We start from the raw sequence: 115,343 nt of genomic DNA on the forward strand, positions 1-115,343 counted from the left end.
CCCCCCCCCCCCCCCCCCCCCCCCCCCCCCCCCCCCCCCCCCTCAACCCTAATTATCATATTACCCTCGTCCCCTCGACCCCTCGTCGCCTCGTCGCCTAGTCCCCTACTCCCCTACTCCCCTACTCCCCTACTCCCCTACTCCCCTGCGAGCATCATGCCTTACCAATCCCCGATCTCCCCCGGCCGGTCCTGGTATGAGGACACAGCCGGTCCGAGACCTGAATACCCGGCGCTGGATGGCGACCGGGCATGCGATGTCGTCATCGTCGGCGGCGGCTTTACCGGTCTGTCGGCGGCGGCGCACCTGGCCAAGGCAGGCACCAATGTCGTGCTGATCGACGCTTACCGCTTCGGCGATGGCGCCTCCGGTCGCAATGGCGGGCAGCTCGGCACCGGCCAGCGCGCCTGGGCCGAGGACCTGGAAGCCGAGTATGGCTTGGCCCGCGCCAAGGCGCTGTTTGATCTTGCCGAAGAGGCCAAGGCGCATCTCCTCGAATTCACTGCCGCCAACCAGATCGATATCGACTATATGCCGGGCCAGCTCTCGGTGGCGCACAAGCCGCGCTATGTCGACGACTACAAGGCGCATGCCGAGATCATGGCGAGCCGTTTTTCCTACCCGCATATCTCGTTCATGGATGCCAGGGAGACGGCGGAGCGGTTGGGCTCGACCGCCTATTTCGGCGGCACGCGCGACACCGGCACCGGCCACATCCATCCGATGAAGCTGGTGATCGGCACGGCGCGGGTGGCAGCGCTTGCAGGCGCGCAGCTGTTCGAGGGGACGCCGTCGACCGACATCATGTCCAGCGGCGGCAAGGTCAAGGTTTCGACACCGAGGGGGACGGTGACGGCGCAGAAATGCCTGATAGCGGTCAACGCCTATGGCGGCGCGCTCGAGCCGGTTAGTGCGGCGCACATCATGCCGATCGGTTCCTTCATCGGTGCGACCGTGCCTTTGGGAGCGGATTCGAACGTTTTGCCGGGCGGCGAGGCGGTCGACGATTCCCGCTTCGTCGTGCGCTATTTCCGCAGATCGAAGGACGGACGGCTGCTGTTTGGCGGACGCGAGGTCTATGGCGTCAACGATCCGAAGGATATCCACATTCACATCCGCCGCCAGATCGCGGAACTCTATCCGGCGCTCGGGGATGTCGAGATCACGCATGGTTGGGGCGGCTATGTCGGCATCACGGTGCCGAGAAAGCCTTTCGTGCGCGAAGTGATGCCCAATGTGATCTCGGCCGGCGGCTATTCCGGCCACGGCGTCATGCTGTCGAACTACTTCGGTAAACTCTATGCCGAAACCGTTGCCGGCAACCGCGACCGGCTGAAGCTGATCGAGGATCTGAAAATCCCGCCGTTCCCCGGCGGTCGGCGCTTCCGCACGCCGCTGCTGTTCCTGGCGCTCAACTGGTTTGCGTTGCGGGACAGGATCTAGCCGACCGACCTGATGTAATATTGTAATATTCATTGTAACATTTGTTGCCCGTGCGACGCATTGCGCAATTTCCCGCAAAGGCGCAGAATCCCCTATAATGGCGTACTGATGCCACAATCGCAGGCGAAAGCTGCCGGTTCTGGGCGATTGTTCGGGGATTGTTGCGGGACTGCCCGCGTTGTTTTTTTGACCTATGCGGATCAGACGCCGGACTTCCGGCACCGACCGATAGAACGTCGGCCCGCTTATGGAGGTGGCAAGAGTGAGAGAGCCCTTCAGTTTCGGTACGCCGGAACGTCGGCGCTTTGCCATGCAGTTCGGATACGACATGCGGCCCTCCTTCTGGCAGGAAGTCCGTTCGAACTCGCATCTGGTGATCGCCGCGATCGGCACTGCCGCGCTGCTTGGCGTCGCCGCCGTGGCGCTGTGGCTGGCATTGCCGGCCAGCGACAGACAAGCGGCAGCGAGCCCCGAACAGACCATTCCAACGGTTCCGGTGAAGACGACGAAAATAACCCCGGTTGGGGCCGCGGTCGCCGCGGCAGCCGTGCCGCAGGCGCGCAAGTCCGACGCTATTCCGACAACCGTGGCGGCCGCGCAAGCCAACATCCCCGCACTCGCCGCCAACGATCCGCGCTGGACCGGTTCGCAGCCGAAGGACGCCGCCACTTCCGATTCGACTGCCCCCAGCCAGGCAGCGGACAAGCAAGCTGCGGCATTCGCACAGCCGGCAGCCGCTACCGATGCCGCCACCGAACTTGCCAAGGTAGCCGCGCCCAGCGCAGCCGCGGGCAACCATCCCGACGGCGCACAAACCGCCGCCATTCCCGAGGTGCAACCGCAAGTGCCGGCTCAAGAGCCAGCGGCAGAAGGCGATGACAGCCAAGCCAAGGGGAAGCCAAGGAAAGCCGCCGCCGGAACAGGGCGCATCCTGAGGGCCGTGACCATGCGAAGCGGCCCGAAGAAAAATGCCGCCGCCATCGGTACGGTGCCAGCCAAAACCTCGGTGCAGGTGATGAGCTGCAAGAAATGGTGCCAGATCACCTACAACGGCAAGACCGGCTGGATCTACAAGAGTTACATCAAGACCGGCGCCTGACGCCCACCGCTCTGCGTGAGGCAGGCCTGTTGTTCTGATGCATGTCGTTCTCCCAAACCGGGGCCGCTTTCGAGCGACATACATCAGGCTTTCAGATGCAGCGGCCGCCATCGACCTCCAGCGCCACGCCGGTGATGAAGGCGGCCTCGTCCGAGGCCAGCCAGAGTGCGGCGTTGGCGATGTCGAGCGGCGTCGAAAGCCGGCCGAGTGGGATCGATGCGCGGAACTTCTCGCGGATCTCGGGCGTGTCGGCGCCCATGAATTTCGCCAGCATGCCGGTCTCGCCGGCAACCGGGCAGAGGCAGTTGACGCGGATGTTCTTCGGCGCCAGTTCCACCGCCATCGATTTGGTGGCGGTGATCGCCCAGCCTTTCGACGCATTGTACCAGGTGAGGCCGGGGCGCGGCCGCAGACCCGCGGTGGAGGCCGTGGTCAGGATGACGCCGCCGCCCTGCCGCTCCATGATCGGCACCACGGCAAGTGCCGCGTGATAGATCGCCTTCATGTTGACGGCGGTTATCAGGTCGAAGGTGTCCTCGTCGACATTGAGCATGTCGCCGTTGCGATGGGTGTAACCGGCATTGTTGACCATGATGTCGATGCGGCCGAAGGCGCTTTTGGCGGCATAGACCATCTCGTCGAATTCGGAGCGCAGCGAGACATCCGTCTGGGTCCAGATCGCAGCTTCACCGATTTCGCCGGCGACGCGCTCCGCACCCCTGGCGTTGAGATCGGCGACAACGACCCTGGCGCCCTCCCGCGCAAAGCGCCTGGCAATGCCCTCGCCAAAGCCCGACGCAGCGCCGGTGATGATCGCAACCTTGTTTTCCAGACGCATGTTTTTTCCGCTCATTATTGGTGACGATCAACGGGCACGTCATTGGCGCTCATCCGCGCAAAGCCACGGCTTCTGACTGGATTGGCCGAAAGATGTGGGTCCATCGCCGATTTCTCCTTTGGCTTTCGCGTCGATCCCGCTCTATGCTGCAACTGCGAAGGCTTCCGGAGCCGCGCCTTCGACAAGCCTCCGGGTCATCGGACTGTCAAGGGGCAGGCGCATACACCCAGATGTGACACCATGGCACTGGAAAATTTAAATCGATTAGATTATATCAGCCGCGTCACAGCGACCGGCGTCAAAGCGGACAGACCATGACCAGCCAGATCATCCCCGTCGAGCCTTTCGACTTCATCATTTTCGGCGGCACCGGCGATCTGTCGGAACGCAAGCTTCTGCCGTCGCTCTATTATCGCCAGCGCGACCATCAGTTTTCGGAGCCGACACGCATCATCGGCACGTCGCGCTCGAAAATGAGCGATGAGGAATTCCAAGCCTTCGCCAAACAGGCGATCTCCGAGCACGTCAAGCCGGCCGACATCGACGCCAAGGAACTGAAGACTTTTCTGGCGCGGCTGTCCTACGTCTCCGCCGATGCGACGAGCGGCGCCGGCTTCGACAAGCTTAAGAAGGCGATCGGAGACAGCGACCGCATCCGAGCCTTCTACCTGGCGGTGGCGCCGGCGCTGTTCGGCGACATCTCGCACAAGCTGAAAGAGCACAATCTGATCACGCCGAACTCGCGCATCGTGCTGGAAAAGCCGATCGGCCGCGATCTCGATTCGGCACGCAAGCTCAACGATCTGGTCGGCGACGACTTCCACGAAAGCCAGATCTTCCGCATCGACCATTATCTAGGCAAGGAGACGGTGCAGAACCTGATGGCGCTGCGCTTCGCCAACGCGCTCTACGAGCCGTTGTGGAATTCAGCCCACATCGACCATGTCCAGATCACCGTGGCCGAGACCGTCGGTCTGGAGGACCGCGTCACCTATTACGACAAGGCCGGCGCGCTGCGCGACATGGTGCAGAACCATATGCTGCAGCTGCTGTGTCTCGTCGCCATGGAAGCGCCGTCATCGATGGATGCCGACGCCGTGCGCGACGAGAAGCTGAAGGTGCTGCGGGCACTGAAGCGCATCAATGGCAACGAAGCGCCGAAGCACACCGTGCGCGGCCAGTACCGCGCAGGCGCCTCGGCCAGCGGAGCTGTAAAGGGCTATGTCGAGGAGCTTTCCCACGACAGCAATACCGAGACCTTCGTCGCCATCAAGGCCGAGATCGGCACCTGGCGCTGGGCGGGCGTTCCGTTCTACCTCAGGACCGGCAAGCGGCTGGCAACCCGGGTTTCGGAAATCGTCATCGAATTCAAGCCGATCCCGCATTCGATCTTCGGCGACAGCGCTGGTCCGATCTTCGCCAACCAGCTGGTCATCCGGCTGCAGCCCGACGAAGGCGTCAAGCAGTTCATCATGATCAAGGATCCGGGTCCGGGCGGCATGCGGTTGCGCCAGATCTCGCTCGACATGAGTTTTGCGCAGTCCTTCGATGGCCGCGCGCCGGACGCCTATGAGCGGCTGATCATGGACGTCATCCGTGGCAACCAGACCCTGTTCATGCGCCGTGACGAAGTCGAGGCGGCGTGGAAATGGATCGACCCGATCCAGAATGCCTGGGAAAGTGCCAGGCAGGAGGCGCAGGGCTACACGGCGGGCACCTGGGGCCCATCGGCCTCGATAGCACTGATCGAACGTGACGGGCGGACATGGCACGAGAGCAATTGAACAGCGCCGCCTATAGCTGGAACGGCTTCGCTGAGCGCCAGGAACTGGCGGCAGCCCTTGCCGGCCATGTTGCAGGCAGACTGACCAAGGCGATCGCCGAGCGCGGCACGGGGCTGCTCGCCGTCTCCGGCGGCACCACGCCGGCAAAATTCTTCGCCGCCCTTTCGGCGATACCTATCGCTTGGGACAAGGTGATCGTGACGCTGGTCGACGAGCGTTTCGTGCCGGCCTCCTCGCCACGCTCCAATGCCGGGCTGGTAGCCGCCAATCTGTTGCAGAACGCGGCCAAGGCGGCTCGTTTCGTGCCGCTCTATCACGAAGCCACCAGCATCGAGGATGCGGCCTCGTCCGACGATGCAGCGCTCCGGTCCTTGCCATGGCCGCTCGATGTCGTCGTGCTCGGCATGGGGCCGGACGGCCACACCGCTTCGTTCTTTCCCGATGCCGACGATCTGGCAACGTTGCTCGACCCGTCTTGCGACAGGATCGTGCTGCCGGTTCATGCGGCAAGTGCGGGCGAGCCGCGGCTGACCCTGTCGCTGGCGCGCATCGTCGAAGCCGGCTTCATCGCGCTGCACATAGAGGGTGAGGACAAGCGTGTCGCCTTCGACGGCGCGGTTGCGCCCGGGCCGCGAAAGCCAATCCGTGCCGTGCTCGACGCAGCACATAAGCCCGTAGAGGTTTTCTGGGCCCCCTGAATCTCGATTTACTCTGGTCCCGGCAAACGGCGGGAGGATGTTTCCGGGACCTCGCCTGAAAGGACCGACCGCCATGACCGCCAGACGCGACATCGAAGCCATCACCGAACGCATCCGTCAGCGCTCAAAACCAGGCCGCGAGCGTTATCTCGGCCGCATCGCCGAGGCATCGAACCGCACCGCCAACCGGGCTGTGCTGTCGTGCGGCAACCTCGCCCATGGCTTTGCGGTGTGCAGCCCCTCGGAAAAGCTCGCGCTGGGCGCCGACAAGGTGCCGAACCTCGGCATCATCACCTCCTACAACGACATGCTGTCGGCGCATCAGCCGTTCGAGACCTTCCCCGCGCTGATCAAGGATGCGGCCCGCGAAGCCGGCGGCATTGCCCAGGTGGCAGGCGGCGTGCCGGCGATGTGCGACGGCGTCACCCAGGGCCAGCCCGGCATGGAGCTGTCGCTGTTTTCGCGCGATGTCATCGCCATGGCCGCCGCGATCGGCCTGTCGCACAACATGTTCGACGCTGCCGTCTATCTCGGCGTCTGCGACAAGATCGTGCCGGGCCTGGTGATCGCAGCACTGACCTTCGGCCATCTGCCGGCGGTGTTCATTCCGGCCGGACCGATGACGACCGGCCTGGCCAATGACGAAAAGGCCAAGGTCCGCCAGCTCTACGCCGAGGGCAAGGCCGGACGCGCCGAACTGCTGGAGGCCGAGTCCAAATCCTATCATGGGCCGGGCACCTGCACCTTCTACGGCACGGCGAATTCCAACCAGATGCTGATGGAGATCATGGGCCTGCACACGCCGGGCGCTTCCTTCGTCAACCCCGGCACGCCGCTGCGCGAGGCGTTGACCCGCGAGGCGACGAAGCGGGCGCTGGCGATCACCGCGCTCGGCAACGCCTATACGCCCGTCGGCCGGATGATCGACGAGCGCTCGATCGTCAACGGCGTCGTCGGCCTGCACGCCACCGGCGGCTCGACCAATCACACCATCCACCTGATCGCCATGGCGGCGGCGGCCGGTATAGCCATCACCTGGCAGGATATTTCCGACCTGTCGGAAGCGGTGCCGCTGCTGGCGCGGGTCTATCCGAACGGCCTCGCCGACGTGAACCATTTCCACGCCGCCGGCGGGCTCGGCTTCCTGATCCGCGAACTGCTCGACGAAGGCATCCTGCATGAGGATGTGCAGACGGTGTGGGGCGAAGGCCTGCGGCCCTATGCGGTCGAGGCAAAGCTCGGCGCCGACGGAGGCGTGGTGCGCGAGGCCTCGCCGAAGGCAAGCGGCGACGAAAAGGTGCTGGCGCCGTTCAGCAAGGCATTCCAGGCGACCGGCGGCCTGAAGGTGCTATCAGGCAATCTCGGCCACGCCGTCATCAAGACTTCCGCGGTGAAGCCGGAGCGGCGTATCATCGAGGCGCCGGCCAGGGTCTTCGACAGCCAGCAAGGGCTGAACGATGCGTTCAAGGCGGGCACGCTGACCGGCGATTTCATCGCCGTCATCCGCTTCCAGGGGCCGAAGGCCAATGGCATGCCGGAACTGCACAAGCTGACCACGGTGCTCGGCATCCTGCAGGATCGTGGCCAGCGCGTGGCGCTGGTCACCGACGGGCGCATGTCGGGAGCCTCCGGCAAGGTGCCGGCGGCTATCCATGTCACACCGGAAGCGGTCGAGGAGGGTCCTATCGCCAGGATCCATGAAGGCGACATCATCCGGCTCGACGCCGAAGCCGGAACGCTGGAAGTGCTGGTGCCGGCCGGGGAGTTCGCTTTGCGCCGGACGGCGGATGCCGATCTCATCGGCAACGAGTTCGGCTTCGGCCGCGAGCTGTTTGCCGGCTTCCGGCAACTGGTCGGCCGCGCCGATCATGGCGCCAGCGCCTTCGGCACGACATGACGGCAATTCTGCGTAGTTCACAAAAAAGGGCGGCACATGGCCGCCCTCTTGCGGTTGTGCATACGATTCTATTGCACGGTTAGCTCGGCTCGCTCGCCGGCCTTGACCGTCACGTTGCCTTCTTTGGAACTGTTGTCGGATTTCTCCGAGACGACGGCGTAGTCGCCCGCAGGGATCGCTGCCTGATACTTCTGGTCGAATGCATAGCCAAGCGACTTGCGGTTGCCGTTGATGTCCTTCTTGGCCTCGAAAATCTCGATCTTCGAGGCTCCGGGCGCGGTGATCGCCAGCACGCCGGCATTCATTGCGACCTTCAGATCCTGAAATTCGCCCACCTTGACAGTGAACGGCTGCTCGACGACGGCGAGATCAACCGTCGCAATCAACACATAGTCATCGGGTGGCAGATCGAATTTGCTGTCGGGTCCGTAGGCATAGGTCACCTCGTCCCTGGTTCCATCGATCTTCTTTTTTGCCTTGAGCACCTTGAAGCCGATGCCTGAACCGTCCGCCTTGTCGCCGCCGGCAGCATAGTAAGCATTGGCAACGACATGGCCGACACCGGCAATCATGTCCTTTTCCACGGTCTTGCCGCCAGCCAGCGGGATCGTCTCGGTAGCCACGCCCTGCCCGATCGTGACAGTCACCTTCTGGTCGCCGGCCGGCAACACGGCTTTCGTTGTCCCATAAAAGGTCGCGGGCATGTCTGCACCCGGATAATCGATGACGACAGCCGCGCCATCGACGACATCCGCCCCCGCGCTCGGTCGCGGGTGGATGATGAGCGTGCCGGCATTCAAGTTGAAAAGCGGCTTGTAGACCTGGCCGGCCTCGATCTTGACCTTCTGCTCGGTTTTCGCCTGGCCGTCACTGGCCACGACGATATAGTCGCCCGGTTCCAGATTGGCCTTGTAGGCACCGTATTCGGTGCTGACGTAGTCGCCGCGCGTACCGTCGGGTTTGACCTTGTAGATTTCCCAGGCGTTGCCTTCAGTGACGGGATCGCCGCCCTCGGCAAGCACCGCTATCGGCAGGAAATTGAATTCCGGTTTGGCCGGCGCGGGCGCAGGTGCCGGAGCCGGTTCAGGAGCAGGCGCCGCCACTGTCTCGGCAAGCGCCTCCTGCAGCGCCTTCTCGTCGGAGGCCTGGATGTATTTGCCGCCGGTGTTGTCGGCGAGGCAGGCGATCTGCTTGCCCTCGTCGGCGGTGAGGCCGAAGCCGACGACATCGGCGGTGAAGTCGACGCCGGATGCCTCGAGCTCCTTGCCAAGCGCGCAGGGGTCGCCGCCGCATGTTTCGAGCCCGTCGGTGATGAGCACGACGGTCGCCTTGTCCTCGGTGTATTTCAACGCCTCGGCCGCCTGCTTGACGGCAGCGGTCAGCGGTGTCTTGCCGAGGAATTTCAGGCTGTCGGCGGCGGCCGAAATGGCGCTGCCCGAACCTGCCTGCGGCGGCACGATCAGCTGGATGTCGTCGCAGCTGCCCTTTTCACGATGGCCATAGGCCATGAAGCCGATCTCGTCGTCGGTGGGGACCGATTGAAGCACGGTTCGAAGCGACTCGCGGGCGATTTCGAGCTTGGGCTTGCCGTCGATCTGCGCCCACATCGAGCCGGACGCATCGAGAATGATGATGACCTTGTTTGCGGCGAAGCCGAACGTCGTCATCGACAAAAGGAGGACCGCCGCCGCGACACTCCGTGCAAGTCCCGCCATCGAAATCTCCTAAATCCACCCCTGATCCGGGCGGCAAGCTATTTGACGCGGCGCTGGGACACAAGTCCCGGCGCCCGGTGCGTAGGGCTCCGAACCCAGCTTGACAAAGACCTGACGACAGCCAGTTCGGTGGTGCCGGCAGTGCCGGCAGTTTTTGCGATAGGAATTTTTTCTTGACTCTATGCCCTCAGCTATGATACATTTTCGCCCATGGTGCTGATTTGCGCCGGTGACCCGCCGCTCAGGCGGGTTTTTCGTTTGATGCACCCGTCAGCCTACGCGCAGCGAAGGCACCGAAGGAACCCGTTAACCCGAAGTCGCTGCCCTGGCCCGATGCGCCGGGCCGAATGCCGAACTTTTCAGCGGAAGCGGAATTCAATAGGTCGTGCGGCGCTCTTCCGAGGGCGGCCTGCCGAATTGCAGCCGGTAGCTCTGGGCGAAGTAGGAATGCGAGGTGAAGCCGGTCGCGATCGCCACGTCGAGGATCGGCATGTTGGTCTGGCGCAGCAGTTCGCGCGCCCGCTCCAGCCGCAACCGCATGTAATAACGGCCGGGCGTGACGCTGAGATGGCGCAGGAACAGGCGCTCGACCTGGCGCACCGAAAGGCCGGCGGATTTGGCCAGCTGTACCGCCGACAGCGGCTCGTCGAGGTGGTCGGCCATCAGTTCGACGATACGCCTAAGCTTCTCCGACTTGCCGGTCAGGTCGCGTTCCGGCCCGACGCGCTGACGGTCGCCGGCCGAGCGGATGCGTTCGTGCTGGAACTGGTTGGCGACGCCATTGGCGAGGTTCGAGCCGAAATCGCCGCGCACGATCTCCAGCATCAGGTCGATCGAAGTGGTGCCGCCGGCACAGGTGTAGCGCTTGCGATCGATCTCGAAGACGTTGCCGGTGCAGTTGATGTCGGGGAAGCGTTCGACGAAGCCGGCACGGTTTTCCCAATGGATGGTGCAGCGATAGCCTTCGAGCTGGCCGGCCTCGGCCAGCAGATAGGAGCCGACCGACAGGGCACCCAGCGCATTGCCGCGCCGGCCCCAGCTTCGCAAAGCCGCCAGCACCTTGCTCTTGCCGGGGAATTCCGTCGTCAGCCCAACCGAGACGAACAGGATATCGACCGGCGGCAGGTCGGCAACGGCATAGTCGATCTTGAGCGGCAGGCCGTTGGAAGCCATCACCGGATCGCCATCGGCCGACACCGTCGTCCAGCCGTAGAAGTCACGGCCGAGCAACCGGTTCGCCGACCGGAACGTATCGATCGCGGCAGCCAGCGAGAACATGGAGAACTTGTCGACCAGCAGGAATGCGAACTGCCGGCCACCTTGAACGGGGTCCGCGATGACCGGCCGTTCTGAGGGAACACTGGGGTTCGGCAAAGCTGCGGCTTTCTGGCGGGTCAGAAGGACGGCCGTTTCAATCCGGCCGCAAGGTAGGCCGAGGCTAACGTATTGGCCATCAGCATGGCAATGGTCATAGGCCCGACACCGCCAGGCACCGGCGTGATGGCGCCGGCGGCCTTGGCCGCTTCGGCATAGGCGACATCGCCGACGAGACGGGACTTGCCCTCGCCCTTTTCCGGCGCCGGAATGCGGTTGATGCCGACATCAATGACGGTGGCGCCTGGCTTGACCCAATCACCCCTGATCATCTCCGGCCTTCCGACGGCCGCGACAAGAATGTCGGCGGTGCGGGCAAGCGCCGGCAAATCCTTCGTCCGGCTGTGCGCGATGGTGACGGTGCAGTTGGCGGCAAGCAGGAGGTTGGCCATCGGCTTGCCGACGATGTTGGAGCGGCCGACGACGACGGCGTTGAGGCCGGACAGGTCCTTGCCGCGCACCCGCTCGATCAGGAGCATAGAGCCGGCCGGGGTACAAGGCACGAAGGCTGTCTCGAGTTCACCGGTGCCGAGCTTGCCGACATTGATGAAATGGAAGCCGTCGACATCCTTTTCCGGCGCGATGGTCTGGATGATCTTGCCGGCGTCGATGTGGGCCGGCAGCGGAAGCTGCACGAGGATGCCATTGATGGCCGGATCGGCGTTGAGGTCGCCGATGATCTTCAGCAATGCCGGTTCCGAGGTTTCGGCCGGCAGCGTGTGCTGGACGGAATGAAAGCCGCATTCCTTGGCGGTGCGCGACTTGGACGCGACATAGACCTGGCTGGCGGGATCCTCGCCGACGATGACCACGGCAAGACCGGGCTTGGGCTTGCCCTTGGCGACAAGCTCGGCCGTCAGGGACTTGACCGTCCCCACAACGTCCCCGGCAACGCTCTTGCCATCAATCACTTCAGCCATGGACCACCCTCAACACCAGAATGCCCAAGCGCGTCGCTTCCGGAAGCGCCGCGCTTTTCGATCTTTCACCGCGTGGCATTTTCACGAAAATTCCAACATGCAATCCCGCCAAAGCGCCGTCCCATGCCGTTTACGCGAAACCGGCATGTTTTTGTACGGCACCTGGAAGAATTTTGTGGCTCAGAAGTAGCGGCGGCGCGCGCGGCTCTCGGTCAGTTCGCGAACCGCTTCACGGAATTCGCGCAGGCTGGCACGGATTTCCTCGATTGGCGCTTGCTGCTCGGCATCCTCCACGACCCGCGGCGGCTCCGCCGATCGCTGATGAGGCTGAGGCGCCTGCTGCTGCGGGAGGGGCGGCTGTGGATAAGATTCGGAAGCAGGCTGTGCCGGATCGGGCTGCTGCCCGGCATTGGTGGCCGGCATGGATTGCGGATAGGGATAGGCCGGCGGCTGCGCGTAGCCCAATGGCTGCGCGTAGGGATAGAGCTGCGGCCCGGAATATGGCCGCTGCGCCACCACGGGAGGCGGCAGTGGCGGCTGCGCCGCCTGCTGCGGATGGCCGCCGGGCTGGAAAGGCGGCGACGGGTATGCTGTCGCGGCCGCCTGCCGGGGCTCGAAGGCCGGCGCCGACTGGGGATAAGCGCGGTATTGCGGATCCTGCATTGGCTTCGCGTTTTCGGCAGAGGCCCATTCAACGGTATCGAACGGCTCCTCCCGGGATGGCCTGCGGGAGACGGACTTGTGCAGCCTCGACAGCAAGGCACCGATCCGGCCGGCACCTTCGGCCGGCGAGACCTCGGCTTGCTGGAAAGGCGGTGGCGCGGCCGGCGGTGGTGATGCAGGCGGGGGTGTCGATGGCTGCGGCGCTGGTGTTTGTGGCGGCGCCGGCGGCGCTGCCCGATATGCCTTGTCTTCGTAAGGCGTCCGGCGTTCGTCCGTGCCATGGTCGCGGCGCGAGCGCGAATTGGCGGTGTCACGCAGGCTCTCATAGGCGCCACGCATGGCTCCGAGGCCAATGCCGGAGGCAAAGCCCAGCAACAGGCCGCCGAGCGCGACCACGACCCGCGACGGCCCGTTTGCCTCGAGCGGCGCGAAGGCCTTCGAGATCACGTTGATGTTGGCTGTGTTGATGTCCTTCTGCTCGCCGGTTTCCTTGGCGCGCAGCAGATACTGTTCGTAGACGGAACGCTTGGCGGTCGCCTCGCGCTCCAGTTCGCGCATCGACACCAGGTCGCTGTTGACGTCGCCGCTGCGGACCTTCAGCTGCGCCAGGCGAGAGGCAAGGTCCTGTTCGAGCTGGACCGCGCGCTTGAGGTCGACCTGCAGCGACGAGCCTATACGGCGCAGCTCCGCGGCGATGCGGTCGCGTGCGCCGGCAATCTGGGCATTGAGCGCCTGGAGTTCGGGATGACGCGGGCCGAACCGGATGGCGGCGCGGTCAGCCTCCTGCTTGAGCGACGCATATTGCGAACGCAGATCGCTCATCGTGTTGGAGTTGATCTCCTCCGGCAAGGTGCCGGTGAGGACCGAATTGACGTCGACCGACCGCGCCGAAGCGGCCCGGGCATTCAGCTCCAGCGTGCGGGCGCGGGCAATCGACAGTTGCTCGTTGAGCTTCAGCATCTCGTCATCGCTGATGAGATGGCCCTGCGCGTCGACAAGGTCGTGCGTGGCCCTGAAATCTTCGACCTTGCGCTCGGCGGCCTCGACTCCCTTGCGCAACTCGTCAAGCCGGGCCGTCAGTTCGTCGGTGGCGCGGCCTGCGGTGTCCGACTGTATCTGGCCGAAAGTCTGCAGAAAGACATCCGTCATCGTGTTGGCGATGAGGGCCGATTTCTCGCCATTCTGCGTGGTGGCACTGACGGTGATGACAAAGGTCTTGCCGCCGCGCTCGACCGAAAGGCTCTCGGCCAGATTGCCGACAGCAAGCGCGCGGCGGCGGGCGTCGTCGACACCGCCCGGCCCGTCATTGCGGGACAGGACGGAGCGGATGAGCGACATGACGCTGAGGCCGCCGCCGCCTTGCCCATTGAATTCCGGATCATTGACCAGATTGAGCTTGTCCACGACCTTGTTGAGAACGGTGCCTGATGTCAGCACCCGGACCTGGTTCTCGACGATGGCCAGCGTTGCATCGGAAGCCACGACCGACTGGGTGAGGTCGCGATCGGTGAGCTTCAGGTCGCGTGGGTCGACGATCAGTTCGGTGGTGGCTTCGTATTTCTTCGGCGTCGACAGCGCGATGGTGATGCCGAGCGCGGCGCCCAGTATCGTCGTCGTCACGATCAGCAGCTTCGACTTGCCGACACCGCGCACGACCTGCATCGGGTCGATCAGCGGCTTCCACTGCTGGCTGTCCATGCCGTCGTTTCGGGATACCGACGCGTCGCCCGCAGCGTAAGGTTCCGATGCATGATCGGCGCGACGGGCGCCAGCGGTTTCGGCGGCACTGATTTGTGTCCGTGGCGTGGTTTGCGCGCGGTGCGGCGATGAAGCCCGCTCCTGATCCCCGTCGGTTGCGACCGGATCCGACAGTTTCGGGTTGCGCGCCTCGCGCTGCGAACGGGCGAGGCGATGACGGGTGGCGGCATCCTCGCGCCATGACGGGTCTGCCCGATCGCCTATCGAGACCAGGGACGCGTCGGGTTCGTCGCCGCGCACAGCCTGGCCAAGCGCCAGCAATGAGCGCTCGCGCTTCCAGTCTTCGCGGTTTTCCCTGTCGACCATCGTCTGGAACTTTACCTTTGGCGACCTGCAAACGGCGATTGGCCATTCGTTAAGCCACGCTAAACAGGCATGGAAAACAAAAGGTTAATTTTCCCGCGCCGAAGCGTCGGTTTCTCGCTTCGGTTGCATCTATTTTCGACACAAGCCCAAGCTCCAGAACGGCACGTTAAGTTTTCCGGCCTAGGCTCTCCTCGAGACATGACGCAGGCCAGTGACATACCGCAAAGGCGGCCCCTCGCCCGGATCGGCAGCTTTTTGGCCGAACGACGGGGGCTGCTTCGCGACTATTTCTCGGCGATCAGCGGCGCCGGCGGGCGACTGGTGTTTTCGCTGGCCTATTTCATCGCGTTGGCCAACACGCTGTCCATTTCCGAATTCGGCATGTTCGCCACCGCGTCGGCGGCCGGCGTCATGCTGTCGCGCATCCTTGCCTTCGGGTTCATCTCGGCGCTCTATCGCACCGCCACCATCCGCCCCAATCTGATCGGCACCTTCACCGCCGGCTTCCTGCTGCTCGGCGTGCTGTCGCTACCGCTGCTGGCCGCGGCCTCGTTCGGCGTCTATCTGATTTTCTTCGCCGGCACCGTGCCGCTGTCGGTGTTTGCGGCAATCGTCTTCGCCGAAGCGCTGCTGTGGCGGCCGGTCGAGGTGGCGCTGATCGTCAACAACGGTCTGGGCAAATTCGGCCGCGCCGCGCTGCTGGCCATCCTGGCGACGGCGCTGCGGGCGCTCGGCGCGGTCCTGTTCATGTTCTGGGCGCAACACAGCGTCTGGATATGGTCGTGGTTCTATATCGGCGCCAATGCCGCCTCGCTGCTGATTGCCTTCGGCTTCTTCTATCCACGCCAACGGCTGCGGCTTCGCATCGAGCTCTATGTCAGGCGATTGGCCGATTCCATCTATGTGGCCGGCGCCGAAGTGTTGTTCTACCTGCAGATGGAATTCGACAAGCTGCTGGTCCTGGCGATCGGCGGACCGCATCTGGCCGGCATCTATGCCATCATCATGCGGCTGGTAGACCTGACCGCTATTCCGATCCGAACCTTCTCCATGATGCTGGTGCAGCGCATGATGCGCGCGCCGGAACTTTTGTCACGGCTGGCGGTCAAGAGCGGCATCGAAGGCGGTGTGTTCGCGGTCTCGACGGCGGCGCTGCTGGCGCTTGGCATCGTGCTGCATTTCTTCCCCAACGCGCTTGGCAAGAATGTCGCCGAGGCCGCGCCGCTGGTGGTGCTGGCGATCTGCGTGCCGGGGTTGCGCAATCTGGTCGAATACCAGGCCGAGCTTTTGTTCGCGCGCGGCCAGACCTTGGTGCGGGCGCTTAATCTCGGCCTGCTTGCCGCACTGAAGGCGCTGTTGCTGACCTATGTGCTGACGACCATCCTCGACACGCCGAACCTGGTGCTGTCGCTCAATGTCGTCTTCCTGCTTCTGTATCTCGCCTCGACGTTGCTCACCTATTCGGCGATGCGCAAGCCGGCCAAACCCGTCTAATTCAACCCAATCAGACGGCGGATGCGGCCGATATCGGTGCCGATAAAGGACTGCATGCCGATCGCCACCTGCTCCGGCGCCATGGCGGCGACGAAGCTGCGGAACTCGTCATCCGAAAGCGCTTCGCCGGTCCAGTGGACGCGGCAGAATTCTTCCGAACCGTGGAAGTGGCCGGCGCCCTCCAGCAGATCGTCGACATAGCGGCCGTAGATCATGCATTCGGAGAATTTGCGCGCCGAGCCGACGACCTCGATCCAGTCGCGGCCATGGACCTTCTCGATCTCGCCGCACATGGCCAGCACGGTGTCGCGCCGCCAGGCGATCAGCGTCGAGATATAGTCATGGATCGACGTCCGGGACGGGTCGATGCCGAGTGCCGATCCCGCATTGCGCGACCAGATGCGATGCTCCTCATGACCTTCGTCCGCCAGCACACCGTCGCGGCGAAACAGGCGCACCTTGCCGTCGCGCCAGAAGGCGCCGCAGTCGAAAGGTTTGAGGAAAGCGACGTCTGAATCGCAGAAGATGAGCACGTCTTGAGATGCATGCGCCGATATGGCGATGCGGCGCAATTGCTGTACATGCCAGCCGCGCAGTGGCTGAGTCTTCAGGCTGAGCCAGACGCGCCGGCGAAACAGGCTGAGCGGATCGTCGAAGGCGTGCAGCCAGCGCGGCAGCAATTCACGCTCGTCGACGACCGTGCGGCGGCCGGTTTCCAATTGGCGAAACAGACTGACATCGCGATGTTCGACCAGGATGTAATGGTGCGCCGCGCCCGAAACGTGGCGATCAACTGTCTCGCACAACAGGCGGCAGCGCTCGAAGTCGGGCGCGTAGCTTGCCGTCACGATTGCCGCCGTCGGTGTCTGCCGCAGCGGGCTCGGCTCGGCAGCGGCACCTGGCACGAACCTGCTGTTCACTTGATATCCCTCGCAGCTTCGGGCGCAAGCGAGAATTTCTGCCTAAGGACGCGCAGCAGGAACAGCGGATTGCCGACCACATAACGGCGCCACAGGCGGCTCGGTTCGACAGCCAACCGGAACAGCCATTCGAGCCGCAGCCGGCGCATCCACAAGGGCGCGCGGGGCACCGCGCCGCTCAGGAAATCAAGCAACGCGCCGACCGCGATCGGCAGCGTGCAATGGCGCGCGTCGATATGGCGTTCGATCCACAATTCCTGGCGCGGCACGCCCATGGCGACGAGCAGCACGTCGGGCCGAAGCGCGGCAATCCGGTCGACGATTTCCTGCTCCTGCGAAGCAGGGAAATAGCCGTCATGGATCACCACGAATTTGTGCTGCACCGCCAATGCGGCCAGCTTGACCGACGCCGCTTCGGCATTGACGCGCGTCGCGCCGAGCAGGCCGACGGTGAGCGGCGTCGTCGAGGCCTGCAGGAAGGCCGGGACGAAATCGGTACCGTTGAGATTGTCGGGAAATGGCGTCCCGTAGAGGAGTCTCGCCGCCAGATCGATACCGATGCCGTCGGGCAGGATGAGGAAATCATCGAGTGCCTCGGCGAACACCGGGTCGGTATAGGCGATGTTGGCGTTGTGGGCGTTGAGGAAACTGACCTTGGTGAAGCGCCGCTCGGCAATCAACCGGTTCAGCAGGGCGATGGCATCGTTCCAGCGGACCGCAACCACCGGGATGCCAAGGATCGTCTTCAGCGTGTCGAGCCCGAACGCGGCGCGGGCGGAATGCATGTTCACGCAAATGCCTCCTGCCTGACGGGTGCGAGCTTTTCGAGGCCGAGCCGGATGGCAGCGTCGAGCGCCTTGACCTGCGAGCCCCGGAACGCGCTGCCGTCAACGTCGCGGATGTCGGCCACCGCAGCCTCGAGTGCCCTGGCGAAGGCGACGGGATCGTCGGTGACGACGCAGTTGGCCGGACGGTGGTCGATGCCGCGCAGCGAACGGCTGGTGGCGACGGAAGGCAGGCCGAGCTCGAAGGTTTCGATTGTCTTCAACTGGACGCCGCTGCCGGCGGTGCTGATCAGCGGGATGACGGCAGCGCCACGCACGAAAGCCTGCGCGTCGGGCATGCGGCCGACAAATTCAACACCCGGATGCTTCGACGTGACGCCCGAAGGCATGTGGCCGGCGATGCGGATGCGAAAGTCGAGCCGCAGATGCGGCACGACCTTGCCCAGGAACCAGTCGAGGCCGATGCGGTTCGGCTGCCAGGTCCAGGTGCCGATCAGGGCGGCGTCGCAGTCGATGCGGCGCGGGCCTTTCAGGGTCGGCGCGTGGGCACCGGTCACCAGTGGCAGCACCGCCGAGCGGTCGTGCGAGGCGACACCGAGGGCGGCGCGGTCTTCTTCGGCCAGGGTGAAGACGAAGCGCGCCCGGCGGCAGAGACGGTCTTCGATGGTCTTGAGCAGCCTCGCCTCGCGGCGAAACAGCAGGCGCTGGAAGAGGCTGCCGGCCGCAGCGGCATTCTCCCGCGCCGAAAGATGCTCGACATTGTGGGCAATGAAGATCGAAGGCCGGTCGGTGAACAGTTTTTCGAAGGCGCCGGCGAACTGCACGGAATTCAAGACATAGCCATCAACCGGTCCAGCGCGCTCGATGGCAGCGAGAACATCGCTGTCGGACACGGCGCGCAGCTTGACCGACGCGAAGGTGAGGCCCGAAAGCAGCGCCTTGCCGACCCAGGCCAGCTTCTGCCGCGCGGAGGCATTGTCCGTGCGCACGTCGATGGCACCCAGCACCACGGTGTTTTCGGGGTCGGCCGCGGGCTTGCCCGGCCAGGTGAAGCCGATGACGGTTACGCGCGCGCCAGCGCGCCGCAAGGCAGCGATGATCGCAGCGTTGGCGATCTCGTAGCCCGAGGCGAGTGCGCCGTCGGGCACGATCGATGTGGCGAACAGCAGATGCATCTCACCTATCCTGTGGTGTAGCCGGTAGCAAAGTGCGGTGAACCCTTGATTAAGCCAGCACATTCGACGACCGAAAGTCGCTGCCTGGCGGGCTTCTCCGTGCAAGGTGATTAACGAAACCTTATCACCGTGGTGCTACCAGAGCCCAACTCACCATGTGGCTGGACACGGATGATCCCTTTGCCATCGGACGGTTCGGTATCGATTGCTGGACGCACGCCGCGGCTTGACGTCGAGGCCGTCGAAGCCGTCATCACCTTGCCTACCTTCAAGCGTCCCCAGCAGGTGCTGGAAACGCTGGCGTCGCTGCGCGCGCAGCAAACCGGCAGACGCTTTGCCGTGATCGTCATGGAAAACGAGGCCGAGGCGCGGGCTGGCGCCAAGGCAGCGCTGCCGCTGTTCGAGCGGGGCGAAATGTCGGGCTTAGCGATCATCGCGCATGAGCGCGGCAATTGCAGCGCCTACAATGCCGGCTGGCAGACGGCCATCCTGCAATTCCCGAACTTCAGGCATCTGCTGGTCATCGACGATGACGAGATCGCCGATCCGCAGTGGCTGGAACGGATGTGCCACGCTGCCGAAACGCTCGGCGCCGATATCGTCGGCGGCCCGCAGGTGCCCGTGTTTGCCGACCCCGCCCATGCCAGATGGGCAGAGCATCCGGTGTTCGCGCCGCCTTACCGGGAAACCGGACGCGTGCCGGCGCTCTATTCGTCCGGCAATCTTCTGGTCGGGCGCAACGTGCTGATCGCCATGGGTCCGCCCTTTCTCGATCTCAGATTCAACTTCATGGGCGGCGGCGATTCCGACTTTCTCAGCCGGTCGGCGCAAAAGGGCTTTGTTCTGGGTTGGTGCGCCGAGGCCAAGGTGCTGGAAACCGTTCCGGCGCGGCGTATCGAAGCCGACTGGATCCGTGCCCGCAGCCTGCGCAACGGCGTGATCTCGACACTGGTCGAAAAGAAGAAGCGTGCCGGCACGCCAATGGCCGGCGCCAAAGTGTTGCTGAAGAGCCTGGCACTGCTTGCCGCTTCGCCCTTTCGCGGCCTGATCCGGCTGGCGCGGACCGGATCGCCTGATATCGCCATCTACCCCGTCCATGTGGCGCTGGGCCGCGTGCTGGCCGAATTCGGATATGCCAATGAGCAATACCGCCAGCCTGAGAAAAACTGAGCACGCGCCGCTCAGCGCCGCGTTCACGCGCGAAGGCGTGGCCACCGCCATTGCCGCGCTGCTGTTCACCGTCATCATGGTGTCCTTCCGGCCGTTCCAGCCGGGCGGCGCAGAACTTACCGGTCAAGGCGGCGACATCGTCAACCAGCTTGGCTTCGGCTCGCTCGGCGCCATGTCGATCTTCTCGCTGATGGCCTTTGCCGATCCGCGCGTCGTGCGCTCGCTGCTCAGCCCATCCTGGGTGCTGATGCTGGGCTTCTTTTTCCTGTCGGTGGTCCTGTCGACCGATCCGCCTTCGGCGATGCGCGCCGCCTCCTTCACCCTGATCGGCATCCTGACGATGGCGACGATCCTGGTGCTGCCGCGCGACGCCGAAGCCTTCTCGAAGGTGATCATCTTCACCGCCGTCGTGGTCATGGGCCTTTCCTATCTCGGCCTCATCGTCTTTCCGCACGAGGCGATGCACACCGCCGACTCGCAGGAGCCCGAGCATGCCGGCCTGTGGCGCGGCGTGTTCACCCACAAGAACATCGCCGGGCCGATCATGGCCTGCCTCAGCTTCGCAGGCCTCTATCTCTACCGGCGCGGACAGCGCTACTGGGGCGCCGGGATCTTCCTCGCAGCAATGATCTTCATGCTGCACACCGGCTCCAAGACGACAGCCGGCCTGGTGCCGTTCTCGATCCTGATCGTCATGTTCCCGAGCCTGATAGGCATGCGGCTCGGCACGCCGATCCTGTTTGCGCTGGCGATCGTCGCGACAGCGGTCGGCACGCTGGGCATCGTCTTCCTGCCGCCTGTAAAACATCTGGCGGCGATCTATTTCCCCGGCATGACCTATACCGGCCGCACGACGCTGTGGGAGTTCGCCGGCAGCATGCTGGCGAAGAAGCCATGGACCGGCTACGGCTATGAAAGCTTCTGGGGCACGCCGCTGCTGCTCAACCAAGATCAGCCCTTCGACCGGCCGTGGGACATCAGGACCATCGTGCACGGCCATGACGGCTATCTCGACATCGCCGTGCTGATGGGCATTCCGGCACTGTGCGTGGCGGTCTACACTTTCCTCATCGCGCCGCTACGCGACTACATGCGAATTCCGTTGCGCAGGGAAAACATCTTTCTCGGCGACTTCTTCATGATGGTGGTGCTGTTCACGGCGCTGAACGCCTTCCTCGAAAGCTTCTTCTTCCATCGCGGCGACCCGGTCTGGCTGTTCTTCGTGCTCGGCGTGCTTGGCCTCAGGCAAGTGTCGCTGCAGCCAATCGCGGTACGCGATCCCGATCGTGGCTCGCGATCTTTCCGTCCATCCTGACAGGGCTTCCCCAGGGAAGCGCCAGCGTCTATGTGATGGCTTCCTTCGGAGGGCTTTCGATGACGATCAGACTTGTTCTCGCCGGCTGCGGCAATATGGGCTACGCCATGCTCTCGGGCTGGCTGAAATCCGGCAAGCTTGCGCCATCAGCGGTCTTCGTGGTCGAGCCCAATGCCGATCTGCGCAATCGCGCCGCAGCGTTGGGCTGCGGCACATCAGCCGATGCCGGCGATATTCCAGCAGACGCCGTGCCCGATCTCGTAGTCATCGCGGTGAAGCCGCAGGTGATCCGCGATGTCACCTCCGCCTACAAGCGTTTCGGCGACGGCCGCACCACCTTCGTCAGCATCGCCGCTGGCACGCCTGCCGCCACCTTCGAGGAAATCTTGGGCAACCGCGCGCCGATCGTGCGCTGCATGCCCAACACGCCCGCGGCGATCGGCAAAGGCATGATGGTTGTGTTCTCAAACAAGCTCGTGTCGGATGACACCAAGCGTTTCGTCGCCGACCTTTTGTCAGCGAGCGGTGAAGTGGCCACCATCGACGACGAGGGCCTAATGGACGCGGTGACCGCCGTGTCCGGATCGGGACCGGCCTACATCTTCCATTTCATCGAAGCGCTGACCGTCGCCGCCGAGAAGGCCGGTCTGCCGACGGCGACCGCCAAGTTGCTCGCCATGCAGACCGTCTACGGCGCCGCCTCGCTCGCCGCCGAAAGCGGCGAGGAGCCGGGCGTGCTGCGCCAGCAGGTGACCAGCCCCAAAGGGACGACGGCCGCGGCGCTGGAGGTGCTGATGGGCGAGGACCGGCTGACAAATCTGCTGACGCAGGCGGTGGAGGCGGCGCGGTTGCGGTCTGTCGAGCTGGGGAAATAGAGCGGACGTCCCGCTAAGCGAGATTCGTACGCGAAAAATCATTGCCCTTGTAGAGCAACACTGAGCCGTGGCTCTTCGCGCAAGCGTAGGACAGGCAATCGGCGAGATTGAGCTGTGCGGGATGCCCGCGTCCCTTTCCATAGTCTGAAAAGGCCTGGACCGCGAGCTTGGCGTCACCAGCGTCGATCGGCACGATTTCGATTTCGGCCTCACGCAGAAACGCCTCTATCGCCGCTTCCACAACAACAGGCTCGACAGCAAGCATGGTGGAGAGCCGCATTGCTGCTTCGAGCACGACTAGTGCTGAGGTTATTTTGCGTGGTGTTGCCTGGATTCGATTGCTCCATTCGCCGGCGTCCCCTTCTCTCGAAAGAATTGCGACAACCACCGAGGTATCAACGAACATCAGGAATGTCCCCACATGTCGTCGATCTCATCCTTACTTACAGGGCGGCCGCCCTGGCCGGCTTTGGCCTTAAGATCCTCGGCGATGGCAGCAAGTCGATCCGCTAGAGGAACGCGTCCGCTTTCCCGTTTCAATTCAGACTCAAGCGCTTCGATGACCGCCTCGGTCATGGAAATCTTGCGTTTGGCGGCGAGCCGCCGCGCCAGTTCGCGGGCGCGCGGATCCCTGATCTGGAGGTTCATTGGCCTGTCCTCAGTGACATTTGCCACTACAAGATAGTGCATTCGTCATGACAGTGCCACAACGGACTATCTTCCGTACAGCATCTCGTCCTGCAGCTGGCGCAAGGCGAACAGCCTTGTCGTCTGGTCGGGCGCCGCATTGTCTGACGTCAGCAACTCACCTTTCCTGACCGGTTTCAGCACCTTGCCGCCCTCGAGCAGGCCGACCGGCACAGCGCGCCGGGCGCGGGCTTCGCCGACGGTCATGGTCCAGGAGCGGTAGCAGGTCTCGCCGATCGCATCGAAGGTCTCGCCGGCGGCAAGGTCGCGCTTGGCGACGGCGCAGACTTCGGCGACCGGCCGCGGCAGCGGCACCATGTCGGGCTTGCCGAAAAGCACGATGCGGGCGGCGGTCAGCGGCACCTCCAGCGACGTCAGATGATAGGGCCGGAACAGGCTGTAATAGGGGCCGTGGCCGACATGCAGATCGTCCATGCGCTCGATGATGCGCGGATGCGTCGCCTCGACGATGACGAAGACGCCAGGCGCGACGCCTTTGCCGACCGTGTAGTCGACGACGCCTTTCTTCAACAGCAGACCGCCATCCTCGCGCGGGATCAGCACCTTGGCGAGATCATCGCGGTCGGCCTTGGGGCCGTGCATACCGGGCACGTCGGGCACCAGCCCGGTGGCGTTGGCGATGGCGCACATCTCGACCATGGTCTTGGAACCGTCGACGAACTCGACCAGCATGCGCGGGTTCATGTTGCGGCGGATGGCTTCGGCGCGATAGTCGTCCGGTACGGCATCGTGTTTGAGCGGGTTGTTCTTGCCCTTGCCGGCCGAGACGATGGTCAGCCCGAGCGCCGACGCGAATTCGATCAGTTCCATGCAGCTCGACGGCTCGTCGCCCGCACCCAACGAATAGACGACGCCAAGCCGGTCGGCCTGCTGCTTCAGATAGCAACCGATGGTGACGTCGGCCTCGACGTTCATCATCACAAGATGCTTGCCGTGCTCCATCGCCATGAGGTCGAAGTCGGCGGCGACACCCGGCTTGCCGGTGGCGTCGATGACGACGTCGATTAACGGATTGGTGACCAGCATCTCGTTCGAGGTGATGGCGATCTTGCCGCTCTCGATGGCGCCGGTGACTTTCGACGCGGTGTCGGCTTCGACCGCCATGGCTTCATCGCCATAGGCGATGCGGATGGCATCGCGCGCGGTGTGCGGGCGGCGCGTCGAGACGGCGCAGATCGAAATGCCTGGCATCAGCATGCCTTGCGTGACCAGATCGGTGCCCATTTCGCCCGAGCCGATGACACCAATGCGCACCGGGCGGCCTTCGGCGGCACGCCTGGCGAGATCACGGGCAAGGCCGGTCAGGGCGACGTTGGTCATGCAAGAATGTCCACAGCTTCGTGATTTGGGATCGGATAGCAGGGAACGGGTTCTATTTGCCAACGAAACCCGGTCTCGACCGGCAATTTCCACGAAATCGTCTCGGAAGGGACGTCCTTCGGGGCTCGATTGGCCGAAGCGCAACCAATTGACATCGCAGCGAACAACCCCAATAAAACATTCGTTTGTCAACAAAGGCAAATGTTCACCGACGCGACAGTCGGGAAGCATTCGCCTCTGGCGCAAATTGGGGAGTGTCTTTGCGCCACGGCGTCAAAGGCTGGATGGAGCATCATTGCGAGGCGTCGAGCGAAGGCTCGCGGCTCCAGGGGAGGAAAAATGGATACTGTTCTCGCGGGCCTCAAAGGGGCCATCGATACGCTTGGCCCGACGATCCTGCTGCCGATCGTCATTTTCATCATCGCCGTGGTTCTGGGCGCCAAAGTGAGCAAGGCTTTTCGCGCCGCCGTCACCATCGGCGTCGCCTTCATCGGCATCAATCTGGTGCTTGGCCTGATGTTCACGTCGATTGGCGACGTCGCCAAGGCCATCGTCACCAACACCGGCATTCATCGCGACATCATCGATGTCGGCTGGCCCTCCGCGGCCGCGATCGCCTTCGGCTCATCGGTCGGCCTTTGGGTCATTCCGGTCGGCATCCTGGTCAACATCGTGCTGCTGCTGACACGCATGACGCGCACGCTCAATGTCGACGTCTGGAATTTCTGGCACTTTGCCTTTGTCGGCTCGCTGGTGGTCGCCGCAACCGACAATCTGGCCTATGGCATCGCGGTCGCAGCACTTGTCGCAGCACTCTCGCTGCTGTTCGCCGACTGGTCCGCGCGCGCGGTGCAGCAGTTCTACGGCGTGCCCGGCATTTCGGTGCCGCATCTCGCCTCGGCACAGATCCTGCCGATCGCCATTGTGCTCAACTGGATCATGGACCGCATTCCCGGGATCAACCGCATCAACATCAACACGGACACCATCGAGCGCAGGTTCGGCGTGTTCGGCGAACCTGTCGTGATGGGCCTCATCATCGGCCTCGTGCTTGGTGCGATCGCCTTCTACAATGCGGGTGATCTCAGCGTGGTGCTGGCAAAGGTTCTGGGCACCGGCATGACGCTGGCCGCGGTGATGCTGCTGCTGCCGCGCATGGTCAAGATCCTGATGGAGGGGCTGATCCCCGTCTCCGACGCCGCACAGGCGTTCGTGCGCAAGCGCACCGGTGACCGAGAGCTTCTCGTTGGTCTCGATTCGGCGATCCTGATCGGCCATCCGGCCGCGATCTCGTCGTCGCTGATCCTGGTGCCGATCGCAATCATCCTGTCCATCATCCTGCCGGGCAACCGCGTCATCCTGTTCGCCGACCTCGCGGTCATCCCCTTCATCGTCGCCATGACCGCGCCGCTGGTCAAAGGCAACGTGTTCCGCATGGTGGTGATCGGCACGGTGACGCTGGCCATCGGCTTCTACGTCGCCAACGCGCTGGCGCCGCTGTTCACAAGCGCTGCTGTCGCATCGGGCTTCAAGCTGCCGGCGGACGCGCTGCAGATCACCTCGGTGGTCGACGGCTTCCTGTGGGTGCCTTACGTGGTCATCGAGGCGATCCAGGGGATGGGGCTTGTCGGCATCATCGTGATCGCGGTGGTCATCGCGGCATTGTTTGTCCTCTACCGCCGCAATCCGCTCGGCTGGGAGCGGGCCGCAGGCGCCGAGGACGAGCCGGCCGAAGAGACGGCCTGACCTGATAGCGTCCACCCTTTAAACCGATCGTGCGCCCTTTCCGGGGCGCACGATTTCATCGACGGAGCAAAGAATGTCCGACGGCCTCATGCAGCTTCTGGACCCCGACGCGATCGTGCTCGGATCCGATGCCTCGACCAATGAGGAGATCATCCGCATCCTGGCGGGCCGGCTGGAGAGACTTGGCTATGTCAAAAGCAGCTATGCCGACGCGGTCGTGCGCCGCGAATTGACCATCCCGACCGGACTGCCGCTGGAACGCTCCGACAATGTCGCGGTGCCGCACACCGATCCGGAGCATGTGCTGAAGCCTGGCATCGCGATGGGCACATTGAAGCAACCAGTCACCTTCGCCAACATGGAGGATCCCGACGAGATGCTGCCGGTCGGCTTCGTCTTCCTGCTTGCCATCAACGACAAGGACAAGCAGATTGAGGCGCTGCAGGCCGTCATGGCCACCATCCAGAACCCGCAAGCCTTGGATGATTTGAGGTCGGCCAGAACCCTCGAAGACGTGCGAGCCGTACTCGGCTGAAACAAGGAGAAGCAGAGATGTCCAGACAGAAAACCATTCTCTTTGCCTGCGGCACGGGCATCGCCACCTCGACCGCGGTCAATGTCGCCGTCACCGAGGAAATGAAGAAACGCGGCCTCACCTTCAACGCCCAGCAGGCAAAGGCCACCGAAGTGCCTGGACTGGCCGACAATGTCGACTTCATCGTCGCAACCACACCGATCTCCGCTTCGGTGACCAAGCCGGTGATCAAGGGCCTCGCCTTCCTCACCGGCATCGGCAAGGACAAGGTGCTGGACGAGATCGAGGCGCAGTTGCGCAAATGACGGCACAGACGCTACGCGCAGGCTGACGCGGCTTCACACCACCCTGACATAGCTCGTCATTCCCGATTTCTGGTGCTCGATGATATGGCAGTGCAGCAGCCAATCGCCGGGATTGTCGGCGACGAAGCCGAGCTGAACCTTCTCGTTGGGCTGGATGAGATAGGTGTCGGAAATCGCAGGCTGAACCTGGCGCGTCGAGGATGACAGCACCTTGAAGCTCATGCCGTGCAGATGCATCGGATGGGATTGCGGCGTCAGGTTCTCCATGTCGATGACGTAGCTTTGGCCAAGCTTCAGTTCGGCCAGAGGCGCGGTCGGATCCTTGGTGTCGCCGGGCCACGGCACTTTGTTGATGGCCCAGAAACTGTAGCCAAGCGAACCGCAGATGCCATCGCTCGGGACGTTTTCCGCCGTGGCGCTCAGTGCCAGGGAAATATGCCTGGCGCTGGCGAGATCCACTTCCGCCACCGGATTGAGCTCCAGCGGCGCGAGATCGCGAATGTCCCGTTTGAGCGAGTTTCCAGTCGCACGCAGGGTCGCCAGGATTTTTGGCTTGGTGCCCCTGACGTCCCTCAAGCTGACGATCGCACCTTCCTCGTCGGGCATGCGTATGGCCAGCTCCATGCGCTGGCCGGGTCCAAGCAGCAAGGCATCGGGCGAAAAACGTTCAGGCACCGGATTGCCGTCGAGCGCCATGACACTCGCCTCCGCACCGTCGATGCGAAAAGCGTAGATACGCGTCACGTCGGTGATGGCGACGCGCAGCCGCGCCAATCCGCCGGCCGGCGCATCATATTGCGGCTGGTCGAGCCAATTGGCGGTGCGCACCGTGCCGTAAGTGCCGGTTCTCGCGGCATCGCGCGGCCGGAACTGGTCAATGAACTGGCCGTCGTCGCCGAGGCGCCAGTCGCGCAAATTGAGGACGATTTCGGCATCGAATTCCGGATCGCTTGGATTTTCGACCACGATAACCCCCGTCAGGCCGTGACCCATCTGCTCCAGCGTGTTGCAATGCGGGTGATACCAGAAGGTGCCGGCGTCGGGCGGCGTGAAGGCGTAGTCGAAATGATCGCCGGTGTAGACGTAGGGCTGGACCAGGAACGGCACGCCGTCCATCTTGTTTGGAACACGAATGCCGTGCCAGTGGATCGTCGTCGGATCGTCGATCGCGTTGACAAGGCGCGCGGCGAAGGGCTCGCCCTTTTTCATCCTGAGCACCGGCGGCATTCCGGCGTTGCCATAGGTCAGCACATCCCTGGTCTGGCCGACATCCATCAGCTTCGCCTGGATCTTTGCCGTCTGCAAAACCACCGGCTCAGGCGTGGCAGCGGCCCAGCCGCCAAGCCGACCCATGGCCGAAAGCCCGACCCCGCCCGCCCCGGCAACCGCGGCCGCTTTCAAAAGCCTGCGGCGTGTGAGTAAGGTCATTCGGCGCTCCAACTGCAAAGGCGACTGCCCGCGAAGGTGTAACCGCCGCGCCATGGATCACAAGCCGGGAACCCGCGCAAATTCTGTTGAGGGCATGCCGTCGCTATTCAGCCGCCTCGGCGTAGTGTGCCGGCACGTAGTTGAGGATGGGGCCAAGCCAGCGCTCGACCTCGGCCAATGGCATCGCCTTGCGGCGTGCATAATCTTCGACCTGGTCGCGTTCGACCTTGGCGACGCCGAAATAGTAGCTTTCGGGATGCGACAGATAGATCCCCGACACGGACGAGCCCGGCCACATCGCATAGCTTTCGGTCAGGCTCACGCCCGCATTGCCCTCACCGTCAAGCAGCCGGAACAGCGTCGCCTTCTCGGTGTGATCCGGCTGCGCCGGATAGCCGGGCGCCGGACGGATGCCGCGGTAAGGTTCGCCGATCAGCTCGTCGGGCGCCAAGGCTTCGTCGGGAGTATAACCCCAGAATTCCTTGCGCACCTTCTCGTGCATGCGCTCGGCAAAGGCTTCGGCGAAGCGGTCCGCCAGCGCCTTGACCATGATCGACGAATAGTCGTCGTTCGCCCGCTCGAACCGTTCGGCGATCGCCACCTCCTCGATGCCGGCGGTGACGATGAAGCCGCCGATGTAGTCGGGCTTTCCGCTGTCGGCCGGCGCGACAAAATCCGACAGCGCGACATTGGCCTTGCCGTCGCGCTTGGTCAGTTGCTGGCGCAAGGTAAAGAAGGTCGCCAGTTCCTGCGACCGCTTTTCGTCCGTGAACAGCCTGATGTCGTCGCCGACGGCATTGGCCGGCCAGAAGCCGATGACGCCGCGCGGGGCGAACCATTTTTCGGCGATGATCTTTTTCAGCATCGCCTGCGCATCCTCGAACAGCTGGCGCGCGGCGGCGCCTTGCGCCTCGTCTTCGAGAATTTTGGGATAACGGCCCTTCAGCTCCCAGGTCTGGAAGAACGGCGTCCAATCGATGTAGCGCGCGAGTTCGGTGAGATCCCAGTTCTCGAACACCTTGATGCCGGTAAAAGACGGCTTCGGCGGCTCGTAGGCAGACCAGTCGATCCGGTGCGCATTGGCCCTCGCCTTGGCCAGCGGCAGCCGTTGCTTGTCGGCTTCGGAGCGGGCATGTGCATCCGCGACCTTCTTGTATTCGGTGCGCACCGTGTCGACATAGCCGCCCTTGCTCTCGTTCGACAGCAAGGACGACACGACGCCGACCGCCCGGCTGGCGTCGGTGACGTAGACCGTCTGCCCCTTGCTGTAGCGCGGGTGGATCTTCACCGCCGTGTGCACGCGGCTGGTCGTCGCGCCGCCGATCAGCAGCGGAATGTCGAAGCCTTCACGCTCCATCTCGGCGGCCATGTGCACCATTTCATCGAGGGATGGCGTGATCAGGCCGGACAGGCCGATGATGTCGACATTTTGGTCGCGCGCCGTCTGCAGGATTTTCGCTGCCGGCACCATGACGCCGAGATCGATGATCTCGTAATTGTTGCAGGCCAGCACGACGCCGACGATGTTCTTGCCAATATCGTGGACATCGCCCTTCACCGTCGCCATCAGGATCTTGCCCGCGGTCTGGCGTTCGCCATTGTCGATGCCGTTGGCGGCGTTGGCCACCTTCTCGGCCTCCATATGCGGCAGCAGCCCGGCCACCGCCTGCTTCATCACACGCGCCGACTTAACCACCTGCGGCAGGAACATCTTGCCCGCGCCGAACAGGTCGCCGACGACGTTCATGCCGGCCATCAGCGGGCCTTCGATGACATGGAGCGGGCGCTCGGCGGCAAGCCGCGCTTCCTCAGTGTCGGCGTCGATGAATTCGGTGATGCCGTTGACCAGTGCATGGCCGATCCGCTGTTCGACAGTCCATTCGCGCCAGGCGAGATCGCGCTCCTGCGCTTCCTTGCCGGCCGTGCCCTTGAAGCGTTCGGCGATCTCCAGCATGCGTTCGGTGGCGGTGCCGCCGGCCTTGGGCATGCGGTTGAGCACGACATCCTCGCAGGCTTCGCGCAGTGCCGGCTCGATCGTATCGTAGACGGCGAGCTGACCGGCATTGACGATGCCCATGTCCATGCCGCGCTGGATGGCATGGTAGAGGAACACGGCATGCATGGCCTCCCGCACCGGCTCGTTGCCGCGGAACGAGAAGGAGAGGTTCGACACACCGCCGGAAATGTGGACATGCGGCAGCGTCGCGGTGATCTCGCCCGCCGCCTCGATGAAGTCGACGCCGTAATTGTCGTGCTCCTCGATGCCGGTGGCGATGGCGAACACGTTCGGATCGAAGACGATGTCCTCGGGCGGGAAGCCGGCCTGTTCGGTCAAAAGCTTGTAGGCGCGGGTGCATATCTCCACCTTGCGCGCTTTGGTGTCGGCCTGGCCATCCTCGTCGAACGCCATGACGACCACGGCGGCGCCATAAGCGCGCACGAGCCTTGCATGATGCAGGAATGCCGCCTCGCCTTCCTTCATCGAGATGGAGTTGACCAGCGGCTTGCCCTGCACGCATTTCAGGCCAGCCTCGATGATCTCCCATTTGGAACTGTCGACCATGACCGGGACACGGGCGATGTCCGGTTCGGCGGCGATCAGGTTGAGATACTCCACCATCGCCTTCTTCGAATCGATCAGGCCTTCGTCCGTATTGATGTCGATGATCTGCGCGCCATTGGCGACCTGGTCGCGCGCCACGTCGAGCGCGGCGACATAGTCACCCGCCGTGATCAGCTTCCTGAACTTGGCCGACCCGGTAACATTGGTGCGCTCGCCTACATTGACGAAGGGAATTTCGTCCGTCAGCGTGAACGGCTCCAACCCGGACAGGCGCATCTTGCGCTCGATGTCGGGAATGGCGCGTGGCGGATACTTTTTCACCGCCTCGGCGATGGCGCGGATGTGCTCGGGCGTCGAACCGCAGCAGCCGCCGACGACATTGACCAGTCCCTCGCGGGCAAACTCCTCGATCTGCGCGGCCATGAAGTCCGGGCTCTCGTCATACCGACCGAATTCATTGGGCAGGCCGGCATTCGGATAGGCGCAGGTGAAGGTGTTGGCGACGCCTGAAATCTCGGCCAGATGCGCGCGCATGGCGTTGGCGCCGAGCGCGCAGTTGAGGCCGATGGTGAACGGGCTGGCGTGGCGCACCGAATGCCAGAAGGCCGTCGGCGTCTGGCCCGACAGCGTGCGGCCGGAGAGGTCCGTGATGGTGCCCGAAATCATCACCGGCAGGCGCACGCCCTTCTCGATGAAGATCTCTTCCGCTGCAAAGATCGCCGCCTTGGCGTTCAGCGTGTCGAAGATGGTCTCTATCAGGATGATGTCGGCGCCACCGTCGATCAGGCCGCGCAGCTGCTCGCCATAGGCGAGGCGCAGATCGTCGAAGGTCACGGCGCGATAGCCGGGATTGTTGACGTCGGGCGACATCGAGGCGGTGCGGTTGGTCGGCCCGAGTGCACCGGCGACAAAGCGGCGCTTGCCGTCCTGCTGCTCGGCCCGAACAGCGGCGCGCCGCACCAGCCGCGCGCCATCGCGGTTCAGCGCGTAGACGGCATCCTCCATGCCGTAATCGGCCTGGGCGATCGAGGTCGAGGAGAAGGTGTTGGTTTCGAGGATATCGGCGCCTGCGATGGCGTATTGATAGTGAATCTCCTCGATCGCCTTCGGCTGCGTCAGGATCAGAAGATCGTTGTTGCCTTGCTGGTGGCAGGCGCAGCCGGCGAAGGCCTCGCCGCGAAACTGGTCCTCGTCAAAGCCGAGGCCCTGGATCTGCGTGCCCATGGCGCCATCGAGGATGAGGATGCGTTCGCGTGCTGCTGCCGTCAGCGCGGCAAGCACTTCCGAGCCGTCCGGTTTTGCCGCGACGGGGCCGAACAAATCGTCCAGCGATGCAGAATTCTGCGACATTTTTTATCCCTTTGGCGACAGGCCTTTTCATGTCACATAAGGATATCTTTATGTCAATATACGGTAGGTGCGCGTGATTGTCACCCACCTGTCTCGAAGGCGGGGTCTGTGGCGCCGGTTTTCCGACGGACCTACGCTCTGTCGAAGCTTGCCAGGAAGCGGGCGAAGACCGGATTGAAGCGATCCGGCGAATCCCAGAACGGCGCGTGGCCGGATTTGTCGAGCAGATGGGCCTTGCCTTCCCATAGATTGGAGAATTTCACAGCGGAGACGAAATCGATGTTGACGAATGGCTCGTCGATGCCGTTCAGAACGGCGATCGGCGGCGTCTTGCCGGCCACGATCTCGCGCTGGTTCCGCCCGGTGCCGGCCGCGAACTTTTCGAACATCAGGCGCCGCGCCCTTCCATCGGTGCGCGCCACCGTGTCGATGAGAAACGGCTCGAACGGCTCGCCGCAGGTGCTGCGCGCATAGGCCTCGACATCCGCGTCAGTGAAGGTTTCCTGCCCGGCAAGGTGCATATGCGGGCTCGGCTTGAAGCCGTTGCCGACCTCCTCGGGCGAGACGGGCGGCGTGCCGGTGATCATCAGGCCAAGCAGGCCGGGAAAGCGGTCGATCATCTCAAGCCCGATATGGCCGCCGAGCGACCAGCCGAAGACGATGGCCTTGTCGATGCCGAGCAGCCCGAGCACTTCGGCCATGGCATCGGCATAGCCTTCCATGCTGTAGGAACGCTCCGGATCGATCGCATCGCCGGACGCTCCGTGGCCGGGCAGGTCCGGAGCGATGAGGTGGTAGCGCTCGCCCAACGGGCCGTCCAACTGGTTGCGGAAAACGGCACTGGAAGATGAATTGCCGTGGATCAGCATAACAGCGGTTCCCTGGCCACTGGTCTGGCGAACAGCGATCTTGCCGTGGCTGGTTTCAAGGGTCTTCTGCGAGATCGTCATTGTCCGCTCCGTCGGGAATTGCCCTGTTTTAATGCAGTTGCGCGGCAAAGCGCCACGGCTTCCAAACCTTTGCGGGAACCATCTTCCCGGCAAGGTTGCGTTGAAAAATCCTTTTCAAATAAGAACAATTATGCGTAGATTGTCAATTATCCAACTCCCGATGAACGGGAGGAAAACAGGGAACAGCACGATGAAGCCCAAATCCGCCGCAAGTCGAATCCGCCATATGCTGATGAGCACGACGCTGATCGGCATGTTTGCCGTGTCAGGCGCCCCCGCCTTTGCCGAAATCGTCAAGATCGGCCTGCTTGCGCCGCTGACCGGCCCTGCCGCGGCGGACGGCCAGGAATTCCAGCGCGGCGTGCAGATGGCCATCGACGAGGCCAACACAGCCGGCGGCGTTGCCGGGGATACGTTCGAACTGGTGGTCGGCGACGTCAAGGATCAGTCCGCCGGCAACGTCACCAGCGCGGTCGAGCGCCTGCTTGGCGATCCGGGCGTGCACTTCATGCTGACCGGCTATGCCAGCCTGACCAATTTCGAGATCGACAACATGGCCGAAGCGGAAATGCCTTACATGCTGGCGGCCACCTCGCAGCAGACCAGGGACATCATCGCGCCGAGCCCCGACAAATACATGTGCTGCTGGTCGCTGACGCCTTCCTTCGACGCCTACAACACCGACGTCACCCTGTTCGTCGAGAAGCTCGCGGCCGACGGCAAGATCACCTTGCCGACCAAGAAGGTCGCCATCATCTCGTCCGACAATGCCTATTCGAAGACCATCTCCGAAGGCATGAAGAAGACCTTCAAGGAGAAGGGCTGGACCATCACCGTCGACGAGATCGTGCCCTTCGGCGAAGTGACCGACTGGCGCTCGATCCTCGCCAAGGTGCGCGAGAACGTTCCCGACGTCGTCATCAACACCGACTATCTGCCGGGCAATTCGGCGTCGTTCCTGAACCAGTTCCTCGAGCAGCCGACCAAGAGCCTCGTCTTCCTGCAATACGCACCGAGCGTTCCGGAGTTCGTCGAACTGACCGGCAAGAAGTCGGATGGTGTCATCTACAATCTGCTCGGCGGCGCGCTGACGACGCCGAAGAACCCGCGCGCCGATGAGGTGGCGGCCAAGTTCAAGGCAAAATACGGCGTCGAGAGCGGCACCTACGGCGTCGGCCTCTACGAAATGACCAATGTCTATTTCGACGCGGTCAAGAAGGTCGGCGGCGCATCCGACCATGGGGCGATCATGAAGGCACTGTCGGAGACCGACAAGCAGGTCGCGGAAGGGCGGCTGAAATTCGATCCCGCCACCCACCTTGCCACGCAGGGCGACGACTATATTCCGATCACCTTCTTCCAGATCTGGGATGGCCAGCGCACGCTGATCTCGCCGGAAAAATACGCCACCGGCGCCTTCAAGCTCCAGCCCTGGATGAAGTAGGGAATGGCCCTGCTTGAACTGGACGACGTGTCGAAGGCCTTCGGTTCGCTGAAGGCCGTCGACGGCGTGTCGTTCAAGGTCGAAGCCGGCGAGATCTTCGGCATCGCCGGCCCGAACGGCAGCGGCAAGAGCACGCTGTTCAACATCATCACCGGCATCCCGTTCGGCCCCGACCGGGGCCAGATCCGCTTTGACGGCCTTGCCATAAACGGCAAATCGGGACACGCCATCGCGCGCCTCGGCCTCGCCCGCACGTTTCAGCGCGAGACCAGCTTCGACGGGCTGACCGTGTTCGAGAACGCGCTGATCGGCGCCAGTTACGGCAAGCAGGAAAAGACAGCGGCCACGGCCCGCAATGCCGCCGCCGAGGCGCTGGAGTTCGTCGGTCTGGGATCTCAGTCGTTCGGCCGGCTTGCCGGCGAATTATCCGTGTTCGAGCGCAAATGCCTGATGCTTGCCACCGCGATTGCCATGCAGCCGCGCATGCTCTTGCTCGACGAGCCGGCATCGAGCCTGACCAAGCCCGAGATCGAGACGTCGATCGGCCTGATCCGCCGCACCGCCGAGCGCGGCATCACCATCCTTCTGATCGAGCACGTGCTGACCTTCCTGATGAGCCTTTCGCAGCATCTGCTGGTGCTCAACAATGGCCGTGTCCTGGCCGCCGGCGATCCGGCAGGCGTAATCGCCGATCCGCGCGTCATCGAAGCCTATCTCGGCACGAGGAGGTCGGCGGCGTGAACCCCATTCTCAGCGTCGAAGGCGTCACCGCCGGCTATGGCCGCGTCACCGTGCTGCACGATATCTCGCTGGAGGCCGGCCGTTTCGGCAATGTCGGCCTGTTCGGCCCCAACGGCCATGGCAAGACGACGCTGCTGCGCGCAGTCTCCGGGCTGCTGCAGCCGAAGAGCGGCCGCATCCTGTTCGACGGGCAAGACATTGCCGGCCGCAGCGCACGCGCCATCGTCGGCGCCGGCCTGATCCATGTGCCGCAAGGCAACCGGCTGTTTCCCGATCTCTCGATCGCCGACTGCATGGCGCTCGGAGCCTATTCGCCGCGGGCCCGGCCGCATGAGGCGGAGAACCGCGAGAAGGTGATCAAGCTGTTTCCGAAACTGGCGGAACGCTGGCGCCAGCGCGTGCGCACATTGTCGGGCGGCGAGCGCCAGATGGTGTCGATCGGCACCGCGCTGATGAGCCATCCGCGCCTGCTGATCCTCGACGAGCCGACGCTGGGGCTGGCACCCAAGATCAAGGACGAACTCTGCGCCTCCGTCATGGATATTTCGCGCGGCGGCGTGCCGCTGATCGTCGTCGAGCAGGATATCGAATTTCTGCTGGAACTGACGCAGCAACTCTACCTCGTCAACCATGGCGCCGTTGCGACCGAGATCAAGCCGGGCGAAAGCCTCGACCACGGCGAGATCATGTCGATGTATTTTGGCCATTAGGAAAATCCGAAGATGAGCGCATTGGCGGAAATCCTGTTCGGCGGCCTGTTCCAGGGCTCGCTCTACGCCATGATGGCGGTTGGGCTCGCTCTCGTCTGGACGACGATTGGCGTGTTCAATTTCAGCCATGGCGTGTTCATGATGCTGGGCGCCTACATCGCCTGGCAGTTGGTCGAACTCGGCCTGCCGGCGGCGGTCGCCTTTCCGATCGCCGTCGTCGTCATGGCCGGCGTCGGCTGGATCCTGCAGGCGAGCGTCGTGCGGCCGCTGATCGGCCGACCCAACATCGTGCTGGTCGTCGTCATCACCACGCTGGCGGCCGGGTCGCTGATCGAGAACGGCGCGCTGACCATCTGGGGACCGCGCTCGAAACAGATCCCGGCGCTGATCGCCGGCAACGCCACCATCGGCGGCGTCGGCGTCTCCCTGCACCAGATCGCCATCATCGTCATCACGCCGCTGATCCTGGCCGCACTTTGGGTGTTCCTCAACCGCACGCGGCTGGGACTGGCGCTGCGCGCTGTGGCGCAGAACGAAGATGCCAGCCACCTTGTCGGGCTGAACGTCACGGCGCTCTATGGGCTGGCCTTCGCCATCGCCGCGTCGCTGGCCGGGCTCGCCGGCATCTTCATGGGCGGCTACCGTTTCATGTCGCCGGTGATGGGCAGCGACCCCCTACTCAAGGCGCTGATCGTCGTCGTTTTCGGCGGCATATCGAGCATATCGGGACCGATCTTCGCCGCCTATCTGATCGGCTTCTTCGAGGCCGCCTGCAGCTATTATTTCGGCTTGTACTGGACGCCGGCGCTGCTGTTCGGCGTGCTCATCCTGACCCTGATGGTGCGCCCCGAGGGCATCTTCGCCAGCCGCTCCCGAGGCCTAGCATGACCAACACGACATCGCCGATCACCCTTGGCCATGCAGAGGCGGCAACCCCGATCGCTCCCGGCCGCACGCCGTGGGAGCAGGAGGCCATCGGCTTCGTGATCGGCTTCGCCTTGCTGGCATTGCTGCCGCTGATCTTCGGCGACACCTATGCCCGCCACATCCTGATCATGGCCTTCATCTATGCGATCGTCGCCTCGAACTGGGACCTCAGCCTCGGCTATGGCGGCGTCTTCAATTTCGGCCATCTGGCGCTGTTCGGCATCGGCGTCTATGCCTACAGCCTGCTGACCAAGCTGGCCGAATTCGACCCGTGGATCGCGCTGTTTGCCAGCGGTGTCATCGCAACCCTGGCGGCGATCCTGGTGACCATCCCGATCCTGCGGCTGAAGGGCATCTACATCATCCTGGTCACTTTCGGCTTCGCGCAGTTGGTCATGCAGGTGATCATCAGCCAGTCCGCCATCACCGGTGGCACGCAAGGGCTGGTGCGCATTCCCGGACTTTACGTGTTCGACCACAATATGGTCCGTGACGGCAAGTCAGCCTATTTCTACATCGCGCTGGCGCTGCTGGTGGCGAGCACGCTGTTCCTGCGCGTGTTCGTGCGCTCACGCGCCGGGGCCAGTATCGTCGCCTTGCGCGACAATGAGGAATACGCCGTCAGCCGCGGCGTCTCGATCGTCCGCCAGCGCATGCTGACGCTTGCCGCGAGCGCCTTCTTCACCGGCATCGCCGGCGCCTTCTACGCCGCCTACCAGCGCAATGCCTCGATCGACGTCTTCGGCATGAGCCTGGCGACCATCATCCTGTCGATGGTGCTGCTCGGCGGCACCAGCACCATTTACGGCGCCATCATCGCTTCGTTCGTGCTGACGATCTTCGCCGAATGGATGGCCGATTTCGGTGCGTGGCGGCCGATGATCACGGCGGTGCTGATCATCGGCGTGATGCTGGCCTACCCGAGCGGCCTGGTCGGCATGATCAAGGCTTCATGGGGCGCCGTCGCCGGACGCCTGAAACGCCCGGCCTGACCGTTTCGGAATAGCGGCTCCGCCTCAGCGGATGCCGCACCAGTCGATGACCGAAGCAGCGATCACCTTGGCGGTCTCGACCACCGATTCGACCTCGACATATTCGTCGGAACCGTGAAACCCGTCGCCTGACGGGCCGAAGATGACACCGTCGACGCCGGCGCCGGCATAGTGCGCGGCATCGCACACGGCGACGAAGCCCCGCGCCTGCGGCGCCTTGCCGACCATGGCCTTGCGCTTCATCAGCGATGTCACCAAGGGGTGATCGACCGATGTGTTCATCGGCGGGAAGTAGAGGCCGCCGAGCTCCCACTGGATCGTCGGCGGGTTGTCGCGCAGCCACGCATCGGTCTGCGCGAAATGATGGACGAACGTCTCGAAGTCGCGGCGGTAGTCGGCCGAGTTCTCATCCGGCAGGAATTTCATGTCGAGGTCGAGCACCGCGACGTCGGGAATGATGGCCGGGTTGGTCATGACGGTCGGCAGGCCGTGTTCGCCAAGGCCGGTGCCGCCATGCATGACGCCGATGTTGATGGTGTTCATGCCGAGCGGCAGCAGCGGATGGGATTTCGCCCGCGTCCGGTCCAGCTCATACTGACGCACGGCGGCAATGAAGCGGGCGGCGATCTCGATGGCGTTGACGCCCGGCTCCAGCCGGTCCTTGTCGTGGCGCTGCGGATAGATCTCGTTGTAGCGCAGCGCCGAATGGGCGTTGCGGCCGCGGATCGTCACCCGCGCCCATTCGAGCCCGCCTTCGACGGGCAGGACATCGCCCCAGGTCGGTTCGGCGACCAGCACCGCCTTGGCGAGCTTGCCCTTCTTCACCGCGTCCATGGCGCCGAAGCCGCCGGCTTCCTCGTCGACGACCGAGTGGATGGCGAGCCGGCCCTGCAACGTGATGCCCGCCTTGCGGATCGCATGTGCTGCGGCGACGCAAGCGGCGACGCCGCCCTTCATGTCGACGGCGCCGCGGCCATAGAGGCGGCCATTGGTGATCTCGCCGCCGAACGGATCGACCGACCAGTCCTTCATCGCGCCGACCGGCACGACGTCGATATGGCCGCACAGGATCAGGCTGCGGTCCTTGTCTCCCGCCCATTCGCCGACCAGATTGGGCCGGCCGGGCAAGGCATCCCATTGCTCGGTCCTGAACCCGTCCTGCTTGAGGATCGGTTCGAGCAGCGCCTGGACATCCGCCTCGCGGTTGATCGCCGGGTTGGGCTCGAATTTGGGATTGACCGAAGGGATGCAAACCATGTCGCGGGTCAGGCCGATCAACCAGTCGCGATCGGTCTCGATCCCAGCCTGCACGGCATCGATGATGGTCTGGTTGTCGGGCATCGTCGCTTCCTTCTCTGCATCGCGGCGCTTTGCAATCGCTGCACTGGGCGCAACGACACTATTTTCTTGTGGTTTTGGATTTGGCGGCGTCGTCGGCCGATGACGACAGGGCGGTATCGAGCGTGACCGCATTGGCGCTGCGGATCCTTTCGATGTCCTCGATGCGCTTGCGAACCCCGGCGCCATGGCCCTCCAGCGCGTGGGCAAACACGGTTTCCATCTGGGCAACGGCCGTCGCCAGCGTGTCGAACGGCGAGTTGGCGTCGATCGCCGCGACCATGGTCAGGTCCGCTATGTCAGATATCGGCGACAGCCAGACATCGGTGAACAGCAGGATGGAGACGCCGCGCTCCTTGGCCTGCTGGGCAAAGCTCACCACGTCCGACTGGTAACGCCGGTAGTCGAACACGACGAGGAGGTCGCGCTTGCCAAGGTCGATCAACAGGTCGAAATCGGCGGGGCTCAACGAACCGATGTCGCGCACGCCGGAGCGGAACTGCAGGAGGTAGCCGGCCAGCATGGAGGCGATATGCCGGCTGAACCGGCCGCCCAGCAGCACGACCTGGCCCTTGCTCTCCAGCAGCATGTTGACGGCCCGCGTGTAGGCCTGCACCGGCACTGCCGTGCGCGTGCGCTCCAAGCTGTCGGAAACCGAATGGAAATAGGCAAGTGCGGTGCCTTCGCTGGAGCCGCCCGGACGCTTGGCCTCCATCATCAAAAGCGGCGAATGCAGCCTGGATTCGACTTCGGTGAGCAGGCGTGCCTGGAAGTCGGCAAAGCCGACATAGCCAAGCTTGGTCATCAGCCGCGTCACGCTCGGGTCGCTGACGCCAGCGCGCCGTGCCAGCCGGGTCGCGGTGCCCAGCCCCGACATCGGATAATCGGCGAGCAGGACCTGGACGATCTTCTCTTCCGCGGAAGTGAACGCCACGGTCGTATTGGCCAGTTCTTCGCGGATCGACATTGTCATCGCCTATCGTCGACGGAAAGACAATTATCTTACAATTTCGCACATGTTTGTCAAACTTGGAACTTTTCTTACAGAACCATCGAGAGTTCGGCATGACTTGCAATCCCATGACAGCCAAGCCAGTCGTGCAACACATCCACGTCGGCTCGAACGAGGGCTTGCGTCTATCTGAAGCTGGCGATGGGCAGGAACTTGACCGCTGAACCGGTGAAGCGTCGGTGATCGGAGGTCTGTCCTCGCGGCTGGAATCCATCGAGATAGATGTGCTCCGGCGCTGTGCGGATGAGATTGGCGGCAATGACGGGCGCCGCCGCAGGGCTGGCTCCGCCGGCGATGCCACGACCCGTCTCAATCAGCCGGCCGGACAACGCTGCCGGCACGATGACCGCGGTAGCTTCGGGATCGAGATTTGGCTGGACACGGTCGGCCTTCGGGCTGGTCCTGACGCGATCTTCGGGCTTCGATTGGGCAACCGAGACCCGCTGGCCGGCCAACCCATTGTGGCCGTCATCGGCGTGGTTCAAGGCCAGCAAGGCAGCGACCGCATCGCCGGATTTGTCTGCGTCAGGCTGGCGCGTCGGCCTTGTCGGGCTTTCCGGCCGCCATGTCGGCAACGGGATGTTGAGCACCACCAGGTCCGGCGCGCCGCTCGCGGGGCCGGCATCCGACTTGCCCGAGGGAATTTCAGCATCGGTTGCTGCTGGATTGGCCAGCTCGGCCCGCGCCGTGGAAGCGTTGGCTGTTGCAAGTGGCGCGATTTGCGGGGTCGGAATGCTGGCCGTTGACCCGGTGCGCGGGGCGAAAGCTGGCAGCGGCACTGAGCCCGGCGCCATCGCCATCACGATCGCTTCAGGCGTCTTTCCCTCCGCTCCGATCGGCGATTCTTCGGCCCGATCGACGGAAGCCGTCTGGATGTCGGCGCGCTGGGCATCCTGTGGCGGCACGATTGCGATGCCGGCGGGCCTGGGTTCAACGGACTTGGCCGGCTTGCGTGGCGCCGGCACCGCTTCGGCGACATCATCGGTCTCGTCCGCGCCGCGCCCACCCAAAAGCGTCGCCAGCAGGCCGCGCGGCCTGCGTTGGCCGCCGTCGGCACTTGCCAGGTCGATGTTGGGCGTGCCGGCGCCCTTGCGCGATTTGTAGGCGGCAAACGCCTGCCCATAACCGGGCAGCGGTTTGCCGTCGCTCGGCACATGCAGCGTATTGCCGTTCGGGAATACCCTTGCGAGTTCCTGGCGGCTGATGCCAGGCCAATGCCGCACATTGCCGACATCCATATGTATGAAAGGCGAACCGGAGGTCGGGTAATAGCCTACGCCGCCGCCCTGCATCTTGAGACCGATGTCGCGCAGCTTCTTCAGCGGCACATCCGGCAGGAAGAAGTCCATCGCGCGGCCAACCATGTGTTGGCTTTCCCGAGCCACGCCCTTCGAGCGGCTGCGCAGCATGGCGTTCGTCGCTGGCGACCGATAGGCGCTGACCACGTGGATATAGGCTGTCGAGCCGCTGGCGCGATAGGCCTGCCAGACAAGATCGAGCAGGCGCGGATCCATCTTCGTCGGTTCGTTGCGACGCCAGTCGCGCAGCATCAAATTGATCTTCTTCAATCCCGCCGGATCATAGCGCCCATTGCGCTTGAACACGATTTCAGCCTTCTCGCCCGTATGGAGATGTTGAATCTTCAAAGCACGCGTCTCCGCGAATGCGCCGGTAACGAACAGACATAAGAACGCTGCCATGATGGCTGGCAGTGTCCAAAGACGGGAAGTACCGGGGGCGTTTTGCACGTTTTCGCTCACGTTCATGCCTTGCACGTTCTTTTGTTTCGGGCGGTTTTAGGTTCCGCCCAGATCAGGAGCCTTTCGGCCCTCTTCCTGACAAGCATGGACTTGACCGACGCAGACGGGCATCCATGCCATAATACGTCATGTCGATGAACAGCATCTTGGTTAATGAATCGTGTCCTGCCGGGAATGCGCTTCGGTTGGAGTTGCCTGTGGCAGCCATCTTCTGGAGCAATGCACCGCCAATGAGGTCCGCCAGCACGACGGCCGCGCCGTTCCCGTGTAGCCGCCTCGCCCTTGCAAGCAGAGGACGAATGTGCGGCAACAAGGATGTTGGAAACTGGTGCTGCGAGAGAGGATTGAACTCGCCTATCGATCCGACAACTTACTGATTTTGCTGATAATTTTCTTGCCACCAATGCCGTCTGTGTACCACCCTTGTGTCTCCGGCGCAAGCGACGCCTGACCCGGTAGGGTCTCAGTTTGAATTTCGGCTGTGGGTGGAATGTTGGCATTCGACCCGTCGATGGGAACGAGCAGGTAGCGCCAAGAGCGGCCATTCCGTACATCAGCTTCGGGCCACGAGCAGGACCGGCGTCACATCCCTAGGTGACCCGACGTAATATTAGGAGTATCTTATGTCTTCGGCGCGCCCAGGTCCTAGGGCAGCAGCCAACTCCAAAGAGCGGGAGCTGTGCTCGTTGCGACGCGCCGGTAAAATCTGCGCTCGCTAAGGAGGAGGAAATGCGCATCCATACAAGCCCTGTGTTTTTGGCAGTTATTGCCGCCGCCTGGGCATTCCCCGCACCTGCGGCTGATAAAAGCGATGAGCAGTTGATTGAGAATGCGATTACGGCAGCACCGGAGGCTGTCGGCAAAAACGCCGCCGTCGTGAATTGGGAGATGAAGACGTTGAGGAAGGGCACGAACGGCTTCACTTGCATCCCGGACGACCCTGGAACTCCCGCCGACGACCCGATGTGCACAGATGAGAACGGGATGGCGTGGATGCACGCGATCATGTCAAAGAGCGAGCCGCCGAAGGGTAAGGTCGCTTTCGCCTACATGCTGAAGGGGGGCGATGCGGCCAGCAATACCGACCCCTTTGCAACCAAGCCGGCGGAAGGGGCCGAATGGCTGCATGACGGTCCCCATGTCATGGTCATGAACGCACCGGACATTATGGCCCTGTATCCCCACGAGCCGGACCAGACGCAGCCATATGTCATGTTCCCCGACACGCCCTATGCGCACCTGATGATTCCGGTCAAGTAGTCCAGGCAAGACCCTGCCGCTAAGCGCAGTGGCAGGTCGCCCCTCGTGGACGGGAGGTTTGATTGTTCAAGCTCGCTGCCATAGCGTTAGCAGCCGTGCTTATTGCAGGCGCGGCTCTGGCGCACCAAGGGGCGACGGGCATCATCGCCGAACGCATGGCAGCGATGAAGAACATGGGCCGCGAGCTGAAGGCCATCGGAGATATGCTCGCCGGCAGGGCGCCGTTCGATGCGGCGGCCATCGTTCAGCACGCCGATGCGCTCCACGAAAATTGCCACCGAACCACAACCATGTTTCCGCCCGGCAGCATCGATCGCCACAGCAAAGCCTTGCCGGCAATCTGGGAAAAGCCGGAAGCATTCCAAGAGGCAATGCAGGGTCTACACAACGCGACCGAGGCGTTTGCCGGGACAGCCGCACACGGCGACAGAGCTGCGGTCGCGGTTTCTTTTGAACGGATCAGAAAAATCTGCAACGGCTGCCACGAGACGTTTCGATCGCCGGAGCATTGACTCGATAAACGGAGACGCTGACCTACCCTGGGTAGCGGACCCTCGTAACATTAGACGTTTCTAAATGACGGCAATGAGTCAGGGCTCGCGGTAGAACTTCTCCGAACGAAGGGCAGAGAAGGGTCGTGAGCCGAAATTCAAATGAGACACTACCCTGACCCTCATGCGCGATCTTCAGCATATCGAGCTGAGCCCTACAGCCTCGGCGAGGCGGTGTGTTCGACGAGCAAGGCTGTCGCCTCCTCGATGTCGCTGCCGATGTGCCGCAGGACACGCCCGCGAGAGCGCGGATAAATATGCAGTTCCTGCTCTCCGCCGGGCCCGCTTTGCCATCGCTTATGTGTGCCCGATGCCATCCTGTGGACGAGCTTGGCCGTCTGAACGCGCTTGTATTCCGGCTTGCGGTCCGCTTGCGGGTCAGCCGCGACAGCCATCTCGACGGCAAGCCAGGCAGCGACAACGCGGCGGGGATCGGCCTTCGCCTTTCGCAGCCTCGCCCACGCTGCTTTCGCGCGGGCTTCGGGAGATTGGCCCCGCAGCCTGAACGCCTCCAGATGGGGCCCTGCGGCCCGGTAGAGCGTCTCTACGCGGTCGACGGCATTGCGCACCCATTGGTCCTCGGCATTCGCCTCCAACCAGGCATTGGCTGCCTTGCGGTATGGCGCGAGTTCCTTGGCGGTGTATGAGCGCTTATACGGGCTGCCGTGGCGAGAGTAGTGGTCAGAGTGCGTTCGGCAGAAGTAGGTGTCCAGGCCGTCCTCCGTGCCAGCACGAGCGGGCTTGGCGCAGCCGATGACACGGCAGTTCCTGAACATTTGGCTTGGCTCGGCAGCACGGGCTTTGACCTCGTTCTTCCGTTCGCGCTTCTTGGCCCAGTTCGTCAATCTCGAGTCCCTCTTAGGTGTTCCCTGGGTTTCCCATTAAGGGAGCCAAGCAGGTGGGTGAATGAGCTACCTGGGCAGGAGTAGAGGTAGCTGAGAATGTATCTGAAGGATGAGAGGACCCAGGACAGGGATGAAGTCCCCTCCCTAGCCTTCAACCGTGACAGTACCCTGAACATGGGCATGAGCATGGAATACACGGAGCATGGTCTCCTCAGTCATCGATACCTTGGAAGCTGGCACCATCACCGCGTCGTGGATCGGCAGGGCGACGATATCCTGGGCACGAAGATCAAGGAGAACGTCGACAAGGATGCTGCTCTCGATGAATTGCGCATCATGGCCAAGACCCTTGTGGAATTGATCCTTGATCAGCGGGTGCTTGGCCTCGATGGCGTCGACCACCTCACCGACCTTGTCGGCCTTGCGAAACAGCTTCTTGGTGTCCTTGGGGAACCGGTCTAGCCGCGCCTCGGCGAATATCATGGCGCTCATCACTTTCTTGATGCCGTCCCGGTGCTGGTTATATCCGTGCATCTGATAGAGGTCCCCGGGGGCGGGGAGATGGCCTGCCATGCCGTAGAGGATGCGAGCGCCCACCTGACCGTAGTCCAGCTCCACGGCCTTCTCTCCGGCGATCTTGAGCCCTTGCCGTCGCTCGTGCTTCCGCAGCTGCTGCCAGAACCCTCCGAACATTCTGCCGCCACTCGTGAAGCGAGCTTGCGTGAAGATGCGGCGCAGTCGCCTGTCGCGGATGTCGAAAGCCGTATGCGGCCAGGGAATGCCGCGTGGATCGTACCTCAGGTCTGCCGACGCCAGCCATTGGTTGATCTCATCAAGCTCCCGGCGATAACGGTCCGTGGTCAGTGTGTCGTGGTACTGCTCCAGTCCGCCCTCGTCCCAATAGTCGTCTCGGTCCTTCATCCGCTTTAGAATGATCGTCTCGCTGTGGGGATGTTCGTCGAGGTCGTCAACGTCGATGTCGTTCTCGTCCATCCGCGACAGCAGGGTCGGACCCGGTCGGATAACCGTCGACTTGGAGGCGCCAGGTATCGGAGCAGCCTTGTCCTGATGCACATAGCCCAACTCGGGCTTGGCGAGGAGGTCCAGAATGCGGGGAAATACCTTGCTGTAGGCCCGTGGCCGATACCGGCTCTTTGTTCCCAAGACACGATTGGACCGGGTGACATAGATGTCGAGCGGGTATTCGACGAGATGATGATGCATCAGGTCGGACAGGACCGCGTCCACAGTCAGGTCGAACGTCTGCTGGTCCACGTCGCGGCGCTTGTTCTTCGCCAGTCCGAAGCGCTCCTCGTAGTTCATGACCAGCTTGATAGCTTCCGCGACGATGCCCTTAGCGCTGTCGGACGCAGCGAAGCGATAGGCGTTGAACGGGCGATCTCGTTCTTCATCCTCATCATCATGCGTTGCGATAAGCGGCGCGATCTGGTCCAACTGCGGTCTTCCAATTCATCAATATAGCCACCCCTCTCCCACGGACACACAAAGGGCCAAGGACGAGCAGGGCGGTGCGGGGCAATGGTGGGACTCGGCTGTATCCCGTGACTCTGTACGGCACCTCTATGGTCGCCTGTGAGTCATTGCGAAGGAGCCTTGAGCCCGCTCCGATACACCGAACAGCATCCGCCGCCAATTGGCCTTGTTGCCGCGCCATCACATTTCCCAGAGTGCGAGCGCCTTCTCGGCCCCCGCGCGGTCGTCCCTGATCCGCAGGATGGCTTGTCGGGACAGCTTGGTGACCGCAGCAATGGCTGAGGCGCCGGCATTGGTCGCCAGCATCCCGGTCACCAGGTCGAATGTCTCCCGGTCATAGCTCGGCTTCCGACCACGGTAGGTCTTGGGATCGGCCTTGGCGCCCGCGATGCCGGCCCTCTGGGCTTCCTTCGTTGCCGTTGCTTGTGCTTCTGCCGTCGCCGCCATGAAGGCGATCAGCGCGTCCCTGACGGCTTGCTGTATGGGGTCCTTGGTCGCGCCATCGAACACCATCGCATTGATGACGGTCTTGATGATGACGCCATCCCGCATGAAGTGGCGGATGCTGTCCGAAACGTCCTGATAGTCGCGGCCGAGCCGGTCCACCCAACGGACGACGAGGGTGTCGCCAGGGCGGAGGATGTCGAACAGCCGCTTGCCCTCTGGCCGCTCTGCCAGCTTCGTCGTGACGCCCGAGACTCCGTGATCCGCCACGACCTTGTCGATCTTGAACCCGGCTGCCTCCGCCTGCGTGCGCTGATGCTGCAACGTCTGATCTGCGGTCGACACGCGCGCATAGAGGACGGTCTTGTTCACGGGCAGGCTCCTGTCTGTAAGGGTTCTGTCCGTTGTCTATGCTGTCCGTAGACCGAAGTCAATCCTAACGGACACCCTTTCGGGCATCTTTCTGCATGACCGTGGAGCTATACCCTTGCGGACATCTGCGGGCACGCCCAGTTCCCCCATCGGTCCAAAGCAGAGGTCGGACAGCCGGCGACCCGCGATGCCGCTGATGGACCGCTCAGATTTTGCACCAACCATCGGGACCCCGCTGGGGTTCTCGATATCAGCAAGGCTCTGGATCGTGATCGGTATCACCGGGTGTCGGGGTAGGTCCGCCCTCGCGGTATCCGCAAGGCCTACGTGGCTAAACCAACGCGCCCTCTTCAACGACGCTAGCGCGCCTCCGGGGCTTGGATGATCTCGGCTGAAGTGACCGTCCCGACGTCGACATCATCTGGGGTATCAAAGAGATAGAGCAGCGCGGACTTATAATCGTTGTCAGCGATAACCACCGGTTTGTGGTCTTCGTCGTCGGGGCCAAACTCCGCGACGTACCGTTGTGCGTGTGCGATGATCGCAGCTGCATTTCGGCTGGTCACGCGGATTGTCACTATGCCGACGAGTTCGTCAGGTGCGGAGGCTTCGTTTTTCAATTCTGGATTCTCCTTCGGTGCAGTAGGTATGGCCCCTTAGCGGCTTGGAAATCATCGCGCAAGGCAGGCGCCGTGCGACGGAGTGTGGCTCGACAAGTGGGCTACCCGGCCACACCTGATCTGGGAGGGGCCGCACCGCCATGCCATGAGGCTGGACCTCAGTCCTTTCCTGTCAGCCGCCCATCGTGCACGCCTCGGGGTCACCCAGCGATCTATCGTATGGCAGACCTATGGCATTGCTGCGGGCTGGAACCGAGGGGGTACGGGGGGTGCTGCGCGCTGCCTCTTATCAGATGGGGGTGAAAGATATTTGGCCCAAATATTCCGGGTTCTCACCTCCCCCAAGAGCCTTCCGGATCAATCTCGTCCGCCAGTTTATACATTTGGGCTACAATGGCTCGTTTGTTTCCAAACCTCAGGAACGTTGCCAGCTTCCGCAGCATCTCTGGGGCGTCGTCGGCGTCATCACCAATCACGTACCTGATTTGAGCCATGAACAGGCTTGTAGTGTCGGGCATGTCCGCATCACTAAACCCAAGGGCTTTCTGCCGGTCCCGCTGCATCTTCCTCTGGACGGCGCGGACGCTCACCCCGCATTCCTCGGCTATGAGTGACGCTAGGCCTCGTCGCCTGTGGCCCCGCCCATCTGCTCTTTTGCTGACAAGTGTTTGCTCGCTTCGTTCTATCAGTTCTTCGATGGTTGCCATGGTCATCTCTTCAATACCGAACGTCAGTTGAATGTTCGCGATTGACGGTAGGCGGTCGGCGCTCAATCTTCAACACCGAACGTCAGTGGAATGTTCGCGATTGAGAGTTTGACCAGCTTGGCCATAACGCGGGCATGAGGTCGGCCGTTCGGTGTCGATGGGTTCGGCTGTAGGGGGAGGCGATAGGCTCTGTTGAAATTTTTTCACTGCGTAGTGAAAAACCGGCCTTCTGCCTCTCTCGGGCGGCCCGGACACTGGCAGCCTACTACCCCGCACCTCGCCGAGAAGCAGTAGACGATCAGAATCAGTTAGACACTCCGGATATGGAGGTTCGGCGAATGGCCCAAAATAGAAGCAACGAGCCGAAGATCGACCCAGCGGCGGCGCTGCCGGTGTTGCGGAAGAACCTTGCCGATACAGAAGATGCGTCGTTCCTATGCATGATATGGGCGGTGCATGCTATTCAGGATGAGCGTGTCAGCCAGGCTGCCAAATTCCTCAAGCATCCAAAGGAAGCCGCGACAACTGACATAGGTTCCCAATACTCAGCATATAAATGGGATCTGGAAACGCTTATCGCGCTTGATTTGAACACAATTAAAACTGCATCGATGGTGCGGATGCGGCCCCTGATCACGCGAGACTACAACACTGTTGCCAATATCGTGAACCTCCTACGCGCCGTGGAAAATCATGAAAATTCCGGACGCGTGGACGGTACTAACGTGTTGCTAGAGCTACATCGCATCGGCCACCGGCAGTTTGCTTGGCAACGTGGGTTCGTCCAGATACGCGATATTTACCGATACCTTTATATCTATGGACAGGGCGAATGCGCCGCCTACTTCGAAAAATCGTATGGCGTCTCCGTCATGGATTTCTTCACGGTTGCTTTCGGCCACTTTGCCTACCTAACTCAAGGCCCGTGGATGGAGCGCATCGCCAATCTGGATGTGTTCAAGGTGTCCCAGGACGCGATCGACAAAAGCCTCAATCTCCTCTCCGGAGACATCTGGATGGTTCGGCGGGAGTCCAGAAATCTCCTAGCTAAATTCGAGAAGAGTTTGGGTTCGACTTTGCCGGTCACCTACCAGCCGAGTTACCTGCGGGTGAAACCAATCATCCGCCGAGCCGTCGGGCGGGTGGATCGGTACATCGCACCGCTCCCAGCGCTTATTGTACTGCGGGCGACAGTGGGATTGTACTACGACCTGCAAAACGGGGGCACTGCCGTCACGAATGATGCTACGAAGCGGTTTGAGGAATATGCGCGACGGTCGCTCAAGGCGCATTGTCCGGGCTTCGAGCCCGCACCTGCCCTCGAATATACCTACAACAAGAACACGGTCGAGACGCCAGACATCCTTCTGAACCAAAATGGACGCATCGCAGCGGTATTTGAATGCAAAGCGACCAAGCTCACCTTTGAAGCCCAATACGCCGACGATCCGGCGGAGAGTGCGAAGAACGGGTATTCGCAGATATCTAAAGCGATCTTCCAGCTTTGGCGGTTTTTTTCGCATGTCCGGCGCGGTATCATCGAGGTTGAAGTTGCGCCCGATGCCCCGGCCATTGTTCTCACCATGGACGCTTGGACGCAGGTGTCGGGGGAACTTCGCCGAACCGTCGTTGCGGAGGCAGAGAAGATCGCCGCAGCCAGGGAGCCGGATATCAACGAGGAAGATAAGCGGCCCCCCGTGTTCTGCCCGATCCAGGAATTGGATGACATGCTTACGGTCTCGAACGAGGAGCAGTTGCTGGCGGCATTCCGCGCTGCCACGCTACCTGATTATCAAGGTTGGAGTGTCCGCGACGTGCGAGACAATGCCGTCCCGAAATTGGACGAGCATAAGGACTTCGCTTTTGAAGTGGGTGAGTTACTTCCATGGTGGAAGGTCTTGCGAGATGCTCGCGATGCGGAAAGAGAAGTCGCTGCAAGTATAGGTGTCTAGAGAAGCAGCCAAAGGCGCGATTTTTCGTTGAGCCGTTGGCCCTCGAGTTAGGATGGCTATTATTCCAGCCTACAACAACGAGTTTGGCCATCTACGTCGTTGGCATCCTGCGGATACTTGATCTGCGTAGCCGGCTTCTCGATAATCACAAGGGCATTATCTGATGCCGTGCGCTGTAGCCGCTTCGCCTCTGACCAGGGCGCTGTAAGCCTAGTCTCGGTCTCCTCTTGCGTCGCCAGGATGACAGGCATTGCCGTCTGATGGATTGGCGCGATGAGGGCGTTGGGCTTGGTTGTCATGAAGCCGTACAGCTCGAAGTCGCCGGGGCCCTCTGACTCGCGGCCCCCTGCCTTTGAACTTGCGGACCCTGCCAGGGCGTCCAGAGACCGGCGAAGAAGGCGGACTGGGTGTCCAAAGCCTCTCAATAACCTCCAATAGAGCAACGCCGTGAGTCAGAGGTGTCCGAACGTCAGTGACCATATCTGTGGACATCAAAAGGTTGGCGTATCGGACGTCCGTTGGACCCTTCCCATCTGGACAATCCGTCCGCAAAGCCCCAAACGTCAGCGTAGCGGGAGGGATGTCGATTGCCGGTCATCAATGATCTGGGGCAACTTCGAGCGGATTTGGAGCGACGAGCGTCCGTGTTTGTCGCCCGCGCGCGAGAAGCCCTTTCAGGTGAAATAGGAAACCTCGATCATCATATGAGGGTCCTGCAGCAATTTCGTTCTCAAAGCTACGAATTGCTCAACCAGCTCCAACATGAGTTCCTCATCATCCGAGCGCTTGAATGGTTGAACAGGCGACGCGACTTTGACCGGATCACGCAATGGACTTGGCATCCCACGTCCACGGGAACAGCAGATGAGCCTGACCTGCTGGGGCGTGGAGGAGGAGGAATCACTTTGATTTCGGCGGAGATAACCGCCTCGGCCAATCCCGAAGGTGTTATCGACCAGCGGATGAAGCGAACGCTGCACAAGTTGGCAAACATGTCGGGGGAGCGCTTCTATTTCGTAACATCTGCAACCATGGCCGCGAGAGCAACGACGAAGGTCCGTAAGGCGAACTATCCCATAACGGTAGTCAATTTGGGTTCCGACACCGCCTAGCATCGAGGGGTACGGGGGACTTCGCGCTTGCTGCTTATCCGATCGCCTGGGCGAATTTTTCCGCCGAATATTTGGCCCATATCTTGAAGGTTGTGATTGTTAATCGAATACGATGTATTGACCCCTGAATCGGGAGGGGTCTCGTGGAATGAATCAGCAGCAGCTTTCGTCGTTCATCTGGTCCGTCGCGGACCTGCTACGGGGCGACTACAAACAAGCCGACTACGGCAAGGTCATTCTACCCTTCACCGTTCTGCGGCGCCTCGACTGTGTGCTGGAACCCACCAAGGAAGCCGTGCTGGCCGAACATGCGGCCAAGACCGCGCAAGGCATGAACCCGGAACCCTTCCTGCTGCGCAAGGCCGGGCAGACCTTCTACAACAACTCGAAGCTCGACATGCGCAGACTGATGGGCGATCAGGACAACATCGCGCAGAACCTGTTCGCATATATCCAGGCCTTCTCGCCGGACGTCCGCGACATCTTCGAGCGCTTCGAGTTCGCCGCGCAGGTCGAGCGGCTCGCCAAGGCGGGGCTGCTCTATCAGGTCACGGAGAAATTCGCTCGCATCGACCTGCATCCCGGCAAGGTCGACAATCACCAGATGGGCCTCATCTTCGAAGAACTGATCCGCAAGTTCTCGGAACTTTCCAACGAGACCGCCGGTGAACACTTCACGCCGCGCGAAGTCATCCGCCTCATGGTCAACCTGCTGTTCGTCGAGGATGACGACATCCTGTCGAAACCTGGCGTGGTGCGCACGATCTACGACCCGACCGCTGGCACCGGCGGAATGCTGTCGGTGGCCGGTGAGCATCTCATAGAGCACAACGACAAGGCCTCACTCGTCATGTACGGGCAGGAGCTGAACCCGGAGTCCTACGCCATCTGCAAGGCGGACATGCTGATCAAGGGGCAGGATGTCGCAAACATCGTCTTCGGCAACACGCTGTCCGACGATGGCCATCCCCACGAAAAATTCGACTACATGCTGTCCAATCCGCCCTTCGGCGTCGAATGGAAGAAGGTCGAGAAAGAGGTTCGTCGCGAGGCCGAGCAGCAGGGCTTCAATGGCCGTTTCGGACCAGGCCTCCCGAGGGTCTCCGACGGCTCCCTGCTGTTCCTGCTGCACCTTCTCTCCAAGATGCGACCAGCGGTCGACGGCGGCAGCCGGTTCGGCATCGTACTGAACGGCTCGCCTTTGTTCACCGGCGGGGCTGGCAGCGGCGAGAGCGAGATCAGGCGTTACGTGCTGGAGAATGATCTGGTCGAGGCCATCTTAGCGCTGCCGACCGACATGTTCTACAACACCGGCATTTCCACCTATGTCTGGGTGTTGTCGAATCGGAAGCCTGCCCACCGCAAGGGCAAGGTGCAGCTCATCGACGGGTCGAGCTTCTGGCGCAAGATGCGCAAGAGCCTCGGCTCCAAGCGTAAGGAGATGAGCGACCGCGACATCGCCACCGTCACCAAGCTGTTCGGTGGGTTCCACGAGGCGAAGCTTGCGACCGTGCTGGACGCCAGTGGCAAGGAAGCGGCGCGGCAAGTGGTGCTGGAGGGCGAGCAGCCTCCGGTGGCTCCTGCGGATGGCAAGGTCAAGCTCTCGCCGCTGTCGCTGATCTTCCCGAACGAGGTCTTCGGCTACCGCACCGTCACCGTCGAGCGCCCCTTGCGTGATGAGAAAGGGCGGGTCGTGCTTGGCGAACGCGGCAAGATGAAGGGCAAGCCGCAGCCCGACAGCTTTTTACGCGACACCGAGAACGTGCCGCTCGCCGAGGACGTCGGCGACTATTTCCGGCGCGAGGTTCTGCCCCATGCCGAGGATGCGTGGATCGACCACGAGAAGACGAAAGTCGGCTATGAGATCCCCTTCAACCGGCAGTTCTACGTCTTCGAGCCGCCGCGTCCTCTGGCCGAGATCGATGCTGACCTGAAGCAGGTCACCGACCGTATCCTGATGATGATTGGGGAGCTGTCAGCGTGACGCTCCCCTACTACCATCAATACAAAGACACGGGCGTCTTATGGCCAACCAAGATACCAAGCTCGTGGAGTTTGACGCCGATCAAGCGCTTGGCCAGCATGATCTATGGCGACGCGCTTCCCTCAGATGCTCGAAGTGAAGATGGGCTCGTGCCCGTTTACGGGTCGAACGGGGTCTTTGGTCGACACAGCGACGCCAACACGTCTGCCCCAGTGATCCTCATCGGACGCAAGGGTTCTTGCGGAGCGCTTAACTGGTCTGACGTTCCAGCATTCGCGATAGACACCGTCTACTTCGTGGATGACCAAGATACAGCATGTAACCTGCGTTGGCTTTACTGGGCATTGCATACCGCAAGATTGGACAGCCTATCACAAGATACCGGTGTGCCTGGTCTTTCGCGGGAGATCACATACGAAATTCGGTTGCCTCACCCGCCTCCAACTGAACAAGCCGCAGTCGCTGCCTTTCTCGACCGTGAGACGGGCAAGATCGATGCGCTGGCGGAGGAGCAGAAGCGGCTGATCGAACTGCTTAGGGAGAAGCGCCAGGCCGTCATTTCCCATGCGGTCACCAAAGGGCTCAACCCGGATGTCCCGATGAAGGACTCGGGCATCGAGTGGCTGGGCGACGTGCCGGAGCATTGGGAGGTCATCCCTGTAGGGGCTCTTTTCCGGTTTGCGAAACGTCAGAATGGCGACGAATACGAGGTATTGTCGGTCTATCGAGATCATGGTGTGATCCCCAAAGCGTCTCGGGACGACAACATTAACAAGACGCCCGAGGACCTCTCCAAGTATCAGACGGTGCTGCCGGGCGACCTTGTCGTGAACAAGATGAAAGCTTGGCAGGGGTCGCTTGGGATATCGAACCACACAGGTATCACCAGCCCTGACTATGCAGTGTTTGAGCCACACCACACTGCGGCGAGTGACTACCTGAATTTATTGCTTCGCTGCAGTCTGCTGCCCAACGTGTATCGAGCTATCTCGAACGGCATTCGACCTGATCAATGGCGCCTCGAACCCGATAGGTTCAAGGATCTCAGGGTGGCTCTTCCATCCCGAACCGAGCAAGAAGCGATAGCTCGCCATCTGATTGCCTCGGTCGAGAGATGGGACGAGTTGGGTAGTAACGCGGAGAAAGCTATCCTGCTCCTACAGGAGCGCCGTTCCGCACTCATCTCCGCAGCCGTCACCGGCAAGGTCGATGTGCGCGAAACTGGCCGCAACGAGGCGGTGGCGGCGTGAAGCTCGGAGACATTTGTGCAGCTCCATGTTTCGCTCTCGCGACCGATTTCGATGTGCCGGGGCCGGGTTGCGCCCCCGCCGGGCTTAAGTTTGAGGATGACGGGCGGCAGTATTTCTCTGTCCTTCTCTCAAATCATGATCGCCGCGACCCGATGCTTTCTCCAAAGATAGCCGTCGTCGGGCTCTCGCCCGCTGGGACGCAGATCAGCGAGTTTGTCAAAGCGTATGCAAGGACCGGCAGCTATGTTGAGGCCTCTATTCGCGGGGCGTTCGCTGGGCTGGCCGCCGATATCATCGCGATGTTTCGAGGGGTGGGGCTGGCGACGAAGCTTGGCTTAAGATTTCCCTGCGGCGACTCACTGGCGCGGCACCCCGAGGTCTATGTCACATCGCTTGTTGGATGCGCCACATTGGACACGAAGGGCGGTTCAGACGACTTCGACCCTGCGGCCTTCGGTGGGACACGCCGATGCGTCCTTGATCGGTTCCTAAACGAAATACTCGATCCCCGGTTCTCCCGACTCCATGTGGTGGTGTTTCTCGGCACCAAAGCCCGTGACGCCGTTGCCAGCCTGCTCGTCAAAGATGGCAAATCTGTTCTCCAAACGCTGGAAGCGGCTGGAAAGAGGGTGCTATTTTTTCCACATCCCAGTCCTCAGAATGTCGAATATGTCAGGCTCGCCGCATTACCGTTGTACGAGGTCCCGAGTGAGGGGAGCTACGTGTCAGAGCGCTGGCGCGAATATCGGATGAAGCCAGCACGCAATGGCCGCAGAAAGCAATCCGAGATGGAGTACAAGGCAAAGCGTCGGGCGGTGTGGAACGCGATCTATGACTTGCGATGGGAAGTCGCCAAGTTGCAGGTGCGGCCATGACGCTGCACAAGGAGATCAGCTTCGAGACAGAAGTCTGCGACCATCTTGCCGCGAGTAGTTGGCTCTACGCCGAGGGTGACGCCGCCACCTATGACCGCGCCAGAGCCCTCTTTCCCGCCGATGTCGTGGCATGGGTTCAGGCGAGCCAGCCGATCGCCTGGGCCGCGCTGACGAAATCCCATGGGGCTGCAGCGGAAACTACCTTGCTCGACCGCGTCCGCAAGCAGCTCGACGAACGCGGGACGCTCGACGTGATCCGTCATGGCGTCGAGTTGATCGGCCTCAAGGCCCCCTTGGCGCTCGCCCAGTTCAAGCCAGCTCTGGCGATGAATGGCGACATTCTCGCCCGCTATCAGGCCAACCGGCTGCGCGTCGTGCGGCAGATGCGCTATTCACTCGCGAACGAGAACGCCATCGATCTGGTACTGTTCCTCAACGGGCTGCCCGTCTCTACCGTCGAGCTGAAGACCGACTTCACCCAGTCAGTCGCCGACGCGATCGACCAGTACAAGTTCGACCGCTTTCCAACCCCCAAGGGCCAGGCGCCCGAGCCGCTGCTGGGCTTCCCCAGCGGCGCTTTGGTCCACTTCGCAGTCAGCAACGCCGAAGTGATGATGACCACAAGGCTCGAAGGTCCGCAGACGCGCTTCCTGCCCTTCAACAAGGGCAATGACGGCGGCAAGGGGAACCCGCCGAATGGCAACGGTCATCCCACGGCCTATCTGTGGGAGGACATCTGGCAGCGGGACTCGTGGCTGGAAATCCTCGGGCGCTACATCGTCGCCGAGCGGGATGCGAAGAAGAAGATCAAGGGCCTCATCTTCCCGCGCTTCCACCAACTCGACGCCACGCGTAGGCTTCGGGGTGCTGTTCTCTCTGACGGTGCTGGCGGCAAATACCTGATCCAGCACTCGGCGGGCTCCGGCAAGACAAACTCGATTGCTTGGTCCGCGCACTTCCTTGCTGACCTGCACGATGACCAGCACCGCAAGGTGTTCGACACTGTGCTTGTCGTATCCGACCGAAACGTCATCGACACCCAGTTGCAGGAAGCGATCTTCAACTTCGAGCGCACCACCGGTGTTGTCGCAACGATAAAGAACGAGAGCGGCGCCAAGAGCGGCCAGCTTGCGCAGGCGCTGGCGGGTGGCAAGAAGATCATCGTCTGCACCATCCAGACCTTCCCCTTCGCCCTTCAGGCCGTTCGGGACCTTGCGGCATCACAGGGCAAGCACTTCGCGGTCATCGCCGACGAGGCGCATTCGAGCCAGACCGGCGAAGCGGCGGCAAAGCTCAAGGCGGTGCTTTCCCCGGAGGAACTCGCCGATCTCGGCGACGGCGGGGAGATAAGCTCCGAAGACGTTCTCGCAGCCCAGATGGCGGCACGGGCGAGCGACAAGGGCATCACCTACGTTGCCTTCACAGCCACGCCCAAGGCCAAGACGCTGGAGCTGTTCGGTCAGCGCCCGCGTCCCGACCAGCCCGCCAGCGAAACAAACCTGCCAGCGGCCTTCCATGTCTATTCTATGCGACAGGCCATCGAGGAAGGCTTCATCCTCGACGTGCTGCGGAACTACACGCCCTACAGCCTCGCCTTCAAGCTCGCCCACGAAGGCAGGGAGATGGACGACACCGAGGTCGAGCGCAGCGCGGCTGTCAAGTCCCTGATGCGCTGGGTGCGGCTGCACGACTACAACATCAGCCAGAAAGTGCAGGTGGTGGTCGAGCATTACCGCTCGCTGGTGCAGCCGCTGCTCGACGGCAAGGCCAAGGCGATGGTGGTAGTGGGTAGCCGCGTCGAGGCGGTGCGCTGGCAACTGGCCATCAACAAGTACATCCGGGACAAGGGCTACCAGCTTGGAACGCTCGTCGCTTTCTCGGGCGAGGTCAACGACCCGCCGAGCGGACCCGACCCATTCAGCGAGACCAGCAGGGAACTGAACCCCGGCCTGAACGGGCGCGACATTCGCGAGGCCTTCAAGCTGCCCGAGTATCACATCCTTCTGGTGGCCAACAAATTCCAGACCGGCTTCGACCAGCCCCTGTTGTGCGGCATGTATGTCGACCGGCGGCTGGCGGGCATTCAGGCCGTGCAGACGCTCTCGCGGCTCAACCGCGCCCATCCGGGCAAGGATACGACCTATATCCTCGACTTCGTCAATTCGAGCGACGACATCCTAAAGGCGTTCCAGACCTACTACCAGACCGCATCGCTGGAGAATGTGACCGACCCCAATCTCGTCTTCGATCTGCGGGCCAAGCTGGATGCCCTTGGGCACTACGATGATTTCGAGGTCGACCGGGTGGTCAAGGTCGAGCTGGACCCGGCGTCCAAACAGGGCGACCTTGTCGCGGCCATCACACCTGTCGCCGACAGGCTCTTGCGCTCCTACCGGGACGCCCAGGAGCGGTTGCGCATAGCCAGGTCGAAAGATGATACCAAGGCAGCCAAGGACGCTCAGGACACGATGGGCGCTCTCGTGCTGTTCCGTGCCGACATGGGTGCGTTCGTGCGCCTTTATGCGTTCCTGTCGCAGATATTCGACTACGGCAACACCGCCATCGAAAGCCGCCACATCTTCTACCGCCGCCTCATCCCGTTGCTGGAGTTGGGGCGCGAGCGGCAGGAGATCGACGTTTCCGGGCTGGTGCTGACCCACCACAAGCTGGCCGACAAGGGCAAACGGACGCTGGCATTAGGTGGCTTCGGAGAGCCGTTGCAGCCGATCTATGACGCCGGTTCCGGATCAGTGCAGGACAAGCAGAAGGCGCTGCTGGCCGAGATCGTGGCCAGGCTGAACGACCTGTTCCAGGGTGATGTCACCGACGACGACCAGCTCATCTATGTGAACAACGTCATCAAGGGCAAGCTGATGGAGTCCGAGACGCTCGCCCAGCAAGCTGCCAACAACTCCAAGGAGCAGTTCGCCAATTCTCCTGATCTGTCCAAGGCGATCCTCGACGCCATCATCGACGCTTTCGAAGCGCACACGACGATGAGCAAACAAGCACTGGACTCCGCAAAGGTCCGGGAAGGACTCAAGGACGTTCTGCTGGGACCAGGGCAGCTCTGGGAGGAGTTGCGGAGCAAAGATACGATACCCTGAGGGTTTGGGAGCGAGAGAGGGAGTTTATGGCAAAGGGCGGATACATTGGTGGAAGCTCGATAGTTGGGCCGTCGGGCTGGTTCTCGCGGGGCCGCACGTCACCATCTGGGCAAGACAAAATGGCTGTGACGCCCCATCCTGAACCTGCTGCACAGGCTGAGGAAGAACCATTTAAGCGAAAGCCTCGAAAAAGCCCTCGGAAACCGCGCGGCCCCCTAACCGAAGGCAAAATTGACGAACTCACCGTCAGCTATCTGAGCCTGTTCATTAGCGCCCATCTGAAACGACATCCGTACCCTGACATTCCTTTGGAAATACGTTCAATTTTGCAAGACGAGATCGATGATGCTGGTGGTTTGATTGCTTGGGCAAAAAATCATCCCAGTTTTTCTCGTCTAAAGGACATCAAGATGGCAGCGAGAATGTCGAAGACACAAAAATATATGGTTGTGAAGGTCGGCAAACGCGACGTCGTCGTGGGCGCGGAGAGAACAGAGGTCGCGAAGAGGGAACAACTCGACGCGCTAATTGCCGAACGCAAGCGATTGGGCGCAGCGCTCGAAGAAGCCGTGGAACTGATCCGAAAGACCCGGGTGAAGATCAAGCACCTGGACTTGGACATTGCCGAATTGCAGCTTCGTTAAGTTCCGTTAGGTCGGAGAGTTTTTAATTGAGCATGGGGGGTTCTATGATCAGTGACTACTACGGGGCGATTGCAACCTTGGCCGTGGGTATTCTGGCAGGCGTCCAATGGTACTTTTCCAATCGGGCTGCAGCGCGGCAGCGGGACAGCGATTTGACGGATTGGGGCGGCAACGTGATCGATCTGATGGCCGAGCTTGAGACGGCTTGCTATCCACTCGTGACCGAAGGTCGCCTAACCAGCGCCGAGATCGAAAGGATTGGCCAAAGGGCGAGTGCGCTTGTCGACAAAGGCCGCCTGTTCTTCCCCAATGTGAAAAGTCGGCGGGCTGCGAAGGACGATGATGGTACGCGCATCAAATTATTAGATGAGGTCCTACGGGCCTGCTACGTGGCGAGGCACCTGGCATCTGTTGATGGGGCCGATGGGGAATCCCTAAGGAAGCAAATCTGGCAATCGCGAGGCAATTTCATACGGTTGCTCCAGAAAGAAATGACCGCATCCCTGAGAGCTGTGAAGGATGATGACAAAGGCGTTTCAATCCCAATTGACCCAAGTCTGTGGCCCGATGCGCACCGGATGCTGAAGTTGCCGCCGAGAACGCCTGCAACGAAAGAAAGCGGCAGCTAAGGCGTCGCCGCTCGGAACGTTTTTGCAAAAAATCTGTTTTGGCATTCTGACCAGCAATCCTCACTCCATATCTGCCTCCAACAAAGAGCGTCGTGGGCTCCCCGTATTCGCTAAAGGCCGGGTTTCTTCACGCGAGCACGCAATGACACCAGCATGTTTCCCGCAAAGGCCCTTGCGGTCCTTATCGCCCGGTGAGCGAGATCTTAACTGACCTGCATCCGTGGGTAGGCCGTCGCCAGACCGGCACGGTGTTCCTCAGTGAGGCCGCTCCTTAATTCGTCCAGCCAAGCCAAAAGCTCGTCCCAGTTGTTTCGGGAGAACACCCTTGTCCCATATCGGCCAGCTAGGTCCACTGTACTTCGGTTGACGATTTCTGCCATCGGATTGTCCATTACGAAGGCGTCACAGTATGGCGCGTAGGTCGAGATGTGCTTCACGTCGTAATAGAAACCCGATAGCCGCTGAATGCTCCGGGCTCGGTTAGTGTAGGCTCCGGCCTTCACCATGGCTTTGAGGGTGCCATACATCCGTGCCTGAATGTCATGGTACGGCGTATTGGCGAAGTGATCGGAAGCAAGGAAATCGATCACGCGCTTCATCCGGCCATTATGCGGCTCGTCGCGGGGAAACCGATAAGTCAGGTTGCGTACTACGGTGGCGATGATCGGCGAATCAGACAGAGCGTCGTAGTCTCCCTTTGCCATGCGGGTTAGGTAGGTACCGAAGGCACGTAGGTATCCCTTAGCCGCAGCATCGTGCTCAATCCGTATGTCCTGCTCAAACGTGGCAGTGCTTTCGCGCCACCCAGGAAAAAGGTCTATGAGGCCATCAATGGCCTCGGCTTTCAGCCGGCGAATCAGATCAATGTCCCCACGGTATTCACCAACCTCAATACGGAAATATCCGTCCCATACGTCCAGATCGTCGTGGAATGCATCTTGACGAAGGGGGCTATAGCCGGTCGGCTCGCCTACGCGCCACGCGTCGAAAGCGCGGTTCATTTGCGTCTGCTCCACCTCGTATGCCGGAGCAAATTCGTAGCCACGCGCAGTGTTCTTAATGAACTCCAGCAGTTCCTTGTGCCCGGCCCATTGGTGCGTCTCTTCCTCGTGGACGCTGGAATACGGCACCACCAGCAACTGCAACGCGGCAAGCTCGACTATGCGCTTCGCAGCCTCGACAAACTGCGCCTCATTTCCGCGCACGGCGTGGCTGAAAAAGAACTGATCGAGGTAGAGGACTTTCTTCTTTAGAGGAGGCAGATAGCGGCGCTCGTTATGTCGACAGCGGCCACACCCAAGGTAGACATGGTCGCTGTAGACATCGACATTGCCGAACTTGTTCTCAGCGCCGCAGCCGGGGCAGTCGCCAAGCAAATACGAAACAAGAGCCATGGTGTGTCGCCCGAAGAATGGTCCGCCGTTACAGCGAGTCTTCTTCGTACACGATTCGTCCTCCAGAAACTGGTTGGGACCGATTGGATCGTGCGGAGCCTCCCGAGGAACAAGCAGGCGAAAGGGGCGGCGCGCTTCAGCTACACGATTGCGATCGGACCTGATCCAAAGGTCATAGCTGAAACGGGCCAAGTACCTCCGATGAACAGGCACCAGACGAGGAAATAGGAGCATTGCAACTGCGGCTGGCTTCCGTCGAAGCTCCGCTACGTCTTGGCCGGCTTCCTCGGGCTGCTTCTCTCCGATTTCAATCTGAAATTCTTGTTCGCAGGGCGTGTTGGCTGGGCAGAAACCCGCACATTGGACGGACGCCAATCTGTTTCCTTGACACCGAAGCGCGGCAGCTTCCCGATCTCCCTTGCCAAGGCACTTGGCGGGAAATCGCCGTATCCCTCGCGAGCATCCTCACGACCACTCCCAAGCATGTAGTCACGGTGCTGCTTGTCCATGTCATGAGCGCGCGAGAGCGTCGTAAACAGGTGCCGCCAAGCATGGTTGGGCTTGCCGCCCGGTGCGGATATGCCCAATTCCTCGGTAATCCAATTCCCAACCCGAACGCCCGCCTCTTGCGACCGGGGCTTGCCTGTCAGGTTGGTGAGGTCGGTTTCATTTGGATAGGGAACATAGAAAGCGGGACCGTCACCCACTTCCCTGAACATCTCCAACAAACCCAACTCTACGAGATGCGGATGAACGGCAGTCATCCAAGCCCTGCCGCTCTTCGTGGAACCGGCCTCAGGCGTGATGAGGAAATACGGCGTGTCGCCTTCCACCCGGACATCCACGCCGCGAAGTTGGGTGATCTCCGTCACCCGAAGCCCCGTGTAAGCGCAAATCCATGGCACCCAGAAGAGCGCGCGCTTGTGGGGCGCCGATCTGTCCTTGGAACTGCCGTTGAATGTGGCGCTGAGGATCGCCTTGGCCTCCTCCATGCCGTAGCCCTTCTTGCCCGGTGCGGGGCCGTCCCTACGGTCTCGAATGTCGCTGGCGACGTTTGTCGGTAGTCCGAACTCCCTGACTGCATGGGTGAGGACCGCGCTCAACGCCGCAAGGGCCTTGCCGTTGACCTTCGACGGCGACAGCCCCTCGGCTATCAATTCGTCACGCCACTTCCGAACGTCCTCATTCGTCACCTCCAGCGCATTCCCGTGCCCGCTGCTCTTAACGAACTTGGCAAGGTCCCGCGCGTAGTCGCTCTTGGTCTTCTCCTTGAGGCTCTGTGTCGCGAACTTGTGGTCCAGTAGGGCGAATAGGTCCAGATCCCCCGCTGCCCGTGGGGCTAGCTTGGCTTCACCGTGCTCAGGCGGCCAATTTGGGAATCGCCTTCTCGCTTCGTCGGGCGAATAGTCGCCTCGGGCCTTCCTGAGATTGGTTTCAGCAGCAAGCTGGATTGCCTTGGAGGCCGCACGGATGACGCGGGTCCGGCTGAAAAGGTCGGTGTTGACGCCCTGCTCGGCGAACAACTCGTCGACCGTGGGGCCGAACCATTGGTCAAGCTCACCGCCTTCCTCCTTGCTCTTGTTCAGCCGGAGGACCGCTTTCCAGATGCCTTCCTCCCCCGGCTCACTGTCCATCATGTCGACCAAACGAGCATAGAGGATGCCCGCAAGGGCCTGGATTTGCTTGCTGGTGAGCGGCTGAGGGCCTTGCCTGAACCGCTGCCAGTACTCGTGTAGCGCGGCGTCGGCCTCGCGGTGTCGCCTCTTGGCCTCTGTGGGGTCTTTGGTATCGAGGCTGACCTTGACGGTTGCGCCCGCCTTTACCGTCCTGAAAATGCTGCCAACGGGAATCGCCACCCGTCCGTCCAGCGGAATATCCTTCAAATCGGAAGGCGCGCGCTGCCGAAGGTAGTAGACGCCGGTCTTCTTATGCTGCCAAGGTCCAGGCATTCTCAAGCTCATGTGTACCACCCCTGTGTACCAGACAGGCGGCAAAAAGACCAAGAAATTCAGATAGTTGTTCCCGATCAACGGGATAGTCTGGTGCTGCGAGAGAGGATTGAACTCTCGACCTCTCCCTTACCAAGGGAGTGCTCTACCACTGAGCTACCGCAGCCGCTGATGGCGGGGCTTCTGCCATATCGAACCGGCAAGCGCAAGGCCAAGCGCAACGCTTGTGTGAAAGCCTTTGCCGGATAGCTTTTAATGACATGGGGGCGCCACAATGTTGGCTATCCCTGAATGGCGGGCTGGCTGCTCACGGGCCAGAGCGGGACAATGGATGACAAAGCAATTCCAGTGAAAAAGGATGGTCCACCGAATAACAGCGCAACAATCCGCAAGGATCGGCTGGCAGAGCAATTGCGCGCCAATCTGCAGAAGCGCAAGGCGCAGTCACGCTCGCGGCGCACCGGAGATGCAGATCAACGGCCGGACGGGCTCGCTGCATCGAAGGAAATACAAAAAGATTAACTCAAATCGGCCACTCTTGGCCCGGGGTGGGCGAAATCCCATTTCTTGAACCAGCGTAATTCTTGAACCAGATCGGCCAATGGTCTAGACGGGCCGCTACTCAAACGATTGAACCGGCCCTGTTTGGCCGAGAGGGACTTTCTTCCATGGATCGCATCAGAATTGTCGGGGGCAACCAGCTCTCCGGAAGCATTCCGATCTCGGGCGCGAAAAACGCGGCGTTGCCTTTGATGATCGCCTCGCTTTTGACCGACGACACGCTGACGCTGGAAAACGTGCCGCATCTGGCCGATGTCGAGCAACTGATCCGCATCCTGGGCAACCACGGCGTCGATTATTCGGTCAATGGCCGCCGCGAGAAGCAGAATGAGGGCTATTCGCGCACCATCAACTTCTCCGCCCGCAACATCGTCGACACCACAGCGCCCTACGAGCTGGTGTCGAAGATGCGCGCCTCGTTCTGGGTGATCGGCCCGCTGCTGGCCCGCATGGGCGAAGCCAAAGTGTCGCTGCCGGGCGGTTGCGCCATCGGTACGCGGCCGGTCGATCTGTTCCTCGAAGGCCTGCAGGCGCTGGGCGCCGATATCGATGTCGACACCGGCTATGTCATCGCCAAGACAAAGAATGGCCGCCTTGTCGGCAACCGCTACATCTTCCCGAAGGTCTCGGTCGGCGCCACCCATGTGCTGATGATGGCCGCGGCGCTCGCCAAAGGCGAGACGGTGCTGGAAAACGCGGCTTGCGAGCCTGAAATCGTCAACCTCGCCGAGTGCCTCAATGCCATGGGCGCGAAGATTTCCGGCGCCGGCACCCCGACAATCACCATCGACGGTGTCGAATCATTGTCGGGCGCGCGCGTGCGCGTCATTCCCGATCGCATCGAGACCGGCACCTATGCCATGGCCGTCGCCATGACCGGCGGCGACGTCGTGCTCGAAGGTGCGCGTCCGGATCTGCTGCAGACCGCGCTGGACGTGATCGCGCAGACGGGTGCGGAGATCACGCCGACCAATTCCGGCATCCGGGTGAGGCGCAACGGCGCCGGCATTTCGCCGGTCGACGTGACGACAGCGCCGTTCCCGGCCTTCCCGACCGATTTGCAGGCGCAGTTCATGGGCCTGATGACGGTGGCCAAGGGCAAGTCGCGGATCACCGAGACGATCTTCGAGAACCGCTTCATGCATGTGCAGGAACTGGCGCGGCTCGGCGCTCACATCACCCTTTCGGGCCAGACGGCGATCGTCGACGGCGTGCCTAAACTGAAGGGCGCGCCGGTCATGGCGACCGATCTTCGCGCCTCTGTCTCGCTGGTCATCGCCGGCCTGGCGGCGGAAGGCGAGACCACGGTCAACCGGGTCTATCATCTCGACCGTGGCTTCGAGCGGCTGGAAGAAAAGCTATCCAACTGCGGCGCGGTGATCGAGCGGATTTCCGCATAGGCCAATCGCAAGGCCTCGCGGTGCGGTTGCGCGGACGGGAAAGACCGCCTAACAGAAGGTTCAGTTATCAACCTTCAGGTGCGAAATCCGCATGACTGCCCTTAAGCTTATCGCGCTCGACGATCAGGATCTGAGCATCGTTTCGGCCCATGTCCAGGATGCCGTGATGAAGGTCAGCGACCTCGAATTCCTGCCTGCGGCCAAGCGTTTCCTGCTGACCATGAACCGTTTCGTCTGGGAGGCCAAATCCGGCCTGTTTCGCCAGCACAATGAGCGGCGGCAGGCGGTGCTGCATTTCGACCGGGTGCTCGGCGCCAAGACCAACGGCATCGCCCGCGACAAGCCCAATGAGGTCCTGTCGCTGCTGGCGATCAGCTTCATCGAGATCAGCAAGCCGGCGGGCATCGTCGAGCTGATCTTTGCCGGCGGCGGCACGATCATGCTCGACGTCGAATGCATCGAGGCGCGCCTTGCCGATATTGGCGGGGCGTGGGAAGCCACCTCGCGCCCCATCCACAAGGCCTGAGCGTCCGATGGCCATCACGCTTCGTCAGTCCGACGCCGATTTCGAGCAGCGTTTCGCCGCCTTCCTGTTGACCAAGCGGGAAGTGTCCGCCGACGTTGATGCCGCGGTGCGCGCCATCATCGCGCGCGTGCGCGCCGAGGGCGACGCGGCGCTAATCGACTATTCACGGGAATTCGATCGCGCCGATCTGGCTGGACTGGGCATCGCCGTTTCGAAGGACGACATCGCCCAGGCCTACACAGCCGCCGATCCAAAGACGATCGAGGCGCTGGAATTCGCGCGCGACCGCATCCGCTCGCATCATGAGCGGCAGCGACCAAAGGATGACCGCTATACGGATGCCGCCGGCGTCGAGCTCGGCTGGCGCTGGACGGCGGTCGAGGCGGTCGGGCTCTATGTGCCGGGCGGCACGGCGAGCTATCCAAGCTCGGTGCTGATGAACGCCGTGCCGGCCAAGGTGGCCGGCGTCGAGCGCATCGTGATGGTCGTACCGGCGCCGGGCGGCATCATCAATCCGCTGGTGCTGGTGGCGGCCGACATATCAGGCGTGTCGGAAATCTACCGAGTCGGCGGCGCGCAGGCGATCGCCGCCCTTGCCTACGGCACCCGGACTATAAAGCCGGTCGCCAAGATCGTCGGCCCGGGCAATGCCTATGTCGCGGCGGCCAAGCGCCAGGTATTCGGCACCGTCGGCATCGACATGATCGCCGGTCCCTCGGAAGTGCTCGTCGTGGCCGACGGCAGCAATGATCCGGACTGGATCGCTGCCGACCTGCTCGCCCAGGCCGAGCACGACACATCGGCGCAGTCGATCCTGGTCACCGACGATCCGGCCTTCGGCATCGCTGTCGAACAAGCGGTCGAGCGCCAGTTGCAGAGCCTGCCGCGGGCCGAAACGGCTGCGGCGAGCTGGCGCGATTTTGGCGCCGTGATCCTGGTTCCAACCATTGAATCCGCGCTGCCGCTGGTCGACCGCATCGCCGCCGAACATGTCGAACTGGCCATCGACGATGCCGAGGGTTTCCTGGCGCGGATGCGCAATGCCGGTGCCGTCTTTCTCGGCCGCCACACGCCGGAAGCCATCGGCGACTATGTCGGTGGTTCCAATCATGTGCTGCCGACGGCCAGATCGGCGCGTTTCTCGTCGGGCCTTTCCGTGCTCGATTTCGTCAAGCGCACGTCGATCCTCAAGCTTGGACCGGAGCAGTTGCGTATCTTGGCGCCGGCGGCGATTGCGCTCGCCAAGGCGGAAGGCCTTGAGGCGCATGGACGCTCCGTCGCCATACGGTTGAACATGTAGGCGGCGATGTCTGGCCCCGATCAAACCCGCGCCAGGCTGATCGATGTCGAACTCGATGAATCGATCGGCCGGTCGACACCCGATGTCGAGCATGAACGCGCGGTGGCGATCTTCGACCTGATCGAGGAGAACAGTTTTCAGCCCGTCAATGACAGCGGCGACGGCCCTTACCGGCTGAAACTGTCGCTGGCCGAGCAGCGCCTGGTGTTTGCCGTGGCGCGCGAGGATGGCACCGCCGTCGTCACTCATATCCTGTCGCTGACGCCGCTCAGGCGCATCGTCAAGGATTACTATATGATCTGCGAAAGCTACTACGACGCCATCCGTTCCTCGACGCCGAGCCACATCGAGGCGATCGACATGGGCCGCCGCGGCCTGCACAATGAAGGTTCGCAGACGCTGATGGACCGGCTATCCGGCAAGATCGACATAGACTTCGATACGGCGCGCCGGCTGTTCACGCTGGTCTGCGTACTGCACTGGCGGGGCTAGCCCTGGCACCCGGCGCCCTGCCCCGTTCGATCCTGTTCCTGTGCGGCATGAATGCCGTGCGCTCGCCAATGGCAGAGCAGCTGGCGCGCCGCATGCTGCCCGCCGCCATCTTTGTCGCTTCGGCCGGCGTTCGCGCCGGCGAGCGCGATCCGTTCGTCGATGCGGTGCTTGCCGAGGAAGGCCTGTCGTTGGGCGAGCGTCACCCACGGACCATGGACGATCTCGAGGACGATTATTTCGACCTCATCGTCACGCTGGCGCCGGAAGCGCACCACGCCGCACTTGAACTCACCCGCTCGCTCGCTGTCGAGGTCGAATACTGGCCGACGCCGGACCCGACCGACGCCGCCGGCACGCGCGAACAGATCATGGCGGCCTACCGGGACGTGCGCGAGCGCCTGAAAGCGCGGATCGGGCGTCGATTCACACCTCCGGAGGCCGCCGATTAAGCGTGTTCACAAGCGGACGATTATCATATAGGTTCCGCCGAAATTCCGGCCAGGGCGCTGGAACTACCATCCAAGCAAAGGTATCGAATGCCGAAGGAAGAAGTCCTCGAGTTTCCGGGTGTCGTGACGGAATTGTTGCCGAACGCGATGTTCCGGGTAAAGCTCGAAAACGAACACGAAATCATCGCCCATACGGCCGGCCGCATGCGCAAGAACCGCATCCGCGTGCTGACCGGCGACAAGGTTCTGGTCGAGATGACGCCATACGACCTGACCAAGGGCCGCATCACCTATCGTTTCAAGTAAGCAAAGCCCGACTGGTCCGCGATGAGCATTTTGCAGAAGCTGGTGCTTGCCTCGGGTTCGCCGCGCCGGATCGAACTCTTGCAGCAGGCCGGCATCGAGCCGGACCGGGTGCTGCCGGCCGATGTCGACGAAACGCCGCTGCGTGCCGAGCATCCGCGCTCGCTGGCCAAGCGGCTGTCGAAGGAAAAAGCCGAGAAGGCGTTCGCGTCGCTGAAAACCGAAGCCGACTACGCGCCGGGCTTCGTCTTGGCCGCGGATACGGTCGTCGCCGTCGGGCGGCGCATCCTGCCCAAGGCAGAAACCCTCGACGACGCCGCCAACTGCCTCGGGCTGTTGTCAGGCCGTTCGCACCGGGTCTATTCCGGCATCTGCCTGATCACCCCGGGCGGCAAGCTGCGTCAGCGGCTGGTCGAGACGCGGGTGCGCTTCAAGCGGCTGCCGCGCGAGGAGATCGACGCCTATGTCGCGTCGGGCGAATGGCGCGGCAAAGCGGGTGGTTACGCCGTCCAGGGCCTCGCTGGTGCCTTCGTCGTCAAGCTGGTCGGCTCCTACACCAATATCGTCGGGCTGCCGCTCTATGAGACCGTGGCGCTGTTGAGCGGCGAGGGCTTCAAGGTGCATGGCGGCTGGCTGGCGGGACCCCGGCTATGAGTTCCGACTCCAAGGTCACACCCTTGCGCCCGAAGCGCCCCTGCCCCGAATGCGGCAAGCCCTCGGCGCGCGACACCTTTCCGTTCTGCTCGACGCGCTGCAAGGACATCGACCTCAACCGCTGGATGAAGGGCGCCTATGTCATCAAGGCCCGCGACGACGAGGAAGAAACGGACCCCGACGATCCGAAATAGGTCGTCAGGCGGCTTCGATCTTGCGCCTCACACGCGCCCAGGCTGGCAGCCAGTCGCCGTGGGCGGCGAGGAGATCGTCGACCAGTGACCAGATCTGATCGAGATCGAGTTCGGCCGCAGTATGCGGATCCATCATCGCCGCATGGTAGATGTGCTCGCGGTTCTCCGTCATCAGCGCCCGCACCGTCAGTTCCTGCACGTTGATGTTGGTGCGGATCAGCGCGGTCAATTGCGGCGGCAGCTCGCCGATATAGGTCGGCTGGATGCCGGAGGCATCGACCAGGCACGGCACTTCGGCGGCACAGTCCCTGGGCAGCGAGGTGATGCAGCCATTGTTGCGGACGTTGCCGTAGATCACCGAAGGTTCGCCGGTCCAGACAGAATTCATGATCGAGGAGGCATATTCCCGGGACTGCTCGACCTCGATGCGGTCGGCCGAGCGATAGGCTTCCGCCTGCCCCTTCCAGCGCTCGATCTGCTCGATGCAGCGCTTGGGATATTCGTCCAGCGGGATGCCGTACTTCTCGATCAGGTCCGGGCGGCCTTCCTTGATGAAATAGGGCGTGTATTCGGCAAAATGTTCCGAGCTCTCGGTGACGAAATAGCCGAGCCGGGTCAGCATCTCGTAGCGCACCTTGTTGGGACAGCGCGGATTCCAGCCGGGCTTGGGCGCGCGGCCTTCGCGATAGGCGCGCACGAGATCGGGATAAAGGTCGCGGTAGGAACCGTCCGGCTGGCGATGCTCGAACTTCAGATAGAACGCCATGTGGTTGATGCCGGCCGAGCGATAGCGGATCTCTTCGTACGGAAGGTCGAGATCGTGCGCCAGCTCCATTGCCGTACCCTGCACCGAATGGCAGAGACCGACCTGCCTGATGTCAGGGTATTTCTCCGCTATCGCCCAGGTGTTGATCGCCATCGGGTTGACATATTGCAGCATGATCGCCTGCGGGCAGACGGCGAGCATATCTTCGCAGACCTTCCAAAGATGTGGCACGGTTCTCAAACCGCGCATGATGCCGCCGACGCCCAGCGTGTCGGCGATCGTCTGGCGCAGGCCGTATTTCTTCGGCACCTCGAAGTCGGTGACCGTGCAGGGCTCATAGCCGCCGATCTGGAAGGCGACGACGACGAAATCGGCGTCGGCCAGCGCCTTGCGCTGGTCCGAATGGGTCTCGGTCTTCGCCTTGACGCCCAACGTCGCGATCAGCTTGTTGACGACAATGGCGCTCTCTTCCAGCCGTTGCGGATTGATGTCCATCAGCGCGATCGTCGCGCCGGAAAGCGACGGGCGCTGCAGCACGTCGCCGACAATGTTCTTCATGAACACCGTCGAGCCGGCGCCGATGAACGTGATCTTGGGATTTCTTGCCATGCTAACCTCCGGCATATGTTCAGGCCACGTCGAAAGCGGCCCTGACGAGCCGTTCGGTGTAGGCGGTCTTGGGATTGGACAGGACGTCGTCGACGGGGCCCTGCTCGACGATCTTGCCGTTCTGCATGACGATGACGCGGTGGCACAGTGCGCGCACCACCTTGAGGTCGTGCGAGATGAAGAGGTAGCTGAGGCCGCACTCGTCCTGCAGCTTGCGCAGCAGGTCGATAATCTGCGCCTGGACGGAGAGGTCGAGCGCCGATGTCGGCTCGTCGAGCAGGATGAATTCGGGTTCGAGCGCTATGGCGCGAGCGATGGCGATGCGCTGCCGCTGGCCGCCGGAGAATTCATGCGGAAACCGCGACAGTATATCGCCCGGCATGCCGGCGCTGACCAGCGCGTCGCGCACCCGTTCGACCCGCTCGCGCCGCGTCGCCCCTATGCTGTTGACGATCAGCCCTTCCTCGATGATCTGGCCGATCGTCATGCGCGGGTTGAGCGAGGAGAACGGATCCTGGAAGACGATCTGCATGCGCGAGCGCAGCGGCCGCATCTCGGCACGCGATAGGCCATGGATCGGCTTGCCGTCGAAATGGATCTCGCCGCGCTTGGCGTCGATCAACCGGAGCAAGGCCTGGCCGAAGGTGGTCTTGCCGGAGCCGGATTCGCCGACCAGCCCCAGCGTCTCATGGCGACAGAGTTTCAGGCCGAGATCGTCGACGGCGACCAGCTCTCGCCAGTCCGGTTTCAGGAAGGTGCCGTGGCGCAGCATGAATGAGACGCGCACGCCGCTGGCTTCGAGAATGATGCCGCAGCCCTCCGGCAGCGGCTTCGGCTGCCCATGCGGCTCGGAAGCCAGCAGCCGTCTCGTATAGGGGTGCTGTGGATTGGCGAACAGCCGTTCGGTGACGTTGTGCTCGCACATTTCGCCATGCTGCATGACATAAACGTAGTCGGAGAACTGGCGCACCACGGTCAGGTCGTGGGTGATCAGGATCACCGCCATGCGCAGCTCTTTTTGCAGGCTGCGGATCAGGTTCAGGATCTGCGCCTGGACGGTGACATCGAGCGCTGTGGTCGGCTCATCGGCGATCAGCACATCGGGATTGTTGGCCAGCGCCATGGCGATCATCACCCGCTGGCGTTGCCCGCCCGATAGCTGGTGCGGGTATTGCTTGAGCCGCGCGGCGGGATCGGGAATCTGCACATGCTGCAGAAGTTCCAGTGCGCGCGCCCAGGCCTGCTTGCGGCTGACTTTGCGATGCACCCGGATCGCCTCGACGATCTGGCTGCCGACCGTATAGATCGGGTTGAGCGAGCTCATCGGCTCCTGGAAGATCATCGAGATGCGGTTGCCGCGCAGCTTGCGCCGGGCGCTCTCGGGAAATTTCAGGATGTTTTGCCCGTCATAGCAGACGCTCGATCCGGGGGACACGGTGGCGCGCCGCGACAGAAGGCCCATGACGGTGCGCGCCGTCACCGACTTGCCCGAACCGGATTCGCCAACGATGGCGATCGTCTCGCCGCGATAGAGCTGAAACGAGATGTCCTTGACCGCGTCGACGACGCCATGCTCGACCTTGAAGGCCACGGCGACGTTGCGGGCGTCGATGATCGGCTGGCCCCGGCGTCCGTCATGGTCGTGACGGACGGTTGGTGCGAAGGATTCGGCGAGCGCGACGGACATCTCAGGCACCTCAATAAGGGTCGACGGCGTCGCGCAGGCCATCGCCCAGCGCGTTGAAGGCAAAGACGATGACGAGCACGAAACCGACCGGCGACAGGATCCAGGGATAGGTGCCGATGACGGAATAGGTCGCGGTGTCCTGCAGCATCAGACCCCACGAGATCAGCGGCGGCTTGACGGCGAAGCCGAGGAAACCGAGGAAGGATTCGAGCAGCACCACCGTCGGGATCGCCAGCGTCACGGCGACAATCACATGGCTCATCACATTGGGGAAGATGTGCTGCATGATGATGCGACGGTCGGTGGCGCCGACCGCCATGGCGGCGCGCACATACTCGATCCGCGCCAGCGCCAAAGTCTTGCCGCGCACCTCGCGAGACATCTGCGCCCAACCCAAGGCCGACATGACGATGATGACGAAAGCGAGGAAGACGTTGGTGGGAGCGGTGACCGGGATCAGCGTCGTCAGCGCCAGATAGAGCGGCAGCTGCGGGAAGGCGAGCACCAGTTCGACGAAGCGCTGCATCCAGACATCGAACCTGCCGCCAAAATAGCCGGAGACCATGCCGACGGTGGTGCCGATGACGGTGATGATGAAGACGACCGTCAGCGCGATCATTAGCGAGACGCGCGAGCCATGGATGGCACGCGACAGCACGTCGCGGCCGAACTTGTCGGTGCCCAGGAAATGCACCGGCTGGCCGTCCAGCGAGCCGAACAGATGCCGGTCCGCCGGCAACAGCCCGAAGAGCTTGTAAGGCGCGCCATGCACGAAGAAACCAAGCAGCCTTGGATGATCGTAGTCGGGACCGACGACGGGCTGGAAAGTGACCGGATCGAGGTCCGCCGAATCGGCCAGCGCATAGACCCTCGGCCGCGCGACGAAACCGCCATCTCTGTCATGGAAAACAGGCACCTGCGGAGGCGCGAAGCCGACATCCGTCACCTTCGGGTCCATTGGCGCGATGAACTCGGCGAACACGGCCATCACCAGCAGCAGCACGACGAGCCAAAGCCCGGCCATGCCGGTCCAGGAGCGCTTCAGCCGGCGCCAGACAAGGGCGAGGTAGCTTTCGTTACCGCGCGCCGGTTTGGCTACGATGCGACCTTCGGCCGGCAGCGGTGGAGGGGATGGATCGCGCGCCAGCATCTCAGCGCTCCCCGAACTGGCGCACGCGCGGATCGAGCAGCACGAGCAGCATGTCGGCGATGATGTTGCCGACGATCAGCGTCGCCGACAGCACCATCATGAAGGTGGCGGTGACATAGACATCGCCGACAGCCATGGAGCCGACGATCGCCGGGCCGACAGTCGGCAGCGCGAAGATGATCGCCGTCTCGATTTCGCCGGTCAACATGTAAGGCAGCACCACACCCTGATACATGATGAGCGGGTGCAGTGCGTTAGGCACGGCGTGGCGCATGACGACGGCGGCGCCGGTCAGCCCCTTGGCCCTTGCCGTCTCGACATATTGCGCGTTCAGCGTATCGAGCAGATTGCCGCGCATGACGCGCATATTGTAGGCGAGCCCGCCGAAAGTCGCGATCGCCACCACCGGCCAGACATGCTTGACCAGATCGACGAATTTGGCCCACGACCACGGCGCGCCCCCATATTGCGGCGAGAAGAATGAGCCGATCTCCGACACGTTGAATTGGAAGACCAGGAGATAGACGATGATCAACGCCATCAGGAAGCGCGGCACCGTCATGCCGAGGAAGGAGATGGCCGACAGCGCCGAGTCGATCCAGGTGTATTGCCGGGTCGCCGCCCATATGCCGAATGTTATGCCCAGCACCGAAGCCAGCAGATGGCAGACCAGCGCCAGGAGAAGCGTGCGCGGCAGGCGCTCGCCGACCACGTCGGCGACCGGTTTGTTGTAATAGAGGCTGTAGCCGAAATCGCCTCGGGTGACGATGCCGCCGATCCAGTTGAGATACTGGAGGGGAAGCGGCTTATCGAGACCATGCTCGATGCGGTAGGCCTTTGCCTGCGCGTCGGCCTCGGCGAAGGAGGCTCCACCCTGGTTGATCGCCTGCGAGCGGATGTAGTCGGCATAATCGCCCGGCGGCGCCTGGATGATGGCAAATGTGGCCAGGCTCAAAATGGCGAGGACCGGGATTGCCGACGCTATTCGCGTGAGCAGGAATCGCAGCATGGACGGTTCGTTTCCTCGTCTCGCCGATCGCGCCCTTGGTTGCGTCCGGAGGTTGGTTTGTCCGGCCGCGCCAGCGGCGCGGCCGGAGGTCTCTCAGTCAGGGAGGTAAACCTAATTCATCGGCCCCTTCTCTCCGGGTTTGCCGGGCAGTTCTTGCGGGAACAATTCGTATTTCGCCTGCTTGTCGGCCGCGACAAAGACCCGTTCGCGGATGATCGAATCCTCGGCCCAGTTGAACATGAAGATCGGCGTGCCCTGTGGGATGTTCGAGAAACGCTTGTTGACGATCAGCGCGCCGGGATACTCCGTCAGGCCGACATTGTAGACGTGCTCCGTCGAGATCTTCTGGAATTGTTTCATCAGGCTGGCGCGCTGGTCATTATCCTGGGTGGAGACGAACTTGTTGACGATGTCGACGAGGTCCTTTTCGAACGGCATCACATCGACCTCGCCGTTCTCCGGCGCACGATGGTCCCAGCTGGTGCGCGGACCGACCGGGGCAAGCTGCACGGTGTTCTGCACCACCGACGTCAGTTCCTGTTCGTTGCGACGGACCAGCCAATCGAAGCGGCCGGAATATTGCGAAGCGTCGCGTTGGGTCCCGTTGAGGCCGTTGAGCACGACTCGAAGCCCGAGCTTTTCCATCTGGGCGACGACGCCTTCGGCAAGGCTCTTGTCGGTCGTGTAGTCGTTGTTGACCAGCATCACGATCTCGACATTCTTGCCGCCGGCGGTGCCGGAAGGGAAATTCACGAAGCCGTCGCCGTCCGTATCCGTGAGGCCGGCCTTGGCGAGTTCCGCCTTGGCGCCCTCGAGGTCGAAGGGGTAGTAGACCGTCGAAGCGCGGTCGTAGAAGCTGGTTCCTGACGACAGGCCGCCGGGATAGATGGCGGTGAACGGTCCCTTGACCAGCGAGTCGCCGAGCGCCTTGCGGTCGAGCGCCATGGTGACGGCCTTGCGGAAATCCTCGTTGCGGTTCAACTCGCGGATCGCCTGGCCGCGTTCGTCCGGATTGCCCCAGCCATTGGCAGAAAAATTAAAGCGCAGATTGTAGCCGATGAGCCGCGGGCCGAAAGCAAGACGGGCCGGCGCGTTCGCCTCTGCCGCACGCTTCAGCGAGGCGACGAAGTTTTCCGGCTGCTCCAAATTGGAAAAATCGGCCGCGCCGGCCACCGCCTGGACATCGCGGTCGGCCCAGGTCGACAGCTTGTAGTGCAGTTCGTTGAGATAGGGCAGTTGATTGCCCTTTTCGTCGACCTTCCAGTAATAGGGATTGCGGCGCATGACGATGATGTCGTCCGGCCGGTATTCGACCGGCACCCAGCCACCCATCACCGGCATGTTCATGAATTCCGGCGGGAAGGCATTTTTGAACTGATCATAGGTATTCTTCGAGTATTTCGGATGCTGCGGCTTCAGGATGTGCGCGGGGCCCGGACAGAAGGTGCCGTAGGCCATGGCGTACAGGTACTGCTTCGGGAAGGCATCCTTGAAGGTCCATTCGACGGTGTAGTCGTCGATCTTCTTCAGCGTCGTGCCGACGCCGAAGGTTTCCGGCGTCGCACCGTTCAGCGGCGAGACGTTAGGATCGACCACCTCGTCGTCCCAGTAGAACATGACGTCGTCGGCATTGAAGGGCACGCCGTCCGACCACTTCGCTCCTTCGATGAGGTGCATGGTCAGCCTGTGGCCATCGCTCGACCAATCCCAGCTCCTGGCCAGGTTCGGCAGCGGCTCGGTGTCCTTGGCCTCGACCTGGAACAGCGGGGCGGTGCGCGTCAGGCATTCGGAGAGGCCGATGTCGATGCCGCCCCAGCCTTGCGTCTGACCGGCGCCGTAGTTCCAGCCTTCCGGCCGCCCGCCGATGACGTGGCGCATCGTATCGCCATAGACGCCGATGCCGTCCTGCATGTTGCCCGTCTTGTAGACCAGCGGATCTTTCGGCAGCCTGTCTTTCACCGGCGGCAGCTTGCCGGTCTTGACGTATTTCTCGGTGACCCAGTCGGGCTCGTGATATTCGGGAAGCGCCTTGAACTCCAGGATCGAGTCTCGCGCGACATAGTTGATCTTGCCCTCGGCGGGAAACGGTGTCGGCGCCGGCGGAACCGTCGGCTCGGAAGCGTAAGCACTGAGTGCCGAGACCGAGACGCTCAGCGTCAGTCCGGCAGCAAGGCCGATATTGCGTAAATTCCTCACGGTCTCTCTCCCTCTTGTTTGTCCGGAGCGTTTGCACCCGCTCCGCCTCTCCTCGAATTCAAACGGCTTCGTGGCAATGAATCCGCCTCCCATGGATCCACCATCACCGCATGAATTTTCAGCCGGCCCGCCTCAGCCGGCTTGCTTCAGCGCGGCTTTTTCGGCGCGCAATTCCTCGATCGAGCGAACGCTGCGCCGTGCGGCGCCCGCCCACTCGCGGGTCTTCACCTGAGATGTCGACAGCCGCTCCCTGGCGGCCGGAACCGCATGGGCATATTGCGGCAGCCAGGCTGCCTGGGCGACGACCATTTCGTCGACCATCTGCCAGACCTCCTCCGGCGTCGAAACCGCGCCGACCAATGGGTCATGCAGCACGGCGAGCTTCAGAAGATCGATGTCGCCTGATATCGCGGCATGCACCGACATGCGCTGGACGTTGATCGAAGCGATGCAGGTGGCGGCGCAGGCTTCCGGCAACGTGATGCCGGCGGCCATGTTGATGCCAAAACGGTCGACGAAGCCCGGCGACTCGATGATGGCGTCCTGCGGCAGGTTGGTAATCACGCCATTGTTCTTGACGTTGAAGTGGCCGCGATAGACCCGGTTGGTCTCCAGCGCCTCCAATATGTGGCTGGCATGCTCGTTGGAGCGCTTCTCCCGGTCGATCGGCTTGGACGCCGCTTCGAGGAACTGCGGATATTCCGTCTCGAACCAGTTGCGGGTTTCGGTGGAGTAACGGAGATAGCCGCCAGTCTCGCCATGGATCCAGTCGGACATATCGATCCAGCGCGTGATCTCGTCGGGACGTTTGCGGTACCAGGGCAGATATTCGGAAAGATGGCCGTTGCTTTCGGTCGAATAGACGCCGAAGCGCTTCAGGACATCGATGCGCAGTTTCTCCTGCCTGGAATAGACGGGATGCGCCTCGAAGGCAGCCACCAGTTCGTCCTTGCCGATGGAGCGGCCGTTCAGGCGCAGGCCGATGAACCAGGTCTGGTGGTTGATGCCGGAACAGACATAGTCGAGCTCCTGCGTGGACTTGGCGCCAAGCACCTCGGCGATCTGCTCGGCGCCGTGCTGGACGCCGTGGCAGAGCCCAACAGTGTCGACCTTGCCGTATTCGATCGCCGCCCAGGTGTTCATCGCCATCGGGTTGGCGTAGTTCAGGAACTTGACGTTCGTCTCGGCGACCTCGCGCATGTCCTTGCAGAAATCCAGGATCACCGGGATGTTGCGCTGGCCATAGAGAATGCCGCCGGCACAGATCGTGTCGCCGACGCATTGGTCGATGCCATATTTCAGGGGAATGCGGATATCGTCGGCATAGGCTTCGAGACCGCCGACCCGCACGCAGCTGATGACGTAGCGAGCGCCTTCGAAAGCCTGGCGGCGGTCGGTCGTCGCCGTCACCCTGGTCGGCAATCGGTTCGCCTCGACGATCTTGTCGAGGATCGCCTTGATCATCTGAAGGTTGTGCTCGCTGACATCGGTCAGCGCGAATTCGATGTCCTCGAATTCGGGCACGCACAGGATGTCGGTGAACAATTTCTTGGTGAAGCCGACGCTGCCCGCGCCGATGATAGCGATTTTGAAACTCATCAGCCGCACCTCATTCCACTTCGAATTGCAGGCAAGGAATGACAATGGAAAGCTGTAGCCACATGCCGACATGTATGCAGGACAAGCCGGAATCGGGCTCGCCAACCTCCCCGTCCGCTCCTCGACTGCGGATCTCTCTCGCTTTTCGACGGGGATTATGCGCTTATTCGCGAGCGCGACCAGAGAAGGATTATGCTTTCGGGGGTAATTTTGTGCTGCAGGATTTGATACAAAACGGACAGTCCATGCGCACGATCTCGCTGCCGCGCGGCCGCCAGCGCCTGCATGCCATGCCGACGAGCACGGGCTATGAAGTGCGCGAGGACGAGATCTACGACTGGGATGGGCGAAAGCGCGGCCAGACGCCGTTCACCGTGCTCCAGCACACGATCAGCGGGACTGGCCGGCTGCGCTACGAGAACCGCAATTACCGCCTGCAGAAGAACGACACATTGCTGGTGCTGGTGCCGCACAACCACCGCTACTGGCTGGCTGAGGACGAGCGCTGGGAGTATTTCTGGATTTCGATGAACGGCGAGGAGGCGTTGCGCATTCACAAGTCGATCCTCAGCGTCTCGGGTCCTGTATTTCGGCTGCAGCCGGCGACGATCGATCATCTTGCCGATTGCAGCCTGCGCCTGATCAAAGGCGCCGCTTCGCCGGGCGCTGCTTCGGCGATAGCCTACGAGGCTGCGATGGCGCTCTATGACGATGTCTTCGGCTCCCATGCCTTTGCCGAAAAACAGAGCGTTATGCAGCCGGTCATCGATCACATCAACGCAAATCTCGACAAGCCGCTGCCGGTGGCGGATCTGGTGCAGATCAGCGGCCTCAGCCGGGCCCATTTCTCACGCTGTTTTGCTGAAAGCGAAGGCTTGCCGCCTGCCGAGTTCGTGCTGCAGCAGCGTCTGCAACGCGCGGCGAAGCTGCTGACCAAGGCGGATTTTCTGCCGGTGAAGGAGGTCGCTATCCTGTGCGGCTTCGAGGACGCGAACTATTTTTCAAAGGTCTTCCGCCGCTGCTACGGCATCACGCCGAGCCAATTCCGCACCACAGGCATGTACGCCAATTTGCGGACTCCGGCCAGGCGTGGCGTCAGGGCGCCTGATGACGAGACCTGACGCCGCGACCGTTAAGCCGGCAGCCAGCTAGGCAGCGCGCAGACTGCCGCCATCCAGCCATTCGAGATCGGCTTGCGAAAGCGTGATGTCGAGAGCGCGCAGGCTGTCGTCCAACTCATCCAGCGTGCGTGGCCCGATCAGCGGGATGGATGGGAAGGGCTGAGCGAGCACATAGGCCAGCGCAATTTGGATCGGGCTCTTGCCCAGTCTCGCGGCAAGTTCGATCGCCCGGTCGCGGCGGCCGAAATTCCGCTCGGAGTACCAGACCCGCACCAGTTCCTCATTGTCTTGCTTGTCCCGACCTGCGCGATCGGTGAAGAAGCCGCGCCCCTGACTCGACCAGGCGAAATTCGGCATCTGCCTGGATGTCAGCCAGGCCTTCCATGCATCCGTGGAGGACGTCACGCAGCCTGCCCAGATCGGCTCCAGCATTTCAGCCAGCGAGAAATTGTTGGACAGCGCGCCGGGCTTTTGCTTGCCGGTGCGTTCGGCATAGGCGATCGCCTCATCCATGCGTTCCATCGTCCAGTTCGAGCCGCCGAACGGGCCGCGGATGCGGCCGGCCTTGACCTCACGATCCATCGCATCGACGAATTCGCCGACCGGCACATCCGGATTGTCGCGGTGCATGAAGTAGACATCGACATGGTCGGTCTGCAGGCGTTCGAGCGACTGGTCGAGCTGCTTGCCGATCACATCGGGATAGCACAGCGGCGAGTGCGCGCCCTTGGCGATGACCACCGATTGCGCGCGTACGCCACGGTTTTTCAACCACTCGCCAAGCAGCTTCTCGGTATAGCCGCCGCCATAGACATAGCCGGTATCGAAAAGATTGCCGCCGGCCTCGAAAAAGGCATCGAGCAGGATCGAGCCTGAGGAAAACGTGCGGAAATCCTCAAAGCCGAGCGCCACCACCGACGCCGGCTTCGACAGGCCGGGAATAGTGCGCTTGGCGATCGCCGTGCCGCCGGACCGCAAAGGCCGGCCGGAGATGGTATTGATGCGTTGCTGGGCCTTCTCGATCCCGTATTCGAGGCCGGCGGCCGCCCGCCATTTGTCCAGTACACGCAAGGTGCCGAGGCTTTCCGCCCATGCCATGCCGGGCCAGGCGAATTCTTGGCCGCCGGCGCGGATGGCCTCACCGGCTGCGTCGACCTCGAAGGAATAGACATGACGCTTCTCGTTGACGCTGATGGTCTCGCGCGTGCCATCGGATGCGATGACGTCGATCCGGCCGAGACCAACGTCGCGGTTGCCGCCGGCGAACCAGAAGTCCGGCACCTCGATGCGGCCTTTGGTGCCGAGGATGCGCAGAACATTGTCCTGGTTAAGCGAGATGCTGCAGGAGACTTCGGCGACAATGCCACCCGGGAAATGCAGCAGCGCCGAGGCCCATTCGTCGACGCCGGACTGGCCAAGATGGGCAGTACCGACCACCTTGTCAGGCTCGGCGAAGGGTTTTCCGGCCGCGGCGCCGGCAATCAACCGCACCATCGAGACGGGATAGCCGCCGACGTCAAGAATGCCGCCGCCGGCGAGATCGTTGGCGTAGAGCCGGTGCTCCGGCATGAAGCGCGGCATCGCAAAACCAAAGCTCGACTTGATCATTCTGATCTCGCCGATGACGCCCGATCTGATCAGTTCCACCAGCTTCAGCGTCTGCGGATGCAGCCGGTACATGAAGGCTTCGCCGAGAAACGTGCCGGCCTTGCGCGCGGCATGCATCATGGCGTCGGCCTCGAAGGCGGTCAGCGCCAGCGGCTTTTCGCACAGCACATGCTTTCCTGCCTCGGCCGCCTTGATCGCCCATTGCGCATGGCCGGGATGCGGTATCGAAATGTAGACGGCATCGATTTCGGGATCAGCAAGCAGCGCATCGTAGCCATCGACGATGCGGGCGCCGGGGAAACTCTCGGCGAGGCCGGGCTTGGCGGGATTGCGGGCACCGATGGCGACCAGCTTTCCGGTGCGCGAATCGGCCACGCCACCGGCAAAGGACTGGGCGATGCTGCCCGGTCCGAGGATGCCCCAGCGAATGGGCGTGGTTGCGGTCATTGTCATTCTCCTTGAAGGCTGGAAACGGCGGCCGGTCAGCGCAGCCGCAGTCCTTTTTCGTCGAACAGGTAGGATTTGCGGATGGAAACGGTGATCTCTGATGTGTCGGGGACCTTTGTCGCGTCGCGCTGGATCACCACGTCGTCACCATTGGCCGTTCTTGCGTAGAGGAAACTTGTGCCGCCCAGGTGCTCGACCACGTCGATGGCAACCACAAGGTCGGCGTCGCCCTCTCCGGCATTGCCGAAATGTTCGGGCCGCACGCCGACAATGACCTTGCTGCCGATTTTTGGGCTGCCCATTTCGGGTGCAGCGCCGGTCAGCGGTTGCGTGATGCGGGTCTTCTCCTGACCCGCCAGATCGACCACCACGCCACCCGCATCGTGCCCGACAACCCGGCCCTTGATGAAGTTCATCTTCGGCGACCCGACAAAGCCCGCAACGAACTGATTGTCGGGGTTGTCATAGAGATCGAGCGGCCGGCCGATCTGCTCGATATGGCCGGCGCGCATCACGACGATCCTGTCGGCGAGCGTCATCGCCTCGGTCTGGTCGTGCGTGACATAGATCATCGTCGTGCCGAGCTCCTTGTGCAGCCGGGAGATCTCGACGCGCATCTGGACGCGCAATTCGGCGTCGAGGTTGGAGAGCGGCTCGTCGAACAGGAACACCTGCGGTTCGCGCACGATGGCGCGGCCGATGGCGACGCGCTGGCGCTGTCCGCCGGAGAGTTTTTTCGGGCGCCTGTCCATCAATTCGCTGATGCGCAGGATCTCGGCCGCCCGCTTCACCCGCCGTTCGGTGTCGGCCTTTGGATTGCCGGTCATGCGCAAGCCGAAAGAGAGGTTCTGTTCGACGCTCATATGCGGATAGAGCGCGTAGGACTGGAAGACCATGGCGATGCCGCGGTCGGCCGGCTCGACATCGTTGACCACCTTGCCGCCGATGGCGATCTCGCCGCCGCTAATGTCCTCGAGCCCGGCGATCATCCTGAGCAGCGTCGATTTTCCGCAGCCGGAGGGGCCGACGAAGACGACGAACTCGCCGTCCTTGATGTCGATGCTCGCGCCATGGACGACCTCGAAGACGCCGAAGCGCTTGACGACACTGTTAAGCGTGACCGTTGCCATGCTGCCCCTTACTTGACCGCGCCGGCGGCGATGCCGGCGATGAAATGGCGCTGCAGCAGCACGAAGACGACGAGCATCGGCACCGTCAGCATCACCGCACCCGCCATGATGCCGCCCCATGACACCTTGGTGAGGCCGATCAGCGTGCCGAGCGCTACGGGTGCTGTCATCGAACCCGGCTGGCTGTTGATCAAAAGCGGCCACAGATAATTGTTCCAGGAGGCGAGGAACAGGATGATGGCGAGTGCGGCCAGCATCGGCCGCGCCAAAGGCAGCGCGACGAAGAGGAAGATGCGCCATTCCTTGACCCCCTCGACGCGCGCCGCATCGAAGAGATCGTCCGGCATCATCGAAAAACTCTGCCGCATGAACAGCACGCCGAGCGAATTGAACAGCGGCGGGACGATCAGCGCCACCCAGGTGTTGGCGAGCTTGAAGTCGCGCGCCACCATGATGAATTGCGGGATCAGCACGACCGCATAGGGCAGCGTTATGGTGCCGAGGATGATGGCGACAACCACGCCCTTGCCGAAGAACTGGTAGCGGGCCAGCGCCCAGCCGGCCATCGACGTCAGCAGCACCGACAGGAATGTGTAGGTCACCGCCACCGAGACCGAAATGCCTATGGCGCCGACGAAGTTCGTGTCACGCTGCAGATTGTTGAAATTGTCGATGAAATTGCCGTGCGGCAAAAGCTCGATGCCGGGGCTGAAGATGCCGTTGTCCGGCATGGTCGAGAACACGACCATCATCCACAGCGGAAACAGCCAGATCAGCGCCAGCGGCGTCAGGAACAGATGCAGAGCGATGCTGCGTCCCAATCTGGCTGCGGAGCGCGAACTCATTTCGGTTCCCTCGTCAGCCACAGCTGCGCCAGCGTGATGGCGATCGCCAGCCCGGCCATGGTGTAGGCGACGGCCGAGGCGTAGCCGAAATTGAGCGACCGAAAGCCCTGGCGGTAAAGCAGCAGGCCAAGCGTCTCGGTGCCGCCGCCCGGCCCGCCGCGCTCGGTGATCAGGAAGGGCTCGGTGAACAGCTGCATGGTGCCGATGATCGACAGCACGAGGCAGAACACGATGACCGGCTTGAGCAACGGCAGGGTGATGTAGAAGAACTGCTTGAGCTTGCTGACGCGGTCGAGCGTCGCCGCCTCGTAGACATCTTCGGGAATGGACTGCATGCCGGCGAGCAGGATGATGGCGTTGTAACCGGCCCAGCGCCAGGTCACCGCGATCATGATCAGCGCCATCGCCGGAGTAACGTTGGAAAACCAGTCGACCTTGGGCAGGCCGATGCTGTTCAGGAGCTTGTTGATGATGCCGAAATCGAGGTTGAACATCAGCCGGAACACCGCCGAATAGGCAACTTCGCCGACCACCACGGGGGCGAAGAAGGCAAAGCGGTAGAGGCCGCGCGCCTTCAAGAGCGGCGAGTTCAAAAGCACCGCCATGACGAGCGCCAGCGAGATCATCACCGGCACCTGGATGACCAGGATGAGCAGCGTGTTCTTCAGGGCGTTGAAGAAGGCCGGATCGCCGATCAACCGGCCCCAGTTGAAGCCGGGCGCGAACCGCCACGGCACGGTACGCGTCGCCTGGAAGGAAATCATGAAGGAGCTGATGATCGGCCATACCCAGAAGATCGCGAAGATCAGCAGATAGGGCGTAAGGAAGCGATAGGCCGTGGCGTTGCGATTGCGCATCTTCCTCCTCCTTCATTTCGTTGCCGCTTCGGCCATGGCCCGCAGCAGCGGAGCCGGCTTGCCAGCAAATACAGGTCCCGTGGGAGAACCCCACAGGCCGCGACCAGGTCCGGGCGGCGCAAACGCCTGTCCCGGACCCGGCTTGGGAGGTTATGACTTGACGGGCAGTCCGGTTGCCGCCGCGATCTGGCTTGCGGCATCGTCGAGTGCCGTCTTGGCGTCGGGGTAGCCGCCGGCCAGATACTTGGTCTGCACGGCGCGGACGATGATTTCGGCGTCGCTCTGGAACTGCGTGCCGCGGCTCGGAACAACCTTCGGCAAGGTGCCGAGAATGTCCTTCCACACCGCCTGGCCGCCCCAATAAGGCAGGCCTTGCGCGACATAGGGATCGTCAAGCGCCGAGATCAGGGACGGCACCAGGCCGAACTCCTTCAGCATCGTGATCTGGCCTTCATTGGTTCCGAGCGTGTATTTCAGATAGGCGTAGGCGGCCTCCTTGTTCTTCGACGCCGAGGTGATAGCCAGTGAGGAACCGCCGAGATTGGCGGCGCGCGGCCCGTCGGCGGTGAGGCTCGGCATCAGATAGACGCCCCATTTGCCGTTTTCACCGGCAGATTCGGTGCGAATGGTGCCCTCATACCAGCCGCCATAGATCTGGGTGGCGACGGTGCCGGCGGTGTTGTTGGTGATCTTGGTGCCCCAGTCGGCCGACGAGATGATGCCGGCGTCCTTCATCTCCTTGACCTTGGTCATGGCGTCGACGCATTTGGGCTGGTTGACCGTGATCGATTGTCCGTCCTCGGAGAAATAGGCGCAGCCCTGTTCGTTGGAGATCATGCGGAAGAATTCCGAGTCACCGTTGAAATCGGCATTGGTCATCGAGACGCCTGGGTTGGCGGCCTGGATTTTCTTGCCGGCGGCGATGAAATCATCCCAGGTCTTGATCGAAGTCGGATCGACGCCGGCCTTTTCGTAGAAGTCGCGGCGATAAAAGGCGGCCACCGGGCCGGAATCCCACGGCATTGCGTAGGCCTTGTCGCCCACTTCCAGCTCGGTGCGCTTGAAATCGGGGAACTTTTTCTGGTCGTCGGCTGTGTAGCCCAGCGTATGCAGGTCGACGAAGCAGTCGGGGAACTGGCTCCAGTAATTCTCGGCCTCACCGTTCTCGACGGTGACGATGTCGGGCAGGCCTACGCCGCCGGCGGCGCAGCCGGCGATCGACTTGTCGTAGGTTGGCTGGTTGCCGAGATCCTGGACCGTGACCTTGACGTCGGGAAATTGCTTGTTGAAGCCGGCAATGGTCGCCTTCAGCGATGAAGCCGCGACATTCCAGCTCCAGATGGTGATTTCGCCGGATTGCGCGAAGGCCGGGGCTGAGCCCAGGGCAAGCGCGAGCGCGGCGCAGGTCATTGTGATGCGCATTGAAATCCTCCCATTTCATTTGCTCTCTCACTGTGAGCGTGGCTAGACTATGCAGTGGGCAAGGCCTGTCGCCGTCAAAGGGAATATGAAATTGGCGGAAAGTAAGATGCCTGAACGGCCGTTCTACCAGCCTGGGGCCAGCAGCGTGGAAGGCCTGCCGCTGCTCCTGCAGATGTTTCACACCAATCCGCTGGTGATGCTCAAGCCGCACTGGCACGCCCAGGTCGAGGTTAATTTCATCGTGCGCGGCAGCGTGCATTACCGCATGAACGACCACGAGATTTCGCTTTCGGCCGGCGAGATGTGCCTGTTCTGGGGTGGCCTGCCGCACCAGATGGACGATTTGTCCGACGACGCCATCTATGCCGGGGCGCATCTGCCACTGGTGCACTTCTTCCGGCTGCACCTGCCCACCGATATAAGGCACCGGCTGATGACCGGCGCGACACTGGTGACATCAGCCACCGACCAGTCCGACAACCATAATTTCGAGCGCTGGAACCGCTACGCCCGGTCCGGCGACCAGGCCAAGGCCGAACATGCCGTCAACGAATTGCTGCTGCGGCTGGAGCGGGTGCGGTTCGAGCCCTACCGGCTGGTATCCGCAACTCCGACCGACCAGGAAACAGGCAGCCCCTTCGACCAGCAATCGTCGCGCAATGTCGGACGCATGTGCGATTTCATCGCCGAAAACTTCCTCTACGACATCGATTGCGTGAACATCGCGGCGGCCGCCGACATCCATCCCAAATATGCCATGAGCCTGTTCAAGAAATCCACCGGCATGACGCTCAACGAGTATGTGAATCTGTTGCGGCTGAGCTATGCGCAGGCGCTTTTGATGCATCAGGACGCCAATGTGCTGCGCGTCGCCATGGATTCAGGCTTCGGCTCGCTCAGCGCCTTCAACAAGTCGTTCCGCAAGCTCGCCGGCATGTCGCCCTCCGATTTTCGCCGCGGCGTGACCGGCGTCAGATAGGCGGCGGCGACCAGTGGCGCGTCTGAGCCGCAAATGCATTGGTGCGCCTCGATCGCCGGCTAAAGGCAGTGCCACGGCATGTCAGCCGGCAATAGCGGCACGGACAGGGATGGCGAAGGCCGCATCGTGCCATGCCGTGCCCGATTCCGGCCTGCAAGCGGCATGAAAACCGGGGCACCGCACGGCATCGCTTTTCCTGCCCGAAATCGCCCACTAGGCGCTGGACAGGCCGAATTCCCGTGCTATAACCCACGCGCTTTCAAGGGGCGCCCACGGCGCCTCGATGAAATCCGGTCAACGCGTTTTCGTTTGCCGGAACAGGCCCAGATAGCTCAGTTGGTAGAGCAGCGGACTGAAAATCCGCGTGTCGGTGGTTCGAATCCGCCTCTGGGCACCATCCCCTCTTCTCCCGACACTCCCTTTCGCCGAACCTTCTACGCTGCAATTTCTGCAAGCGACTGGAATTGTTGATCTTTTGCGGTCGCCTTGCGCAATTTAGCGGGACAGGGAGCGCTTCGGGCGCATTTGGTCCAACGAGGCGGGGGGATGGTATTTCCGTTGGTATTCGACATCCTGATGGTATCGAAACAGCCAAGGGAGACCTGACGAATGCCCCTCTCCGACGTGAAATGTCGAAACGCCCGCCCTGCTTCCAAACTCGTGAAATTATCTGACGGAGGCGGGCTGCAGCTATGGGTACAGCCCACGGGCTCTCGCCTCTGGCGGGTCGCCTACCGCTTTGAGGGCAAGCAGAAACTGCTCGCGCTGGGCAGCTATCCCCTTATCTCTCTCGCCGAGGCACGGGAGGCGCGCGATGATGCTAAAAGGCTCCTGCTAGCTGGCGTCGACCCTGGAAAGGAACGCAGCTTGCGGAAGGCCGATTCGGCTAAGGACTCCTTTCGCTCAATCGCGGACGAATATGTCGACAAGCTAAAGAAGGAGGGACGTGCCGACCGGACGATCAGCAAGGTCAAATGGCTGCTCGACTTTGCCTATCCGATTATCGGCGATAAGTGCATTCGGGAGATCGATACGGCCACCATCCTTGCCGCCCTCCGTCGCGTTGAGGTTCGCGGTCGATACGAGTCGGCCAGGCGACTGCGCTCCACCATCGGCAGCGTGTTTCGATACGCAATCGCCACCGCACGCGCCGAGACAGATCCGACCTTCGCCCTCAGAGGCGCACTCATCAGTCCGACGGTAACGCCTCGCGCCGCGATTACCGATCAGAAGGCCTTGGGCGGTTTGCTGAGGGCGATCTATGCATTTGACGGACAGCCTACAACCCGAGCCGGTCTGAAGTTGATGGCTCTGATGTTTCCCCGCCCCGGCGAGCTTCGCTCCGCTGAATGGGAAGAGTTCGATTTTGAAAGCTCGGTATGGACCATCCCTGAAGCACGCATGAAAATGCGACGTCCGCACCGCACACCCCTGTCAAAGCAGGCGATCAGCGTCCTGACTTCACTGAGGGAAATCTCTGGTGGTGGATCGCTGCTGTTTCCTAGTGTTCGATCGGCTTCGCGTCCGATTTCCGATAACACGCTTAACGCCGCGCTGCGCCGTATGGGTTACGGCAAGGAAGAAGCAACCGCGCATGGTTTTCGAGCAACGGCATCAACTCTGCTGAACGAATGCGGCAAGTGGCATCCGGACGCGATAGAGCGGCAGCTGGCCCACATTGAGAACAACGACGTTCGGCGCGCCTACGCCCGGGCAGAGCATTGGGACGAGCGCGTCAAGATGATGCAGTGGTGGGCCGATTATCTGGATGAACTCAAGAGCAAAAACCTGCGGGTGATCTCAATCGAGGGACGCCGCAAGCCTGCTGTCCACACACCAACGCGACCATCCACTTTGAACCCAACAGCGGCCGTTCATCAAACGCCGATACAAATCTCCAACCGCCGGAAATCATACTGACCGTCGAAAAACGCCACAACTCGACGCCAAATCGTAGGCCCGCATTGTCAGATTTCCTGGAGAGAAAGTTGACCGCGTTCGGCGGGAAGCTGCCGTTCTGCAGCCGACCCCATTTCCGTCATTCAAGCTGCCGATGGCCGGTTCCGAAACCGGCCATCTACCCGGCCCGGAGCCGGGGCGCTATTAGAGCGAGAATCCCGTGGGCAGTGTGCGGTCCGTCCTTTCGCCGGCATTAGTCCGTGGATCCGCTATCCCCGCCCGACTTTAACCTCCACAACCTTCCTCTCCATAGATCCGGGACAAGCCCTTGATGCGCGTCGCGATCGCGTCGACGAGGCGACCAACGATCTCATGGATGATCCCCTCCTGGCGAAGCTCTTGGGCGCACTCCGATGCCATATCGGGCATCACCGCGAGCTGATGGCGGATTGTCCGCACCGTGTACTCGCTGCCAACCTTTGCTGAGGACGCACAGCGCCCCCAGTGGCGCGGCATGATCTCCTCGATGGGATAGACTCTGTCGATCTTCATCGCCAGTTTAAGGTCGCGCATCTCAGATTGGATCTCTCCCCCGAGGTGCGGCAGAATGGAGGAGATGTCGTAGAGCGGAGCTAGGCGGGCCTCGCCCTGGGCACCGAGCAGCATCGAGTAGTTCTTTGCATGCGCGTCCGTGCCGGCGATGATCCAGTTGAAGACGTTCGCGGCCATGAAGATCTGACGGTCTTGGACGGGGTCGAGGGAGGCCGACAGCACCTTTCTGGAGATCGTCGTGATACCTGGCCCACCCTGGTTCTCGTACTTGAGCGTCGGCATCACCGACAGGGCCTGGCACATGTCCTCCTGATGGATGCGGATGGTCTTGCCGTCGATGTTGCGGCGGTCGTAGCGCTCGATAACGATCGCCTTTTCGCCTGCGAAGTCGAGAACCTGGCTATGTGCAGCGTCCATGCCGAGCTTGGATGCAAGCTGCAGGCAGAAATGCTCGTTCTCGGTATGCCCGTGCAAGTGCGGCAAAGGCGGCTTGAAGATGTGTGTCGTGGGCGTGTCGCCTAGAGGGATCCCCCAGCGATTGCTGCCCTTGTCGAAATGGAACGCCGTCTTTGCCTGCGCACCAGCGAGACTGAACTGACCAGGATCGCCGATTCGCCGGGTCGCTGCACCATCCTTGCGCAGGTCGCGCAGGCGGTCGCCGATCTGAGCCTCGGTGAGCAACTCCACGTTCTCGCCGCGGGAGACCTGGTCGCCACGAGGAAGGAACTGGACGGCGCCGGCGCAGTCGCGGCCGACATTCTTGAGCAGGGCAAACGGGTTTCGCGCGGAGACCTGGAACCTCTGCGCCCATCTGGCGAGGGTCTGCTCATTATCCGGCAGCAGACCCCAGAGGAATGCCTCGACGACCTTGCCCTCGTATGTCCTGGTGATCGTCGGCATGGACAGGGAGAGCGGGATCGCCACCCGGCCCTCCATCCATGCCTGGTGATAGGAGAACGAAAGCTTGCCGCCCTGCAGGTGGTGGAGCCACCCAACCGGTCTGCCAGCGATATAGACGTCGAGGGTGTCGATGGGGTTCACCATGATCATCGTCACCTAGAGCTTGTAGGGAATCTCGTCGTCGTCATCGTCGACATGCCGTTCATCGGCATTATGATGATGATCAGCAGCCAACGTCGGCGCCGGCGGGATCTGAAAGTCCAGCTCCACACCAAGCGTGGTCAGCGCCAGCAGCACGTTGCCGATCTCGGCGCTGGGCTTGCCGTTCTCGATCCACGACACCCACGTCTGCGTGGTGTTGATCATCTTGGCCAAGGCAGCCTGGGACAGGCCGCGCCGGGTGCGGGCCTCTTTGATCAGGATACCAATGTCGCGAGCTGTTCTGATCTTCATGGCCTATACGATTTCTGTATGAGCTAGCCTGATATAGGCTCATATATGACGGGTGTCAATATACGTTACTATATCAATTTAACGCTATATAGGTTCACATATCGGCAACGTTCATATACCAACCTATATAAAATCATTGCGCCACGCAACAATGTGCGATCGACCTTTCGCCACGGTACCATCGAGAATGACCGCTGGTCGAGAACTCAACAACTTGTCGGGGCCGGGAGCGGTCTGGTCCGCTATTCAATTACTGTTGGCGAGAAGCTGTCATTCAGCATCCGGTCTGGCGGCATCGTGACAAGATCGATTTTTGTCCGAAGAGAACGAGGCCGGCCGCAAGATAAAGCCACGGCTTTTATGCACTTATTGTCTAGCAGGCTTAGTTGTTCCCCTGAAACTTGAATCTCCCTCAGACTCAGTGTCTTCTCAAGGTAGCCGCTGGGAATTAGACATGCCTTCAGGCTCGTTTCAACACCGCGTGTGGCAATGGATTGTCGCGTGCTTTCCGACGCCGGCTCACCTCGATGTACAGGAGCGCAATCATCGCTTCCTTGAAGAGGCGCTCGAACTCGCTCAGGCGAATTCCTGCACAAAGGAGGAGGCACTCGAACTGGTGGAGTACGGACCGGCGGCAACGCGGTCAGGATCAAGAACCTAGCGTGCTCCAAAACGACACCAAGCGCTAACCGTTGTCCAGTGTGGAAGATGATTGCCTTCGTGGTTTCTCCGACGCGCCGGCGCCCGGCAGACCTTCCTTTCTGGCCTTGGCAAACGCCCGGTCGCCTTCCAGGAACCCGACCAGCATAAAGGGGATCAGTTCCGCCACCGTTTCGGACTCGCCATAGGTCTCACGGTAAAGTGCGGCATAGTCGTTGAGTGCTTGGCTCAAGTCGGCGCCAACGGTGATGGTGATCTTCGAAGGTGTCCGGTCCGGAAGTTTTCCGAGTTTCAGGTTAGCCATGAAGTCCTCCTGTTCACCCCGTGTATGGCCGCAACACGAGGTCCTTGTGCACGATGACGCGCAACGGCCAACCAGGGCGCACGGTGATCGTGGGTTGGACGTTCAGGTTCTTTTCAGTGATCCGTTGGCCCGCTTGACTGACGTTCTGCTGGGTGGATTCACGAATTGCCTTGACCAAGTCGCTTTCATTTTCCCCAAAGCTCAACTCGGTACCAACCCCCAGCAATGTGGCTACCGCGACGCCCTTGATCAACTGCCAAGTATGGAAATCCACCTTGTCCTCGAGCCCGGCATAGCCGGCCGCGTCGGTCACGGGCAGATTGTCGATTTCGGTAGAGGAGCCGTCCGGCATCACGATGCGTTGCCACACCAACAGAGCGCGCCTTTGCCCAAAGGCTACAACGCTGTCGTAGGTGCCGATCAGCCGTGAGCCCTGCGGGATGAGCAGGATGCTGCCGGTGACGCTGTCGTGCACATTCTCGGTGATCTGGGCGACGACAAGGCCGGGCAGATCGGAATTGATGCCGGTGATCAGGCTTGCAGCGATCACGCTACCGGCCATGATCTGATAGGGCGAAGCCGGCGTCTGCAGTGCATGCGGGTTGTAGATCCCGCCGGTGTTCCGTTGATCGATGAAATCGAGCTTGCGCTGTTGATTGTTCTGGTCGCCCTCGGCCGGCGCGACGGAAGCTCGCTGGCCTTCGGTATCTGGCTGCGGAGACGCCGTCTCGAAAGGCGAACGTCCGCCCTGCCCATTGCCAAAAGCTTCCGTCTGCTGGGGCCGGTTTTCGATGCGGAAGAGGACTTGCGACTCGCGCGCCTCAATCGCTTGTTGTGCAAGCCGCTGCGCCTCGGCGGAAACGTCTTGCCCAGGTGCGATGCCAAGCTGGCGCTGGTGCTCGAGAATAGGACGGCCGAGATCCCCGGGCAGCGGCGGTCCAAGCACCGGAGCCTTCGGCTTGCTCCCGGAATAGTCCTTGGGCAGCGATTCAAGTCCCTCGGCGGTCGGGTTGCGGTCGGTGCTGTAAAGCTCTTCAGCCTGCTGCTTCAGGCGCAGTGCCGGCCCCTGCAGCGCCATCATCGTGACGCCAAAGATGGTGGCGGAGCCAACAGCTGCGATCGCGACGATTATGCCGCGCTTGAAGCGCACGGCCCGGCGCGGTGAGGCCCGCAGCTGCAGCTGTTCGGGATCGAGTTTGGGCGGAACATTGGGGCGGGACGTGTCGGTCATGAGCCTCCCCTCACCTGCCAAAACGCGAAAAGAGCGATATCCGCCGCGGCAGTTGCCGTCCGTCGGTCCTGGTGATGCGCACCACCTGCTGCTGCTTGGCGCCGAGACGGAGTTCAGCCGCGGCAAAGAGGCGCTCGACGATGTAGTAGTTGCCGTGCATCCGATAGTTGACGAGCTGGTTGTCCCCGTCAGCACCGACGATGAAGAGCGGTGGCGCCTCGCCCTGATCAATGCGCTTCGGGAACTCTATGTAGACCTTGCTGCCATCATCGAAGGCGCGCGTCGGTCTCCACGGCGGCGTGTCGCCGGTGATCGAATAGCGGAAGCGGATGTTTTCGAGTGCTACGTTCGAGGCCGCGGGCATTTCAGCCTCTGCCTGAGCGTTGCGCCGCCGAAGCGCCACGAGTTGGTCTTCGCTGTAAATCCAGGAGAGCGCCGCCATGGCAGTTTTCTCAGTGCTTTGAAGCTGCAGGTGATAGGATCGCCTGTCGGTCGTGATGACCAGATTGGTGGCAAGCCCCGGCGCGAATGGCTTCACCAGCACATGAGTGCGCTGGTCATCGCCTGAGCCACTAACGGTGTCACCGATTACCCAACGGACCGTATCGCCGGCTGAGACCGAGGTCAGCTTCTCGCCCCGCTGCAATGAGATATCGGTGACGCGCTCCGGCGCGGCGTAGAGCTGGTAGAGCGCGCCGTCGGCAAAGGGGTAAACCTGCACCGCATTGACATAGCCAAACTTGGTGGGTTGTTGCGTCGCCGCCTTGTTGGCATCGGCGACCTGTTCTTCCGGCGAGCGCTTATCTGGGGCGGGCTTGCCGGGTGCGGGCATCAACTGACCAGGCAACGGTAACGGTTTCGGCACTTCCACGACCTTGACCGGCTTCTCCGGCGCCTTCTCGATCGCGGCTGGTTTGAAGTCCTCGTGGTCATAGGAAATCTGAGGCGGCGGCACTGGCTTCGAGGCACAGGCCGAAAGAACCGCAGCAGACGCCGACAGGATCAAGGCAGCACGAAGCAATGGGGCTCTATTTGTCATTGGCGGGCTCCTTAGGGGAAACGGGGGTTGGCGGCGCTGTCGAGCTCGCGCGACCAGTCGATGGCGTTGATGAATACGCCGAGCGGGTTCTTGCGCAGCTGCTCGGTTGTCCTAGGCGGGCGGATGAGGATGGTGAGGATCCCGATCCAGCGCGTCGTGCTGGCGAGGCTGCCGCGCTCGAACACCTGCTCGGTCCATTTGACCTGGAACGAGCTGTCGGAAGCCCTGACCACGCTGGTCACCTGCACTGACACGCTGCGCGTGCCTATTTGGCCGAAAGGGTCGTTCGCCTTGGCATATTCGTTGAGGAAGAGCGCCGCTCGGTCGGTGGCAAAGTCGTAGGCCGACAGCCAATTCTGCCGCACCAGAACCGCATCGGTGGAAACCGAACGAACATTCTGGATGAAGCGGCTGAGATGCCAGGCGATCTGGGCGTCGTCGGGCTGGTAGTTTTGGACTGCCGGCGTGACTGCGTGCGCCTCGCCAAAGCGGTCGACCTCGACGACATAAGGCACGACGCGGCCCTGCATCGACTGCCACAGAAGCCCACCGGAAAGCCCCGTCGTCAGAGCCAGGCAGCCAAAGGCCATGAAGCGCCAGTTCTTGGCCTGGACGCGCGCCGTGCCGATGCGCTCATCCCAGAGTTGGCTGGCCTTCTGGTAGGGTGTTACGGGTTCGGGCGTCTTTCCATAACGCTGAACGGGTCGCTTGAAGAGCATCTAGTCTTCCTTGTCATTGAGGGAGGGATTGGCGCCGCTTCCGCCCCGATCTCCATCGCGCACCGCCTGCGTGGCAGCATTGCGATGGGCGCGTGCGGTCTGTTCGGAACGCAGACGCCTTGCCCAGGCAGGCGCGGCCGCGGGAGCTACAACTGGAGAGCTTCCGCTCATCGAGCTGGTCGGCATGCCGCCGGTCATCCAGCCGGCATCGCGACCGGCGTCGGCACTACGGCGGAATGGTTCTGCTGCGGATCGCATTCCCCGCATCGCGGCGCCGCTAGCGGCACTCGCCACCCCCTGCAGCCCAGCAGCTACCCCGGACAGCCCGGACTCGGGCGATGTCGCGCGCCCCGTTTGCCAAGCGACGGTGGCAGCGGACCCCATGGCGGCGCCGGCACGGACTGCGGCGAGGCCGCCGCCTGTTGCCATGCGCGCGCCGGCAAACGTAGCGCCTCCGGCAACGAGCGTTGATCCAGCTGCGGCCGCCGTTGTTCCAAGTGCCGCGCCGGCGCCAAGCTGCGGCGCGCCGGAAACGAGACCCGAGGCAATCCCGGGGCCGAAAATGCCGAGCCCAAGCAGCGCCAGCGCACCCAGCACCTGAGACATGGCCGCCGCCAGGTCCGGCTCCTGGCCCTGCAGGGCGGAAGCGAACTCGCCAAAGAGCGTGGAGCCGATGCCGACGATGACGGCAAGAACCATCACCTTGATGCCCGACGAAATCACATTGCCGAGCACGCGCTCGGCCAGAAACGCCGAGCGGTTCCAGAGCGCGAAGGGCACCAGGACGAAGCCGGCCAGCGTGGTGAGCTTGAACTCGAGGATGGTGATGAAGAGCTGGATGGAAAGAATGAAGAATGCGATGAGGACCAGGAACCAGGCCAGAAGCAGCACGAAGATGGTGAGCGCGTTACCGAAGATCTCGGGGAAGCCTACTAGCTGGCTCGCTTGATTGAGGAGCGGCCAGGCGCCCTCGAAGCCGGCCGCGGCAATGCGGCCTGGCCGCAGGAGACTGTCGGCGGACAGGTTGCCGGCCGATGCGTTGATGCCGAGACCGGCAAAGGAGCGGTAAATTATGTCGGCGAGGTTCTTGAAATTGTTCAGGACGAAGGCGAAGGCGCCGACATAGAGCACTTTGCGAACAAGCCGGCCAAGTATGTTGGGCTCGCCGCCGAACGCCCAGACCAAGCCCGCGAGCGTGATGTCAATGCCGATCAGAATGGTGGTGAGAAAGGCGACGTCGCCCGAAAGCAGACCGAACCCACTGTCAATGTAGCGGGTAAAGGTCTCCATGAAGCGATCGATGACTCCGAGGTCGTTCATGTCGCCGCCTTCCTCGTTGTCTTGAAGAACTGCCGCTCAGTTGCCGGGATAAGCCGTGCCGGTGCCCAGGAAACGCTTCGTCGTCTCGCGAGCGGCTTCCTCAGACTGCGCCTTGCGCGCCGCATCCTCGGCCTCGGCCCGGAACTGGGTCGCAAGCAGCGTCTGGATCTGCATCTGCTGCTTGGTCGAAAGCGCGATCAGCTGATTGGTAGCCTGGCTTGCCTCGAGGGCACCTGCCGCGCCCTGACTGCGATTGACGAGATCGGTAAGCAGGTCGCCATCGGCCTGCACGTTCTCGACGATCTGCGACTGCGCGCTCATGGTCTGGCGGAACGCCTGCATGGCGCTCTGCCAGCGCTCGCGCGCGGCGCTCGCCACATCGCTGACCTTGATGGTGGCGTCGTAGCTTTCCGGATATTGCTGGCGCCACTGGTCCTGCAGCTTGTCGAGATCGAAGCTCAGGCCGCTCGCCTGGGTCATCAGACCGTCAATCCGTTGGAGCGAGCCGGTAAGCTGGCCCACGGAAGAGAAATCCAGGCGCTGAAGGTTGCGCGCCATGTTCTGCAGCATGGTCGCCTGGTTCTGAAGCGACTGGATTTGGTTGTTGATCTGCTCCAATGCGCGTGCTGCCGACAGCACATTCTGCGTATAGTTGGACGGGTCAAACACGATGAGCGCATAGGCCGGCTGGACGTAGTCAGCCATCGGTTTGGCGATCAGGGAAACGGTGACCAGGCTAGTAAAAAGGCGGCGTCCGATCATGACGATTGCTCCTTGTTAGGTTGAGGAAATTGCTGGAGAAGCTCGGCAGCCCAATCCAGGCCGCGCGCACTGAAGAAACGGGCGGCAAAGCTGCCCTGCCCTTCTTCGGAAAGAATATTGTCGATCAGGTTCTGGGCGGCCGGGTCGGAGGCGCCGCAAAGCGCAAGAGCGATCGGGCCTAGCCCGAGCTCGAAGAGGCGATTGCCGCGGCGCGACTGCAGATAGTAGTGGCGCTTCGGCGTGGCGCGGGCGACCAATTCGATCTGTCGCTCATTAAGACCGAAGCGCTCATAGGCTGCCCGTGCCTGCGGCTCCACCGCACGATCATTGGGGAGAAAAATGCGCTGCGGGCAACTCTCGATGATTGCCGGTGCGATAGAAGAGCCGGCGATGTCGGCAAGCGACTGCGTCGCGAAGATGACGGAGACGTTTTTCTTACGCAGTACCTTAAGCCATTCGCGGATGCGGGCGGCAAAGAGCGGGTTGTCGAGATAGACCCAGGCCTCGTCGAGCATGAGCAGCGTCGGCCGCCCGTCAAACCGGTCCTCAAGACGATGGAACAGATAGGTGAGCATAGGCAGCACAGCGCCTTGGCTGTGCATCAGCTCCTGGGTCTCGAAACACTGCACATCCGAGATGGCCAGCCGGTCGTCATCGGCATCGAGCAGCCGGCCGAATGGACCGTCGAGCGTGTAGGGCATCAACGCCGATTTGAGCGCATTGGACTGAAGCAGGACCGACAGGCCAGTCAGCGTGCGTTCCTGCGCCGGCGCGGTGGCGAGGCTGGTGAGCGCCGACCAGATTGCCTCCTTCACCTCCGGGGTGACGGTGACATTCTCGTGGGCAATGAGGCCGGCGATCCATTCGGCCGCCCAGCTCTGTGTGGCCGGGTCGTCGATGTGGCGCAGCGGCTGGAAAGCAAGCGCACCATTCGCACCCAACGCATGGTGGTCGCCGCCCATGGCAAGCGCGGCGGCGCGGGCCGAATTGCCTTTGTCGAAGACATAGATTTGCGCGCCAGCGTAGCGCCGGAACTGCAAAGCGATCAGGGCAAGCAGAACCGACTTGCCGGCACCGGTCGGCCCGACAATCAGCATGTGGCCGACATCGCCGATATGGGTCGAAAGCCGAAACGGCGTCGAGCCGCTGGTTTCGGCGAAAAGAAGCGGCGGAGCGTAATCGCCGGTGACCTCGGCAAGATGCTCGTTCTCCGCTGGACCTGCCCACACGGACGACAGCGGCATGAGATGGGCAAGGTTAAGCGTGTGAACGAGCGGCTGGCGAACGTTGGCGTAGACATGACCCGGCAATGAACCAAGCCACGCTTCGACGGCATTGATGCTTTCGCGAATGGTGGTGAAGCCGAGCCCGTTGACGATCCGCTCGACGGCGCGAAGCTTTTCCGCGGCGGCTTTACGGTTCTGATCCCACACCGTCACCGTTGTGGTGAGATAGCCGAAGCCGACATGATCGCCGCCCAATGCCTGCAGTGCTGCATCGGCATCGAGCGCCTTGTTGTCGGCGTCGCTGTCGACGAGAGGCACCGGTTCGTTGGTCACCACCTCGCGCAGAATAGCCGCGATCGATTTGCGCTTGGCAAACCACTGCCGGCGGAGCCGAGTCAGCGTCTTCGTGGCTTCCGCCTTATCGAGTGGAATGAAGCGCGTCACCCAGCGATAGGCGAAATCCTGGTTATTGAGCGCATCAAGGATTCCTGGCCGGGTGACGTTCGGAAAGCCGAGAACTGTCAGCGTGCGCAGATGCTGTTCGCCCAGCATCGGCTCTAGGCCGCCGGTCAGCGGCGCGTCAACCAGGACGCCGTCGAGATACATTGGCGTTTCAGGCACGGCAACGGGATGACGGCGGGTCGAGATCGTGCCGTGCAGGTACGTCAGGGTCTCGGCATCGTCGAGCGCGCGCACCTCGGGCACGAAGCCCGAAAGAAGATCGAGAACGCGGTCAGTCTCGTCTCGGAACCGGGCAAGCTCCTGGCGCCAGTCTCTTTCCCCTCCCAAGTGATGCGAGTCGACGAGAGCACTTTCCGCGCGCGCTTGGCCATCGGGCCCAGGCATGAAGACCAAGGTCAGATGATAGATGCTCTCGAAATGCGCGACCTTGCCCTCGAAGGCCGCGCGCCGTTCCTCATCGATCAGCCATGAGGCAGCATCGGGAAGGGCCGAGCTCGGATAGCCCAGCGCTTCGATGCGCTCGGCCTCGAAGAACAGCGCCCAGCCAGAGCCGAGCCTTCTCAGCGCATTGTTTGCCCGCGCGCATATGCCGATAAGTTCGGCCTCCGTCGCGCTTTCAAGGTCGGGGCCACGAAACCGCAATGTCCGTTGGAAGCTGCCATCCTTGTTGAGCACGATGCCGGGCGCGACGAGTGCTGCCCAGGGCAGATGGTCGGCAAGCCGGTCGGCTTTGCCGCGGTATTCGGAAAGCTTCAGCATGCAAGCCAGCCCTTCTGACGAAGATGACGGACAAGTACGCTGGCAAAGTCCGGGTCGCGCCGTGCGGCAAAGACCGCGAGCGTGTGGCCGGCGATCCAGAGCACTAGACCGCCAATCCACTGCTGCAGGCCAAGGCCGATTGCGGCGGCCGCGGTGCCGTTAAGGATCGCCACCGCCCGCGGCGCGCCACCGAGCAGGATCGGCTCAGTCAGCGCCCGGTGGACGGGCACCTCGAAGCCTTGGATATGCTTCTCTCCCATGGCCATCAGACGAGCGCCCCGCCAGCAAAGGAGAAGAAGGAGAGAAAGAAGCTCGAGGCCGCGAAGGCAATCGACAGGCCAAAGACGATCTGGATCAGCCGGCGGAAACCGCCGGCCGTGTCGCCGAACGCAAGGGTAAGGCCAGTGGTTATGATGATGATCACGGCAACGATCTTGGCCACCGGCCCCTGCACCGATTCCAGGATCTGCTGAAGCGGCTGTTCCCAGGGCATGCCGGAGCCGGCAGCGTGAGCCTGGGCCGTGAGAAGAAGCGCGACGGCGGCGGACGAAAGAAAGCAAATTTTCTTGCGCATGAGATGACCTTTCAAAGCTGCTGGAGTTGCGGAAGAGTGAGCTGGCAAACGGCGTAGTCGCCACTGCCGTCGAGGCCTGTGACCTCGGCAATCGCGTCTATGCGGCGCGACGATCCGCGTCCGGCGATGAAGACAATCAGGTGGACAGCATCGGCGATCAGCCGGCGGGGAACGGTGACGACCGCTTCCTGGGCGAGCTGCTCGATCCGGTAGAGGGCCGAGCGCGCCGAACTGGCGTGGACCGTGGTGATGCCGCCGGGGTGACCGGTGTTCCACGCCTTCAGCATGTCGAGCGCTTCCGCGCCTCTGACTTCGCCGACGATGATGCGGTCGGGCCTCAGCCGTAGGGTCGAGCGTACGAGATCGGCAAGTGTGACGGAGCCCCGCCTCGTCCTCAGCGCAACACAGTCCTTGGCCGCGCATTGCAGCTCGCGGGTGTCCTCAATGAGGATCACCCGCTCATCGCATTCGGCGACTTCTGCCAGAAGAGCATTGGCAAGGGTCGTTTTGCCCGATGATGTGCCGCCGGCGACCAGGATGTTGCGCCGCTCGCGTACCGCCTTCCTCAGGGCATCAGCCTGCAGCGGGAGCATGATGCGATCGGCGACATAGTTGGCCAGCGTGTAGAGTTTTGCTGCCGGCTTGCGGATGGCAAAGCATGGCGCCAAGACGATTGGCGGCAACAGGCCCTCGAAACGCTCGCCTGAGGGTAGTTCGGCACTGACGATTGGGTTGTCCGCATGCGCCTCGGCGCGCACGTGAGAGGCAACGAGGCGGACGATGCGTTCGGCCTCGGAAGGATGCATATGCACGCCGGTATCGACCCGGCCTTCTCCCAACCGGTCGAGCCGCAGCGCGCCGTCGGGGTTGACCATCACCTCGATGACGGTCGGATCGGCAAGGGCCTCGGTGATCGCGTGGCCCATGGCTGTGCGCAGCATGGCGCGGCGGCGGTGGTCGGCTGCGGGATGAGAGCTCATCCTTCGCCTCCATTGCCATTGCCGTTGCCAAGCGAGCGCTTCCCGGAGGCGATCTGGCGACCGACCTGCTCGACGAATTTGTCAAAGCGCTCTTGGGCAATCGCCTGTGTCGCCCGATCCGGGACCGGCGTGTGGGAATGAAGCGTAATCGAAAAGCGTATGAAAAGTGCGAGGCTCTCCAGGATCACCTCGACATCGGTTCGGATATGGTCGAGGTCGCGGGAAAGACGGTCGAGACGCCTGCCATAACGATTGTCGAGTTCGTTCTCGCCACGCCGCTCGATGAAGGCCTCGACCGCTTTCGCAACGATCGCCGATTTTGTGGTCGACGGGTTGCGGCTGAGCGTTTCCAGCTTCTCGCTTAACGCGGGTTCGAGCAGAAACTGGTGGCGAATGCGATGGGGCTTCATGGGGCTCGTTCCGACTGGCCGGCGCTGATGCGCCGGCGGCGGGAACGAACATCGCCGATATCTGAAAAATCGCTTATGGGCGTTATCTACGCTGAGATACGCCTGAGCTGCGAAAGCGCTTAGAAGCCGGGGATGATGTCCTTGTCGTCGCCCCTTCCCTCGTTGATACCGTAGGCGCTGGCTGCGGTGGAAACCCGGTCCATGACGCGCTTGTCTGCGAGTGCCTCGGCGTCATCGTCCGCCAGATTGAAGAGGTCGTCTTGATCAGGCTCCTGAGAGACGACGACGTGGTCTTCAGGCAGGCCGGGATGACGCTGCTGTTGCACGCCGCCGTCTTCTTCGATTGCCGCGCCGGCGTTTTCGTCATCTGCAGCGAGACGGCGGTCAACACTGCGGACTAGTCCGCTCCAATCATCGGGGCGCGACGCAGGACAGTCCGCGTAAAGACCGTCGCGCAACACCGGCGCCGGCAGCACCCGTTCGGTGAAATTCTGGTCCTCGTAGTAGCGGAGCTTGTTCGCACGGATCGGCGGCAATCCTGATATCAGCACCAGCTCGTCCGAAGGCGGCAATTGCATCACCTCGCCTGGTGTCAACAGCGGTCGCGCAGTTTCCTGGCGGCTCACCATGACGTGCGAAAGCCAGGGTGCCAGCCGATGGCCGGCATAGTTGCGCATGGATCTGAGTTCCGTCGCTGTACCGAGCGCGTCCGAGATGCGTTTGGCCGTGCGCTCGTCATTGGAAGAAAAGGAAATCCGCACATGGCAATTGTCGAGAATGGCGTTGTTCTCGCCATAAGCCTTGGAGATCTGGTTCAAGGATTGAGCGATCAGATAGGCGCGGATGCCGTAGCCTGCCATGAAGGCAAGCGCGGTCTCGAAGAAATCGAGGCGTCCGAGCGCCGGGAATTCGTCGAGCATCATGAGGAGTTGATGCCTGCGGCTCTTCTTCGGGTCACCCTCCAGGCGCTCAGTCAGCCTGCGGCCGATTTGATTGAGCACCAGTCTCACCAGCGGCTTGGTGCGCGAGATGTCCGACGGCGGCACGACCAGATAGAGCGACATCGGCCGCTCGGCATCCATCAGGTCCGCAATGCGCCAGTCGCAGGTCGATGTTGCCGCGGCCACTGTCGGATCACGATAGAGCCCGAGAAACGACATCGCGGTCGAGAGCACGCCAGAACGCTCATTTTCCGACTTGTTCAGCACCTCGCGCGCTGCGGAGGCCACGACCGGATGGACCTGGGGCTTGTCCGCCGTGCCGAGGTGATTGGTCGTCATCATCCGCTGCAGCGTCGCGACAAAGGAGCGTTGCGGATCCGACAGGAAGGTGGCGACGCGGGCGAGCGTCTTTTCCTCTTCGGCATAGAGCACGTGCAAGATGGCGCCGACCAAGAGTGAGTGACTGGTCTTCTCCCAATGATTGCGCCGCTCGAGCGCACCTTCCGGATCCACCAAGACATCAGCGATGTTCTGGACATCGCGGACCTCGTTCACTTCTTTGCGCACCTCAAGTAGCGGATTGTAGCGTGCTGACCTCGGATCGGTCGGATTGAACAAAAAACAGTACGAGAACTTCGACCGCCAGCCGGCGGTCAGCTGCCAGTTCTCGCCTTTGATGTCGTGAATGACGGCCGAGCCGGTCCAGGAAAGAAGCGTCGGAACAACCAGTCCAACACCCTTGCCCGAGCGCGTGGGAGCAAAGGCCATTACGTGCTCCGGCCCGTCATGGCGAAGATAGCGGTCCTTCAGCTTGCCAAGGAAAACACCGGCTGGTCGAAACAGCCCTGCCTTCTCGATCTCCCAAGACACGGCCCATCGCGACGAGCCATAAGTGGTGACTAGGCCGCGCTGCCGCGCACGCCAGAGGGAGCCAGCGATGGCGGCCGCGCAGCCCATGAAGCCTGTGGTGGCCGCAAGCATCCCGGCCGTGTCGAAGACCTCGGGCGCGTATGCGTCGAAATGGAACCACCACTCGAACAGTTGCCACGGCTTGTAGATCGGCCATCCGGCTGCGACAAACCATGGGGGTCCGAGTTGCGGCTGATAATCTAAAGTTTGGGCGCACCATTGAGTCGCTGTCCATACGCCGAGAATGACGATGGCGAACACAATGACTATCTGACCGACAAGGAGCTTCGTCGGTGTCATGGGCGCAGCCTCCGAGTTTTGTTAAACGGAAGCAGGATGGCGTGACGTTTCAGAATATTGAAGATACCCAATATACGCGCCCGTGCGATGCAGTGAACGTTGCAGGCTTGGAAGATTGGGGGCGCCAAGAAATGTCATCGCGAAGGCACGAGCGAATGACTTGTATTGGGCCGCTTGCGGACTGACGGGTTTCGGATGACCGGACTCAAAAGCGGACCATCGTTCAGCTATAGCTGCAACAGCCAGGAGACCTGTACCCGGACATGTAGAAGTGTTTCGCCGCTTCCAAGAAGCGGACGTTCGTTCATCTCCTGAGCGCATCGTCACTCATGCCGCTACTCCGCACAACGCGATAAATTCAGGCGCAAAGGCCACCTGTCGTTTGCCGTCGGCGTCTTCCCATGCATAGCGGTGGACCGTGATATCGAGCGCCTCGACCGCGGCGCGCAGGCGCGGCGGCAGGTCGACATCGACTAGCAGCACCGCCCGATGGTTATCTAGATGGGGGAAGAGCTTCCGGTAGAGCATCAGCTGGCCGACGGCTGTATGGACGTCAGGAGTGCCGCAACCGGTCTTGATCTCGACCAGCAGCGGGGCCGGCCCCGGCGCGTCGATCTCCATATCGATCTCATAGCCCGGGCTGCGCGCCCATTTGCGATATCCGACCGAACTGTCACCGAGGATCGTGGCGAGGCTTTTCCAGACCAGGCCGTGCAATTTTTCGATGATCTTTGCGTCTGCCGCCGGTCGCGCCGGCAATACATAGTCGCCACCACGCTCCTCGCCCCCCGCGACCGGGTCGCCGCTGTCAGCTGCGCCATAGCTGTCGGGCGCACCCGCGCCATTCGTGCCGATCGGGGTACGCGCAGCCCAACATAATTCGACAAAGCGCGCGGTTCTCCTTCGGATGCGTTCGGGGGAATCGTCGAGGCTTGCGACCCGGAACCACTGGCGAAGCGCCGCGCGGCCCGTTCCGCTGACAAGCTCCGGCGACAGCCCGGTCAACGCCTTGAACTCTTCCTCGCGGATGTCGGGCGCGGGGCGCCGTCCGCGCAGCCAGCCCTGCCGCAGGAGATACAGCCCGCCGGTCTCGTCCTCGGCGATCGCCGAGAGTCGGTTATGATCGCCGGGGATCGGCGGGGCGTTGATCTCGACGCCCCATTCGCGTCCGCGCGGATCGAGGCCCAGTTTCACTTCGGCGCCGCCGCCCCCATCGCGCGCGGCAAACCAGACCTGATGTCCATCGATCGCGTGGACTGCGCCTTCTGGCTCGTCGGACAGGATAGAGCGCCAGCGGGCGAAGGCGTTGCGAGACACGTCCTTGTCCGTGACGAGACGCAGTTGCGGTTGAATGAGACCGATCGCGAGCGCGAGCTCGTCGTAGCCTGGATCGAAACGGCTGATTTGCTCGACCGACCAGTCGACAAGCGCTTCGAACGACATGGCCAGGCCCTCCTCGGCCGGCAAGACAGCCGCAAAAGGCGAGAGGTCATTGTCGTAGCGTCGAAGAACCTCGTACTGCAGGCGCTCCGGGCCGCCACCCAGATCGACGGTGTCCAGCTTCACGCAGAAATCCCCGACGGCGTCGATCCCGACGGTATAGGCGAGGCCCCTAGGTGCCTGAGGCCGGGGATAGATCCGCGACCAAGTATAAGCTTTGAACTTCTGGCCTTGATCGAACGGATCGGACTTCTTGCGGACGAAGCCGGTTGGGAACAGCCGCACATTAATCGCCCGCGCCCAGCGCGCGGTCGCTTCATATGCATCGACCACCGCGCTGCTCGCAGCGTCTTGCGCTGGGTCGCCAGTTTGTCGCGGCGTGCCCGCCCAGGCTTCCAGCAGCGTGAAATGCTCGGCCGTGAAACCGTGCTCCATGGTTCGCTCCTGTCAGAGTGCTCGCCCAGCCGAGCCGGACTGGTGCGAAATCGGACGCCGATGTTCGGCAACCCCGCCGTCAGATCTGTGCGAGGCCCCACGCCGAATGATCGTGCGTGTCCGCTCGGCTTTCGGCGGCCTCGCGGCTTGGATCACGCTTCGGCCTCGGCGTTTACCGAACCCGCTCGCTCGGATTTGGGTTCGTAGTAGATGGCATCCAGCATGGCTATGCGGGCATCCCACAACTCCAGATCCCGTCCCGCCGGGCGCGGTGTAGTGAACCACGGGGCTTGCTGGATCGGCACGACGATGCGCTCCCAATAATTATCGAGCGAGATGGTCGTTGGAGCGAACGCCAGGGCCCCGGCTAGATTAGTCTGGTTGCCGCCATTCACACAGACGAAAAAGTCGGGGCGCTTCATAGCGAGGAGTCTGGTGGCCGGACAAATCGCGCCGTGCGAGAGAAACCCACGAACGCTTTCGTGAAAGCCTCGCTGTAATTATCGAACTGCTCTTCCGTACCCGTCCCGCGCTTGGGGATGGAATCCAGAGCCTTGGCCAAGGCGGCGTCCTGAAGGCCGATTAGTTCCTTGAAGGTACCAGCGCCGCCCATCGAGCCGAACCATCCCCATTCGACATCATCGAGCCCGGAAGTCTGCGCTTCTGTCGCCCCCAGAATGCCTGCGATGCCCTTCCACTCAGAGCCCGATAGGCCGCTGAAGGAGGACGTTTTGAAGAACATTTGCTGAACGGTTCGCAGCAACTTCATGCGTTTTTCAAAGTCATGATAGGGGTCCGCGCGGGCGCCTATCACGAAGTCTTTCCACCCCATCGTGGCGAGCGGTGCATTGATGCGGGCCCATTCCTTGGCGTCTCCTGGCAGAACCGGATTCTTCGGCCTGGGCGTGCCGCGAGCGGCCTTGGCTTGGCGCCCGTAACTATCCGCCAACACCCTAGTGACCGGTACATGCAGCGGTTCGTAGCGTCGCAGCTGCTCGCGGATCTGGCCGAAGAAGTGATCGTCTGTGGGACCTTTCACGTGGACGCTGGCCTCCAGGTTCGCCCCAAGGCCACCTTTTGTGAAATTTGCGCTGCCGACAATCGCCTCGGCCTTGGGGCCTGAACTGAAATAAAAAATCTTGGGGTGAAAGCATCCCGGGCGGTTTTTCGCGACATACGCATTTGAACATCAGGGAGGCGGTCAATCAGGTCGGGATCTGATGCCACTAAATCGACGCCGAACAGGACCGAGCCGAATTTTGCTGTGTTGGCGAGCAGAGTTTCCGCAACCGGCGTGAGGTCGCCCCATGCCATCGCCATTGAAACGTGATCGTGCTTCTCGATCAGCGCCGCTACGCGTCGCGCGACTGATTTTGCATCCAGCAATACAACTTTCAACCTCACCTCTGTTTACTCTCCACTTCACTTCAGCCCAAGCTCTCTCAAGGCTGCGCGGATGGGTTTGCGCGCCTCATCCGGTACATTCTTCAGATCGGCGATCAGGTCCCTGAGAACTTTCTCCCCACCACGCTCCCTCGCGATCCTTCCCAAGATGCGGACCGGATCGCCGGCCCGCACCGCGGCGGTGGCGATGTCGGAAATCCGCCATTCCGATCGAAAGAACGCGTCAATCAGGCGTCGCCGTGCGCTCTTGCATTTATCCCAGTCGAGAAAGACGAAGATGTAGCTCAGCAGGTCGAACTCGCTGTCCTTGGCGAGTTCCCTATACACGGGTGGGAACGCCGCCGCGATCAAGGGCGACGCAGCCTCGCGCCGATCGCCGAGCGCGAACGGCAGCAGGATGGCGGACGCCCGTACGAAACCGCTTTCGGTCACCGATCCAGCTTCCCACAGCATCCTCGCAGCGGCCTCGGCCGCCTCGGTAGATATGTCCAGGTGGCGCCGTCTCGTCATAGCAACCGCCATCTCCTCGATGCCGGTGAGAAGGGATTTGCGGGTGGCAGCGGGAGCGCGGCCGAACGCCAAAAGATTCCGGGACGCCGACGCCGGCGACACGCTCCGCTGCAAACCCACGCCCATCGCCCTGCCGCCATTCAGCTTGTCACCCGCCGCCGACAGCAGTCGATCGAGAACGGCCGAGGAAACCTCGTTCGGTTCCTGCGGCAACCCAAGTTCGATCGCCTTGCCGATCAGCTCCGTGCCAATGCCGCCCTTCAGATGCGGAAGCAGGTCGACCACCAGAGCGACGTAGCCGCGGGGCGGCATCGTCACATCGCGGGCGATGCGGGAGAGCAAATCGGTATCAAGTCCGTCGGCCGCGTTCAACGAGGCGAGGGTGTTCCCGAGCGTGCCCTGGTCTGCCAGCATGCTCCGAAGCTGCAAGGGCGTCGCGGTCGTGAGCAGCGAGCGGATTAGTTCGATGCGCCGCGGTGGCTTTAGCGCCGCTGTCCCTAGCAGCCATTCTAGATCAGCCGAGGTCTGGCGCAGCGTCGCCTCGACGAGCGCATCACCTCCGACGCTTGCGCCCATCGCGCTAACAGCCTCACGGAGGGCGGCGTTCGCCTGAAGCGTCCGAGCTCGTTCGACGAGGACGCTCCTGATCTCGGGCGAGCTTAGCCGGTTAACCGTATTCACATGCGCGGCCTCCTTGATCAGGCCCTCGGCGTCGAGATCGTTGATGAGTAGCCGCGCAGGCTCGACGTGGCGATCATCGACCAGCAGGCCCAGTAACCGTTTCCTCGCCTTCTCCCGGACGCCGTCGTCGGTTGTCCGGAGCGCAGCCGCCAATGCGGACGAGACGACCGGGAACCTCCCGACGGTTCCTTGCGCCAGCGAGGCACTGGCGAACAGGATATCCAGCAGATCGTCGCCATCGAGGCGGCTCAGCATCTCCGCAACGTGGTGATCGAGCGACCGCGCGAGACCGTCGGCAGCCGCGCGCACGAGCAGTTCCCTCTGCGGTTCGACGTTCAGCGACGACAGCACCTCCGCCGTTTCGACCGGGTGGCGGGAGGCCAGATCGACCGCCGCCGTGCGGATCGACTTTGCTACGGACAGGGAAGGACTTAGCCCCTCCAGCTTCTGGATCAGTGCGCCCAGATACCGCCAGGCATCCTCAGCCTTCATGGTGGTGGTCGCCATCGAGGCCGAGCGGGCAAGAGCCGGCTCCAGCTCGCGGATCAGGTCGACCTGCCTGACCTTCCGCGTATTGGCGATGTCGAGCATGCCAAGCGCCGCCGTCGGGGAGCTCGGCAGCTTGCGTCGCAGGTCGTCCCACAGCAGCGAGACCCGAAGGGCCGATTCACTGCCGACCCCATCCGACGACATCTCGCCTAGCACATCGAGGCTCTTGAGCGACGGGACCGGAGCGCTCAGGACCTGGGCGACGATGGGCGCGGACCATGGATGCCGCGCCGGCCCGCGCTTCCGCCCGTCAATGCGACGCCCCTTCCAATTGGAGAACCGTGACCTGGCCTCCTTCGACGCGAACACCAGATCAAAACTGCGACGGCCGATGGACCGGGGCGAGCGGGCGAAGGTCGACATGCTGAAGGTGCGGCGGAAGCCCGGCCACAGCGCGGTCGTCAACCGGAGCGCGAGCGGCTCCGGCCTCTCCGCGTCAAACACAACGATCGGCGCTCGCTCCTCCAAGAACATCGCCTCGATCAGCTCGGTGCCCTGCAGCGGATCGACCGGTGGAAGCAGGGTCGCGGCTGCGACCGGCTGGCGCCGCTCGGCCGGCTGGTCCGTACCCCCCTCGGTGGCAACGGCCACAATCGAAGCCACGTCCTGAACCTCCTGCCATTCGGCCATCGGCACCAGTACGCTGCGGGTTCGAACGCAGCCAGCGCGCGGCGCTTCGAAGTCCTGCCAGGTCCGGGCCACGACGTAGTGCGTCCCGCTCGGGAGGGGATACAGCGTCAGATAGGGCGCGAAGCGTTCGCCCGGAGAGAGCGGGCCGGCGACGTCGGAGAGGCGGTCAATCAGATCCTGGTCGGCTTTTGGCAGCCGGATGGTGCTCGACAGGAGCTGATGCCCCTGCCGATAGCCATGCAGCTGCTGATCAAATCCGGCCAACCTAGTCCCCCATCGCCCAAGCGATGGGCAGCATCACGTCGAAGTCGGTCTTGATGCCGCCCTTGTCCTCGACGACGACCCAGCCTTGCTCAGAGATGTCTCGTTCGAGGAAGCGGTTGCGGAACTCCTCGTCGTCCTCGAGATCCCCCCCGACCACAGAGAGCCCGAACAGCTTCACGTCCAGCCGGCCGGTGTGCGCAAGGCGGCCCGCGAACAGCGGGAACTCCCGTCTGAGATAGATCATCGGTCCCCCGGCCTGGACGCCGGCGTCGAGCAGGTCCCAGGCGGCCACTACGACGGCGACGTGCGGGCGGCCACCGTCCACGCGGTTCGCCAGATACAGATCGAGATAACGGAGGAGCTCGCAGAGCAGCACCTGCGTCGGCAGATCGGGTTCGGATGGCAGCTCGACCGCGTCACGGTCCTCCTCGCCCGCAGGCACCCGTTCGGCTTCGGCCGCCGGCGCGTCGGCCTGGATCATGGTTTCGCCGCTGCCTCCGGCCGCCGATTCGGCTTCGGGCTCGTCATACTCCGCATCTAGCCGCAGGATGTTGCGCGCTGTGACCCAGTCGAGCGGCTTGACATTCTGATCTGAGAGCGCCCGCACGAAGACGACGGCGCCCTCCGCCTCGTTCAGGACGTCGAGCCACTCTTGGGAGATCTCGGACGTCGCCACCGTGCGTGTCCACAGCTCGCCCGAAATGTCCGGCACCATCAGCTCGGTCGGCGCACCCGCGCCATTCGCACCGCGCACGCTGATCGAGAAGTCCGTGCGGCCAACCTCAAGATTCCGGTCTGAGCGGGGCGCGAAGCTGCCCTGCATCAGATGCTCGACGGCCCCGTCGACATAGGCGATGTCATCCGGCAGCCGCTCAGCCCGCAGAACGCCCTTGCGCTTCTTGAACGACGGCCAGAGCCGGCCGACGTAGTTGGTCTTGCCCGAATCCGGACCGCCCAGGAGCACGATCGATCTACGGGTCATGCGGCACTCCTAAAGCAGCCAAGGGTCCTCTCACCCGGGCTCCGGTCGTCCGGCCAGAAGTCGGGTGCGGCGCGGTCGTGGTTCAGCGTCATGTCGATCAGTGGTGCGATACCCGACCCAGGCTCGACGTCTCCGAAGGAGAAGGAGGCGATCGGCGCGAGCGCGATCTCCATCTCATGCCCGCGACCCGCCTCGCAGATGCTCTCGTAGGCGTCCGGCGGGAACTCGCCGATGTCCCGCCAGCTGGGCACGAGGATAATTCGCGGCCTGGGCGTTGGCAGGATCGCGGACAGCCGCTCGACCAGCATCTCGGCCCGGTAGGTCGCGTACTGCTTGGTCTTCGCCTCGACGAAGGCACGCCCATCGACCATCAGCCAGATCACCGACGCCGACCCGAGGAACGAGAAGCGGTCGCTGTCGGTCTTGTCGATCAGGGCCTTTGACCATTCGCCCGGAAGGTCCGGCATCAGCATGTCGAAGAACCGGCCGTCCTCCCGGCGACGCAGTCTGAAGTGCAGGAACCCCGCCTGTCGGTCGTCAGCCATCTCGGTGTGGACCGTAAGCTGCCCGGGCTCGTCGCCCTTCGTCCAGTGGCGGCTGCCGCGCGAGATCTGCTCGAATGCCATCAGCGACGCGCTGTCTGCGTAGTCGTATCCCTCGAACTCGCCCTTGGCGAGGAGCAGGTAGGCACTCACCAGGCACGCGGTCTTGCCGGAATCGGGCAGCCCCAAGATGCCGACCATCGTCGTGTGGCGCCGCGTCATGAGCGCCGTCGACTCCTCGAGACCCATCGTGAGGCTCGAAGGAAGCCTCGGCGTCTCGTCCGGACTCACCAACACGGCGCCGCCCCGATCGGAGGTGGACTGCGCTTCGGCTGCGGTGCCCGCGGCGTGGACGCCGTCGTCGGCACCCTCGTCATCCTCGGTGCCATCCGCCGGCTCGCCCGGATCCCTACGGTTCGAGCACTGCTCGACGGGGTGGTTCAGCACGCACTGACCCGTCACGTTGAACGTGCACTCGCTCATCCGGCAGGAGCCCTGGACCATGATCAAACGCCTCTCAGCGTTGCGACCTGGAGGATGCCGTCTTCGAGAAGTGCTCGCGCGCCCCAATCACGCGCGTCCCGCTCAATATCCGCGCCAGAGCGCGCGGCGTCCCCGCTGGCGATCGCCGCGAGCAGCGGGAAAACCGTGGACGACCGGCCGACCCGTTCCGAGTCGATAGACTTCGCGAGCGTAGCGCGGTGATTCCCGAGGGCGGCCAGCAGCGCGGCCAGGGTGGCTGGATTTCCGGTCGGCACGCCGCGCAGTACCACGTTGCGGTGGCCGGAGGCAGGCAGGCGCCGAAGCTTCGAGGCGCCGTCGATGCCGGCGACCACCGCGCGGACAAGCGGATCGGCGCCCGAAAGCGAAGCGTCCAGGGCCTCGCTCCAGTCCTCGATCTTCCACCACAGAAACTCGAGCTCCTCTCGATCCAGCTCGGCGTTCTCCCGCAGGGCCTTGACCAAAGGCTCGGTTGCCTTGCGGAAGGCGGTTTTCGCCCGCGTGCCCGTCGGCTGGCCTTCGGGAATCGAGAGTGCACCGATCTCTGGTACCTGCGCTCGCTTGCGCGACCGCTCGGCGATCAGCATCGTCCTGATCCGCGCGGCGACGAGCACCTCTTGGCGGAGAAGCTCGACGGGCTCCTGCGAGACGGGGGACTGGAACGACAGCGCCGACCACAGGCCCGCAGCCAGCGCGTCGACCGGCGCCCAGCCGGAATCGTCCGGCTCACGCCGGACGAGGTCGAGGGCCGCAACCAGCGCCAAGACGATGATCTCGAGATCGTGGTCCTCGCGCACGAACGCGGCGCTTCCCGCACCGACGATCGCCTGCTCCACCTTCGTGACGAACTCATCGCGCGCCTTCCCGTCAGCGACGCCATCGGCCAGCTCCGAGGCCAGCCGGATCGCCGACCAGGAGTCCTCGAACCCCGTGATCCAGGACTGGACCGTCACGACGGCGGCGTTGCGACGAATGACGTCCTCGTCCTTGGGGTTCGGCCAAAAAATCCTGACGTACTTCGCCATCACGCTCATTCACCGTCCCCCGATTTCAGTTTCAGTATCGCCGCGTCTATCGCGGCCGACAATTCACCCGTGCGTCCCTGCGCGACCAGCTTCGCGAAGAACCGCTGCTCGATCGTGTGATCGAGGCGATCCGTCAGATCGGCGGGTATCGCCTCAAGTTCGACGAGGATGCGCCGACGCCTATCCTCCGGCAGGTCCCGGAAGAAGCGCAGGCGAACCAGACGAACGTCGTCGGACATCGACAAGTCTACCTCCTTCGATCCCGTCACCGGGTTCGCAACCGGCTGCGGCTGCGCCGGCTCGTCCGCAACGCCCTGGATCGGGGCAACCGGCGAAGCCCCCCTGCGGAAGTAGGGCGAGCCGAGGACATTGCGCTCCGACCTGCCTTCGAGGAATTGCTCATCCGTCTCAAAGCGCTTCATGTCGAAGTTCCAGGTCCGTGGGTTGATCGTTACCTCCAGCGCGTCGAAGGCCTCGTCCCAGTCGAACGTAAGGATATTGTACTTGTACGTGTACTTCTCGTCGATGTCGTCGGGCGCAGTCGCGCCGGCGGCGAGCATCAGGAGATCGCAGCCCTCCTCGACCGGCTTGATGTCCAGCGATGGGAAATGCTCGTGCCCCGATATGATCACGCGGGCGCGCGACTTGAAGTAGCGGCCAGCCTCGTCCGAATCCTGGAGCCAGTTGAGCGGGTGGTGGACGAGCACCACCATTTCCTCGCCGTCGATTGCCTCGAACACGCGCTGACGCGCACCCAGGATCAGCTTGCCCTCGTCGTCCTTGCGAGAGCAGATCAGCGCGGAATTCAGCCTTACGAAGCGGACAGTCCGCCCCGGCGCCACGGCGACGGCCACGTCGGCCGAGTACACCCCGCCGACGTCAAGATCGCATCCGTAGCCGCCCGAGAAGTCCCGGTAGGCGGCGAAGCGCTCGTAGAGTGCCTCGCGCTGGGCCTCGTCGTCGAGGAGCATGTCGAGCATCTTGTCGCCCTGCTCACGCACAGCATCCAGGTGGTACTTCGCCATCGGCGTGATCGCGTCGCGATTGATGTCGTGGTTGCCGGGGACCATCTGGATGTCGAGGCGACTGCAGCCGATGCGCTCCGCCAGCCGGTCCAGCCACTCGCCCGCAATCGCATACTCCTCATACTTCGCAGCATAGGCGATGTCACCGGTCACGATGACGCCGGATGCACTCGTCCCGAGCTTCGCGATTTCCGCAGCGGCGTCGTCGAGTAGCCGCTTCTTCGCATCGTCGTTGATAAAGAGGAGCCCTCCATCCTTCTCTTGGCCGAAGTGGATGTCAGACAAGTGTATAAAAACTGCTGCCACGTTACCCCCTTCGCTCGCTATAGCACTCGATCAAATCAAGAACAAAGGCCTGAGGAGAATATTTGCACGAGCAAAGCGACTAACTTGGCTCCGCCTTCTTATCTGAGCGTCCGAATGCGGCCCGCCATCCGGAGAAACGAAGGCCCGCTATACTCGCCAGCGCTCATAAGAGGCGTCGAGGCTCCTGCCGACTGAAATAATGAATGGCCTAAACCGATACCTAGCTACCAAAGCGGTCGGTCCGGTTTCCACCATTTGTGTCGATCGCCGCTACGTGAACGAACGTCGGCTTTCGGGAGCGGCTTCGGCTCGGCGGAATGGCCTAGATGCGGCGCGTTCCCGCCTGGCAGCTTTGGGGCCGACTGCCGACGGTCCGCTATCGAAAGAAGCCAGCGAATAGCTGCCGTTTGGCCCACTCAAGTGCGTCGCCCACGACGCGGAGCTGACTTATTGGTGGCCGAAAGCGTTTTGGTCCCTTGGCCGGCTAACCCGAATGCAACAACCCTCTTGGAATAGCCCGTCGAGGCGACCATCACAGTTGTTGTAGCCGTGGCAGCTCTGCGGGACTGCACGTCGTTGAAGATCGAAAAGCAATCCAAGTATGCCACTGAAACCCCTTGAAGGATCACCACGCGAGGTAACCCCATTCCTTGTGAACTGCTCTCAGAGGTCGGCCGCTGAGCAACCTTCCTCCCCGCGCCTATGCAGGCGCCTTATTATACCGAGCATTTCGCGGCGACCGCTTTTTCCAGTATCCTCGTCACATGCCCCACACGCCTATGACGCCCGAGACCGCTTCGCCGATAGACGGCATCAGGCCTGCCGCCGCAGCACGCCGGCGCGACGACTTCAAGCCCATCGTCAAGATCCAGCTCGCCCAGCGTGTCGGCTACCTGTGTTCCAACCCAAAGTGCCAGCGGCTGACCGTCGGGCCACGCAAAGGCGAAGAAGGTGCGAACAACATAGGCGTGGCCGCCCACATCAAAGCCGCGTCACCCGGAGGGCCCCGCTACGATTCCAGTCAGAACCCGACCGAACGCGCGAGTGCGGATAACGGAATCTGGCTCTGCGCCGACCATGCCCACCTCATTGACCACAACGCCAAGGAGTTCACGGTCGAGAAACTGGAGAAGTGGAAGCAGGAGGCCGAAGAGCGCGCGTTCCAGCAACTTGCCAGTGGCAAGGGTCCAGCGACCATCGCCCAACTGTCGGACGAACTTATCCAGCAGTTGGCGCCATACATTTCACGGCTCGGTCTGCCGCACGATGCCGATCTTGCGACTGTAAAGGCGCAGGTACGCGCGGCGTCGCTGGCGGATATTGAAACCTATGAGCGGCGACGGAGCTGGCCAAGGCATTCCGTGGAACTTGAACTCGGGGTGGAGGACGTCGAGGATGTTCAAGACGTCCGCAACCTAGACCAAGGCCACTTCGCTCAGGTTCTCGCTACGGCGCAGCATATCGTCCTGCTGTCGGCCCCCGGCACCGGCAAGACCACGACCCTCATCCAGATCGCCCGCAAGATGATCGAGGCAGGTCCCGTGCCAGTGTTCGTGCCTCTTGGCGCATGGGCCGAATCCGGTAGAGACCTCTTTGACTGGGCATCCCGGCGGAGAGTTTACGAGGCGCTCTCCAGTGCGCACCTCAAGTTCTTGGCAGACCATGGCGAGCTCGCCCTGATCCTGGACGGCTGGAACGAAGTCCCCGACACAGCACGCCGCCGTCTCATCAAGGAGATAGAAGAACTTGAAACACTGTTCCCGCTGCTGAACGTGGTTATGAGCAGTCGCCGGACCGCCGTGGACGTCCCGCTTGCAGGGCGCCGTATCTCTGTCCTCCCCCTGTCGGACGAGCAGCAACGCGAAGTCGCGAAGGGCATGAGGGGGCAGGACGGCGTCAGCGTGCTCGATGCCGCTTGGCGTACCGTCGGTCTGCGCGACCTCGTAACGATACCTCTATATCTGCACGCCTTGATGGAAGCGACCACCTCGGGAAAGCTACCCGAGACGAAGGAAGAAGTACTTCGCCGCATGGTCGAAGCCCACGAGGCCATTCCCGCCAACAAGGAGCTATTTCACCGGGAACTGCATGACGCCCA

At 62.3% G+C, this 115,343-nt stretch carries 97 protein-coding genes, 2 tRNA genes and 1 pseudogene (1 of these 100 running past the window's edge); 41 read left to right on the plus strand and 59 right to left on the minus strand.

Annotated features, from left to right (window positions below; genetic code table 11):
- Positions 1-156 precede the first annotated feature (156 nt).
- Together NKK51_RS15260 and NKK51_RS15265 are read left to right on the plus strand one after the other, a co-directional pair.
- Positions 157-1,443 (plus strand): NAD(P)/FAD-dependent oxidoreductase, encoded by a 1,287-nt coding sequence (locus NKK51_RS15260; protein ID WP_127296890.1) that lies wholly within the window; start codon positions 157-159, stop codon positions 1,441-1,443.
- Between the two features lie 262 nt (positions 1,444-1,705).
- Positions 1,706-2,542 carry an SH3 domain-containing protein gene (locus tag NKK51_RS15265; protein ID WP_127296891.1) on the plus strand — a complete coding sequence of 279 codons (837 nt, stop codon included), beginning with the start codon at positions 1,706-1,708 and terminating at the stop codon, positions 2,540-2,542.
- A gap of 91 nt (positions 2,543-2,633) precedes the next feature.
- Here NKK51_RS15265 and NKK51_RS15270 read toward each other — a convergent pair whose 3' ends face one another.
- A complete protein-coding gene (locus tag NKK51_RS15270) occupies positions 2,634-3,380 on the minus strand; it encodes an SDR family oxidoreductase (RefSeq protein WP_352553677.1) in 747 nt (248 codons plus the stop codon).
- A gap of 314 nt (positions 3,381-3,694) precedes the next feature.
- Between NKK51_RS15270 and zwf the strand changes: the two genes are divergently transcribed.
- From zwf to edd, 3 genes are all read left to right on the plus strand, one after another.
- Positions 3,695-5,164 (plus strand): glucose-6-phosphate dehydrogenase, encoded by a 1,470-nt coding sequence (gene zwf, locus NKK51_RS15275; protein ID WP_023809187.1) that lies wholly within the window; start codon positions 3,695-3,697, stop codon positions 5,162-5,164.
- The gene (gene pgl, locus NKK51_RS15280) at positions 5,146-5,862 is read left to right on the plus strand and encodes a 6-phosphogluconolactonase (RefSeq protein WP_023809188.1); all 717 of its coding nucleotides are present in this window, start codon (positions 5,146-5,148) and stop codon (positions 5,860-5,862) included. The genes zwf and pgl overlap by 19 nt, the downstream gene beginning before the upstream one ends.
- A gap of 73 nt (positions 5,863-5,935) precedes the next feature.
- A complete protein-coding gene (edd, locus tag NKK51_RS15285) occupies positions 5,936-7,759 on the plus strand; it encodes a phosphogluconate dehydratase (protein ID WP_352553680.1) in 1,824 nt (607 codons plus the stop codon).
- Between the two features lie 68 nt (positions 7,760-7,827).
- Here the strand turns inward: edd and NKK51_RS15290 are convergent, their stop codons facing one another.
- The 4 genes from NKK51_RS15290 to NKK51_RS15305 form a co-directional block, all read right to left on the minus strand.
- The gene (locus NKK51_RS15290) at positions 7,828-9,474 is read right to left on the minus strand and encodes a vWA domain-containing protein (RefSeq protein WP_352553682.1); all 1,647 of its coding nucleotides are present in this window, start codon (positions 9,472-9,474) and stop codon (positions 7,828-7,830) included.
- Between the two features lie 375 nt (positions 9,475-9,849).
- Positions 9,850-10,848: a GlxA family transcriptional regulator gene (locus NKK51_RS15295; protein WP_032908654.1), complete on the minus strand. Its 999-nt coding sequence runs from the start codon at positions 10,846-10,848 to the stop codon at positions 9,850-9,852.
- A gap of 20 nt (positions 10,849-10,868) precedes the next feature.
- On the minus strand, positions 10,869-11,768 hold the full coding sequence (folD, locus tag NKK51_RS15300) for a bifunctional methylenetetrahydrofolate dehydrogenase/methenyltetrahydrofolate cyclohydrolase FolD (RefSeq protein WP_023809192.1): 900 nt from the start codon (positions 11,766-11,768) through the stop codon (positions 10,869-10,871).
- Positions 11,769-11,948: 180 nt separating this feature from the next.
- Positions 11,949-14,495, minus strand: a complete 2,547-nt coding sequence (locus tag NKK51_RS15305; RefSeq protein ID WP_352553684.1) for a GumC family protein — start codon at positions 14,493-14,495, stop codon at positions 11,949-11,951.
- Positions 14,496-14,693: 198 nt separating this feature from the next.
- Here NKK51_RS15305 and NKK51_RS15310 point away from each other — a divergent pair, with 198 nt between their 5' ends.
- On the plus strand, positions 14,694-15,989 hold the full coding sequence (locus tag NKK51_RS15310; RefSeq protein WP_352553685.1) for a lipopolysaccharide biosynthesis protein: 1,296 nt from the start codon (positions 14,694-14,696) through the stop codon (positions 15,987-15,989).
- Here the strand turns inward: NKK51_RS15310 and NKK51_RS15315 are convergent.
- Genes NKK51_RS15315 through NKK51_RS15325 form a run of 3 tightly spaced genes read right to left on the minus strand, consistent with a single transcriptional unit; the run spans position 15,986 to position 18,869 of the window.
- Entirely contained in the window at positions 15,986-16,909 is a 924-nt protein-coding gene (locus tag NKK51_RS15315) for a DUF6492 family protein (protein ID WP_352553687.1), read from the minus strand. The genes NKK51_RS15310 and NKK51_RS15315 overlap by 4 nt on opposite strands.
- Positions 16,906-17,700: a WecB/TagA/CpsF family glycosyltransferase gene (locus NKK51_RS15320; RefSeq protein WP_352553688.1), complete on the minus strand. Its 795-nt coding sequence runs from the start codon at positions 17,698-17,700 to the stop codon at positions 16,906-16,908. Before NKK51_RS15320 ends, NKK51_RS15315 begins: the two co-directional genes overlap by 4 nt.
- Positions 17,697-18,869: a glycosyltransferase gene (locus NKK51_RS15325; protein ID WP_352553690.1), complete on the minus strand. Its 1,173-nt coding sequence runs from the start codon at positions 18,867-18,869 to the stop codon at positions 17,697-17,699. Before NKK51_RS15325 ends, NKK51_RS15320 begins: the two co-directional genes overlap by 4 nt.
- Positions 18,870-19,040: 171 nt before the next feature.
- Between NKK51_RS15325 and NKK51_RS15330 the strand changes: the two genes are divergently transcribed.
- The 3 genes from NKK51_RS15330 to proC are packed head-to-tail and all read left to right on the plus strand — an operon-like array spanning position 19,041 to position 22,229.
- A complete protein-coding gene (locus tag NKK51_RS15330) occupies positions 19,041-20,039 on the plus strand; it encodes a glycosyltransferase family 2 protein (RefSeq protein WP_352553692.1) in 999 nt (332 codons plus the stop codon).
- On the plus strand, positions 20,008-21,354 hold the full coding sequence (locus NKK51_RS15335) for an O-antigen ligase family protein (RefSeq protein ID WP_128302662.1): 1,347 nt from the start codon (positions 20,008-20,010) through the stop codon (positions 21,352-21,354). Before NKK51_RS15330 ends, NKK51_RS15335 begins: the two co-directional genes overlap by 32 nt.
- A gap of 59 nt (positions 21,355-21,413) precedes the next feature.
- Complete coding sequence (gene proC / locus NKK51_RS15340; RefSeq protein ID WP_128302663.1) at positions 21,414-22,229, plus strand: pyrroline-5-carboxylate reductase; 816 nt, start codon at positions 21,414-21,416, stop codon at positions 22,227-22,229.
- Positions 22,230-22,242: 13 nt separating this feature from the next.
- On the opposite strand, the gene NKK51_RS15345 is transcribed toward proC, so the two are convergent.
- From NKK51_RS15345 to NKK51_RS15355, 3 genes are all read right to left on the minus strand, one after another.
- The gene (locus tag NKK51_RS15345) at positions 22,243-22,635 is read right to left on the minus strand and encodes a type II toxin-antitoxin system VapC family toxin (protein WP_352553694.1); all 393 of its coding nucleotides are present in this window, start codon (positions 22,633-22,635) and stop codon (positions 22,243-22,245) included.
- Positions 22,635-22,877 (minus strand): type II toxin-antitoxin system VapB family antitoxin, encoded by a 243-nt coding sequence (locus tag NKK51_RS15350; RefSeq protein ID WP_352553696.1) that lies wholly within the window; start codon positions 22,875-22,877, stop codon positions 22,635-22,637. Before NKK51_RS15350 ends, NKK51_RS15345 begins: the two co-directional genes overlap by 1 nt.
- A 66-nt stretch (positions 22,878-22,943) precedes the next feature.
- Positions 22,944-24,257 (minus strand): NAD(P)H-dependent oxidoreductase, encoded by a 1,314-nt coding sequence (locus NKK51_RS15355; RefSeq protein ID WP_352553698.1) that lies wholly within the window; start codon positions 24,255-24,257, stop codon positions 22,944-22,946.
- A gap of 339 nt (positions 24,258-24,596) precedes the next feature.
- Here NKK51_RS15355 and NKK51_RS15360 point away from each other — a divergent pair, with 339 nt between their 5' ends.
- From NKK51_RS15360 to NKK51_RS15370, 3 genes are all read left to right on the plus strand, one after another.
- Complete coding sequence (locus NKK51_RS15360) at positions 24,597-26,003, plus strand: PTS galactitol transporter subunit IIC (protein WP_352553700.1); 1,407 nt, start codon at positions 24,597-24,599, stop codon at positions 26,001-26,003.
- A 73-nt stretch (positions 26,004-26,076) separates the two neighbouring features.
- Positions 26,077-26,538, plus strand: a complete 462-nt coding sequence (locus NKK51_RS15365) for a PTS sugar transporter subunit IIA (protein ID WP_127267974.1) — start codon at positions 26,077-26,079, stop codon at positions 26,536-26,538.
- A 17-nt stretch (positions 26,539-26,555) separates the two neighbouring features.
- Positions 26,556-26,843 carry a PTS sugar transporter subunit IIB gene (locus NKK51_RS15370; protein ID WP_023809203.1) on the plus strand — a complete coding sequence of 96 codons (288 nt, stop codon included), beginning with the start codon at positions 26,556-26,558 and terminating at the stop codon, positions 26,841-26,843.
- 33 nt (positions 26,844-26,876) lie between these two features.
- On the opposite strand, the gene NKK51_RS15375 is transcribed toward NKK51_RS15370, so the two are convergent.
- The 3 genes from NKK51_RS15375 to NKK51_RS15385 all read right to left on the minus strand — a co-directional run bounded on the left by NKK51_RS15375 (position 26,877) and on the right by NKK51_RS15385 (position 33,134).
- Positions 26,877-28,271 (minus strand): multicopper oxidase family protein, encoded by a 1,395-nt coding sequence (locus NKK51_RS15375; RefSeq protein WP_352553702.1) that lies wholly within the window; start codon positions 28,269-28,271, stop codon positions 26,877-26,879.
- A 103-nt stretch (positions 28,272-28,374) separates the two neighbouring features.
- A complete protein-coding gene (metH, locus tag NKK51_RS15380) occupies positions 28,375-32,184 on the minus strand; it encodes a methionine synthase (RefSeq protein WP_352553704.1) in 3,810 nt (1,269 codons plus the stop codon).
- A 131-nt stretch (positions 32,185-32,315) separates the two neighbouring features.
- On the minus strand, positions 32,316-33,134 hold the full coding sequence (locus NKK51_RS15385; RefSeq protein WP_352553706.1) for an alpha/beta fold hydrolase: 819 nt from the start codon (positions 33,132-33,134) through the stop codon (positions 32,316-32,318).
- 190 nt (positions 33,135-33,324) lie between these two features.
- On the opposite strand from NKK51_RS15385, the gene NKK51_RS15390 reads away from it, so the two are divergent.
- The 5 genes from NKK51_RS15390 to NKK51_RS15410 are packed head-to-tail and all read left to right on the plus strand — an operon-like array spanning position 33,325 to position 37,948.
- Entirely contained in the window at positions 33,325-34,578 is a 1,254-nt protein-coding gene (locus NKK51_RS15390; protein ID WP_352553708.1) for an ABC transporter substrate-binding protein, read from the plus strand.
- Positions 34,579-34,581: 3 nt separating this feature from the next.
- A complete protein-coding gene (locus tag NKK51_RS15395; protein WP_352553710.1) occupies positions 34,582-35,319 on the plus strand; it encodes an ABC transporter ATP-binding protein in 738 nt (245 codons plus the stop codon).
- Positions 35,316-36,029 (plus strand): ABC transporter ATP-binding protein, encoded by a 714-nt coding sequence (locus NKK51_RS15400; RefSeq protein WP_127269236.1) that lies wholly within the window; start codon positions 35,316-35,318, stop codon positions 36,027-36,029. The genes NKK51_RS15395 and NKK51_RS15400 overlap by 4 nt, the downstream gene beginning before the upstream one ends.
- Positions 36,030-36,041: 12 nt before the next feature.
- Positions 36,042-36,917 (plus strand): branched-chain amino acid ABC transporter permease, encoded by an 876-nt coding sequence (locus tag NKK51_RS15405; protein WP_127296621.1) that lies wholly within the window; start codon positions 36,042-36,044, stop codon positions 36,915-36,917.
- Complete coding sequence (locus tag NKK51_RS15410) at positions 36,914-37,948, plus strand: branched-chain amino acid ABC transporter permease (protein ID WP_023809212.1); 1,035 nt, start codon at positions 36,914-36,916, stop codon at positions 37,946-37,948. The genes NKK51_RS15405 and NKK51_RS15410 overlap by 4 nt, the downstream gene beginning before the upstream one ends.
- A 24-nt stretch (positions 37,949-37,972) precedes the next feature.
- On the opposite strand, the gene NKK51_RS15415 is transcribed toward NKK51_RS15410, so the two are convergent.
- The 3 genes from NKK51_RS15415 to NKK51_RS15425 all read right to left on the minus strand — a co-directional run bounded on the left by NKK51_RS15415 (position 37,973) and on the right by NKK51_RS15425 (position 42,064).
- Positions 37,973-39,289 (minus strand): M20 family metallopeptidase, encoded by a 1,317-nt coding sequence (locus tag NKK51_RS15415; protein ID WP_352553713.1) that lies wholly within the window; start codon positions 39,287-39,289, stop codon positions 37,973-37,975.
- Positions 39,290-39,347: 58 nt separating this feature from the next.
- Complete coding sequence (locus NKK51_RS15420; protein ID WP_352553715.1) at positions 39,348-40,253, minus strand: MurR/RpiR family transcriptional regulator; 906 nt, start codon at positions 40,251-40,253, stop codon at positions 39,348-39,350.
- A gap of 170 nt (positions 40,254-40,423) precedes the next feature.
- A complete protein-coding gene (locus tag NKK51_RS15425) occupies positions 40,424-42,064 on the minus strand; it encodes a peptidoglycan L,D-endopeptidase MepK (protein ID WP_502902466.1) in 1,641 nt (546 codons plus the stop codon).
- 723 nt (positions 42,065-42,787) lie between these two features.
- Between NKK51_RS15425 and NKK51_RS15430 the strand changes: the two genes are divergently transcribed.
- Positions 42,788-43,318, plus strand: a complete 531-nt coding sequence (locus NKK51_RS15430) for a hypothetical protein (RefSeq protein WP_352553719.1) — start codon at positions 42,788-42,790, stop codon at positions 43,316-43,318.
- A gap of 62 nt (positions 43,319-43,380) precedes the next feature.
- Positions 43,381-43,830 (plus strand): c-type cytochrome, encoded by a 450-nt coding sequence (locus NKK51_RS15435; protein ID WP_352553720.1) that lies wholly within the window; start codon positions 43,381-43,383, stop codon positions 43,828-43,830.
- A gap of 194 nt (positions 43,831-44,024) precedes the next feature.
- Here the strand turns inward: NKK51_RS15435 and NKK51_RS15440 are convergent, their stop codons facing one another.
- From NKK51_RS15440 to NKK51_RS15460, 5 genes are all read right to left on the minus strand, one after another.
- The gene (locus NKK51_RS15440) at positions 44,025-44,714 is read right to left on the minus strand and encodes a hypothetical protein (RefSeq protein ID WP_352553722.1); all 690 of its coding nucleotides are present in this window, start codon (positions 44,712-44,714) and stop codon (positions 44,025-44,027) included.
- Positions 44,715-44,858: 144 nt separating this feature from the next.
- Positions 44,859-46,169 (minus strand): hypothetical protein, encoded by a 1,311-nt coding sequence (locus tag NKK51_RS15445; protein WP_352553724.1) that lies wholly within the window; start codon positions 46,167-46,169, stop codon positions 44,859-44,861.
- A 219-nt stretch (positions 46,170-46,388) separates the two neighbouring features.
- Positions 46,389-47,024: a recombinase family protein gene (locus NKK51_RS15450; RefSeq protein WP_352553726.1), complete on the minus strand. Its 636-nt coding sequence runs from the start codon at positions 47,022-47,024 to the stop codon at positions 46,389-46,391.
- Positions 47,025-47,383: 359 nt separating this feature from the next.
- Entirely contained in the window at positions 47,384-47,644 is a 261-nt protein-coding gene (locus NKK51_RS15455) for a hypothetical protein (RefSeq protein WP_352553728.1), read from the minus strand.
- Between the two features lie 332 nt (positions 47,645-47,976).
- Positions 47,977-48,351, minus strand: a complete 375-nt coding sequence (locus NKK51_RS15460) for a hypothetical protein (protein WP_352553729.1) — start codon at positions 48,349-48,351, stop codon at positions 47,977-47,979.
- Positions 48,352-48,689: 338 nt separating this feature from the next.
- On the opposite strand from NKK51_RS15460, the gene NKK51_RS15465 reads away from it, so the two are divergent.
- The 8 genes from NKK51_RS15465 (at position 48,690) to NKK51_RS15500 (ending at position 59,904) form a co-directional block, all read left to right on the plus strand.
- Positions 48,690-50,303, plus strand: coding sequence for a hypothetical protein (locus NKK51_RS15465; RefSeq protein ID WP_352553731.1), 1,614 nt, complete (start codon positions 48,690-48,692; stop codon positions 50,301-50,303).
- Between the two features lie 587 nt (positions 50,304-50,890).
- A complete protein-coding gene (locus tag NKK51_RS15470) occupies positions 50,891-51,415 on the plus strand; it encodes a hypothetical protein (protein ID WP_352553733.1) in 525 nt (174 codons plus the stop codon).
- A 148-nt stretch (positions 51,416-51,563) separates the two neighbouring features.
- On the plus strand, positions 51,564-53,399 hold the full coding sequence (locus tag NKK51_RS15475; RefSeq protein ID WP_352553735.1) for a type I restriction-modification system subunit M: 1,836 nt from the start codon (positions 51,564-51,566) through the stop codon (positions 53,397-53,399).
- The gene (locus NKK51_RS15480; protein ID WP_352553736.1) at positions 53,396-54,649 is read left to right on the plus strand and encodes a restriction endonuclease subunit S; all 1,254 of its coding nucleotides are present in this window, start codon (positions 53,396-53,398) and stop codon (positions 54,647-54,649) included. Before NKK51_RS15475 ends, NKK51_RS15480 begins: the two co-directional genes overlap by 4 nt.
- Complete coding sequence (locus tag NKK51_RS15485) at positions 54,646-55,524, plus strand: uracil-DNA glycosylase family protein (RefSeq protein WP_352553738.1); 879 nt, start codon at positions 54,646-54,648, stop codon at positions 55,522-55,524. Before NKK51_RS15480 ends, NKK51_RS15485 begins: the two co-directional genes overlap by 4 nt.
- Positions 55,521-58,631, plus strand: a complete 3,111-nt coding sequence (locus tag NKK51_RS15490; RefSeq protein WP_352553740.1) for a type I restriction endonuclease subunit R — start codon at positions 55,521-55,523, stop codon at positions 58,629-58,631. The genes NKK51_RS15485 and NKK51_RS15490 overlap by 4 nt, the downstream gene beginning before the upstream one ends.
- 119 nt (positions 58,632-58,750) lie before the next feature.
- Entirely contained in the window at positions 58,751-59,275 is a 525-nt protein-coding gene (locus NKK51_RS15495) for a hypothetical protein (protein WP_352553742.1), read from the plus strand.
- Positions 59,276-59,319: 44 nt separating this feature from the next.
- On the plus strand, positions 59,320-59,904 hold the full coding sequence (locus tag NKK51_RS15500; protein WP_352553744.1) for a hypothetical protein: 585 nt from the start codon (positions 59,320-59,322) through the stop codon (positions 59,902-59,904).
- Positions 59,905-60,107: 203 nt separating this feature from the next.
- Here NKK51_RS15500 and NKK51_RS15505 read toward each other — a convergent pair whose 3' ends face one another.
- From NKK51_RS15505 to NKK51_RS15515, 3 genes are all read right to left on the minus strand, one after another.
- Positions 60,108-61,298, minus strand: coding sequence for a hypothetical protein (locus NKK51_RS15505; RefSeq protein ID WP_352553746.1), 1,191 nt, complete (start codon positions 61,296-61,298; stop codon positions 60,108-60,110).
- A gap of 266 nt (positions 61,299-61,564) precedes the next feature.
- Positions 61,565-63,259, minus strand: coding sequence for a DUF6538 domain-containing protein (locus tag NKK51_RS15510; protein WP_352553748.1), 1,695 nt, complete (start codon positions 63,257-63,259; stop codon positions 61,565-61,567).
- Positions 63,260-63,338: 79 nt separating this feature from the next.
- A tRNA-Thr gene (locus tag NKK51_RS15515) sits at positions 63,339-63,413 on the minus strand.
- A 161-nt stretch (positions 63,414-63,574) separates the two neighbouring features.
- On the opposite strand from NKK51_RS15515, the gene NKK51_RS15520 reads away from it, so the two are divergent.
- The 9 genes from NKK51_RS15520 (at position 63,575) to yacG (ending at position 69,126) form a co-directional block, all read left to right on the plus strand.
- The gene (locus tag NKK51_RS15520) at positions 63,575-63,769 is read left to right on the plus strand and encodes a hypothetical protein (RefSeq protein WP_023809256.1); all 195 of its coding nucleotides are present in this window, start codon (positions 63,575-63,577) and stop codon (positions 63,767-63,769) included.
- Positions 63,770-63,915: 146 nt separating this feature from the next.
- Positions 63,916-65,208 carry a UDP-N-acetylglucosamine 1-carboxyvinyltransferase gene (gene murA, locus NKK51_RS15525; protein ID WP_352553750.1) on the plus strand — a complete coding sequence of 431 codons (1,293 nt, stop codon included), beginning with the start codon at positions 63,916-63,918 and terminating at the stop codon, positions 65,206-65,208.
- A gap of 91 nt (positions 65,209-65,299) precedes the next feature.
- Positions 65,300-65,734 (plus strand): DUF2948 family protein, encoded by a 435-nt coding sequence (locus tag NKK51_RS15530; RefSeq protein ID WP_023809258.1) that lies wholly within the window; start codon positions 65,300-65,302, stop codon positions 65,732-65,734.
- A gap of 7 nt (positions 65,735-65,741) precedes the next feature.
- Positions 65,742-67,034: a histidinol dehydrogenase gene (hisD, locus tag NKK51_RS15535; RefSeq protein ID WP_352553752.1), complete on the plus strand. Its 1,293-nt coding sequence runs from the start codon at positions 65,742-65,744 to the stop codon at positions 67,032-67,034.
- A gap of 6 nt (positions 67,035-67,040) precedes the next feature.
- Positions 67,041-67,526, plus strand: a complete 486-nt coding sequence (locus tag NKK51_RS15540) for a UPF0262 family protein (RefSeq protein ID WP_013530198.1) — start codon at positions 67,041-67,043, stop codon at positions 67,524-67,526.
- The gene (locus NKK51_RS15545) at positions 67,514-67,975 is read left to right on the plus strand and encodes an arsenate-mycothiol transferase ArsC (RefSeq protein ID WP_081734750.1); all 462 of its coding nucleotides are present in this window, start codon (positions 67,514-67,516) and stop codon (positions 67,973-67,975) included. The genes NKK51_RS15540 and NKK51_RS15545 overlap by 13 nt, the downstream gene beginning before the upstream one ends.
- Before the next feature lie 87 nt (positions 67,976-68,062).
- Complete coding sequence (infA, locus tag NKK51_RS15550; RefSeq protein ID WP_006200926.1) at positions 68,063-68,281, plus strand: translation initiation factor IF-1; 219 nt, start codon at positions 68,063-68,065, stop codon at positions 68,279-68,281.
- A 21-nt stretch (positions 68,282-68,302) separates the two neighbouring features.
- Positions 68,303-68,932: a Maf-like protein gene (locus tag NKK51_RS15555; protein WP_128302679.1), complete on the plus strand. Its 630-nt coding sequence runs from the start codon at positions 68,303-68,305 to the stop codon at positions 68,930-68,932.
- Positions 68,929-69,126, plus strand: a complete 198-nt coding sequence (gene yacG / locus NKK51_RS15560) for a DNA gyrase inhibitor YacG (RefSeq protein ID WP_352553754.1) — start codon at positions 68,929-68,931, stop codon at positions 69,124-69,126. Before NKK51_RS15555 ends, yacG begins: the two co-directional genes overlap by 4 nt.
- Before the next feature lie 4 nt (positions 69,127-69,130).
- Here yacG and NKK51_RS15565 read toward each other — a convergent pair whose 3' ends face one another.
- From NKK51_RS15565 to NKK51_RS15590, 6 genes are all read right to left on the minus strand, one after another.
- On the minus strand, positions 69,131-70,501 hold the full coding sequence (locus NKK51_RS15565; protein WP_352553756.1) for an alpha-glucosidase/alpha-galactosidase: 1,371 nt from the start codon (positions 70,499-70,501) through the stop codon (positions 69,131-69,133).
- Between the two features lie 19 nt (positions 70,502-70,520).
- The gene (locus NKK51_RS15570) at positions 70,521-72,188 is read right to left on the minus strand and encodes an ABC transporter ATP-binding protein (RefSeq protein ID WP_352553758.1); all 1,668 of its coding nucleotides are present in this window, start codon (positions 72,186-72,188) and stop codon (positions 70,521-70,523) included.
- A 10-nt stretch (positions 72,189-72,198) separates the two neighbouring features.
- Positions 72,199-73,338: an ABC transporter permease gene (locus NKK51_RS15575; RefSeq protein WP_352553760.1), complete on the minus strand. Its 1,140-nt coding sequence runs from the start codon at positions 73,336-73,338 to the stop codon at positions 72,199-72,201.
- 1 nt (position 73,339) lies between these two features.
- Positions 73,340-74,347, minus strand: coding sequence for an ABC transporter permease (locus tag NKK51_RS15580; RefSeq protein ID WP_127296635.1), 1,008 nt, complete (start codon positions 74,345-74,347; stop codon positions 73,340-73,342).
- Positions 74,348-74,458: 111 nt separating this feature from the next.
- The gene (locus NKK51_RS15585; RefSeq protein WP_352441085.1) at positions 74,459-76,543 is read right to left on the minus strand and encodes an ABC transporter substrate-binding protein; all 2,085 of its coding nucleotides are present in this window, start codon (positions 76,541-76,543) and stop codon (positions 74,459-74,461) included.
- 132 nt (positions 76,544-76,675) lie between these two features.
- Positions 76,676-78,142: an alpha-glucosidase/alpha-galactosidase gene (locus NKK51_RS15590; RefSeq protein WP_352553762.1), complete on the minus strand. Its 1,467-nt coding sequence runs from the start codon at positions 78,140-78,142 to the stop codon at positions 76,676-76,678.
- A 212-nt stretch (positions 78,143-78,354) separates the two neighbouring features.
- On the opposite strand from NKK51_RS15590, the gene NKK51_RS15595 reads away from it, so the two are divergent.
- Complete coding sequence (locus NKK51_RS15595) at positions 78,355-79,263, plus strand: AraC family transcriptional regulator (RefSeq protein WP_352441087.1); 909 nt, start codon at positions 78,355-78,357, stop codon at positions 79,261-79,263.
- Positions 79,264-79,290: 27 nt separating this feature from the next.
- Here the strand turns inward: NKK51_RS15595 and NKK51_RS15600 are convergent, their stop codons facing one another.
- The 5 genes from NKK51_RS15600 to NKK51_RS15620 all read right to left on the minus strand — a co-directional run bounded on the left by NKK51_RS15600 (position 79,291) and on the right by NKK51_RS15620 (position 85,572).
- Positions 79,291-81,318: an aldo/keto reductase gene (locus tag NKK51_RS15600; RefSeq protein ID WP_352553764.1), complete on the minus strand. Its 2,028-nt coding sequence runs from the start codon at positions 81,316-81,318 to the stop codon at positions 79,291-79,293.
- Between the two features lie 35 nt (positions 81,319-81,353).
- On the minus strand, positions 81,354-82,448 hold the full coding sequence (locus NKK51_RS15605; protein ID WP_023809270.1) for an ABC transporter ATP-binding protein: 1,095 nt from the start codon (positions 82,446-82,448) through the stop codon (positions 81,354-81,356).
- Between the two features lie 8 nt (positions 82,449-82,456).
- Entirely contained in the window at positions 82,457-83,293 is an 837-nt protein-coding gene (locus NKK51_RS15610) for a carbohydrate ABC transporter permease (protein ID WP_352553766.1), read from the minus strand.
- Positions 83,290-84,150: a carbohydrate ABC transporter permease gene (locus tag NKK51_RS15615; protein WP_352441091.1), complete on the minus strand. Its 861-nt coding sequence runs from the start codon at positions 84,148-84,150 to the stop codon at positions 83,290-83,292. Before NKK51_RS15615 ends, NKK51_RS15610 begins: the two co-directional genes overlap by 4 nt.
- Before the next feature lie 150 nt (positions 84,151-84,300).
- Positions 84,301-85,572: an extracellular solute-binding protein gene (locus NKK51_RS15620; RefSeq protein ID WP_023809274.1), complete on the minus strand. Its 1,272-nt coding sequence runs from the start codon at positions 85,570-85,572 to the stop codon at positions 84,301-84,303.
- Positions 85,573-85,657: 85 nt separating this feature from the next.
- Between NKK51_RS15620 and NKK51_RS15625 the strand changes: the two genes are divergently transcribed.
- From NKK51_RS15625 to NKK51_RS15635, 3 genes are all read left to right on the plus strand, one after another.
- The gene (locus NKK51_RS15625; RefSeq protein WP_206516848.1) at positions 85,658-86,551 is read left to right on the plus strand and encodes a helix-turn-helix domain-containing protein; all 894 of its coding nucleotides are present in this window, start codon (positions 85,658-85,660) and stop codon (positions 86,549-86,551) included.
- 321 nt (positions 86,552-86,872) lie between these two features.
- A tRNA-Phe gene (locus tag NKK51_RS15630) sits at positions 86,873-86,948 on the plus strand.
- Positions 86,949-87,160: 212 nt separating this feature from the next.
- Positions 87,161-88,471 carry a tyrosine-type recombinase/integrase gene (locus NKK51_RS15635; protein WP_352553768.1) on the plus strand — a complete coding sequence of 437 codons (1,311 nt, stop codon included), beginning with the start codon at positions 87,161-87,163 and terminating at the stop codon, positions 88,469-88,471.
- Positions 88,472-88,735: 264 nt separating this feature from the next.
- On the opposite strand, the gene NKK51_RS15640 is transcribed toward NKK51_RS15635, so the two are convergent.
- The 23 genes and pseudogenes from NKK51_RS15640 to NKK51_RS15750 form a co-directional block, all read right to left on the minus strand.
- Positions 88,736-90,046: a type II toxin-antitoxin system HipA family toxin gene (locus tag NKK51_RS15640; protein ID WP_352553770.1), complete on the minus strand. Its 1,311-nt coding sequence runs from the start codon at positions 90,044-90,046 to the stop codon at positions 88,736-88,738.
- 12 nt (positions 90,047-90,058) lie between these two features.
- Complete coding sequence (locus NKK51_RS15645; protein WP_023795665.1) at positions 90,059-90,355, minus strand: helix-turn-helix domain-containing protein; 297 nt, start codon at positions 90,353-90,355, stop codon at positions 90,059-90,061.
- 685 nt (positions 90,356-91,040) lie between these two features.
- Positions 91,041-91,319 (minus strand): DUF2274 domain-containing protein, encoded by a 279-nt coding sequence (locus NKK51_RS15650; protein WP_023689356.1) that lies wholly within the window; start codon positions 91,317-91,319, stop codon positions 91,041-91,043.
- A 13-nt stretch (positions 91,320-91,332) separates the two neighbouring features.
- The gene (locus tag NKK51_RS15655) at positions 91,333-92,550 is read right to left on the minus strand and encodes a TraB/TrbI/VirB10 family type IV secretion system protein (RefSeq protein ID WP_023729046.1); all 1,218 of its coding nucleotides are present in this window, start codon (positions 92,548-92,550) and stop codon (positions 91,333-91,335) included.
- 10 nt (positions 92,551-92,560) lie between these two features.
- Positions 92,561-93,589, minus strand: a complete 1,029-nt coding sequence (trbG, locus tag NKK51_RS15660) for a P-type conjugative transfer protein TrbG (protein ID WP_023724107.1) — start codon at positions 93,587-93,589, stop codon at positions 92,561-92,563.
- Positions 93,579-94,308: pseudogene (gene trbF, locus NKK51_RS15665) on the minus strand (conjugal transfer protein TrbF). Before trbF ends, trbG begins: the two are co-directional and overlap by 11 nt.
- On the minus strand, positions 94,309-95,628 hold the full coding sequence (gene trbL, locus NKK51_RS15670) for a P-type conjugative transfer protein TrbL (RefSeq protein WP_023809281.1): 1,320 nt from the start codon (positions 95,626-95,628) through the stop codon (positions 94,309-94,311).
- 36 nt (positions 95,629-95,664) lie between these two features.
- The gene (gene trbJ, locus NKK51_RS15675) at positions 95,665-96,390 is read right to left on the minus strand and encodes a P-type conjugative transfer protein TrbJ (RefSeq protein ID WP_023669263.1); all 726 of its coding nucleotides are present in this window, start codon (positions 96,388-96,390) and stop codon (positions 95,665-95,667) included.
- Positions 96,387-98,837, minus strand: a complete 2,451-nt coding sequence (gene trbE / locus NKK51_RS15680) for a conjugal transfer protein TrbE (RefSeq protein ID WP_352553775.1) — start codon at positions 98,835-98,837, stop codon at positions 96,387-96,389. Before trbE ends, trbJ begins: the two co-directional genes overlap by 4 nt.
- Positions 98,831-99,103 carry a VirB3 family type IV secretion system protein gene (locus NKK51_RS15685; protein WP_023735761.1) on the minus strand — a complete coding sequence of 91 codons (273 nt, stop codon included), beginning with the start codon at positions 99,101-99,103 and terminating at the stop codon, positions 98,831-98,833. Before NKK51_RS15685 ends, trbE begins: the two co-directional genes overlap by 7 nt.
- Complete coding sequence (locus NKK51_RS15690) at positions 99,103-99,411, minus strand: TrbC/VirB2 family type IV secretion system protein (protein ID WP_352553777.1); 309 nt, start codon at positions 99,409-99,411, stop codon at positions 99,103-99,105. Before NKK51_RS15690 ends, NKK51_RS15685 begins: the two co-directional genes overlap by 1 nt.
- 11 nt (positions 99,412-99,422) lie before the next feature.
- Complete coding sequence (gene trbB / locus NKK51_RS15695; RefSeq protein ID WP_352553779.1) at positions 99,423-100,391, minus strand: P-type conjugative transfer ATPase TrbB; 969 nt, start codon at positions 100,389-100,391, stop codon at positions 99,423-99,425.
- Positions 100,388-100,801 carry a hypothetical protein gene (locus NKK51_RS15700; protein ID WP_023711820.1) on the minus strand — a complete coding sequence of 138 codons (414 nt, stop codon included), beginning with the start codon at positions 100,799-100,801 and terminating at the stop codon, positions 100,388-100,390. The genes trbB and NKK51_RS15700 overlap by 4 nt, the downstream gene beginning before the upstream one ends.
- 119 nt (positions 100,802-100,920) lie before the next feature.
- Positions 100,921-102,951 carry a conjugal transfer protein TraG gene (locus NKK51_RS15705; protein WP_352553781.1) on the minus strand — a complete coding sequence of 677 codons (2,031 nt, stop codon included), beginning with the start codon at positions 102,949-102,951 and terminating at the stop codon, positions 100,921-100,923.
- A gap of 327 nt (positions 102,952-103,278) precedes the next feature.
- Positions 103,279-104,826, minus strand: a complete 1,548-nt coding sequence (locus NKK51_RS15710) for a hypothetical protein (RefSeq protein ID WP_352553783.1) — start codon at positions 104,824-104,826, stop codon at positions 103,279-103,281.
- Between the two features lie 152 nt (positions 104,827-104,978).
- The gene (locus NKK51_RS15715) at positions 104,979-105,248 is read right to left on the minus strand and encodes a hypothetical protein (protein WP_352553785.1); all 270 of its coding nucleotides are present in this window, start codon (positions 105,246-105,248) and stop codon (positions 104,979-104,981) included.
- On the minus strand, positions 105,245-105,865 hold the full coding sequence (locus NKK51_RS15720) for a hypothetical protein (protein ID WP_352553787.1): 621 nt from the start codon (positions 105,863-105,865) through the stop codon (positions 105,245-105,247). The genes NKK51_RS15715 and NKK51_RS15720 overlap by 4 nt, the downstream gene beginning before the upstream one ends.
- Positions 105,862-106,224, minus strand: a complete 363-nt coding sequence (locus tag NKK51_RS15725) for a hypothetical protein (RefSeq protein WP_352553789.1) — start codon at positions 106,222-106,224, stop codon at positions 105,862-105,864. Before NKK51_RS15725 ends, NKK51_RS15720 begins: the two co-directional genes overlap by 4 nt.
- Positions 106,225-106,248: 24 nt before the next feature.
- Positions 106,249-108,864: a GAP1-N1 domain-containing protein gene (locus NKK51_RS15730; RefSeq protein ID WP_352553791.1), complete on the minus strand. Its 2,616-nt coding sequence runs from the start codon at positions 108,862-108,864 to the stop codon at positions 106,249-106,251.
- 1 nt (position 108,865) lies between these two features.
- Entirely contained in the window at positions 108,866-109,846 is a 981-nt protein-coding gene (locus NKK51_RS15735) for a TRAFAC clade GTPase domain-containing protein (RefSeq protein ID WP_352553793.1), read from the minus strand.
- The gene (locus NKK51_RS15740) at positions 109,843-110,892 is read right to left on the minus strand and encodes a TRAFAC clade GTPase domain-containing protein (RefSeq protein WP_352553795.1); all 1,050 of its coding nucleotides are present in this window, start codon (positions 110,890-110,892) and stop codon (positions 109,843-109,845) included. Before NKK51_RS15740 ends, NKK51_RS15735 begins: the two co-directional genes overlap by 4 nt.
- 2 nt (positions 110,893-110,894) lie before the next feature.
- Positions 110,895-111,923 (minus strand): GTPase-associated system all-helical protein GASH, encoded by a 1,029-nt coding sequence (locus NKK51_RS15745; protein WP_352553797.1) that lies wholly within the window; start codon positions 111,921-111,923, stop codon positions 110,895-110,897.
- Positions 111,920-113,224 (minus strand): metallophosphoesterase, encoded by a 1,305-nt coding sequence (locus NKK51_RS15750; protein ID WP_352553799.1) that lies wholly within the window; start codon positions 113,222-113,224, stop codon positions 111,920-111,922. The genes NKK51_RS15745 and NKK51_RS15750 overlap by 4 nt, the downstream gene beginning before the upstream one ends.
- A gap of 800 nt (positions 113,225-114,024) precedes the next feature.
- On the opposite strand from NKK51_RS15750, the gene NKK51_RS15755 reads away from it, so the two are divergent.
- Positions 114,025-115,343 carry the beginning of an NACHT domain-containing protein gene (locus NKK51_RS15755; RefSeq protein WP_352553801.1) on the plus strand. It continues 3,163 nt past the right edge of the window, so 1,319 of the gene's 4,482 nt are visible here — the first part of the coding sequence; it begins with the start codon at positions 114,025-114,027; its stop codon lies off the right edge, out of view.

Source organism: Mesorhizobium sp. M0011, assembly GCF_040324155.1.
In the GTDB taxonomy this organism is placed as follows: Bacteria; Pseudomonadota; Alphaproteobacteria; order Rhizobiales; family Rhizobiaceae; genus Mesorhizobium.

Bases quoted from the DNA above. Each gene is read 5' to 3' on its own strand.
- NKK51_RS15430 (WP_352553719.1), top strand. From the start codon at position 42,788: ATGCGCATCCATACAAGCCCTGTGTTTTTGGCAGTTATTGCCGCCGCC.
- NKK51_RS15565 (WP_352553756.1), bottom strand. From the start codon at position 70,501: ATGGCAAGAAATCCCAAGATCACGTTCATCGGCGCCGGCTCGACGGTG.
- NKK51_RS15740 (WP_352553795.1), bottom strand. From the start codon at position 110,892: ATGGTCCAGGGCTCCTGCCGGATGAGCGAGTGCACGTTCAACGTGACG.
- zwf (WP_023809187.1), top strand. From the start codon at position 3,695: ATGACCAGCCAGATCATCCCCGTCGAGCCTTTCGACTTCATCATTTTC.
- NKK51_RS15745 (WP_352553797.1), bottom strand. From the start codon at position 111,923: ATGAGCGTGATGGCGAAGTACGTCAGGATTTTTTGGCCGAACCCCAAG.
- NKK51_RS15330 (WP_352553692.1), top strand. From the start codon at position 19,041: ATGATCCCTTTGCCATCGGACGGTTCGGTATCGATTGCTGGACGCACG.
- NKK51_RS15345 (WP_352553694.1), bottom strand. From the start codon at position 22,635: ATGTTCGTTGATACCTCGGTGGTTGTCGCAATTCTTTCGAGAGAAGGG.
- NKK51_RS15305 (WP_352553684.1), bottom strand. From the start codon at position 14,495: ATGGTCGACAGGGAAAACCGCGAAGACTGGAAGCGCGAGCGCTCATTG.
- trbL (WP_023809281.1), bottom strand. From the start codon at position 95,628: ATGAACGACCTCGGAGTCATCGATCGCTTCATGGAGACCTTTACCCGC.
- NKK51_RS15715 (WP_352553785.1), bottom strand. From the start codon at position 105,248: ATGAAGCGCCCCGACTTTTTCGTCTGTGTGAATGGCGGCAACCAGACT.
- NKK51_RS15375 (WP_352553702.1), bottom strand. From the start codon at position 28,271: ATGACCTTACTCACACGCCGCAGGCTTTTGAAAGCGGCCGCGGTTGCC.
- NKK51_RS15500 (WP_352553744.1), top strand. From the start codon at position 59,320: ATGATCAGTGACTACTACGGGGCGATTGCAACCTTGGCCGTGGGTATT.
- NKK51_RS15735 (WP_352553793.1), bottom strand. From the start codon at position 109,846: ATGACCCGTAGATCGATCGTGCTCCTGGGCGGTCCGGATTCGGGCAAG.
- NKK51_RS15425 (WP_502902466.1), bottom strand. From the start codon at position 42,064: ATGAACGTGAGCGAAAACGTGCAAAACGCCCCCGGTACTTCCCGTCTT.
- NKK51_RS15350 (WP_352553696.1), bottom strand. From the start codon at position 22,877: ATGAACCTCCAGATCAGGGATCCGCGCGCCCGCGAACTGGCGCGGCGG.
- NKK51_RS15460 (WP_352553729.1), bottom strand. From the start codon at position 48,351: ATGGCAACCATCGAAGAACTGATAGAACGAAGCGAGCAAACACTTGTC.
- metH (WP_352553704.1), bottom strand. From the start codon at position 32,184: ATGTCGCAGAATTCTGCATCGCTGGACGATTTGTTCGGCCCCGTCGCG.
- NKK51_RS15615 (WP_352441091.1), bottom strand. From the start codon at position 84,150: ATGCGCAATCGCAACGCCACGGCCTATCGCTTCCTTACGCCCTATCTG.
- NKK51_RS15390 (WP_352553708.1), top strand. From the start codon at position 33,325: ATGAAGCCCAAATCCGCCGCAAGTCGAATCCGCCATATGCTGATGAGC.
- NKK51_RS15590 (WP_352553762.1), bottom strand. From the start codon at position 78,142: ATGAGTTTCAAAATCGCTATCATCGGCGCGGGCAGCGTCGGCTTCACC.
- NKK51_RS15640 (WP_352553770.1), bottom strand. From the start codon at position 90,046: ATGGTGAACCCCATCGACACCCTCGACGTCTATATCGCTGGCAGACCG.
- folD (WP_023809192.1), bottom strand. From the start codon at position 11,768: ATGGCTGAAGTGATTGATGGCAAGAGCGTTGCCGGGGACGTTGTGGGG.
- NKK51_RS15360 (WP_352553700.1), top strand. From the start codon at position 24,597: ATGGATACTGTTCTCGCGGGCCTCAAAGGGGCCATCGATACGCTTGGC.
- NKK51_RS15420 (WP_352553715.1), bottom strand. From the start codon at position 40,253: ATGTCGATCCGCGAAGAACTGGCCAATACGACCGTGGCGTTCACTTCC.
- NKK51_RS15490 (WP_352553740.1), top strand. From the start codon at position 55,521: ATGACGCTGCACAAGGAGATCAGCTTCGAGACAGAAGTCTGCGACCAT.
- yacG (WP_352553754.1), top strand. From the start codon at position 68,929: ATGAGTTCCGACTCCAAGGTCACACCCTTGCGCCCGAAGCGCCCCTGC.
- NKK51_RS15365 (WP_127267974.1), top strand. From the start codon at position 26,077: ATGTCCGACGGCCTCATGCAGCTTCTGGACCCCGACGCGATCGTGCTC.
- edd (WP_352553680.1), top strand. From the start codon at position 5,936: ATGACCGCCAGACGCGACATCGAAGCCATCACCGAACGCATCCGTCAG.
- NKK51_RS15650 (WP_023689356.1), bottom strand. From the start codon at position 91,319: ATGGCTAACCTGAAACTCGGAAAACTTCCGGACCGGACACCTTCGAAG.
- NKK51_RS15510 (WP_352553748.1), bottom strand. From the start codon at position 63,259: ATGAGCTTGAGAATGCCTGGACCTTGGCAGCATAAGAAGACCGGCGTC.
- trbJ (WP_023669263.1), bottom strand. From the start codon at position 96,390: ATGATCGGACGCCGCCTTTTTACTAGCCTGGTCACCGTTTCCCTGATC.
- NKK51_RS15600 (WP_352553764.1), bottom strand. From the start codon at position 81,318: ATGACCGCAACCACGCCCATTCGCTGGGGCATCCTCGGACCGGGCAGC.
- NKK51_RS15410 (WP_023809212.1), top strand. From the start codon at position 36,914: ATGACCAACACGACATCGCCGATCACCCTTGGCCATGCAGAGGCGGCA.
- NKK51_RS15270 (WP_352553677.1), bottom strand. From the start codon at position 3,380: ATGCGTCTGGAAAACAAGGTTGCGATCATCACCGGCGCTGCGTCGGGC.
- NKK51_RS15260 (WP_127296890.1), top strand. From the start codon at position 157: ATGCCTTACCAATCCCCGATCTCCCCCGGCCGGTCCTGGTATGAGGAC.
- infA (WP_006200926.1), top strand. From the start codon at position 68,063: ATGCCGAAGGAAGAAGTCCTCGAGTTTCCGGGTGTCGTGACGGAATTG.
- NKK51_RS15505 (WP_352553746.1), bottom strand. From the start codon at position 61,298: ATGGCTCTTGTTTCGTATTTGCTTGGCGACTGCCCCGGCTGCGGCGCT.
- NKK51_RS15690 (WP_352553777.1), bottom strand. From the start codon at position 99,411: ATGCGCAAGAAAATTTGCTTTCTTTCGTCCGCCGCCGTCGCGCTTCTT.
- trbE (WP_352553775.1), bottom strand. From the start codon at position 98,837: ATGCTGAAGCTTTCCGAATACCGCGGCAAAGCCGACCGGCTTGCCGAC.
- murA (WP_352553750.1), top strand. From the start codon at position 63,916: ATGGATCGCATCAGAATTGTCGGGGGCAACCAGCTCTCCGGAAGCATT.
- NKK51_RS15520 (WP_023809256.1), top strand. From the start codon at position 63,575: ATGGATGACAAAGCAATTCCAGTGAAAAAGGATGGTCCACCGAATAAC.
- NKK51_RS15685 (WP_023735761.1), bottom strand. From the start codon at position 99,103: ATGGCCATGGGAGAGAAGCATATCCAAGGCTTCGAGGTGCCCGTCCAC.
- NKK51_RS15385 (WP_352553706.1), bottom strand. From the start codon at position 33,134: ATGACGATCTCGCAGAAGACCCTTGAAACCAGCCACGGCAAGATCGCT.
- trbG (WP_023724107.1), bottom strand. From the start codon at position 93,589: ATGACAAATAGAGCCCCATTGCTTCGTGCTGCCTTGATCCTGTCGGCG.
- NKK51_RS15570 (WP_352553758.1), bottom strand. From the start codon at position 72,188: ATGTCCGTCGCGCTCGCCGAATCCTTCGCACCAACCGTCCGTCACGAC.
- NKK51_RS15370 (WP_023809203.1), top strand. From the start codon at position 26,556: ATGTCCAGACAGAAAACCATTCTCTTTGCCTGCGGCACGGGCATCGCC.
- NKK51_RS15575 (WP_352553760.1), bottom strand. From the start codon at position 73,338: ATGCTGGCGCGCGATCCATCCCCTCCACCGCTGCCGGCCGAAGGTCGC.
- proC (WP_128302663.1), top strand. From the start codon at position 21,414: ATGACGATCAGACTTGTTCTCGCCGGCTGCGGCAATATGGGCTACGCC.
- NKK51_RS15655 (WP_023729046.1), bottom strand. From the start codon at position 92,550: ATGACCGACACGTCCCGCCCCAATGTTCCGCCCAAACTCGATCCCGAA.
- NKK51_RS15475 (WP_352553735.1), top strand. From the start codon at position 51,564: ATGAATCAGCAGCAGCTTTCGTCGTTCATCTGGTCCGTCGCGGACCTG.
- NKK51_RS15610 (WP_352553766.1), bottom strand. From the start codon at position 83,293: ATGAGTTCGCGCTCCGCAGCCAGATTGGGACGCAGCATCGCTCTGCAT.
- NKK51_RS15705 (WP_352553781.1), bottom strand. From the start codon at position 102,951: ATGACACCGACGAAGCTCCTTGTCGGTCAGATAGTCATTGTGTTCGCC.
- NKK51_RS15530 (WP_023809258.1), top strand. From the start codon at position 65,300: ATGACTGCCCTTAAGCTTATCGCGCTCGACGATCAGGATCTGAGCATC.
- NKK51_RS15335 (WP_128302662.1), top strand. From the start codon at position 20,008: ATGAGCAATACCGCCAGCCTGAGAAAAACTGAGCACGCGCCGCTCAGC.
- NKK51_RS15415 (WP_352553713.1), bottom strand. From the start codon at position 39,289: ATGCCCGACAACCAGACCATCATCGATGCCGTGCAGGCTGGGATCGAG.
- hisD (WP_352553752.1), top strand. From the start codon at position 65,742: ATGGCCATCACGCTTCGTCAGTCCGACGCCGATTTCGAGCAGCGTTTC.
- NKK51_RS15580 (WP_127296635.1), bottom strand. From the start codon at position 74,347: ATGCTGCGATTCCTGCTCACGCGAATAGCGTCGGCAATCCCGGTCCTC.
- NKK51_RS15645 (WP_023795665.1), bottom strand. From the start codon at position 90,355: ATGAAGATCAGAACAGCTCGCGACATTGGTATCCTGATCAAAGAGGCC.
- NKK51_RS15710 (WP_352553783.1), bottom strand. From the start codon at position 104,826: ATGGAGCACGGTTTCACGGCCGAGCATTTCACGCTGCTGGAAGCCTGG.
- NKK51_RS15310 (WP_352553685.1), top strand. From the start codon at position 14,694: ATGACGCAGGCCAGTGACATACCGCAAAGGCGGCCCCTCGCCCGGATC.
- NKK51_RS15395 (WP_352553710.1), top strand. From the start codon at position 34,582: ATGGCCCTGCTTGAACTGGACGACGTGTCGAAGGCCTTCGGTTCGCTG.
- NKK51_RS15625 (WP_206516848.1), top strand. From the start codon at position 85,658: ATGAAATTGGCGGAAAGTAAGATGCCTGAACGGCCGTTCTACCAGCCT.
- NKK51_RS15325 (WP_352553690.1), bottom strand. From the start codon at position 18,869: ATGCATCTGCTGTTCGCCACATCGATCGTGCCCGACGGCGCACTCGCC.
- NKK51_RS15605 (WP_023809270.1), bottom strand. From the start codon at position 82,448: ATGGCAACGGTCACGCTTAACAGTGTCGTCAAGCGCTTCGGCGTCTTC.
- trbB (WP_352553779.1), bottom strand. From the start codon at position 100,391: ATGAGCTCTCATCCCGCAGCCGACCACCGCCGCCGCGCCATGCTGCGC.
- NKK51_RS15405 (WP_127296621.1), top strand. From the start codon at position 36,042: ATGAGCGCATTGGCGGAAATCCTGTTCGGCGGCCTGTTCCAGGGCTCG.
- NKK51_RS15290 (WP_352553682.1), bottom strand. From the start codon at position 9,474: ATGGCGGGACTTGCACGGAGTGTCGCGGCGGCGGTCCTCCTTTTGTCG.
- NKK51_RS15620 (WP_023809274.1), bottom strand. From the start codon at position 85,572: ATGCGCATCACAATGACCTGCGCCGCGCTCGCGCTTGCCCTGGGCTCA.
- NKK51_RS15700 (WP_023711820.1), bottom strand. From the start codon at position 100,801: ATGAAGCCCCATCGCATTCGCCACCAGTTTCTGCTCGAACCCGCGTTA.
- NKK51_RS15540 (WP_013530198.1), top strand. From the start codon at position 67,041: ATGTCTGGCCCCGATCAAACCCGCGCCAGGCTGATCGATGTCGAACTC.
- NKK51_RS15635 (WP_352553768.1), top strand. From the start codon at position 87,161: ATGCCCCTCTCCGACGTGAAATGTCGAAACGCCCGCCCTGCTTCCAAA.
- NKK51_RS15355 (WP_352553698.1), bottom strand. From the start codon at position 24,257: ATGACCAACGTCGCCCTGACCGGCCTTGCCCGTGATCTCGCCAGGCGT.
- NKK51_RS15555 (WP_128302679.1), top strand. From the start codon at position 68,303: ATGAGCATTTTGCAGAAGCTGGTGCTTGCCTCGGGTTCGCCGCGCCGG.
- pgl (WP_023809188.1), top strand. From the start codon at position 5,146: ATGGCACGAGAGCAATTGAACAGCGCCGCCTATAGCTGGAACGGCTTC.
- NKK51_RS15465 (WP_352553731.1), top strand. From the start codon at position 48,690: ATGGCCCAAAATAGAAGCAACGAGCCGAAGATCGACCCAGCGGCGGCG.
- NKK51_RS15495 (WP_352553742.1), top strand. From the start codon at position 58,751: ATGGCTGTGACGCCCCATCCTGAACCTGCTGCACAGGCTGAGGAAGAA.